Here is a 113539-nt window from a genome sequence, read left to right on the forward strand (position 1 = left end):
TGGCAATGTTGGCCGCGACGATCTTTTCCCAGCTGTCACGGAATGACGGACGGCGTGTTAAACGTCCGGAAGAACACATAGAGCCTTAGGGCGAATGGCCACTGGGCTGGTACACTGCGCGACATTTTGTTTTGCAGGCCAGTCCCGTGACCACCATCGCCACCGAATTTAATACTTTGCCGCTGTCCGCCGCCATGCTGGCTAACCTCGACTCCCTCGGTTATGCCCAGATGACGCCGATCCAGGCGCAAAGCTTGCCGGTGATCCTCAAGGGGATGGACCTGATCGCCCAGGCCAAGACCGGCAGCGGCAAGACCGCTGCCTTCGGCATCGGCCTGCTGAACCCGATCAATCCGCGCTACTTCGGTTGCCAGGCGCTGATCCTGTGCCCGACCCGCGAGCTGGCTGACCAGGTCGCCAAGGAAATCCGTCGCCTGGCCCGCGCCGAAGACAACATCAAGGTCCTGACCCTGTGCGGCGGCGTGTCCCTCGGCCCGCAGATCGCTTCGCTGGAACACGGCGCGCACATCATCGTCGGCACCCCGGGACGCATCCAGCAGCACCTGCGCAAGGGTTCGCTGGTACTCCACGGCCTGAACACCCTGATCCTCGACGAAGCCGACCGCATGCTCGACATGGGTTTCTACGATTCCATCGAAGAAATCATCATGCAGGCCCCGGAGCGTCGCCAGACCCTGCTGTTCTCCGCCACCTACCCGGTAGGCATCAAGCAGTTGGCCTCGAAGTTCATGCGCAACCCGCAGCAAGTGAAGGCCGAAGCGTTCCACGACGACACGCAGATCGAGCAGCGCTTCTTCGAGATCTCTCCGGATGACCGCATGAGTGCGGTGACCAAGGTCCTTGGCCACTTCCGCCCGGCCTCCTGCGTGGCTTTCTGCTACACCAAGCAGCAGGTTCAGGAAACCGTCGACCACCTGACCGCCAAAGGCATTTCCGCCGTCGGCCTGCACGGCGATCTGGAACAGCGTGACCGCGACCAGGTGCTGGCGATGTTCGCCAACCGCAGTACTTCAGTGCTGGTGGCGACCGACGTCGCCGCCCGCGGCCTCGATATCGACTCGCTGGACATGGTGATCAACGTCGAACTGGCCCGCGATTCGGAAATCCACATCCACCGCGTCGGCCGTACTGGCCGTGCCGGTGAGAAAGGCCTCGCCATCAGCCTGGTGGCGCCGTCCGAAGCGCAGCGCGCCCAGGCCATCGAACAATTGCAGAAGACACCATTGACCTGGGATCAGGTGGACAACCTCACCTCCAAGGGTGGTGGTCCGCTGCTGCCGCAGATGAGCACCCTGTGCATCGCTGCCGGCCGTAAGGACAAGGTTCGTCCGGGCGACATTCTTGGCGCACTGACCGGTGACGCCGGCATCCCCGGTGCCCAGGTCGGCAAGATCGCGATTTTCGACTTCCAGGCCTATGTGGCCGTGGAGCGCGGCGTTGCCAAGCAGGCCTTGCAGCGTTTGAACGACGGCAAGATCAAGGGCCGTTCGTTGCGCGTTCGCATTTTGTAAGCGATCTTCGACCCAACGAAGATCCCCCTGTGGGAGCGGGCTTGCTCGCGAAAGCGGTTTATCAGTCGACATTGATGTTGAATGTGATGGCCCTTTCGCGAGCAAGCCCGCTCCCACATTGGTTTTGTGGTGATACATCAAGAGGACACCGTTTTGCGCTCTACCGAAGTCGTGATCATTGGCGCTGGCGCCGCAGGGTTGATGTGTGCACTGACCGCCGCCGGGCGTGGGCGCAAGGTGTTGCTGCTGGACCATGCCAACAAGGCCGGCAAGAAAATCCTGATGTCGGGCGGTGGCCGCTGCAATTTCACCAACATGTACACAGAGCCGAGCAATTTCCTCTCACAGAACGCGCACTTCTGCAAATCCGCCCTGGCCCGCTATACCCAGTGGGATTTCATCGGCATGGTCGCCAAGCACGGCGTGCCGTACCACGAGAAAAAACTCGGCCAGCTGTTCTGCGATAACAAATCCAGCGACATCCTTGAGATGCTGCTCAACGAGTGCGATCAGGTCGGCGTCAGCCTGCACCTGGACACCTCGATCCAGACCATCGAGAAGCTCGAAAAGGGCTATTTGCTGGACACGACGCTTGACCAGATCACCTGCGAATCCCTGGTGATCGCCACCGGCGGCCTGTCGATCCCGACCCTGGGCGCCACCGGCTTCGGTTACCAGGTGGCCAAACAGTTCGGCCACGAACTGCTGCCGACCCGCGCCGGCCTGGTGCCATTCACCATCACCGATCAGCTCAAGGCCTTGTGCACCGAGCTGTCCGGTACGTCGGTGGATTGCCTGGTGAGCTGCAACGACCAGAGCTTTCGCGAGAATATCCTGTTCACCCACCGCGGCCTCAGCGGCCCGGCGATCTTGCAGATCTCGTCGTTCTGGGAGTCCGGCGATACCGTCGAGATCAACCTGATGCCGGATCACGACGTGCCGGAATGGCTGCAACAGCAACAGGCCGAACGTCCAAACAGCGAGCTGAAAACCCTGCTCGGTGAAATCTTCACCAAGAAGATGGCCAACCTGCTGGCGGACAACTGGTTCGTCTCCAAACCGATGAAGCAGTACACCCACGCGGAACTGGCCGATATCGCGGAGAAACTGGCGAACTGGAAAGTCGTGCCCGCCGGCACCGAAGGCTATCGCACTGCCGAGGTGACCCTGGGCGGCGTCAACACCAATGAAGTGTCGTCCAAGACCATGGAATCGCTGAAAAGCCCGGGGCTGTACTTCATCGGCGAAGTGCTGGACGTGACCGGGCATCTGGGCGGGTTCAACTTCCAGTGGGCCTGGGCTTCGGGCTACGCGGCTGCGCAGTACGTCTGATCGCACCGTTCTTGTAGGAGCTGCCGAGTGAAACGAGGCTGCGATCTTTTGATCTTGAAAAGCAAAGTCAAAAGATCGCAGCCTGCGGCAGCTCCTACAGGGACCGTATTTCAGTCAGGAAAGGAACAGATTTTGCTGTCTGATGTGATCGACGCCATTGCGTCGGCGTCATTAGTGGCTCAATTTAGCGTCATTGCCTCGGAAGGCCTTCGCATTTCATGTCATCGACTTCGTTCCGCCAGTCTCTGCGTCGCCTTTGGGCGCTGGATAAATTCAGCTACAGCGTGCGGGTGTTCATTGCCCTGACCGGCACCATGGCGCTGTGTTGGTATCAGGATGAAATGGGCCTGCTGATCCCGTTGTTCCTGGGGATTATCGCCAGCGCCCTGGCCGAGACCGACGACAGCTGGCAAGGCCGTCTCAACGCGCTGGCGGTGACGCTGGTGTGTTTCGCGGTTGCCGCTCTGTCGGTCGAACTGCTCTTCCCCTACCCCTACCTCTTCATCATTGCCTTCGCCCTCGCAGCATTCTGCCTGACCATGCTCGGCGCCCTGGGCGAACGCTATGGCGCGATTGCCTCGGCGACGTTGATCCTTTCGGTCTACACCATGATCGGCGTGGACCAGCGTGGGGGCGCGGTCACCGACTTCTGGCACGAACCCCTGCTTTTGGTGGCAGGCGCAGCCTGGTACGGCGTGCTGTCAGTGTTGTGGCAGGCGCTGTTTTCCAATCAGCCGGTGCAGCAGAGCCTGGCGCGGTTGTTCCGCGAACTGGGCTTTTACCTGAAGCTCAAATCTTCGTTGTTCGAGCCGATCCGGCAGATGGACGTGGAGGCTCGGCGCCTGGAACTGGCCCAGCAGAACGGCCGGGTGGTGGCGGCACTGAACGCCGCCAAGGAGATCATCCTGCACCGGGTCGGCAACGGGCGCCCGGGGTCGAAAGTCAGCCGCTACCTCAAGCTGTACTTCCTCGCCCAGGACATCCACGAGCGCGCCAGTTCGTCGCACTACCCTTACAACGCCCTGGCCGACGCCTTCTTCCACAGCGACGTGCTGTTCCGCTGCCAACGCCTGTTGCGCCAGCAAGGCAAGGCCTGCCGGGCCCTGGCCGAATCGATCCAGATGCGCCAGCCGTTCACCTATGACGCCAGTTTCGCCGAGGCCCTGAGCGACCTCGATGCCTCCCTCGAACACCTGCGCATCCAGAGCAACCCGGCCTGGCGCGGCTTGCTGCGCTCACTGCGGGCACTGGCGGCCAACCTCGGCACCCTCGACCGCCTGCTCAGCGATGCCAGCAACCCCGACGCCCTGGCCGATGCCACCGACAGCAGCCTGCTCGACCGCTCGCCGCGCAACCTCAAGGACGTGTGGCTGCGCTTGCGCACGCAACTGACGCCAACCTCGCTGCTGTTTCGCCATGCCCTGCGATTGCCCCTGGCCTTGAGCATCGGCTACGCCATGGTGCATTTGATTCACCCGTCCCAAGGCTACTGGATCATCCTCACCACGCTGTTCGTCTGCCAACCGAACTACGGCGCCACCCGCCGCAAACTCGGTCAACGGATCATCGGCACCGCCATCGGCCTGACCCTGGCCTGGGCGCTGTTCGACCTGTTCCCGAATCCGCTGATCCAGTCGTGTTTCGCCATCGCCGCCGGGGTGGTGTTCTTTACCAACCGCACCACCCGCTACACCCTGGCGACGGCGGCAATCACCCTGATGGTGCTGTTCTGCTTCAACCAGGTGGGCGACGGTTACGGGCTGTTCCTGCCCCGACTGTTCGACACCTTGCTCGGCAGCCTGATCGCTGGCCTCGCGGTGTTCCTGTTCCTGCCGGACTGGCAAGGCCGACGCCTGAACAAGGTGCTGGCCAACACCCTGGCCTGCAATAGCATTTACCTGCGCCAGATCATGCAGCAATACGCGGCGGGCAAAAGCGACGACCTGGCTTACCGCCTGGCCCGCCGCAACGCGCACAACGCCGACGCGGCGCTGTCGACCACACTGGCCAACATGCTGATGGAGCCGGGCCATTTCCGAAAGGAAGCGGACGTAGGCTTCCGCTTCCTGGTGCTGTCACACACGTTACTGAGTTACCTGTCGGGCCTGGGCGCGCACCGGGAAACCCAACTGCCGCCGGACATGCGTGAGCACTTGATCGAAGGGGCCGGGGTGAAACTGGCCGCCAGCATCGACGCGATCGCCCAAGGACTGGCGAGCAAGTCTTCGATCGAGATTCAGAGCGATGAAGAAGAAGCACTGGCCAATGAACTGGAACAGATGCCTGATGAAATCGATGAGGGTCAACGGTTGGTGCAGACGCAACTGGCACTGATCTGCCGGCAGCTGGGGCCGTTGAGGACATTGGCGGCGCATCTGATCAAGGACACCAGTGAGGATTGAGATCTGTGGTGCCTGGTCTGCCCTCATCGCGAGCAAGCTCGCTCCCACAGGGGTTCTCTGGTGTTCACAAAATTTGTGTCGACTGAAGATCTAGTGTGGGAGCGGGCTTGCCCGCGAAGAGGCCATCAGCAACAGCACAGAAACTGGCTCAACCCACTCACATCCCGTGCTGTTTAATCAACTTGTCATAACTTCCGTCCGCCTTCATCGCCGCGATCTCCCGGTCGAAACCGGCGACGATCCGTGCATGCTCGGGATTCTTCAGGCTGACCATGATATGCAGGCTGTTCTCGCTCAATGGCTTGGGCAGGAACTCCACGGCGTTTCGCACCTTGGGTGACTCACGGGCCAGGTAGTAGCGGGCGACGAATTCATCTTCCAGCGTCAGCTTGACCCGGTCGGCCGCGAGCATGCGCACCGCCATGGCGAAACTGTGCACGGGGATTTTCTGCAACGACTCGTCGTTGTCGAACGGAGGCGAATAGGCGTATCCACGCACGATGGCAATCGGATAAGTGTGCAATTGCTGCAGGTTATTGAATTCGATGGGCGCATCTTTGCGCTTGAGAAAACGCACGCGATTGAGCAGGTACTCGCCGGAAAACTGGCCAAGCCTGGTTCGCTCCTCGGTGTACCAGGCGTTGACCAGCACGTCGTATCGACCCTCGCCCAATCCCATCAAGGCCCGTGCCCAGGGCACCTGTTCGAAATCACTGGCATAACCAGCCCTGGCGAGCGCGGTACTGACAATGTCCGTGGCCAGACCACCGTTGACGAGCGTGGAGTCGGTAAAGGGTGGCCAGGCATCAGCAACCAACCGCAGTTTTTCTGCAGCCGCTCCCTGAGCCAGCCACAGCAATCCAATCAAGGCCAACGCTCGATGCAATCGCGGCATGCCAGAAAATCCTTAGCGGGCGGGTTGCCCGACGTGTTTTCAGCCAAAACCCCAAGACCCCCGTACCGGCAGGACCCGGGTACTCAACATTAGCTCATCGAAGCAACAACCCAGCGCTGCGATCCAGATTACACAAAGAAGACATCCGCGCGAAAAATGAATGATGGCATTTTGGCCTTTGTCACAGATTCTTCCGCCATAAAGACTTCTGGCGTGAGTGCGCTTAGTATCGGAACGACGTTTTCAGGGAATCAAAACATGACAGTCGATTGGATTTGCAAACACCACAGCGACCTGGGCAAGGAACAGCTATACGCCATTTTGCAGTTGCGTGCGCAAGTGTTCGTCGTCGAGCAGCAATGCGCTTATCAAGACGTGGATGGCCAGGACCTGGAAGGTGACACTTGTCACTTGATGGCCTGGGACAACAATCAACTGGTGGCCTATCTGCGGCTGCTCGACCCGGAACTGCAAGGCGGGGACGTAGTGATCGGTCGGGTGATCATTGCTCCACAAGCACGAGGTGCCGGGCTTGGACATGAGTTGATGGAGCAGGCATTGAAGCAGATTGAAGAACGCTGGCCGCAAACGCCGATCTACCTCTCGGCCCAGACGCATTTGCAGGGGTATTACGGGCGGTACGGGTTTGTCGTGACGGGTGAGGAATTTGTCGAGGATGGCATTCCACACATTGGCATGCGTCGTCCGTAAGGGCCTCTTCGCGAGCAAGCCCGCTCCCACATCAGATCAGCAGTGAACACAGATTTTGTGTGCGATAGAGATCAAATGTGGGAGCGGGCTTGCTCCGGGCGGCGTTCCGACGAAGGCGCCAGTCAATCCTCTGAAAAGATTTCAGGGATACTCCAGCACCGCCTTGATCTGCCGCAGATTACGCTCGATCCACCCGCGATCAATCGCCCCCCACTCGCGAATCCGATAGCGCCCCGCATGGTTGCGCGCGCCCTCTTCCTGCTCGAACTCACAAATGATATCCAGATCCGCCAACGCCGCGATGGTGTCCTGCGCCGTACGCCGGGGCATGCCGGTGACCTCGGTCAGCGTCGGGACGCTGCTGGCCAGACCGCTGTCGATAAGGTACGCCACGTACAACCGGCGATAGAAGCTGCTCTTGGTCTTGCTCACGTCCATCCAATGCTCCTTAAAAGATCGCAGCCTACGGCAGCTCCTACAGATCCCGCCATGTCAGGTATACCCGCACATCAAATTCCACCTGGTGATAACCCGGCAGCATGTGTTCGCACAGTTTGTAGAACGCCTTGTTGTGGTCCGACTCCTTGAAGTGCGCCAGCTCATGCACCACGATCATTTTCAGGAACTCGGAAGGCGCCTCCTTGAAAAGCGAAGCGATGCGGATTTCCTTCTTGGACTTGAGCTTGCCGCCCTGCACCCGGGAAATTGTAGTGTGCAGGCCAAGGGCACGGTGGGTCAGGTCCAGACGGTTGTCGAACAGCACCTTGTCGATGGCCGGGGCATTACGCAGGTATTCCTGCTTGAGGTCCAGGGCATAGGTGTACAGCGCCTTGTCACTCTGCACCCCGTGCTTTTGCGGGTAACGCTGGCTCAGGTAGTCGCCCAGCCGACCGTCGGCGATCAGCTGGCGCACCTGATCCTGCAAGGTAGCAGGATAAGCCTGGAGATATTTCAACACGGTCATCGGGGCGGCAATACAGGTCACTGAAAGGTCGCCAGTGTAGCGAATTCAGCGAGGCAGCGCGCTCCAGTCAAACGGCTGGACAAAGGCCCCGGTATCTTCGGCCATCAGCGGCCGGGCCACGAGAAAACCTTGCACATATGCACAGCCATTGGCTTGCAGCCATTCATACTGCGCGACGGTTTCCACCCCTTCGGCAATCACCAGCATCCCGAACTGTCTGCACAGGTCGATCACACTGCGCACCAGCGCCGCATCCCTTGCCGACTCCGGCAACCGGGCGATCAAATGGCGGTCGATCTTGAGGGTATCCAGCTCCAGGTCACGCAGGTGCGTCAGGGAGCAAGGTCCGGCCCCGAAGTCATCCAATGCCACGCGTACGCCCAGATTGTGCAGCAGGCGCAATTGCTTGCGGGTTTCTTCGGGGTTGTGCATCAAGGCCTCTTCCGTGACCTCGACCTCCAGATGATGCGGTTGCAGGCCATGGCGCTCCAGCACCTGGCGCAACTCGGTGACCAGGTTGGGCATGCCGAACTGCGTACTGCTCAAGCTGACGCCGAGCACCAGGTCCTCGGCAAACAGGGATTCCCAGGCTTTACGCTGCCCGGCGCCGCGATGGTAGATCCAGCTGCCCAGGCGACTGATCAGCCGTGCCTCCTCCAGCAATGGCAAAAACAGCCCCGGCGGGACATCGCCAACGCTCGGATGCTGCCAGCGCAACAAGGCCTCGAAACCCCGAATCCGCCCGTCGGAAATCGCAACCTGAGGCTGATACACCAGATTGAAATCCCGGTTCTCGATGGCTGTGCGCACACTTTCTTCCAGCATCAGCCGCGTGCGCGCCCGGCCGTTCATTTCATGATCGTAGAAACGATATTGTTGGCGGCCGGCACGCTTGGCTTCGTACATGGCGATGTCGGCCGCCCGCAGCATGCCGTCGAGATTGGCGCCACATTCAGGGAACGTGGCAATGCCGATGCTGGCACCCAGGGCGATATCGAGGCCATCGATCTGCTGACAGATCGACACTCGCTCGATCAGCTTCTCGGCAATCTTCGCCGCCTGCTCGGGGAACTCCAGATCCAGCAGCGCGGTGAACTCGTCGCCGCCCATCCGCGCCAGAATGTCGAAGGGCCGCAGGCAAGCCTTCAACTGTTCGGAGACCCAGCGCAGCACCCGATCGCCGGCATCGTGCCCGAGGGAATCGTTGACTCGCTTGAAGCCGTCGAGGTCCAGGTACATCAAGACCCAGGAGCTGTTGGAACGCTCACCGCGCAACAGCAGGTTCTCTACGGTCTGGTAGAAACCCCGACGGTTGAGCAATCCGCTCAACGGATCGGTAACCGCCTGAAATTCCAGTTGTTGATGCAGATGGCGCACCACCGACATGTCCAGCACGGTCACAACCATCGCGTGTTGCTCGGCGGGCAATGGCGCGCAGGACAAGGCCACCGGCACCTGCTGGCCGGGCGCGGTTCGTAACTGGGCATCGTGCAGGCGCAAGGTTTCGCCGCGCTTGTATCCGGCCAGCAACTCGGAATCGGCCCAGATCGGGATATGCGGCTTTTGCAGGTAGTCCAGAAACTCCTTGCCTTGCAGTTCCTGCACCGTGGCATTGAGCAACCGTGACATCGCCGGATTGGCAAAACGAATCAGACCGTCCTCGCCCAACACCAGAATGCCTTCGGCTGCGTTATCCAGCACCGACGCATTAAAGGCACGAGCGGCTTCCAGATCGTGACTCAGACGCTGCAGGGCCCGACGGTTACGCTGGTGTTCGAGCAACGCCTGGACCTTGGGCGTGAAGATCTGTGGGTCGAACGGTTTGAACAGGTAATCCACCGCACCACTGGCATAGCCCTTGATCACGGCGTCCTGGGACTGTTCGTTGGCGGTCAGGAAAATGATCGGGGTGAGACGGGTTCGCTGGCTACCGCGCATCAGGCGTGCCACTTCATAACCGTCCATGCCCGGCATCTGCACGTCCAGCAGCACCAGGTCGATTTCGTGTTCAAGTAACAAGCCGAGAGCCTCGAAACCCGAGGTGGCAGTAATGACCCGCCAGCCCTGGCGCTGTAACAACGCGCGCATGCTGATCAGGTTTTCAGGGTAATCGTCGACGACTAAAAGGGTTGAGCCGCCTTCTACTGGCGTGGGTTGCGCGCATTCCATGCTGCTTCTCTAATTGCGGGGGTGTCAGGCCGGTTTCTCGTGAAAACCGGACAAATACTGTGCCCTCACTCTAGACCCGGTTCTGCAAAAGCAGAAGGTGTCAGTGAGCCACCACTTAATCATTGTGTCTTTTTACCGACTAACGGTCGAATGCCCAGTCCGGTGAAAACCCGAAAGATGGCATTTCGACAGGATGTTGACGTCAACCACCCGTCAGGGGAGCATTAACAAAATCCCCCGCTACGCTTATAAAGGCCGCCCCAAAGGTGCGGTCTAGAGCTTCTGGCACGCCCGTGCAGCATGAACCCAGTGGAAGAACCGACATGATCGACCTCGCAACCTGGAACCTCAGCGTTCCCGTTGGCAGCCCGCCGTACACCGTCGAAACCGCCAAACTGGTGGATGGCTTCAAGGATCAATACTTCCATTCCGACACCGGCACATTGTTTTTCTGGACGCCCGTGACCGGTTCCCGTACCGAAAACGCGATTTATCCGCGCACCGAATTGCGTGAAACCTACAGCAACGGCACGTTGAAAAACTGGTACTACCCGGAGGCCGACAATTTGTTGTATGCCACTTTGGCAGTAAACCAGGTGCCGAGTTCCGGGAAGGTCGTCATCGGCCAGATCCATGCCTATCAAAGCCAGAAACCTCTGGTGAAGGTCGAATACCAATACAAAACCAGTACAGGCACCGGCAATATCGTCGCCAAGGTCCGGATGCATCCCGATGACGATACTGGCCGGGTGATCATCGTTGCGACGGGGGTGAAACTCGATCAGGAGTTCAACTACCTCATACACCTCAGCCCCGGTGGCGCCTTGGGCATCAGCGCGGCAGGTTATCAGTGGGATACGCAAATCAGCACAACCTGGCGCGACAAACCGCTGTACTTCAAGGCCGGGGTCTATGTGCAGGACAACACCGGGTACACCACCGAAGGCGGCAAGGTGACCTTCAGCAAGCTGGATATCGATCACAATCAATAGCCCGAAAGCCCGTGGCATACATTTCTCTGGCCCACAAAAAACCCGCCTCTCGACGGGTTTTTCATCAAGGCAGTTTAACGCTCAGGCTCAGTTGACCTTGGCGTTCAACTCACCTTTCAGGTAACGCTGATACATGCCTTCCAGCGAGATCGCCTTGATCTTCGAAGCGTTGCCGGCAGTGCCGAAGGCTTCGTAGCGAGCGATGCATACATCGCGCATGGCGGTGACGGTGGCGCCGAAGAATTTACGCGGGTCGAACTCGCTCGGGTTGGTGGCCATCAGGCGACGCATGGCGCCAGTGGATGCCAGGCGCAGGTCGGTGTCGATGTTGACCTTGCGCACGCCGTGCTTGATGCCTTCGACGATTTCTTCAACCGGTACGCCGTAGGTTTCCTTGATGTCGCCGCCGTACTGGTTGATGATCGCCAGCCACTCTTGCGGAACCGAAGACGAACCGTGCATCACCAGGTGAGTGTTCGGAATGCGCTTGTGGATCTCTTTGATACGGTCGATGGCCAGCACGTCGCCGGTAGGCGGCTTGGTGAACTTGTAGGCGCCGTGGCTGGTGCCGATGGCGATGGCCAGGGCATCCACCTGAGTGCGTTTTACGAAGTCAGCGGCTTCTTCCGGGTCGGTCAGCATCTGGCTGTGATCCAGGACGCCTTCGGCGCCGATGCCGTCTTCTTCACCGGCCATGCCGGTTTCCAGCGAACCCAGGCAGCCCAGCTCGCCTTCTACCGAAACACCACAGGCGTGAGCCATGGCGACGGTTTGCTGGGTAACGCGGACGTTGTAGTCGTAGTCGGTCGGGGTCTTGCCGTCTTCACCGAGGGAACCGTCCATCATCACCGAGCTGAAGCCCAACTGGATGGAGCGCTGGCAGACGTCAGGGCTGGTGCCGTGGTCCTGGTGCATGCACACCGGGATGTGCGGAAATTCTTCGATGGCAGCCAGGATCAGGTGACGCAGGAACGGTGCGCCGGCGTATTTGCGAGCACCGGCCGAAGCCTGGACGATCACCGGGGAGTCAGTCTTGTCAGCGGCTTCCATGATGGCGCGCATCTGCTCAAGGTTGTTGACGTTGAAGGCTGGAACGCCGTAGCCGAACTCGGCTGCGTGGTCCAGCATCTGGCGCATGCTGATAAGTGCCATTGTGTGTATCTCTCCCGGTTGAGGGTCGTTAATCGTGCCAGCCTGCCGGAGCGGCGGCGGCTATTCAAGTTTTTGCAGATCGGGGGTTAAGCCGGGCTGCGGATTCGGTGTTCTTCGTTTTACTCGGCCTTGCAACCACGGCCGATCAAATCATTGGTGGCGACCCAGTAAACCAGGCCTTCCTCACCTTTTATGTGGAACGCCAGCATGTCATTGCTGTACAGCGAACCCGATGCACCCGGTTCCTGCTTCAGGCGGTAGACCTGATCGGCACCGCCCAGGCGCACATCGACTTCCCTGCGGCTGTCGTCGGTGTAGCGCCACAGCACCTTGGCCTGGCTGTCGCAGGTCCAGGTGGTCCAGTTATCCACAGACGCGGACGACTGGAACGGGTTCAACTGATTGAACTGAGCACAACCGGCCAACAACGTCAGCGCCGCAACGGCGATAAAACCTTTCATCCGTGTCCCTCGACTGACGGCGCACGCTGCCAGCCCTGAGTAATGAGTCAGACCCGTCAAGGGCAGCCATGTTCCTTGGCGGGTGCCTGGGTCTCGTATTTGTCCAGGCCTTCCGGCCCGGAACGCTTGTTGAGCACCGGGTTGGTTTCCGCCTGCCAGTCAGCCTGGTAGCAGCCTTTGTCCGACTCGGACGGCGCAGGTTCCGGGGTGGCCTTCGGGTTACTCCCGCACGCCACCAGCGAACCTGCGACGATCAACAGCGCTAACGTCTTGACCATTTCAACACTCCCTGCCTGGTCAAACGGGCGACCCTCAGGCCTTGGCCCGGCTTTCCAGGACTTCAACGGCTGGCAGGACCTTGCCTTCGACGAATTCGAGGAACGCGCCGCCACCGGTAGAAATGTAGGAGATCTGCTCGGCCACGCCATATTTGTCGATGGCCGCCAGGGTGTCGCCGCCGCCAGCGATGGAGAACGCTGCGCTGTCTGCGATGGCCTGGGCCAGCACCTTGGTACCGTTACCGAACTGATCGAATTCGAACACGCCGACCGGACCGTTCCACAGGATGGTTTGCGACGACTTCAGCAGTTCGGCGAAGTTGGCAGCGGTCTGCGGACCGATGTCCAGGATCATGTCGTCGGCAGCGACGTCAGCGATCAGCTTGACGGTCGCAACGGCGCTTTCGGCGAATTCCTTGGCAACCACCACATCTACTGGCAGCGGTACGCTGACCTTGGCGGCGATGGCGCGCGCGGTGTCCAGCAGGTCCGGCTCGTACAGGGATTTGCCGACCGGGTGACCGGCGGCGGCCAGGAAGGTGTTGGCGATACCGCCACCAACGATCAACTGGTTGCAGATCTGGCTCAGGCTGTTCAGCACGTCGAGTTTGGTCGACACCTTGGAACCGGCAACAATGGCCGCCATCGGCTGGGCCGGGGCGCCCAGGGCTTTGCCCAGTGCTTCCAGTTCAGCGGCCAGCAGCGGGCCGGCAGCAGCGACTTTGGCGAACTTGGCCACGCCGTGGGTCGAACCCTCGGCACGGTGAGCGGTGCCGAAGGCGTCCATCACGAACACGTCGCACAGGGCGGCGTATTGCCGGGCCAGTTCGTCAGCGTTCTTTTTCTCGCCCTTGTTGAAGCGCACGTTTTCGAACAGCACGATGTCGCCCGCTTTCACGTCGACACCGCCCAGGTAATCGGCTACCAGCGGCACTTCACGACCCAGGGCACGGCTCAGGTAGTCGGCGACTGGCTTGAGGCTGTTCTCGGCCGAGAACTCGCCTTCGGTCGGACGGCCAAGGTGCGAGCAGACCATCACGGCCGCGCCTTTTTCCAGGGCCAGCTTGATGGTCGGCAGCGAGGCCAGGATACGCGCATCGCTGGTGACAACACCGTCCTTGACTGGGACGTTGAGGTCTTCGCGGATCAATACGCGCTTACCTTGCAGATCGAGGTCGGACATCTTCAACACGGTCATGGGTCGCACTTCCTACGGTTTTTTTGAAGTTGCTGTTTGCAGATAGTGTTCTGCAACGTCCAGCATTCGGTTGGCAAAACCCCACTCGTTGTCGAACCAGGCCAGGATGTTCACCAGCCGTGGGCCGGAAACGCGGGTCTGACTGGCATCGACGATGGCCGAATGTGGGTCATGGTTGAAATCACAGCTTGCGTGAGGCAACTCGGTATAAGCCAGCAGGCCTTTGAGCGGGCCGCTGGTGGCGGCTTCGCGCAGGATCCGGTTGACCTCGGTGGCATCGGTCGCGGTGGCGGTCTGCATCGTGATATCGAGGCAGGACACGTTGACCGTCGGCACCCGCACGGCTTTGGCCTGAATTCGGCCGGCAAGTTCCGGCAGCAGGCGCTCGATACCTCGCGCCAGACCGGTGGACACCGGAATCACCGACTGGAACGCCGAACGGGTACGGCGCAGGTCTTCGTGGTGGTAGGCATCGATGACCGGCTGATCGTTCATGGCCGAGTGAATGGTGGTGATCGACACGTAATCCAGACCAATGGCCTGATTCAGCAGACGCAACAACGGCACGCCGCAGTTGGTGGTGCAGGACGCGTTGGACACCAGCAACTCGTCGCCGGTCAGGCAATCCTGGTTCACGCCGTAGACGATGGTCGCGTCGACGTCCGTCTCGCTGGCCATCGGCTGGGAAAACAGCACACGCGGGGCGCCGGCGTCGAGGAAACGCTGGCCGTCTTCGCGGGTGTGGTAAGCGCCGGAGCACTCCAGCACCAGATCGACGCCCAGGGACGCCCAATCGATGCCTTCGGGGGTGGCACTGCGCAGGACCTTCACGCAGTCGCCATTGATATGCAGACAATCGCCGTCGACCTTCACTTCGCCGGGGAACCGGCCGTGGGTGGAGTCGAAGCGTGTCAGGTATTCGATGCTGGCCATGTCCGCCAGATCGTTAATCGCGACAATCTCGAACCCAGCCGTCGAGCCTCGCTCGAACAACGCACGCAAGACGCAACGACCAATCCGGCCGTAGCCGTTGAGTGCAACTTTGTAGGGACGCGGTTGAGGCATGGGGTTCTCGATAGACGCAGGCAGATCGAAATCTAGTTAACAACGCAAACCCTGTAGGAGCTGTCGAGTGAAACGAGGCTGCGATCTTTTGATCTTGGTTTTGAAGATCAAGATCAAAAGATCGCAGCCTCCGGCAGCTCCTACAAGGGACCGCGGTGGTCGTGAAACCACCGCGTCGTGTTTAGTCTTCCAGCAGCTCTTCAGCCTGACCCAGGATGTTTTCCAGAGTGAAGCCGAACTCTTCGAACAAGGCCGACGCAGGCGCCGACTCGCCGTAGGTGGTCATGCCGATCACGCGGCCTTCCAGGCCCACGTACTTGTACCAGTAGTCCGCGTGAGCGGCCTCGATGGCGATACGGGCGCTGACCTGCAACGGCAGGACCGATTGCTTGTAGCCGGCGTCCTGGGCATCGAACACGCTGGTGCACGGCATGGAAACCACGCGAACCTTGCGGCCCTGCTCGGTCAGTTTGTCGAAGGCCTGAACGGCCAGGCCGACTTCCGAACCGGTGGCGATCAGGATCAGCTCAGGCTCGCCCGCGCAGTCTTTCAGCACATAGCCACCACGGCTGATGTCGGCGATCTGGCCGGCGTCGCGGGTCTGGTGCTGCAGGTTCTGACGGGAGAAGATCAGGGCCGAAGGACCGTCCTTGCGCTCCAGTGCGTATTTCCAGCTCACCGCCGATTCAACGGCGTCGGCTGGGCGCCAGGTATCGAGGTTCGGCGTGCAGCGCAGGCTGGCCAGTTGCTCGATTGGCTGGTGAGTCGGGCCGTCTTCGCCCAGACCGATGGAGTCATGGGTGTAGACGTGGATCACACGCTGCTTCATCAGGGCCGACATGCGTACCGCGTTGCGGGCATATTCCATGAACATCAGGAAGGTCGCGCCGTAAGGCACCAGGCCACCGTGCAGGGCAACACCGTTCATGATCGCGGTCATGCCGAACTCGCGCACGCCGTAGTACATGTAGTTGCCGCTGGCGTCTTCGGCGGTGACGCCTTTGCAGCCTTTCCACAGGGTCAGGTTGGAACCGGCCAGGTCAGCCGAACCGCCGAGGAACTCAGGCAGCAACGGGCCGAACGCGTTCAGGGCATTCTGGCTGGCTTTACGGCTGGCGATGGTTTCGCCCTTGGCCGCCACTTCGGCGATGTAGGCCGAGGCTTTTTCGCTGAAGTCAGCTGGCAGGTCACCGCTCAGACGACGCACCAGTTCACTGGCTTCAGTCGGGAACGCGGCGGAGTAAGCGGCGAAACGCTGGTCCCACTCGGCTTCCACGGCGCGACCTGCTTCCTTGGCATCCCACTCGGCGTAGATATCGGCCGGAATTTCGAACGGACCGTGGTTCCATTTCAGCGCCGCACGGGTCAGGGCGATTTCCGCGTCACCCAGTGGAGCGCCGTGGCAATCTTCCTTGCCTTGCTTGTTCGGCGAACCGAAACCAATGGTGGTCTTGCAGCAGATCAGGGTTGGCTGCTCGCTTTTACGTGCAGTGTCGATCGCCGTCTTGATTTCTTCCGGGTCGTGACCGTCGACATTGCGGATCACTTGCCAGTTGTAGGACTCAAAACGCTTCGGCGTATCGTCGGTGAACCAGCCTTCGACTTCGCCATCGATGGAGATGCCGTTGTCATCGTAGAAGGCGATCAGCTTGCCCAGGCCCAGGGTACCGGCCAGGGAAGCGACTTCGTGGGAAATGCCTTCCATCATGCAGCCATCACCCAGGAACACATAGGTGTGGTGGTCGACGATGTTGTGACCAGGACGGTTGAATTGCGCCGCCATGACTTTTTCAGCCAGGGCAAAACCCACGGCGTTGGCCAGGCCCTGGCCCAGTGGACCGGTGGTGGTTTCGACGCCCGGGGTGTAGCCGAGTTCCGGGTGGCCCGGGGTGCGGCTGTGCAGTTGACGGAACTGCTTCAGGTCGTCGATCGACAGGTCGTAGCCGGTCAGGTGCAGCAGCGAGTAGATCAACATCGAGCCGTGGCCGTTGGACAGCACGAAGCGGTCACGGTCGGCGAACGATGGATTGCTCGGGTTGTGCTTGAGGTAGTCGCGCCAAAGTACCTCGGCGATATCCGCCATACCCATCGGGGCACCGGGATGGCCGCTGTTGGCTTTTTGCACGGCATCCATGCTGAGGGCACGAATGGCGTTGGCACGCTCACGACGGCTAGGCATCGCTGTTCTCCTGGGGGCTTGAATAAAACGAAACGGAAAAAAGGCGAGCATTTTCCCTCACCGGGACGCCTCGGGGCAATGACAGATAGTCATCTGAAGGCGTTTTTCCAATGGATAACGACGGTTTCGCTTGGTGAAACCTTTCCGCCATCCGTTTGTTGACAGAAGCTAACGTTAAGAAGTGCCATCTATCGAGCAATATCAAAACTTTTTGATATTGCTCTTGCGATGCCTTCGACCCGTGACTAGACTGCCGGCCTTATGAATTTACGCGTGCCATCCATTCAACACGACGATTGCGATGAGCTGGCGGCCTTGTGCAAGGCTGGCGGCGATCCTCTGCGGTTGAATGTTTTACGCGCACTGGCCAACGACTCGTTCGGCGTACTGGAGCTGGCGCAGATCTTCGGCATCGGTCAGTCAGGCATGAGTCACCACCTCAAGGTACTGGCCCAGGCCGACCTGGTGGCGACGCGCCGCGAAGGCAACGCGATTTTCTACCGTCGCGCCCTGCCCCACACCGAACTGCCGGGTGGCAAATTGCACGCCGCCTTGCTCGAAGAGGTGGACAACCTGACGCTGCCGACTGACGTACAGTCGCGCATCGCTCAGGTCCATGGGCAACGGGCGGCCGCCAGCCAGGACTTTTTCTCACGGGTGGCGGAAAAGTTTCGCGCCCAGCAAGACTTGATCGCCGGCCTGCCGCAATACCGCGAAAGCGTGGTGGCCCTGCTCGACAAGCTGAGTTTTGACAAAGACGCCACGGCCATTGAAGTCGGCCCCGGAGACGGCGCATTCCTGCCGGAACTGGCGCGCCGCTTCGCGCAGGTGACGGCGCTGGATAACAGCAGCGCAATGCTCGAACTGGCGCGCCAGGTCTGCGAACGCGACAAGCTGACTAACGTTAGTCTGCAATTGGCCGATGCATTGAACGGCGTCAGCCTCAAGGCCGATTGCGTTGTACTGAACATGGTGCTGCACCATTTTGCCGCGCCGGCCGATGCGCTCAAGCACATGGCCAATTTGCTGCAATCAGGCGGTAGCCTGTTAGTGACAGAGTTATGTAGCCACAACCAGAGTTGGGCCAAGGAGGCCTGCGGTGATCTCTGGCTGGGGTTTGAACAGGACGATCTGGCCCGTTGGGCCACCGCTGCGGGACTCGTTCCCGGGGAAAGCCTCTATGTAGGCTTACGTAATGGTTTCCAGATCCAGGTCCGCCATTTTCAGCGACCGGCTGGCGACACTCACCATCGGTAATTTCAGGAAAACATCGAGATGAGCGAATACTCCCTTTTCACCTCCGAGTCCGTGTCTGAAGGGCATCCGGACAAAATCGCCGACCAGATTTCTGATGCGGTGCTGGACGCCATCATTGCTGAAGACAAGTTCGCCCGTGTGGCGTGCGAGACTCTGGTGAAAACGGGCGTGGCCATCATCGCCGGCGAAGTCACCACTTCGGCCTGGGTTGACCTGGAGCAGATCGTTCGTGACGTGATCACCAACATCGGCTACACCAGCTCCGACGTCGGCTTCGACGGCGCGACCTGCGGCGTGATGAACATCATCGGCAAGCAGTCCCCTGACATCAACCAGGGTGTCGACCGTGCCAAACCTGAAGATCAGGGCGCCGGCGACCAGGGCCTGATGTTCGGCTACGCCAGCAATGAAACCGACGTGCTGATGCCTGCACCGATCACCTTCTCGCACCAGCTTGTACAAAGGCAAGCTGAAGCCCGTAAATCCGGCCTGCTGCCTTGGCTGCGCCCGGACGCCAAGTCGCAAGTGACCTGCCGTTACGAAAACGGCAAGGTTGTCGGCATCGACGCCGTCGTTCTGTCGACCCAGCACAACCCTGAAGTGTCGTACAACGACCTGCGCGAAGGCGTGATGGAGCTGATCGTCAAGCACGTGCTGCCTGCCGAACTGCTGAGCAAGGACACCCAGTTCCACATCAACCCGACCGGCCAGTTCATCATCGGCGGCCCGGTGGGCGACTGCGGCCTGACCGGTCGCAAGATCATCGTCGACAGCTACGGCGGCATGGCCCGTCACGGTGGCGGCGCGTTCTCCGGCAAGGATCCATCGAAGGTTGACCGTTCGGCGGCCTACGCCGGTCGTTATGTGGCCAAGAACATCGTCGCTGCCGGCCTGGCCGAGCGTTGCGAGATCCAGGTGTCCTACGCCATCGGCGTTGCCCAGCCGACGTCGATCTCGCTGAACACCTTCGGCACCGGCAAGATCAGCGATGACAAGATCGTCAAACTGGTCCGCGAAGTATTCGACCTGCGCCCATACGCGATCACCACCATGCTCGACCTGCTGCACCCGATGTATCAGGAAACCGCTGCGTACGGCCACTTCGGTCGCACCCCGGCGACCAAGACCGTGGGTGACGACACCTTCACCACGTTCACTTGGGAAAAAACCGACCGCGCCGACGCCCTGCGTTCCGCTGCCGGCCTGTAAGGATTCCCCGCAACACCCGAAGCCCCGCACGGTTCGCGCCCTGCGGGGCTTTTTATTGGGATTCGCTTTACACCGCGTCGCAGCCTGCTCGCGAAGTGGCCAGCACAGCCACTGGAAATACCCGGCAAAAACACCCCTCTGCGCGCCACCCCATACTGACCTAGCCTTCACGCACCTCACCGAGCAAGGACGCTCAAGATGCTTCCCGACCTGCGCCTGTTTTTCGCCGCTCTACTGACCTTTACCTATCTGACCGCCAGCGCCGCCGAGTGCCCGGCCTGGCCACCCGAACGCGCCCGGAACGAAGTCGACAAACTGCAACAGCAAATCGACCTCTGGGACGACAGCTATCACCGCCTGGGACGTTCACTGGTCGCCGATGAACTCTACGACCAGTCCCGCGCGCGACTCACCCAATGGCGCCACTGCTTCAACCTGAGCCCGTCCGCAGACCCCTTGCGCACCGCGCGCGGCACCTTGCCCCACCCCATCGTCCACACCGGCCTGGACAAGCTGCACGATCGGCCCGCCGTGGAAAAATGGCTGCGTGACCGGGTGGACGTCTGGGTCCAGCCTAAAATCGATGGTGTGGCGGTGACCCTGGTTTACCGCAACGGCCTGTTGGCCCAGGCAATCAGTCGTGGTGACGGCCAGAGCGGTCAGGACTGGACGGTTCCTGCGCGGCTGATTCCGGCCATCCCGCAACGGCTATCGCAGGCCCGGGACTTGATCGTGCAAGGCGAACTGTATTGGCGCCTGACCGATCATGTGCAGGCCCGGGCCGGCAGCCTCAATGCCCGCGGCTCGGTGGCCGGCCTGATGGCGCGCAAGGTCTTGAGCGCCGAACAGGCCGCCAACATCGACTTGTTTGTCTGGGACTGGCCCCAAGGGCCGGCGAGCGTGCCCGAGCGTGCCGCGGCGCTGACTGCGCTGGGCTTCCCGAATACCACGGCATACAGCCAGCCAGTTACTTCAGTCATCGATGCCGAACGCTGGCGCGAACACTGGTATAGCTCCCCCCTGCCCTTTGCCAGCGACGGTGTGGTCCTGCGTCAAAACCAGCGCCCAGCCGCCGAACGCTGGCAGACCAGGTCACCCTACTGGGCCATTGCCTGGAAATACCCCTTCGCCAAGGCACTGGCCGAAGTCCGCCAGGTTCACTTCAAAATCGGCCGGACCGGGCGGATCACTCCGGTACTTGAACTGACCCCGGTGAAGCTCGATGACCGGCAGATCAAACACGTCAGCGTCGGTTCGTTGCAACGCTGGCAGACGCTGGATATCCGCCCGGGTGATCAGGTTGCCATCAGCCTGGCCGGGCTGACCATTCCCAGGCTCGATAGCGTTGTATTGCGCAGCAGCGAGCGCGCCGAATTGAACGCCCCCCTGGCAGAGGACTTTCATTCATTGAGTTGCTGGCAACCGACTCCAGGCTGCGAGAGCCAGTTCCTCGCGCGCCTGACCTGGCTCAGCAGCAAACAGGGCCTGGCGCTGCCCAATGTGGGTCCGGGGACTTGGGAAAAACTTCTTGCAACAGGTCGCCTGAACAGTCTGCTGGATTGGTTGACCCTCGATGCCCAAGAGCTTGCTACCATTGACGGTTTCGGCGAGCGCAGTGCGCTTCGCCTTGCGGACAGCTTCAGCCAGGCCCGGCAACGCCCGTTTATACACTGGCTCAAAGCCTTGGGATTACCGCCGACAGGCCAGGCGCCTCTCGGCGACTCATGGCAGGCACTGGCCCGGCGCGACATCGAACAATGGCGGGCCGCGGCCGATATCGGGCCAGGGCGCGCAGCGCAACTGAACGCTTTTTTCCGCGATCCGCAGGTTCTGGCCTTGAGTGAAACGTTACGTGATGCGGGGATTGACGGCTTTTAGCGGTCGGCCCTGCGCCCACCGGGAACCCCAGGAGACCGCTGGGCTCCAACAAGCCATTGCCACACCGGTCTGCTTGCTTTCCTACATGGAGCTTTTATGAAACTTCTTTCACCGCTCGCCCTGTTGACCCTTTGCAGCGTGCTGGCCACCCCGTTGATGGCGGACGAGGAAGCGCCGGGGCTGACCGGTTGCGCCGCCAAGAAGCAAGGTATCGTCAACCAGATCGAATTGGCCAAGGTCCACGGCAATGCCGATCAGCAGGCCGGGCTGGAAAAGGCCCTGAGCGAAGTCGAAGCCAACTGCACCGACGCCTCGCTGAAGAAGGAACGGGAAAACAAGGTGCTCGACGCCAAGCACGAAGTCAGCAAGCGTCAGGCGGACCTCGACAAGGCCATGAGCAAAGGCGACCCCGACAAGATCAACAAGCGCAAAGACAAACTCGCCGATGCCCGCAAGGAATTGCAGAACGCATTGGATGAGCTGGATAAGTAAGAACGGATAACGAACAAAGAGCTTTGGTATTGCCGAAGCAGCCTTCGTCGGACCGAGCAACACCAATCAATGATCCCGAAACGCCTTATGACAAGCACTGCAAGCATCTTCGACTTTCTGCACCGCCGGCCCCAGGTTGCTAGCCTTGTAGGGCTGGACCTGGCTGGCAATCACCAATTCACCGGTGGCGCCTTCAAGGTCACGGGCCATTGCCTGAAAACGTGTCTGTTGCTCCCAGACATCGCTCTTGGCGCTGGTGTGATCCTCTTCGCGCACTTGCGGAAAATGCTGCCACGGCTCACGGGACAACGCATCGAGCTTCACCGCGCCTTCGGCGAACTTAGGACCATCGAACGCAATGCGTCCACGCAACATGCCGCCCAGGTCTTCGCCAGTTTTGAGCATCTGCTTGAAAATGGCCTTGCGCTGGCCGAGCGGCGAGTTGGGGTCGATACCGCCACAAGCGGACAGCGTCAGGCAGGCCAGCAATACAACAGAAAGTCTTTTAAGAGTCATGGTGGCTTCAGGTCACGGGAAACGGCGGCCAGTATCCTCGCGTCATCGGCAAAGACCAATAGCCCTATTATCAACAAGGGTTGCTTGAGCACATGGAGCGCTCAGGCAACCGGCAAAGGAATCACTCCATGAACAGCCGTTTCAAGGCATGGCGTCACAGCCTGGCCTGGACCCTGCCGATGGTGGCCCTGCTCGCAGGCTGCACCGGTGGCGACAAACAACAACCGAAAACCCACGCCCTTGCCACCTACTCCAGCGCCACATGGGAAGCACTGCCGGCGGTGTCCGACAGCGATCTGGTCGCCGGTTTCGGTTCCTGGCGCAGCGCCTGCACCCGACTCAAGGCGGACCCGGTCTGGGGTGGCACCTGCGCCGCGGCTGCCAACGTGCCGCAAACCGCCAGCGACATTCGCGGTTTTCTCAAGCAGAACCTCGATGTCTATGGCCTGCGCGCCGCCAACGACAACCCCAACGGCCTGATCACCGGCTACTACGAACCGGTCTATCCCGGGAGCCTGACCCAGACCGGCGCTGCCAATGTCCCGGTCTATGGCGTCCCCGAAGACATGATCATCGTCGCCCTCGACAGCATTTACCCGGAACTCAAGGGCAAGCGCCTGCGCGGGCGACTCGAAGGTCGCGTGCTCAAGCCGTACGACGATGCGGCAACCATCGAGAGCAAAGGGGTCAAGGCGCCGGTTGTGGCCTGGCTGACCGACCCGATGAACCTGCAGTTCCTGCAAATCCAGGGGTCGGGTCGTATCCAGCTCGACAATGGTCGCCAGCTGCGCATCGCTTACGCCGATCAGAACGGCCATCCGTATCGACCGATCGGCCGCTGGCTGGTGGAACAGGGCGAGTTGAAAAAAGAAGACGTGACCATGGGCGCCATCAGCACCTGGGCCAAGGCCAATCCTTCGCGCATTCCCGAACTGCTCGGCAGCAACCCCAGCTACGTGTTCTTCACCCGAAACCCGGACAGCAATGAAGGTCCGCGCGGCTCGCTGAACGTACCGTTGACCGCCGGCTACAGCGCGGCGGTGGATCGCAAGGTGATTCCGCTGGGCAGTCTGTTGTGGCTGTCCACTACAAAACCGGACGGCACGGCCCTGGTTCGCCCCGTGGCAGCGCAGGACACTGGCGGCGCCATTGCCGGCGAGGTTCGGGCAGATCTGTTCTGGGGTACCGGCGATGCGGCCGGGCAACTGGCCGGGGACATGAAACAGCAGGGACAGATCTGGATGCTCTGGCCCAAAGGTGCAGTGCTACCGCAAGTGCCGCAGGTGGCGGACAAACTTTAACGTCAAAAGATCGCAGGCTTCGCCAGCTCCTACAGGCACATTCGACACCCGGTAGGAGCTGGCGAAGCCTGCAATCCTTTGATCTTGCCTTTAAACCGACGCCACAAAGAAACTCACGATCAACCCCATCCCCACCAACCACATCAACGACCGCAGCGTCGCCAGGTCCGTCAGATAGAAAATGATGTAGAGCAGACGACTGGTGATGAACAACACCGACAACACATTGATTGTCACCAATTCGGCGTTGCCCGCCAGGTGCGCCACGATCACCGCGGCTGCGAACGCTGGCGTCACTTCAAAACTGTTCAGCTGCGCCGCATTCGCCCGCTTGCCCAACCCCTCCAGGGAATCGAGAAACCCTCGTGGATCATGATTGTCTTTCAGTCTGTACCCGCCACTGACCTTCGCGACACCCGTGCACAGATATGGCAGGAAGATCGCAATCAAAATGCACCACAGAGCAACCGTCATAAAGCAGTCCCTTCTTCACGTTTCAGAACAGTCAAAATTTCATGATCAATATACCGATCAGCACCAGCCCACAGGCTAAGAGGCGCGGCCCGCCAAAAGGTTCTTTGAGGTAACGCATGCCAAACAGTACCACCAGGATTACGCTGATCTCGCGCAACGCCGCTGCCTCTGCAATCGATCCCAATTGCATCGCCCACAGCACCAGAGCGTAGCTGAACAACACGCAGAACCCGACGGCCAGGCCCAGTCGCCACTGCTCGCGCCAGAACAACATGAACGCAGGCCGTTTGCGCACCAATGCCAACAGCGGAAAAGGCCAGGCACTGAGCAAGGTGACCCAGACCAGGTAATCCAGTGGATGGGACCAGCGCCGCAATGCCTGCCCGTCGATGTAGGTGTAGCAACCGATGCACAGGCCGATCAGTGCCACCACCGGCAACATTGACCACGGCAAACGCGCTCCGCCGCCGCCCTGCCAGAGCAGGCACAACATGCCGAACGGAATCAGCAGGATGCCGAAAATCTGCTGATGGGTCAGCACTTCCCCGGCAAAGATCAGCGTCAGCGCCAGCACCACCAACGGCGAGAGGCCGCGCATCAATGGATAGACCAGCCCGAGGTCGCCGACCCGATAGGCCTGGATCAGCAAATAGCGATAGAGCAACTCGAACGCCGCCGATGCCAGGATCCACGGCCAGATCTCCAGCGGCGGCACACTCAGGAACGGCAACATCAGCACGACAAAGAGCAGCGCCACGCTGTCCATGCAGGCCACTACCAACAGTCGCTCGGCACTGAACTTGATCAGGGTATTCCACGCCGCATGCAACAGCGCCGCCACCAACACCAACGCAGTCGCAAGCACGACCCACTCCTTTTGTTGTCTCCACGATCCTTGTTGGGGTGCAGAGAATTGATTCGCCATATTTCAGTGTCTGTTTATACTGCAAGCGACCACGCCGCACTCAGTTGCGCACAGACTAATTCCAAAAAAAATTCTGCCCGGCCCGCTCTCATCGAGAACGGTCGTCGGCCTGCGTATGCCTGATCACAGCGTCAAGACTACCGACAGAGACCTTGCGCATGCCACTCGCTTTGCTTGCCCTCGCTGTTGCCGCCTTCGGCATCGGCACCACTGAATTCGTCATCATGGGTCTTTTGCCCGATGTCGCCCGCGACCTCAGCGTGAGTATTCCCGATGCCGGATTGCTGATCACCGGCTACGCCCTGGGCGTGGTGTTCGGTGCGCCGATCCTCGCGGTCGGCACCGCCAACATGCCCCGCAAGGCCACGCTGTTGGGCATGACGCTGATGTTCATCCTCGGCAACATGCTCTGTGCACTGGCGCCGAACTACGCCACGCTGATGGCCGCACGCGTGATCACAGCACTGTGCCACGGCGCATTTTTCGGCATCGGTTCGGTGGTGGCTGCCGGACTGGTGGCCCCCAACAAACGGGCTCAGGCGATTGCCATGATGTTCACCGGCCTGACCCTGGCCAACGTGCTCGGCGTGCCACTGGGCACCGCACTCGGGCAATACGCCGGCTGGCGCTCGACCTTCTGGGCGGTGTCGGTGATCGGGGTTCTGGCGGCGATTGCGCAATGGGTCTGGCTGCCGAAAAACATCGCGATGGATAAAGCCAACCTGGCCAGCGAGTTCAAGGTGCTGGGCAAGGCCAACGTGCTGCTGGCCCTGGGTATGAGCGTGCTGGCCTCGACCAGCCTGTTCAGTGTGTTCACCTACATTGCGCCAATCCTGCAGGACATCACCGGTGTCAGCCCCCACGGCGTCACCATCATGCTGTTGTTGTTCGGTGTTGGCTTGACCGCCGGCAGCATGCTCGGTGGTCGTCTGGCGGACAGCCGCTTGCTGCCTTCTCTGGTGGGCATGGCGCTGGCGGTTCTGGTGGTGTTGGCGGCCTTCACGCAAACCAGCCATTCGGTGATCCCGGCGGCGATCACGCTGGTGTTGTGGGGGACATTTGCCTTCGCCCTGTGCCCGATCCTGCAACTGCTGATCATCGACCAGGCCCACGAAGCACCGAACCTGGGTTCGACCCTGAACCAGAGCGCCTTCAACCTGGGCAACGCGGCCGGCGCCTGGATCGGCGGGCTGGTGGTGGCCAGCGGCGCCGACCTGGCAGACCTGCCCTGGACCGGCGCGCTGGTCAGCGGGCTGACTGTGGTGACTGCACTGTTCTTCATCTATCGCCAGCGCCGCGGTGCGGCTGCACTCGACGTGGTGGGCTGAACATCACCTTGATGGTTTTTTGATCTGCTGCGGATCGGGCGCCTCGCTCTGATCCGCTGATTTTTTCGGCGGCCCGCTTTCGCTGCGAATCTGCGCATGGCTGATCAGCGCGAAAATAAAACTGCCACCGATGATGTTCCCCGCCAGCGTCGGCCCGGCGAACACCAGCCAGAAATCACTCCACGGCAACTCGCCGGCAAACACCAGATACGAAACCTCCAGCGAACCGACCACGATGTGGGTGAAATCCCCCAGCGCCATGAGGTAGGTGATGAGGATGATGATCCACATCTTGGCACTCTCCATGGACGGGATCATCCAGACCATGGTGGCGATCATCCATCCGGAAATGATGCCCTTGGCGAACATCTGGCTGGCGTGGTTTTCCATGACCTTGCGGCCGATATCGAGGAAGGCGACATCGGTCTTGCTGTCGAAAATCGGCAGTTCCAGCATCACGTACGCCACCAGCAAGGTGCCACAGAGGTTGCCGGCCAGCACCACCGTCCACAGCCGTAGCAGCCGGCCGAAGTTGGCCAGCGTCGGCTTGGTCATCACCGGCAGCACGGCGGTCAGGGTATTTTCGGTGAACAGCTGCTGGCGGGCCAGGATCACCGCGAGAAAACCGGCGCAATAACCAAAACTCGCGATCACCTTGAACCCTTCGCCATCCGGCAGACGCGAATTGAGCAACCCCATGCCCATCAGCGACAGGCCCATGGTCAACCCCGCCGCCAGCGCCGACCACCACAACGCCGCAATGCTGCGCTCCAGTTCCTGATCGCCCTGGGTACGGATGATCTCGTGCAGCACCGCGGCGCGGGGCGGCTGGCTCTTTTCGACTTCGTGCTCTTCTTGCGCCGAAAGGTTCGGGGTCTTGCCGTCTTGTGCCGAGTTCATGGGATGCGCAACCGGTGGCGGGCTATTTAGCTACGACACGCGCCGATCAAGTTACGTTCGGTAGGAGCTGCCGAAGGTTGCGATCTTTTGACTTGGATCCTGGCGTCATCACTGACTGCTTAAAATCAAGATCAAAAGATCGCAGCCTGCGGCAGCTCCTACGGGGCTCGTATTACGAGCCGACGTCATCATCCTTGAACTGGTCCTTGACGTACTTGATCTCGGTCCGGCCGTGAGGTGCCGGCAAGCCGTCTTCACCGAGGTTCACGAACACCATTTTTTCAACGGTGAGAATGCTCTTGCGGGTGATCTTGTTGCGTACTTCGCACGTCAGGGTGATCGAGGTGCGACCGAACTCGGTAGCGGTAATGCCCAACTCGATGATGTCGCCCTGGCGCGAGGCGCTGACGAAGTTGATTTCGGAGATGTACTTGGTGACCACACGCTGGTTGCCCAACTGGACGATGGCGTAGATCGCCGCCTCTTCGTCGATCCAGCGCAGAAGGCTGCCGCCGAACAGCGTGCCGTTGGGGTTGAGGTCTTCGGGTTTTACCCATTTGCGGGTGTGGAAATTCATGTTCACTCCTGAGCGTCTTGCCGAATGATGCTGACCATCATGGCAGAGCCCGACCTAGAGCTCTATTGAGCGTCGTCTATGGTCTCGATTACCGTTCGGACATTGACCGACAGAAACGCTTTGGAAGATCGGCATAGCCCGCTATAATCGCCACCGTTTCAAAACGGTAACCTCTACTTGATACCGTTTTCCCGCCACCTGTCCGAGGGGCGCTGCAGCAGGTTCGACCTGTCAGGCTCGGATGGGGCGTTGCCTGGCCTTCAGTGGCTGGACACTAAACGCACAACGGCGCCCATTCGCATACATTACGAATGGAGGCTCTTCATGAGCGCTGTTATCACGCCTGCAGATTTTACCGACTACAAAGTCGCCGACATGTCCCTGGCTGCCTGGGGCCGTCGCGAAACCATCATCGCCGAATCCGAAATGCCGGCCCTGATGGGTCTGCGTCGCAAGTACTCCGAAGAGCAACCGCTCAAGGGCGCGAAGATCCTCGGCTGCATCCACATGACCATTCAGACTGCCGTGCTGATCGAAACCCTGGTTGCCCTGGGTGCCGAAGTGCGCTGGTCGTCCTGCAACATTTTCTCGACTCAGGATCAGGCCGCCGCTTCCATCGCCGCTGCCGGCATCCCGGTTTTCGCCTGGAAAGGCGAGACTGAACAAGAGTACGAATGGTGCCTGGAGCAAACCATCCTGAAAGATGGCGCGCCTTGGGATGCCAACATGATCCTCGACGACGGCGGCGACCTGACCGAACTGCTGCACAAGAAGTACCCAGCCGTTCTGGACCGCGTCCACGGCGTGACCGAAGAAACCACCACCGGCGTTCACCGCCTGCTGGACATGCTGGCCAAGGGCGAGCTGAAAATCCCGGCCATCAACGTCAACGACTCGGTGACCAAGAGCAAGAACGACAACAAGTACGGCTGCCGTCACAGCCTGAACGATGCGATCAAGCGCGGCACCGACCACCTGCTGTCCGGCAAGCAAGCGCTGGTCATCGGCTACGGCGACGTGGGCAAGGGTTCGGCCCAGTCCCTGCGTCAGGAAGGCATGATCGTCAAAGTCTCCGAAGTCGACCCGATCTGCGCCATGCAAGCCTGCATGGACGGTTTCGAACTGGTTTCGCCGTTCATCGACGGTATCAACACCGGTACTGAAGCAAGCATCGACAAGGCACTGCTGGGCAAGATCGACCTGATCGTGACCACCACCGGTAACGTCAATGTTTGCGATGCAAACATGCTCAAAGCCCTGAAGAAGCGCGCTGTTGTCTGCAACATCGGTCATTTCGACAACGAAATCGACACCGCTTTCATGCGCAAGAACTGGGCATGGGAAGAAGTGAAGCCGCAGGTTCACAAGATCCACCGTACCGGCGCTGGCGATTTCGACCCGCAGAACGACGACTACCTGATCCTGCTGGCCGAAGGCCGTCTGGTTAACCTGGGTAACGCAACCGGCCACCCGAGCCGCATCATGGACGGTTCGTTCGCCAACCAGGTTCTGGCGCAGATCTTCCTGTTCGGCCAGAAGTACGCCGACCTGTCGCCAGCCCAGAAAGCCGAGCGCCTGACCGTTGAAGTACTGCCGAAGAAACTCGACGAAGAAGTGGCCCTGGAAATGGTTCGCGGCTTCGGCGGTGTTGTGACTCAACTGACCAAGACCCAGGCCGACTACATCGGCGTGACCGTCGAAGGCCCGTTCAAGCCGCACGCTTACCGCTACTGATCGGATCTGCTGCCTGCTCTCCCTGTGGGAGCGGGCTTGCCCGCGAAAGCGATTTATCATTCAACATTAATGTCGACTGACCCACTGCTTTCGCGAGCAAGCCCGCTCCCACATGGGATGTGCAAGCCTCACAGGCTTACGCGTTTTCAAGGGTATTCCCATGTCCCAAGATCGTCGCTACAGCTTCGAGTTCTTCCCTACGAAGACCGATGCTGGGCAAGAAAAGCTGCTGGCCACTGCTCGCCAGCTGGCCGCCTACAACCCCGATTTCTTCTCCTGCACCTACGGCGCCGGCGGTTCGACCCGTGATCGCACGCTGAACACCGTGTTGCAGCTCGAAAGCGAAGTCAAAATCCCTGCCGCTCCGCACCTGTCCTGCGTGGGCGATAGCAAAGCTGACCTGCGTGGCCTGCTGGCCCAGTACAAGGCCGCCGGCATCAAGCGTATCGTCGCCCTGCGCGGTGACCTGCCTTCGGGCATGGGCATGGCCAGCGGTGAAATGCGCCACGCCAATGACCTGGTTGAATTCATTCGCGAAGAAACCGGTGATCATTTCCACATCGAAGTCGCCGCTTACCCGGAAATGCATCCGCAAGCGCGCAATTTCGAAGACGATGTTGCCAACTTCGTGCGCAAGGCCAAGGCTGGCGCCGACAGTGCAATCACCCAGTACTTCTTCAACGCCGACTGCTACTTCTACTTCGTGGAACGCGTGCGGGCACTGGGCGTGAACATCCCGATCGTGCCGGGCATCATGCCGATCACCAACTACAGCAAGCTGGCGCGCTTCTCCGATGCCTGCGGTGCGGAAATCCCGCGCTGGATCCGCAAGCAACTGGAAGCCTACGGCGACGACACCCAGAGCATTCAACGCTTTGGCGAACAGGTCATCACCGAGATGTGCGAACAACTGCTGCAGGGTGGCGCTCCAGGGCTGCACTTCTACACCCTGAACCAGGCTGAAGCGAGCCTGGCGGTGTGGAACAACCTGAAGTTGCCGCGTTAAAAGTCGTTAAAGCACGATTAAAAGATCGCAGCCTGCGGCAGCTCCTACAGAGAAATGTGTATTCCCTGTAGGAGCTGCCGCAGGCTGCGATCTTTTGCTTTCAACGCACTATTAATGTGCGGCAATCCACGGAGTTAGAGCATCTGCGGTCAGTTTCTGGCTCTTTCCGGTTTCTCGTCGTAATCTCAGCCCATGCCTTTGATCACGCAGCTAATCGCCGTGCTTGTCTTCACTTGCCTGAGCCTCACCGCCCGGGGCGAGAAGCTGCGCATTGTCACGGAACCCTGGGCGCCCTACGTATACGAAGACAACAACGGCAAATCCCTGGGCCTGGACTACGAAACCACCGCCATTGTCTTCAAGCGCCTGGGCATCGAAGTGGAGTGGCAGTTCCTGCCATGGAAACGCTGCCTGTCGATGCTGGAGACAGGCCAGGCCGACGGCGCGCTGGACATCTTTCACAGCGACGAACGCGAAGCGACCCTGCTCTACCCCAGCGAACCCCTGTCTGAAGTCCAGTTCGTGATGTTCTACGCCAATGAACGGCCCCATCCGTTTCGCACCCTCGATGACTTGCAAGGCCTGACCATTGGCACCTCGCCGGGTTACCTTTACAGCAAGGATTTCAGCGATTCGACGTTGTTCACCCGCGAGCCGGCCCCTACCCATGAAGCCAACTTCGGCAAACTGGTGCGCGGGCGGATTGACCTGCTGATCACCGACCGCCGGGTCGGTCAGCATTTGCTCGACGAACTGGGAATCCGCGACAAGATCACCGAAAACCCCACGATCATCAGCCAGCAAAGCCAGTTTCTCGCCGTGCGGCGCAATGCGGGCATGGATCTGCTGGTGCAGCGTTTCGGCGCCGAACTCAAGCGTTTCAAACGTGAGCCCGCCTACGCTGAACTGAGTGCCCGCTACGGCGCGGAACCGGCAGCCAGCGTGAAGACTGAAAAGGCCACGGTTGCCACGGAAAAAACCGTTGAGCAGCAGGAAAGCGGCGCGCAGTGATTGCTCTGTTATACTCCGGCCTTCCCGCCAGGCTCACGCCCGGACGCTCGGAATCGTTAAAGGCATCTCAACCCCGCTACTGCGCAGCTTTCAGCCCGCGCGAGCGCTTGCAGACGAGCCTTCGAGACCCAGCAGGACCGGACGGGATTGCGTCCTCTTAAACGCGATTCGCGCCAGGCAAGACTCCCATTGGGCCAAGCCCTAACTAGAACAGGATTACTCATGTCCTTTGCTTCCCTCGGTCTCTCCGAGGCTTTAGTCCGCGCCATCGAGGCAGCGGGCTATACCGAGCCTACTCCGGTGCAACAGCGGGCCATTCCCGCCGTGTTGCAAGGTCGCGACCTGATGGTCGCGGCACAGACAGGTACTGGTAAAACCGGCGGTTTCGCCCTTCCGATTCTGGAGCGGTTGTTCCCCAACGGTCACCCGGACAAATCCCAGCGTCACGGCCCGCGCCAACCGCGCGTACTGGTCCTGACCCCGACTCGCGAACTCGCAGCCCAAGTGCATGAAAGCTTCAAGGTCTATGCCCGTGACCTGAAGTTCGTCAGCGCCTGCATTTTCGGCGGTGTCGGCATGAACCCGCAGGTTCAGGCCATGTCCCGTGGCGTAGACGTGCTGGTGGCCTGCCCCGGCCGCCTGCTCGACCTCGCCGGCCAAGGCAGCGTCGATCTGTCCCACGTGGAAATCCTCGTGCTGGACGAAGCCGACCGCATGCTCGACATGGGCTTCGTCCATGACGTGAAGAAGGTCCTGGCCCGTCTGCCGGCCAAACGCCAGAACCTGCTGTTCTCGGCGACCTTCTCCAAGGACATCACCGACCTCGCCGGCAAGCTGCTGCACAATCCGGAACGCATCGAAGTCACGCCGCCGAACACCACGGTCGAGCGCATCGAACAGCGCGTGTTCCGCCTGCCGGCCAGCCACAAACGTTCGCTGCTGGCGCACCTGATCACCGCTGGCGCCTGGGAACAAGTGTTGGTGTTCACCCGCACCAAGCACGGCGCCAACCGCTTGGCCGAGTACCTGGACAAGCACGGCCTGAGCGCCGTCGCGATCCACGGCAACAAGAGCCAGAACGCCCGCACCAAAGCCCTGGCCGACTTCAAGGCCGGCACCGTGCGCATCCTGGTCGCCACCGACATCGCCGCTCGCGGCCTGGACATCGACCAGTTGCCACACGTGGTCAACTTCGAGCTGCCGAACGTCGATGAAGACTACGTGCACCGTATCGGTCGTACCGGCCGTGCCGGCCGTTCGGGCGAGGCGATTTCGCTGGTAGCCCCGGACGAAGAAAAACTGCTGAAAAGCATCGAACGCATGACCAGGCAGAAAATCGCCGACGGCGACCTGATGGGCTTCGATGCCAGCACCATCGAGGCGGAAAAGCCTGAAGTGCGCGAGCGTCCGGACATGCGTAACCCACGCAATCCACGTGGCCCGCGCGGCGACGGTCCGAATGGCAGCGGTGGCGGCGGTGGTCGCAAGGACAAAGGCAAGGACAAGGGCAAGGAAAAACCGGCCGGCGAACGCGGTGAGCGCCCGGCCCGTCAGCAAAAACCACGTGAAGGCACTCCGGCTCGCGAACAGCGTCCGTCGCAGCCTCCTCGTGCCGCCGCTGACCGTGCCCCGGACGAGTTCCTGGACGACGATGTGGATAACTTCGGTAACCGCGTCGACTACGTGCCACAGCAAAAGCCGGCTCAAGGCCGTGGTCGCCGTCCGGGCGCTCCGGCACAGGGCACCGCGGCAGGTTCGGGCGCTCCACGTTCCGGCAAGCCACAAGGTCGCCAGAACGGCCCACGCAACAGCGATGGCGCCAGCACTGGCACCCCACCGGCCAAGCGTAGCGGTCCTCGCAGTGGCGCACCGCGCGACGGCCAGGCCCGCCGCGAAGACTCGCGCAATCGCCGCCCGGCCCGTGACGACCAGCCGCGTTCGGAGCCTGCCGTACAGAACCCGCGCGGTCCCGCGCCGAAGATCATGCACAAGGAGTCGAAGGCTGACCGCTTCCCGACACCTGAGCAACTCGATCAACTGCCAAGCCGTCCTCGTGGTGAAAAACCAGCGTTGCTGACCCGCAATCGCTGAGTTATCGCTGAAATAAAAAATGCCCTGATCTCGCGATCAGGGCATTTTTGTTTGTGCCGCGAATTGCTTTTACAGGAGCTGGCGAAGCCTGCGATCTTTTGATTCTGAAAAGATCGCAGCCTGCGCCAGCTCCTACGGTCTCAGCATTACTTCGCTTTTACACCTTCAAAGGTCACGTACATCTCAACCGCATCGGACGATGGGCCCAGGTCTTTCTGCTTGCCGAAATCGGAACGCTTGAGGCTGAAAGTACCCTCAAAGCCTGCACGGTAGCCGCCCCATGGATCCTTGCCTTCGCCCAGGAACGTGGCCTTGACCACGATTGGCTTGGTTACACCGAGGATCGTCAGGTCACCAGCCACGTCAGCAGTGTCCTTGCCAGCGGCGTTTTTGCCGGTGGGTTTGACGCTGGTGGACACAAACGTGGCTTTGCTGGCGTTCAGGAAGTCTTTGCTGGCGATGTGCTTGTCACGCTCGGCGTTGTTGGTGAACACACTGGCGGTGTTCACGTTGAACTCGATCTTGCTGTCTTCAGGCTTGGCAGCGTCGAAGCTGAACTTGCCGTCGATGTCCTTGAAAGTACCGGTGATGAAGCTGTAGCCCAGGTGGCTGATCTTGAAGTCAACGAAGGCGTGCTGGCCTTCTTTGTCGACCACATAGTCAGCGGCCATTACGTTACCGGCGGACAACAGGGCCGAACCGATTGCCAGGGCGGCCAGAGTCTTTTTCAACATGCTTTGTTTTCCTTTGGAGTCGAGGTTGAACTTCAGGCTTTGCGACCCAGCATTCGCTTGAGGGTCACATCACGGTCGATAAAGTGGTGCTTCAATGCTGCCAACGCATGGAGGCCGGAAAAAATTACCAGCACCCACGCCAGATAGAGGTGAATCACGCCAGCGGTATCTGCCTGGTCCGGCAGTCCGGATATCAGCGCCGGGACTTCAAACAAGCCAAATACCGGGATACCGACACCTTCTGCGGTGGAAATCAGGTAACCGGCAATCAACACGGCAAACAGACTGAGATAGAGAAATCCATGGCCGAACCTGGCGCCGAGGCGCGTCATGCGGCTGTAGCTGGACAAGGTCGGTGGCGGCGGGCTGATGAAGCGCCAAAGCACCCGCAGCAGCATCACACCCAGCAACACCAGGCCGATGCTCTTGTGCAGGTCCGGCGCGTCTTTGCGCCAGGTGCTGTAGTAATCGAGCCCGACCATCCACAGCCCAAGCGCGAACAGACCGAAGACCGCCAGTGCCACCACCCAGTGAATAACGATGCTGACCCAGCCGTAGCGGGAGGTAGAGTTACGTAGCTGCATTGCCTAGATCCCTGTAAGTGCTGGCCCAAGACTATCGAGTTATCTATCGAATTAAAGCGGAAAATTTTGCTTTGAAATATCGAGAAATACGATCAAGAGTCTGAAACAGATGAGTTAAGAAAAGATTAAAGGCCAATGTGTGTACAAAAATGTAGCCCAACTCAATAACACTTCCTGCCAAAGGTTTATTCGATTGTGTGCCCAGATTTCTCCGGGCATAAAAAAACGCGGCATTTGCGCCGCGTTTTTTTATCCCAGGGCTGACTACGCCTTGGCATCCGTTGTCGGAGTCGCCGCGGGTTTAGCCACTGGCTTCTTCACTGGCTCGGCCTTCTTTACCGGTGCCTTGGCCGGGGCTTTTTTCGCTTCGGTCTTGGCAGCCGGTTTCGCCGGAGCCTTTTTGACCGGCTCGGCTTTTGCCGGGGTTACTGGCTTCGGTGCTTCGACCGGAGCCGGTGCAACAACCGGTACCGGAGCAGGTGCCGGAGTTGCCGGCGCTACCGGCTCTGGCGCCTTGACCGGCTCCGGCTTCTTCTCGTCGTCGGAGCCGCCGAACAGGTTGCTGAAGAAATTGCCTTTCTTCGCCACCACCGCACCAGCGCCCGCCGCTGCGGCAGCCGGACCCACTTTCGCCGGTTCGAACGACTTGCCCGCCGCCAGGTCTTCAACCTGACTGGCTGCACGCTGACCGGTACGCAGCGCGCCTTCCAGGGTGCCCGGGTACAGGGTATCGGTGTGTTCACCAGCGAAGGCTACGCGCTGAATCGGGCGTTCCCACAGGCGCCAGAACTTGCTGATCTGGCCCGGACCGAAGGCCAGGTAGGCGCCACCGGTGGACGGGTCGGTGCTGTAGCGACGGATTTCATAACCGGTGAACGAACCACGCGCCTGTGGATAGAACGCGTGCAGGCGGATCAACACCTGGTCGACCATCTGCTTGTCGCCGAATGCCTGCATCACCCGCGCGTTGTCGCCGGACAGGTTGATCACCACGTTGGCGCCACCCTTCAGGGCAGGCTCGACCCACAACATCCCCAGGCCGGCGTTGCTGTAGATCTCGCCGGACATGCGCGCCTTGCTTTCCCACACCGGCGTCTTGAACTTGAGCATGATCTGGTCGCGCCAACCGTAGTTGGTGCCCTTGATCGCCGCCAGGTGCTGGGCGTCAAGCGCCGGGGTCATCTGGATCTTGTTCAGGGCGCGCAATGGCACGGCCAGTACCACGTAGTCCGCCTGATAGCCGACGTTGTCGACTTTGACGGTCACGCCGTCCTTGTCCTGAATGATCGACGAGACCGGGGAGCTGGTCTTGATGGTTTTCAGCTGCTTGACGAAGGCCTGGGCCAGCACCGGGCTGCCACCGACCAGGCGCGAAGCTCGCAGGTCACGATCGGAGACGCCACGATAGACGCGGCTCTGTTGCGCGAAGTACAGCAGCGACAAGCGCGAAGGTTCGTCGTAGCGGGTACGGATTTGCTGGTTGATCAACTGGCGGGCGGTGGCCGGCAGGTTCTGCTTGTCGAGCCAGCTCGACACGTTGATCTGGTCCAGCGCGTACAGCGTATTGTTGGCGGCCGGGTTCTGCGGGTCGTCGATCGAGCGGGCCAGATCGTCCACGGTCTTGTCAAAGCGCTTGAGCGCCTCGGCGGTGGCCGGCTGTTTGGTCGCCAGGTCGGCGGCGGAGAAATACTCGCCATCGATCAGGTAGCCCGGGGTCCGCACGAACTCAGGGGCCGGCGTGGTGCTCAGCTTGAAGGTCGAGACGTACTTGTTCAGCACCGGCTGGACCTTGTCGTTGCCGATCCACTCGCTGGTGGCCATGCCGGAGCGACCGCCCAGGCTCGACTTGGCTTCCAGCAAGATGACCTGCCAGCCCTTGTTCTGCAGTTCGTACGCGGCAGTCAGGCCCGACAGGCCGCCGCCGATCACGATCGCGGTTTTATCCTTGGCCAGCGCAGACACGCTGAACAGCCCCAACATCACCAGCGCACAGGCGCGCAGCCAACCGACAGACATTCAGCGAACTCCGGAATCACACGAGGAAAACAGCAGTTTTTGCGAGCCAGACGGCTCAAGAACGGCGAAGGATACGTCAGCCTTCAGACGCCCGCCAGCAACGTCTATCGGCCTGTACAAAGTAGCTCATTCGACACAATGGGTTGTCCCCGTGGCACGCATTGCATAGGCTTGCGCGATTGTTTGTCCGCGCTGGTCACGGACCGCCTCCAGGAGAGTGAAAATGGGCCTGAATAATCAGTGGATGCAACGCGACCTCGCCGTGCTGTGGCATCCCTGCACCCAGATGAAAGATCACGAACAACTGCCGCTGATCCCGATCAAGCGCGGGGAAGGCGTGTGGCTGGAAGACTTCGAAGGCAAGCGCTACCTCGATGCGGTCAGCTCCTGGTGGGTCAATGTGTTCGGCCACGCCAACCCGCGGATCAACCAACGCATCAAGGACCAGGTCGACCAGCTCGAACATGTGATTCTTGCCGGCTTCAGCCATCAACCGGTGATCGAGTTGTCCGAGCGCCTGGTGAAGATGACACCGGAAGGCCTGACCCGGTGCTTCTACGCCGATAATGGCTCGTCCTGCATCGAAGTCGCACTGAAAATGAGCTTTCACTACTGGCTCAATCGCGGCCAGCCGAACAAGAAGCGCTTCGTCACACTGACCAACAGCTACCACGGCGAAACCATGGCGGCGATGTCGGTGGGCGACGTACCGCTGTTCACCGAGACCTACAAAGCGCTGTTGATGGACACCATCAAGGTACCAAGCCCGGACTGCTACCTGCGCCCCCAAGGCATGAGCTGGGAAGAACACTCGCGCAACATGTTCGCCGCCATGGAGCAGACCCTGGCCGAAAACCACGACACGGTCGCGGCGGTGATCGTCGAGCCGCTGATCCAGGGCGCTGGTGGCATGCGCATGTACCACCCGGTATACCTCAAGCTGCTGCGAGAGGCCTGCGACCGTTACGGCGTGCACCTGATCCACGACGAAATCGCCGTCGGCTTCGGCCGCACCGGGACGATGTTCGCCTGCGAACAGGCCGGCATCCGCCCTGATTTCCTGTGCCTGTCCAAGGCCCTGACAGGCGGCTATCTGCCGCTGGCGGCATGCATGACCACAGACGACGTCTACAGCGCGTTCTACGACGACTACCCGACCCTGCGCGCCTTCCTGCACTCCCACAGCTACACCGGCAACCCGCTGGCGTGCGCGGCGGCCCTGGCGACCCTGGATATTTTCGAAGAAGACAACGTCATCGAGAACAACAAGGCCCTGGCCCAGCGCATGGCTTCGTCGACGGCGCACCTGGTCGATCACCCGAACGTATCCGAAGTGCGCCAGACCGGCATGGTACTGGCCATCGAGATGGTCAAGGACAAGGCCACCAAGGAAGCTTACCCATGGCAGGAACGTCGCGGCCTGAAGGTGTTCCAGCATGCCCTGGAGCGCGGTGCTTTACTGCGGCCGCTGGGTAGCGTGGTGTATTTCCTGCCGCCCTATGTGATTACCCCGGAGCAGATCGACTTCCTTGCCGAAGTGGCCAGCGAAGGGATCGACATTGCGACCCGTGACAGCGTCAGCGTGGCGGTGCCGAAGGACTTCCATCCTGGGTTCCGTGATCCGGGCTGATTTGTTTCCTGAGTTTCTGTGGTGTCAGGGCTGAAGCTTTCGCGAGCAAGCCCGCTCCCACAGTTGACCGCAATCCCCTGTGGGAGCGGCGGTGCGGCGATCCGACTTGCTCGCGAAGACGCCCATAAGACCTATACATGAATTACAGAGACCCCGCATGAGACTGTCCCGCTTCTTTATCGACGCCCCCCTGAGCATCGGCGAGCACGAGTTGCCCGAAGCCCAGGCCCATTACATCAGCCGCGTGCTGCGCATGGCCGAGGGCGATGCGTTGCAGTTGTTCGACGGTTCGGGCCAGGAGTTTCGCGCCAGGCTGGTCGACGTCGGCAAAAAGCGTGTCGTGGTACAGATCGATGAAAGCTTCGCCGGGCAGATCGAATCGCCGCTGCAGATCCATCTCGGCCAGGGCCTGTCCCGGGGCGAGCGCATGGACTGGGCGATCCAGAAAGCCACGGAGCTGGGCGTCACCGAAATCACCCCGATCTTCACCGAACGCTGCGAAGTCCGGCTCAAGGACGAGCGCGCCGACAAACGCCTGCTGCACTGGCGCCAGGTGGCGATCAGCGCATGCGAACAGTGCGGACGCTCGCGAGTACCGGTGATTCATCCGCCGCTGTTGCTGGTTGACTGGTTGAAGCAGACCGAAGCCGAATTGAAGCTGGTGCTGCATCCGGTGGCGGAGCCGATGGTGAGCCATGCCAAACCTTCAAGTCTGGCATTCCTGATCGGTCCGGAGGGTGGTTTGTCCGATGCCGAAGTCGATCAGGCCAAGGCCAGCGGCTTCCACGCCGCCCGCCTCGGTCCACGGGTGCTGCGCACCGAAACCGCGCCGGTTGTTGCACTGGCGGTGGCCCAGCAGCTTTGGGGTGATTTCTAAAAAGATCGCAGCCTGCGGCAGCTCCTACAGGATGTACGCCATCCAATTGTAGGAGCTGCCGCAGGCTGCGATCTTTTGCATTTACTGCACCGGATCACTCACCGGTTTGGCAATGATTGCCTTGAGTTCGCTGGTCATCGGGAACTCAAGGTTCAACCCCTTCGGCGGGATCGGCTGCTCGAACCAGCGCTTGTAGATGCCATTGATCTCGCCCGAGCTGTACAGATCCGCCAACGCGCCGTTGACCAGCGCCAGGAACTGCGGATCGTCCTTGCGCACCATGCAACTGTAGATCTCCCGAGATTGCTCCTCCCCGACCACCACCCACTTGTGCGGGTCATTGGCCTTGGCGCGCTCACCGTAGAGCAGCGCGTCGTCCATGTAGAACGCCACCGCCCGGCCCGATTGCAGCATCTGGAAGGCTTCGCCGTGGTCCTTGGCGCTGATCACGAACATGTCGATCTTGTGATCGACGTTGTAGCTTTTCAGGAAGCGCTCGTTGGTAGTACCGGCGGTGGTCACCACGTTCTTGCCACGCAGATCGGCGAAGCTCTTGATCCCGCTGTCCTTCGCGGTCAGCAACTGGCCTTTGACGTAGATGAAGCCATAGGAGAACGCCACCTGCTTCTGCCGTTCGGCGGTCACGCCGGTGGAGCCGCACTCCAGGTCCACGGTGCCGTTCTGCACCAGTGGAATGCGGGTCTGCGAGGTCACCAGGTTGTACTTCACCTTCAAGTCCGGCAGCGCCAGTTGCTGCTGGATGCGCTCGACGATCTTGCCCGCCAGATCCACCGAGTAACCCATCGGCTTGCCGCTGTGATCACCCACGTAGGAAAACGGCACCGAAGCATCGCGATAGCCCAGGGTAATGCTGTTGGCGCTGGCGATTTTGCTCAGGGTGCCGGTCAGCGGCGCTTCATTGGCCCGGACCTGACTGCCGAGCAACAGGCCAAGCGTACAAGCGAGCAACGTGATTTTTTGCATTGTTATTCTCCGTTGTGGGTGTTGGTTTATCAGACGCGCGCAGCGATGACGGTGATTTCCACCAGCACCTGCGGTCGGGCCAGTTCGGCCTGCACGGTGGTGCGGCTCGGTGCCTGTCCCGGCGATAGCCAGGCCGACCAGACCTCGTTCATCGCGGCAAAATCCTCGGTGATGTTCTTCAGGTAAATGGTCGCACTGAGCAGATGATCCTTGTCGCTGCCCGCCTCGGCCAGCAAGGTATCGATTTTCGCCAGCACTTCGCGGGTCTGACCGCTGGCATCCCGGGCATCGCCCGGCACCTGCCCGGAGAGAAACACCAGGTCGCCAAAGGTCACGGCGCCAGACAGGCGCGGGTTGCTGTGCAGTCGGGTAATGGTCATTGCAGTGCCCTCTTCAAAAATCAGTATTCAGGCGGCCCGGTGGCTGAAACCCTGAAGGTCAATGGACGGCCGGCGCTCGCCGATCAGCTCGCTGAGCAAGCGCCCGCTGCCGCAGGCCAGGGTGAAACCCAGCGCGCCGTGGCCGAGGTTGAGCCACAGGTTGCGATACGCCGTCGCGCCCAGCAACGGTACACCGCTGGGGGTGGCCGGACGCATGCCGGCCCACTCAATGGCTTCGTCATAGGCGCCGGCATTGGGAAAGGTGTCATGGGCCTGACGCTTGATCAGCGCCAGGCGCTTGGGGTCCAGGGCAGGGTCGAAACCGACGATGTCGACCATCGCCGCCACTCGCAATTGCTGGCCGATGCGGGCGTAAACGATCTTGCGGTCGTAGTCAGTGATGCTCACGTCCGGCGCCCGGTGACCGGCGTCGATCGGCACGGTCAGGCTGTAGCCCTTGAGCGGATAAAGCGGCAGTTGCAGCCCGGGAAGCGCCAACAGCGGACTGCGGTGACCGGCGGCGATCACCAGTTGATCGACCGGCAGCACTAGCTCACCCAGTTCGATGGCGTTGACGCCGCCGTTGCTGTGGCGGATGCCGGTCACTGCTTGTCCGAGACGAAATTCGCAACGGCCGGACGCTTGCAGCCGGGCGGCCAGTTGCTGGCAAAAACCGTGGCAGTCGCCGACCTCTTCGTCCGGGGTGTAGATCGCGCCGACAAAGGGCGCATCGATCAGCGCCGGTTCAAGGTGCGCGCATTCGGCCGGCGACAACACCTGCTGGTGCTGCGGGTCAGCCAGGCCCAGGCGCGCATGCTCGAAGCTGCTGCTCTGGCGGAAAGTCACCAGTTTGCCGTTGCGCCGCCACTGAAATCCCGCCAGTCCATCATCCTCGCGCCAAGACTTCAATGTGTCCTGGCTGAACAGTGCCAGGCGCAGCAAGTGCGCGGCGTTCTCGCGGTTGACCGAGCGACGGCAAGCGCCGAGGAACGACGCCATCCAGCGCCACTGGGCCAGGTCGAAGCGCGGGCGTAGCTTCAGCGGTGAATCGCCGCGCAGCATCCAGCCGATGGCTTGCAATGGCACACCGGCGTCGGCCAGGGGCGCGACATAGCGATAGGACAACTGGCCGCCGTTGGCGAAGCTGGTTTCGCTGCCCAGCGAGTCCCGGGCCTCGACCACCGTCACCTCAAAGCCGTCGCGCACCAGCGCGTAGGCCGTTGCCAGGCCAATCACACCGCCACCGATGATGCACACACGCTGAGCCATGTCCGTCCTTAAAACTGTTGTGAAGACGAGGCCAAGGTTAGAGCCAGGTGACAGACGCTGAACAATGCATAAAGATGGCAAACCCATAAACAAAGGTTATGGACTTGCCATGCGTCTTCGCCATATCGAGATTTTCCAGGCCATCCGCCAGACCGGTTCGATCAGCGCTGCCGCGCAATTGCTGCACGTCTCGCAACCGGCGGTGAGCAAGGTGTTGCAGCACGCCGAGCAACAATTGGGTTTTCCGCTGTTCCTGCGGGTACGCGGCAAGTTGCAGGCGACGCCGGAAGCGCTGGAACTGGAGCGCGAAGTGGACAAGGTCAGCGAAAGCCTGCAAGGCGTGCGACGCCTGGCGCAGAGCCTGCGCCGCGAACCGGGCCACAGCCTGCGCATCGGTGCCACTCCGGCGCTGGCCCTGTCATTGCTGCCGCCGGCCATTCACGAATGGACCGGGCGTTACCCGGACATCGCTTGCGAACTCTCCAGCGCCCACAGTCGCGAACTGGTGCAGAACCTGTTGATGCGCGAAGTGGATGTCGCCCTGACCCTGCAACGTCCGGATCACCCGGGGCTCAAGGCCCAGGCGCTGGCGTCCGGCGTGCTGGTGGCGCTGGCTCCGATTGGTTACTGGCCCCAGGAAGAGGTGGGTAAACCGTTGCCTCTGCTGGCGCTGGCGGATGCGCCGCTGATCGGTTTATCCAGCGCCGATCCGCTGGCCGCGCGACTCGACAGTTACCTGGAAGCGGTCGAACCGCCGCCTAGGGTACGCATCGCCGTACAAACCTACTCACTGGCACGGGCGATGGTGGAGTCCGGCGCGGGCCTGGCGGTGATCGATCCGTTCACCGCCCTTGGCGCCTCTCCCGCCACCACAACGATCCGCCCCCTGGCACCGCCGTTACCCATCACCCTGTACGCAGTGACCCGCGCCGCCGAACCGCCGCCCCACACCTTGAACGATCTGTTGCAGGTATTCAGCCGTCGAGCCCGGGAGCAGCTGGATCGCCTGGTCCCGGTACAGCCTTAAAGGACATAAAAGAAAATCGCCACAAAGTGCAGCAAGCTCCCGGCGATCACGAATAGATGCCAGATCCCGTGGGCATGGCGCAGGCGATGATCGAGGGCAAAAAAGATAATCCCGACGGTGTACAGCACCCCGCCTGATGCCAGCCACGCAAACCCGGCGCCGCCCAGCGCCGCGAGCAGCGGCTTGACCGCCACCAACACAATCCAGCCCATCACCGCATAAATCACGATCGACAGAATCCGCGCTTCCGAACGTGGCTTGATCTCCTGCAGGATGCCGATCAGCGCCAGTCCCCAGACAATCCCGAACAACGTCCAGCCCCACGGCCCGCGCAGGGTCACCAGGCAAAACGGCGTGTAGCTGCCGGCGATCAACAGGTAGATCGAAAAGTGATCGACCTTCTGCATGATCGCTTTCTTGCGCCCGCGCACGCTGTGGTACACGGTCGATGCGCTGTAGAGCACCAGTAAGGTAAAGGCGTAGATCGCCATGCTGACGATCTTCCACGGGCTGCCGTCGAGACTGGCCAGCACAATCAGCCACACCCCGCCGATAAACGCCGCCACGGCCCCGGCCAGATGCGTCCAGGCGTTCAGTCTTTCCCCGTGATACATACGTTGCTCACCTCGAATTTCATTGCCGCAGAGCGCAAGGCTCAGGCTTGCAGCGTAAAAGCGCAATGTTTCTGTACGACGGGCCCGGCGTAATTGGGCACAATCGAGTCATTCCAAAAAGAGTCCGCCCCATGTTGATCGATGAAGAGTTGACCCTTAAAAAACTCGAGGTGTTCCTGGCCTTCATGCGCACCGGCAACCTGGCGCGGGCCGCGGCCGAGTTGCAGACCAGCAACGTCAGCGTGCATCGGGCGATCCATTCCCTGGAAAGCGCCCTGCGCTGTCCTTTGTTCAAGCACGAAGGCCGCAGCCTGACGCCGCTGGAAAGCGCATATGTGCTGGAAGAGCGAGCGCAGAAGCTGATTCAGGATGTCGTCGAAAGCGTGCGCCTGACCCGCGAAGCCGCCGGATTCTCGGCCGAGCGTTTCAAACTCGGCTCGCTGTACTCACTGACGGTGAAGACCGTGCCACAGCTGATCATGGGTTTGAAGATCCGCCGCAGCGAGCTCAACATCGACCTGATTCTGGGTTCCAACATCGACCTGCTCTACAAGCTCAAGAACATGGAAGTCGATGCGGCCCTGGTGTCCCTGGACGAGAGTGTCAACGATCCGGATTGCGAGCAGATTCCGCTGTTTTCCGACGATATTTTCCTCGCCACACCCGCCGATTCCAAGTTTGCCCAGCGCACCGAAGTCGACCTGGCCGAGGTCCGCGACGAAACTTTCATCACCCTGACCCAAGGCTTCGCCACCCATCAGGACGGCAAGCGGGTATTCGAGCAGGCAGGGTTCGAGCCGAAGGTGGCGATGCAGGTCAACGACATCTTCACCCTGCTGAGCATGGTCAGTTCAGGTGTGGGTTATGCGTTGCTGCCGGGGCGGATTGCGGCGGTGTACGAGAACCGGGTGAAGCTGATCCCGTTGCAGGAAAAGTACCGGTTGCAGCAGCACATTGGCGTGGTGTTCCTGAAGGCCAAGGAGCGTGATCCGAATCTGCTGGCGTTGCTGGCGGAGTGTCGGATGTATGCCAATCGGCAGGTCTGACGGAGCCCTTGTGGCGAGGGAGCTTGCTCCCGTTCGGGTGCGAAGCGCCCGCAAAATCAGGCCACCGGATTTACCTGACTCATCTCGGTGGTAGATTTCAGGGCTGCTACGCAGCCCAGCGGGAGCAAGCTCCCACGCCACAAACAGCAGTCACTGGACTACCCAACAATCCCGCGAACAATGAAGTACAACAGCGAAGGCCCGAGCAAGCAGCCAAGCCCGGTGTGGAAGGTCGCAGTCAACGCGCCATAAGGCACCAGACGCCGATCCGTCGCCGCCAAGCCGGCGGTGACGCCACTGACCGTCCCGGCCAGCCCGCCGAACACCATCGCCGAGCGCGGGTTGTCCAGGCCCATCCAGCGCGCCGCCATCGGCGTGCCGACCATCACCAGAATCGCCTTGATCAGACCCGTGGCAATCGACAGCGCCACCACATCGGAACTGGCGCCAATCGCAGCTCCCGTCACCGGGCCGACGATGTAGGTCACCGCACCGGCGCCGATGGTGGTCATGCTCACCGCATCGCGGTAACCGAAGACCCAGGCCATGCACGCGCCGACAATAAACGGCAGTACGGTGCCCAGCAGCAGCGCAATCACACCGATCAACCCGGCCTTTTTCGCTTCGGTGGCTTGCACCTCGAATGCCGTGGCGACGATGGCGAAGTCCCGCAGCATGGCGCCGCCCATCAGCCCGATACCGGAAAACAGTGTCAGGTCCGCCAGGCCTTTTTGCCCGCCGGTCATCGTGCCGCCGACCCAGGCCAGTACCAGGCCAATGACGATGGCAATCGCCGAGCCGTGGATACGCCCGAAGGTCAGGCGCTTGGAGATCAGCACTGACACCCACATGATCACGCCGACGAAGGCGAATGCGGTGACCAGACCGTTGTGCTCCAGACCGCTCTTGATGAGATCCCACATATCAGCGACCTCCTGCCGGTGCGCCAACCGGTGTTACATCCACCGGTTCATCGGGCAAGGGTTCGCCTTTGTGGGTCCGGCTGATCAGGGCAATGGTGCAGCCGCAGATCACCACCGAACCGATCGCCGCCAACACCGCCACCGGACCGCCATGCAGCGCCGTGACCACGTTTTGTTGCGCGGCCATCGCCACCACCACCGGGATATACATGGCGCCCCAGAAGCCGACGCCCAGCTCGCAATCCTTGGTCATGCCGCCACGCCTGTGCATCCACAACCGTGCGCAGATCAGCAGGATCATCGCGATCCCGACTCCGCCGACGTTTGACTTCACTCCCAGCAACACACCGAGCATGTCACCCATGATCACCCCTGCCAGCGTACAGATCGCCAACAGCGCCACACCGTAAATAATCATTGTTGTAGTCCTCAAAGTGCATTTCGAATGTTGTTTTTGTTGTTCGAAGCCTTAAGTCGGGTGATTTAAGAGTGGCGGCCTTCCTCCTCTCGCATCAGCGCCTGCAAGGTATCGAGCCGGGCACCGTCGAAGGCAATCACGGTACCCTGCTCGAACACCCGGCGCGCCAGTCCGGTCAGCACCGCACCGGGCGGCAGTTCGATCTGTAGACGTACACCACGCTCGTAGGCGCCTTGTACCGTGCCGCGCCAATCGACGATGCGGCACATATTGAAGGCCAGGTCGTCACGCAAGGCTTCAGGCTTGATCAGCGGGCGCGCGCGACTGCCGCTCAGGTAACCGATCTTCGGGGTTTGCAGCGGCACCTTGGCGAAGGCTTCGGCCAACCGTTGCGCGGGCACCTCAAGCAATGGGCAGTGGGACGGCACGCTCACTGCCAGACGCTTGGCCAGGCCAGCCCCGCAACCTTTCGCCAACTCGGCCACTGCTTTCATCGCCGTGTCGCTACCGGCAATCACCACCTGGTTATCGGCGTTGATATTGGCCAGATAAACCGGCATTTGCGCGCTGTGCACCCGGGCCAGCAATCCTTCCACCGTGGCCAGGTCCAGACCGATGATCGCGGTCATACCGTAGCCCTGCGGATAAGCCTGCTGCATCAGCTCACCGCGCAGGCTGACCAGATGCAACGCATCGCTGAACCCCAGGGCACCGGCCACCACCGCTGCCGGGTAAGCACCGATCGACAAGCCGGCCACGTAGTCCGGGGTCAAGCCCAACTGGCGTGAAGCGGCGACACCAGCGATCAGCAGGCAAAGCTGCACCGCCCTCGTCGACTGCAACGCCTCGGCAGAGTCCAGCTGCGTCACATCCTCACCGAGCAGGTCGCTCGCCTCGTTCAATGTTTCCCGAGGCAAACGCGCGAGCATTCCGGGTTGTTGCGCGCCCTGGCCGGGGAACACCAGCAAGCTGCTCATGCTGCTTGCTCCTGTGGATTCCACGGATCAGTCACCAGGCTGGCCTGAGTGGCACTTTTCAGCAGGACCCGCGACGAAGCGCCGGCCCATTCGCGCAAGGCAACGGCGCCCGACGGTGTCTGCAATTGCAAGTCCACGCGGCACACGGCTGCATCGAGAACAGCCACCAACGCCCGGGCATCGACACGACTCAACGGACGTGGCGTACGCAGGATCAGATCGAGATCGCTGCCCTCGTGCAAGGCGGCAAATCCACTGGCCAACTCGAACCCGGCGCTGCCGCTGACACCCCAGACCCAACCGCTGTCATCGAGGTGCGAGCGCAGTTGCGCCAAGGCCCGCAGCGCCGGGAAATCGCGCTGGCCTTGAACATGGCACAGCTCTTGCGGCCGCACCCGCCGCGTGATGGCAGCGACTTCCATCACCGCCGCAAATCGCTGTTCGCGCAACGGCCCGCGCACGCCCACCGCCACCTGCCCCGCCTCACTCAAGGCGCGACGGACCACCACCGGCTGGCCGGCACTGATCGACTCGATCACCCAGGCAGGCGCATCCGCCGGCAACTGCCGTGGGGTCATGCCCCACAGCAGGTCGTGAGCCAAGAGCGTGCTCACCACTGCGCTCTCAGCAATTGGCGAACCTTGCTCGACGCCGCCCGATTGGCCGCCCCCAGGCGACCGCCCAGATCACGGCCAGTGGCGGCCACATCGCCAATCGCCAGATGCAGGCACTCGGTCACCCGCGCCAGATCCGCCGCCGTCGGCTGCTCAATCTGCTCCACCGTCAAGGTTTCCCACAGCAGCCCGAGGCTGGCATAACTGTCGATGTCATAGGCCATCGGCGGCACGCTGGCCGCCAGGGCTTCGAGTTCTTCGACGCTGCGCAAGGTTACCCGCGCCGCCGACGCCTTGCCCATGGCATGCACCATCACCCCCGGATCGCGCAGGGCGATCAAGCGGCTGGCCTGATAGCCGTGGGCCAGAAACGCCCCGGACATCGCCTTGCCCACCAGCAAGCCGATCACCGCATGACCGGCCAGACGGGCACGGGCATAACTGTCCGCCGCAGCGGCCAGCGCCTGATGAATGCCGAGGGCTTCTTCGCGTCGACCGTAAGCCTGGCTCGGCACGTCGACGATGGCGATCAGGGCACGTTTTTGTGCCTTGTCCTGATCGGCGGCGATGACTTCATCCACAGCCTTGGCCAGGCCCCAGCCTTCGAGCAAGCCAACCTCGCCGTTGCGGGCACGGACGAAGCGGTTTTCCGGGTCGGCCACCACCGCGATGAAACGCACAGGTTGATCGCCCAGCGAACCGTCGGCGACCTTCAGCGAAGCCGGCAAACCCTCGACCGCTTTCGCCCCGGCACTCAAGGCATTGAACCAGTTCAAGCCTCGCAGGGAATACGAACTCATGGGCGTTCTCCTTGGTACAGATCGCGAACCACAGATGGCTCGATTTGCGGCTCGGCATCCAGACGCGCCAGGCGTTGCAGGAACAACTCCGCCTGACGGCTGCGCGGTTGTTCAGGCAAACCTTGCTGGAGCAACTCGCCGACTTGCTGGCGGATCTGCGCCACGTCGTCGGCAACATAGCGATCCACCAGGCCACTGGCAAAGCGCTGCTCACCACCGGTCAGGCTCCAGATGAAGGGCCGGTCGCGGGAGTCGTACTCCTCGAGTCCGGCTTCCTGTTCGATCACCTGTGGACCGTTCAGGCCCAGTCGCGCCTCCCGGGTCACCAACAGATAGCTGCACAACCCGGCGGCAATCGACATGCCGCCAAAGCAACCGACGCTGCCCGCCACCACCCCGACCACGGGTTGGTACTGCTGCAAATCGACAATCGCCGCGTGGATGTCGGCAATGGCCGCCAGGCCGAGGTTGGCTTCCTGCAAGCGCACGCCGCCGGTTTCCAGCAGCAGCACGGCGCGGGTCGGGATGCCGTTGCGGTTGTCTTCGGCGGCCAGTTCCAGTGCGCCGGCAATTTTTGCTCCGCCGACTTCACCGAGGCTGCCGCCCTGGAACGCCCCTTCGATGGCTGCGATCACCACCGGCAAACCATCGAGATTGCCCTTGGCGATCACCACGCCGTCGTCGGCTTGCGGCACCACGCCCTGGCGCGATAGCCACGGCGACATGATCCGTTGAAAGGGGTCGAGCAATTCACGGAAGGTGCCGGCGTCGAGCAGGGCCCCGGTCCGTTGCCGGGCACCGAGTTCGACGAAGCTGTGCTTGTTGAGCAGGGATGCGCTGTCAGTCATGGCCGATCTCCTCGAAACCCTGTTCCAGGCGCAGGCGCACCACGCCGGGTGTCGCGCCGAAATCGTGGATGTCGATATCCATGGCCGGTGGCGTCTGGCCGTCGAACATCCGTGCGAACAGATGCTGCCAGCGTTGTTCGCTGCCATTGACCGAGGTCTGCACATTGATCGTCAGCTTGCCGGCCTGGCCCGGTTCGATCAGTACTTCCAGATCGCCAGAGCCGACACAGCCCACCAGAGTACGACCGCGTGACGGCTGCCCGGCGGGGAATTCAAAGGATAAGGTTTCCATCAAAACACTTCCTGGATAAGGCCGTCGCCAGACGCGATACGGTCGATGAACAGGCAGGCTGCGAGCAGGTCGGCAGCGCCGCCGGGCGAGGCATTCAACGCGATGAGTTGTTGGTCCAGCTCGTGCAGGCGGCGACGTCCGCCGAGGCTGGCACTGCCACCGGCATCGAGCACCGCCCGGGCGCCCAGTTGCATGCTGTTCAAGCCTTCTTCACCGGCGCGATAAAGCACGCAGGTGTCGGCCAGATCGGTCATGATCGCCAGCAGCGCATCGAGCCGGGCGTTCTGTTCGCCATGACCGGCGGCGCGGCTGCGCAGCAGTTGTGGCAGAGCACGTTGAGTCACCGCAGGAAAACCCAGCTGCGCTTCTTCACGGGCGCCGCGAGCGCCGTAGCGTTGGGCGACTTGCGCACCGTGACTGAGCGGACGTGGTGCAAAACGGTCGTCGAGCAAGGCCAACCTCGCAGCACGTAACGCCACGCTATTGGCGCTGCAGGATTGAGGTTCCAGTGCAGCGGCAGTGATCAACAAGCCCAAGGCCCAGATTGCCCCGCGATGGGTGTTCACCCCGCCGGTAGTGTCGAGCATGACTTGCTCACCTTCGCGACCGATGCGGCCCACGGCTTCGCGCAGGGGCAAGCCGATTTCGCCGAGCTCGATGGCGGCTTCAGCCATTTCTTTAAAGGCCGGCCACAAAGACAGCGCTGAAGCGTGCATCAGCCCCAGGTGCAAATCGGTGTGGGCGCCATTGCCGCGACGGTCGACCAGTGCCGGCTTTGGCGACAGATCAGCCTCGTCGATCAGCGCGTCCACTGCCAGGTCCGCCAGCCGTTCGGCCAGGCTCAGGCTTTTGGGTTGCAGGTTAAGTGCGTGCATTACCAGCTCCTGAACTTGGCGGGCGGGTTGTAGAGGCCACCGGACCATTCCACCAGATCGGCCACGCTTTTCGCCGCGAGCAGTTCGCGGGTGGCATCGGTGCGGCGGATGCCGAGGTCTTCGGGCAAGGCGATCAGCCCTTCGCGGCGCATGCGTGCGGTGTCTTTGGGGTTGTGGCGCAGGCCGATGGCGGTCACCCCGGCGACGGCGGCGATCATCGCCTGGCGTTCTTCCAGCGAGCGCGCCTTGTACAGGTAGGCGATGCCTTCTTCGGTCAACAGGTGGGTCACGTCGTCACCGTAGACCATGATCGGCGCCAGTGGCATGCCGCTCTTCTTCGCCACATCGACCGCATCGAGGGTTTCAACGAAAGTCGGTTTGCCGCCCTCCTGGAAGGTTTCGACCATCTGCACCACGAGCTTTTTGCCGCGCTCAAGCATCGGCTCTGCCACGTCGGTGTTGCGCATGTCGAGCCAGGCCGGTGTGCTGTGACGACGACCGCGCGGGTCGTGACCCATGTTCGGTGCCCCGCCGAAACCGGCCAGACGCCCGCGGGTCACGGTGGAAGAATGCCCGTCGCCATCGACTTGCAAAGTCGCGCCGATGAACAGGTCCACGGCGTATTGCCCGGCCAGTTGGCTGAACATCCGATTGGAACGCAGGGAGCCGTCGCGCCCGGTAAAGAACACATCCGGCCGCGCCGCAATGTAGTTCTCCATCCCCAGTTCGGTGCCGAAGCAATGCACGCTTTCCACCCAACCACTTTCGATGGCGGGAATCAGGGTCGGGTGCGGGTTGAGGGTCCAGTTGCGGCAGATCTTGCCTTTGAGGCCGAGGGACTCGCCATAGGTCGGCAGGATCAGTTCGATGGCGGCCGTGTTGAAACCGATGCCGTGATTGAGCGACTGCACGTTGTGTTTTTCGTAGATCCCGCGGATCGCCATCATCGCCATCAGCACGTGCACGGGCTTGATGTGCCGAGGGTCGCGGGTGAACAGCGGTTCGATATAGAACGGCTTGTCGGCCACCACCACGAAGTCGACCCAGGAGGCGGGAATGTCGACGCGTGGCAAGTCGCTGACGTCGTCCACCAACTGGTTGACCTGGACGATGACGATGCCGTCGCTGAAGGCCGCCGGCTCGATCAGTGCCGGGGTGTCTTCAGTGCTGGGGCCGGTGTAGATGTTGCCGGCGCGGTCGGCCATGAACCCGGCCGAAAGTACGACATTGGGGATCAGGTCCACCACCAGCCGTGCGTAGAGTTCGATGTAGGTGTGGATCGCGCCGACTTCCAGCAGGCCGTCTTCAAGCAACTGACTGATGCGCAGGCTCTGGGTGCCGGCGAAAGAGAAGTCGAGCTTGCGGGCGATGCCGCGTTCGAACAGGTCCAGGTGCTCGGAGCGTCCGACGCTGGGCATGATCATGTGCAAGTCATGCAGCTTCGCGGGGTCGGCCTTGGCCAGGGATCGCGAAAGGAAATCCGCCTGCTTCTGATTGTTGCCTTCGAGCACCACGCGGTCGCCGGGCAGGATCAGCGCTTCAAGCGCCGCGACGATGTTGTCGGTGGGCAACACCACACCGTCGGCAAGACCTCGCACCAGCTCGAGGCGCCGCTGCTTTTCGCTGCGCCGCCGCGTCCATCGCGAGTCGGGGGATATTGTTGTTGTCATGACCACTCCACGGGTTCGCTGTCGTGGAGCTACCTTAGGAGTGTTGGGCGCAGCGTATCAATCAAGCAGAGTGGTGGATCGTTACGCTCAGGTTAATGATCGAGATCTGCGTCGTTCATGCGGGCCTCTTCGCGAGCAAGCCCGCTCCCACAGGGTTTTGTGTTCACCACAGATCAACTGTGGGAGCGGGCTTGCTCGCGAAGGCGTCAGTCAGATCATCGCAGAATCGGGATCAGTTGATTAACCCGGCATCCACCAACAACGTCTCCAGCGCCAACAAATCCGGCACCTTGGCCACCTGCTCGCCCACCTGCACCGCCGCTTGTTCCAGCGCACACAACGGCACATCCACGTAACTCAACTGGCTATCGAGCTTGCAGGAGCGCGGAATCCCCTGCACCAACAGCGCAATGAATTTCAGCTCGGGACGCCCGCCGAGGGCGTTGAGAATGACGATCCGCGCGCGTTCGCCAATGACGATTTTCTGCGCGCATGCCGACTCGAAACTCAGCAGCGGAATCTGCCGGTCGCGCCACGTCACCAGGCCCAGGTACCACGGCGGCGTGTCGAGGTCGAAGGTCCCCGGCTGCTGGTAATCGATCAGCTCGGCAACGGCGACATTGGGCAGGATCAGGTTGCGGTCGGCCAACGGCAGCAGCAGGCCGGTGAGGTTACTGGTGCGGTGCTCAAGCATGGGTCTTGCTCCACAAGGCGATGCTTTCGAGCAGCACCGATTCCTGGTACGGCTTGCCCAGGTAGTCGTTGACGCCGATGGCCATGGCGCGGTCGCGGTGTTTCTGCCCGGTGCGGGAGGTGATCATGATGATCGGCAGGTGTTGCAGGCGCTCGTCGTTGCGCACCTGGGTCGCGACTTCGAAGCCATCCATGCGCGGCATCTCGATGTCCAGCAGCATCAGGTCGGGCATGTGCTCTTCCAGCAGCAGCATGGCGTCGACCCCGTCCTTGGCGGTCAGCACATTCATGCCATGGCGTTCGAGCAAGCGGCTGGTGACCTTGCGCACGGTGACCGAGTCGTCGACTACCATCACCAGCAGCGGGCGCTGCGGTTCGGCCTCGATCTCTTGCCCCGGCGAACGCTGGGGGACACGGGCCTGCATGGCGCGGATCGGCGCCAGCAAATCCAGAATCAGCACCACCCGGCCGTCGCCGAGAATCGTCGCACCGGATACCCCTTGTACCGCCGCAAACTGCGGCCCCAGGCTCTTGACCACGATTTCGCGAGTGCCGGCCATGGCGTCCACCAGCACCGCAATGTGCCGTTCGTTGCATTGCACCAGCAACACCGGCAATGGCAGGCTCTGGCCCAAGAGTTTCGGGCGCTGGCTGGTTTTCAACAGCTCGCCCAGGTAGCACAGCTCGTAACGTTGTCCGGCGTATTCGTAGGTCGGTGAATCGAAACGAAAATACCCTTCGAGTTCATTGGGCAGGACACGCACGATGCCGTCGATGGTATTGAGCGGGATCGCGTATTGGTCCTCACCGCACTGCACCATCAACGCCCGGTTGACCGATACGGTAAACGGCAGGCGAATGCAGAAATGCACGCCCTGCCCGGGCACCGAGTCGATGCTCATGGTGCCGCCCAGTTGCCGCACCTCTTCGTGCACCACGTCCATGCCGACGCCGCGCCCGGAGATCTGGGTGATTTTTTCGGCGGTGGAAAACCCCGGTTGCAGGATGAACTGCAACACGTCGTGATCACTGATGATGCTGTCCGGGGCGAGCAAGCCGCGCTTGATCGCCTTGCGCCGCACCGCGTCCAGCGGCACACCGGCGCCGTCGTCGCGGATGTCGAAAATGATGTCGCCGCCTTCGCGCAGCAGATCGAGGGAGATCTTGCCCTTGGCCGGTTTCCCTGCCGCCAGCCGCGCTTCGACGGACTCCAGGCCATGGTCGACGGCGTTGCGCAGCATGTGTTCCAGCGGCGCGGCCATGCGCTCGAGAACGTTGCGATCCATCTCGCCTTCGGCGTTGTCGACGATGAAGTCCACGTCCTTGCCCAGTTCGCTGGACACCTGCCGGACGATGCGCTGCAAACGCGGGAGCATGCGTTCGAACGGCACCATGCGCGTGCGCATCAGGCCTTCCTGCAATTCGGTGTTGATGCGGCCCTGCTGTTGCAGCAGGTTTTCCGTGTCGTGATTGCGTCGCTCGAGGGTTTCCTTGAGGTCGAGCAAGTCAGAGGCCGACTCGAACAGCGCCCGGGACAGCTGCTGCAACTGTGAGTGGCGGTCCATTTCCAGCGGGTCGAATTCCTCGTAGCCCAAGCGTTCGGCGTCGACTTGCTGGCGGCTGAGGATCCGCCCCTGGGTCTCGGTATCGAGGCGGCGCAACTGGTCGCGCATCCGCTCGATGGTGGTCTCCATCTCATTCAGGGCGATGTGCGCATCGTTGACCTGCTGTTCGATCCGGCCACGGAAGATCGAGGTCTCACCGGCCAGGTTGACCAGATCGTCGAGCAGTTCCGCCGAGACCTTGACCATGTCGGCGCCGGCATCGGGCGGCGGCGCCAGCGGCTCGGCCTTGGCCTTGGCCGGCGGCGCAACCGGCGCGGGCGATTCCGGCACGGCCGGGTGGCTGAAGTTCTTGATTGCATCGATCAAGCGGTCGGCCGGCGGCATCGGCTCACCGGCGCGGGCCGCATCGAGCATCTGCGCCAGACGGTCATGGCTGCGCTGCAACAGCGCGAACAAGGGTTCAGTCGGTTGCAGCACGCCAGTGGACAGGCCTTCGTAGAGGAACTCCAGTTCATGGGCCAGATCGCCAATCGCGGCGATTTCCACCATGCGCGCACCACCCTTGAGGGTGTGCAGGTCCCGCAGCAGGGTTTCCACTTCCTGGCGACTCGAAGGCTGGGCCTGCCAGCGCGCCAGCGCCGCCCCCGAGCTTTCGATGATGTCGAAACCTTCCTCAAGGAAGATCTCCAGCAATTCCGGATCGTGCGCAGTCGAGTCGTTGCCGGTCGCCTGCCGGGCCCCCTCGGCGACACCTGCATGCCCTTGACGGTAGGCGCGAATGGCTTCGATCAGCTCACGGGAATTGTCCAGCGGCTGGTTGAGCTGCAACTGTTCGAGGTACAACGCCAGTCGCTCATGGCACTGTTTGAGCAGCACCGCCAGTGAATCGCTGAAGGCATAACGACGATCCACCAGGCCCTGGTAAAGGCTTTCCAATTCATGGGCCAGATCGCCGACCGGCCCGATCTCGGCCATGCGCGCGCCGCCTTCGAGGGTGTGCAGATCCCGTTGCAGGGACGACAGCGGCGCGGCGTTGTCCGAGTCGCGTAACCAGCGCTGCAAGGCCTGACCGGCGCTCTCGAGGATATCCACCGCTTCTTCAAGGAAGATCGCGACGATCTCATCGTCCACCCCCGGCGCCGTCGCACGCTGCTCAAGCTCGGCGGTGGCCGTACCCAATTCACGGATGCTCAGGCTGCGGCTGCCATCGCTGCGGATCAGGCCCACGGCCGACGGGTCAAGGCTCTCGTCGAGCAGTTCGCGCAAGGCCCTGATCCGTTGCGGTTGGGGGCTGACTTCCTGGCCCGCGGCCAACTCGTCGAGCATGTTGATCAGCGCTTCGTGGGCAGCCTGTGCCTCCTGGAAAAACCGCTCGCTGACCGCCAGGCTGCTTTCTTCCACGGCGCCGTACAGATCGAGCAACGCTTCGCACAGTTCATCCACCGGGTGCAGGTCGGCCAGATGGGCGCCTTCGCCAAGGGTGGTCAATTCGTCCAGCAGAGCGCTGAGTTCCTGACGTTCGCCGGGATGTTGCTGCCAACGCTGCAGCAGGCTTTCGGCGTCCAGCAGGATGTCCATGCCCTGGGCGAGGAAGTTGTTGATCAGTTGCGGGTCGCGCTTGATCCGCAGCCCGGTGTTTGGTGTGCTCAGGAGGCTTTCCAGGCGCTCGGCCAGCAGCGCCCTGGCGCGCTCGTTCAAACCCCGGGCACCGGGAATTTCCGCCAGCGGATCTGTCTTGAGCTGGCGCAAGCCGAGGCGAAACAGCCCTTCAGCTTCCAGCAGCAATTCGACTTCATCCAGATCCAGCGCGAGCAGGTGCGCCTTGTATTCCCGGGCCAGTTGATCCAGCGGTGCGGCCAGTTCGGCAATCGGCAACACGCCGGCCATGTAGGCACTGCCCTTGAGGGTGTGCAAGGCGCGCTGCAATTCGTCGCTGGCCTGCAACGGTACATGTTCGGCGGCCTGATCAAGGAAGCGATTGAGGCTGCCCAGATGGGTTTCGGCCTCTTTGCGAAAGATCTCCAGCAATAGCGGATCGAGGGCCGCGACATCTTGCGTATCCTCATCGGACACGGGTTCATTGCCCTTGGCCAGGGCATGGGCGCGGGCGGCCAGCTGATCGACATCGTTGCGCTGGCGCTGGGCATTGGCGGCGTATTCGGCCACCAGCTCCGGCAGCAGATGCAGCACATCGCCGATCAGTTGCTGCACCTTGGCACCCGGCTCCACGCTGCTTTCCAGTACCCGGTTGAGCAGGTTTTCCACAGCCCAGGCCAGCTCACCCAGCACCAGGGCACGCACCATGCGACCACTGCCCTTGAGGGTGTGGAAAGCGCGGCGCAGTTCGCTCAGGGCCGAGCGGTTGTCAGGGTTGGCCGACCAGCGCGGCAAGTACTCGCGCAGGATTTCCAGGACTTCGTCGGTTTCTTCGAGGAACACTTCGCGCAGTTCCTCGTCCACCGGCACTTCGCCCGAGGGCGGCGGCAGCAGGCTGCCGGGGGTGTTCTGCGCGGGCGGGTTCAGGCTCGAAACCGGGCTGGCGAGCACATCGGCCAGGGTCTGGACGACCTGAGGATCATCCAGCTCCTGCATCATCTGCATGACCTGCGCATCGCTCGGGTTGAGCACATCATCCAGCACGGGTACGTGTTGCTCACTAGGGAAAAAACCGAGGCTCGCCAGGCTTTTTTCCGCGACATCGAGCAGGTTTTCGCCCTGGGCCTGCGGGTCATCGCTGAGGCGCTCAAGGTAGTACTCGATGCTGGTGATCACGTCGGCCAGGCTGTCCAGTTCCTGCCAGCCCGGTTGGCCCGGCTCGAGCAACAGGTGCTCGCGGATAAAGTGATTGCAGGTTTCCACCAGGCTCGCCGCCCGGCTCAAGGGAATCATCGCCAGCGCCCCGCGCACCTGGGTCAGCAAGGCCGGCAACGCCTGCAAGTGCTGGCGGTCCCAATCGGCGTCGATATAGTCGACGATCATGTCCTTGGCCTGCTGCAAACAGATGCGGGCCTCCTTGATCACGATCTGATGGATCTGCGTCAGATCGGTGGTCGGCAGGCGGTTGTCGTCCTGGCTCTCCGGCTCAACGGTTCCGACCATGCCGGCCAGCGTCGCTTCGACGTACAACAAGGCCCCGGCAACGTCCATGAGGATCGCATCGTTGGGTTCGCGCTGGCCCTGAGCGAGGCTGAGCACCACCGCCAGTTGATCGATGATCACCTTGCGCGGTTGGCCGAAACCCAGCACCGCCAGGGTGTCGGCGATTTGCCGCAGCGGCGCCAGCAGGCTGTCGAGGTCGGAGGTGTGCTGGCGGTCACTGCGCACGAACAGGTCCAGGCGCTCCTTGACCCGCACCAGCTCTTCGCACAGTGCAGCCAGCACCGAGCGCATGGCGTCACGGTCGGGACCTGCCAGCCGCGCGCGTTCTTCATCGACCATCGCGCTGTCGGGCAGCGCGTCGTCCAGTGAGTAGCGTTCTTTCATGGTCAGCATCTGCCCGGTGGGATGTTCGGCCTTGGCAATGTAGAACAGCAAACTCTTGAGCAGCTCCGGCGGGGCCGGTTGATTGATGCCGGGCATGCCTTGTTCGAGCAGGCGTTTGAGTTCCTTGTCGGCCTCCTTGAACAGGCTGCGCAAGGCCGGGCTATTGGCGATCGCACCGCCCTGCATGCCTTCGACCAGCGCCGATGCCACCTGCCATAACGGGCTCAGGGGGGCGTCTGCGCACAGTGTTTCGAGGCGGGTGAAGACCTTGGCCAGGTAATCGAGGTTGGTGTCGTTGTCCTGTTCACGCAGGAATCCGACCAGCGCCATTTGCAGCATCTGCCGCAGCTTGCGCAGCACACCGGGCAACTCGGCCGGTTCCAGCTGCGCCAGCGTTTGTGCGTCCAACGCTGGCAACTCGGGCAATTGCGGGCTGAACAGGCTGGTTTCCGACAGCAGGCTTTCGCCCCGGGCGCTGCGCAGGTCGTTGATCAAGGGCAACACCACCAATGGCAGGTCGCGACGCGCGCCTTGCACCCGGTCAAGGTAGATCGGCAGTTGCCCGAGGGCCTGCATCAACAGGTGCAACGCCTCGTCGCGATGGCTGACACGATTGCCTTGCAGGGCCATGGCCAGTTGTTCCATTTCTTCGGCGAGCAACGCCGCGCCGTAGAACTCGACCATCTGCAAACTGCCGTGGACCTGATGGATGCATGCCAGGCAATCATCCAGCGCTTGGGTCGCCTGCGGGTCATCGAGCAGGTTTTCAATCGCGTGATGAGCCTGTTTCAGCGTTTCGGCAATCTCGCCCTTGACCCACTCGAGGGCCACATAGTCGTGCCGATCACCCATAACCACTCCAATCACAATTCAGACACCCATGGGCGGTTCAAGCTTTGTCCACAACCTGCGCCTTGGCATCCGGCAAGGTGAAGCCGGACACCGAACGACGCAATTGACTGGCCATTTTCGCCAGGTTACCGATGCTATCAGCCGTGGCGGTGGAACCCGACGACGTCTGCGAGGTGATCTGCTGGATCACGTTCATCGTCAGGGAGATCTGACCGGCCGACGACGTCTGCTGTTGCGCCGCATTGGAAATACTCTGGATCAACGCCGCAAGTGTCTTGGAGACGCCTTCGATTTCTTCCAGGGCCACACCGGCATCCTGCGCCAGACGAGCGCCACGCACCACTTCGGTCGTCGTTTGCTCCATGGAGATGACCGCTTCGTTGGTATCGGTCTGGATCGCCCGCACCAGGGTTTCGATCTGCCGGGTGGCGGCGGACGAGCGTTCGGCCAGGCGCTGCACTTCATCGGCGACCACAGCGAAACCGCGACCGGCGTCACCGGCCATGGACGCCTGGATGGCCGCGTTGAGGGCCAGGATGTTGGTCTGATCGGCAATATCATCGATCAGGCTGACAATGTCGCCGATTTCCTGTGAGGATTCGCCCAGGCGCTTGATGCGTTTGGCGGTGTCCTGAATCTGTTCGCGAATGTTGTCCATGCCGTGGATGGTGTTGTGCACCACCTCGTTGCCCTTGTTGGCGATTTCCACCGAGCGTTCGGCAACCGCCGAGGATTCCGCCGCGTTGGCCGACACCTGGTCGATGGACTCGGCCATGTCGTTGATCGCCATGGAGGCCTCGGAAATTTGCTGGGCCTGGTGCTCCGACGCCTGGGCCAGGTGCATGGCGGTCGCCTGGGTTTCCTGCACGGCGGCGGCCACCTGGCCGGCGGTGAGGTTGATGGTCGCGACCAGATCGCGCAACTGGTCGACGGAGTAATTGATCGAGTCGGCGATGGTGCCGGTAAAGTCTTCGGTCACCGAGGCCGTCACCGTGAGGTCGCCGTCGGCCAGGTCTTCGATTTCGTCGAGCAGACGCATGATCGCGTTCTGGTTACGCTCGTTTTTCTCGGCGGTTTCACGCAACTGACGATTGGTTTCGCGCACCATCACCATGCCGATCAGGATGATCGAAGCCAGCGCCAACAAGCCCAGCACATAACCGCCAATGGTGTCGGTGGTACGCCCGCCGACCATGTTTTCGAACCCGCTGGCCAGGTGTGAGGCTTCGTCGAGCAGGGTTTGCGACAGACTGAAAATGTTCGAGGCCGATTCGCGGACCTTGAACAGTTCAGGCGAGGTTTCGAGGATCTCGTCCACCGAGCCCGAGACGAACTCGAACAGCTCGGAGATTTCCGCGAGTCGAGCACGGGCGTCGCGGTCTTCGACCTGGCTGACCTTGAGCGCAGGGTCGCCCTGGAGCATGCCGTTGAGCACTTTGCCGAACTGCGTCGCGTCGCGTCCGAACGCATCGGCTGCCTGTTGTGAATTTTCGTCGCCGGCCAACACCGTATTGACCGCGCCGAGGATCCGCTCGGCCAGCAACGACTGACGCTGGGCCATGGCCACCTGGGCCGCCGGGGCGCCCCGTTGCAGGAGAGTCTCGACGACTTTCTCGTACTCGACCTGCAGCTGCGGCACGGTTTCGGCCAGGGTCGCGGCGACCTGATGCAGCGACAGTACGGTTTGCTCGCTGGACAGAATCGCGTCGGTGTTTTTCAGCAGGCGTTCCCAGTCCTGTTGCACCGCGCGCATCTCTGGACGCACAGTGGCGGGCGCCGGCGGCAGGCCGGTGGCCGGGTCGCCCTTCTTCAGATAACCCCAGCGCCGGGCAAAATCGTTGCGCGCATCGCTGAGCAACTTGAACGCGGCCGCCTTGCCGGCGGCGGCTTCGGTGGCGTTCTTGGCGATACGCTGGGACAGCACGCGCAGTTCGCCAGCGTGGCCGATGTACTGTTTGTCGTAGATAGCCTGGGTGTTGAGGTACGCGAAGTTGGCGAACAGCAGCATGATGAAGACGATCAGCGCGATGAACAGCACGATAATCTGCGACCGGCTGCGCGACCCTTCCATTGGCTTGCCTGCTTTTGCTTTTATCATCGGTCCTCGCCTGTTAACCAACTTCTACGCTTACCCGAGACCCTGTGGGAGCGGGCTTGCTCGCGAAAGCGGTAGATCAGCCAATAGCAATGTCGAATGGACTGCCGCCTTCGCGAGCAAGTCGGATCGCCGCACCGCCGCTCCCACATTGGATCTCTGTTGTTCCGGTTACACCGCGACGTTCATGAACCCCTGGGACTGCGTCAACGCAAACGGGCTGAACACCTGCCAGCACTGCTCGCGCTGAAACCGGCCTTTGACGAACGCCGCCACCGGGCCCTTCAACTCGTCCGTCGGCACTGGCTCCAGGCTGTCCTGGGCAAAGTGCTGGAGGCCGAAGACTTCATCGACCAGCAACCCGGCAAACACCTCTTCATGTTCCACCACCAACACCCGCCGCTGCCGGCGCGCCGCCGAAAGCTCGTGCCCGAAGAAACCGCACAAATCCATGACCGGCAACAAACGCCCGCGCAGGTTGGCGACACCCTTGACCCAAGGCTTGACCCCCGGCAACTGAGTGGAGCGCGGCTCGTGCAGGACTTCGCTGACTTCGCTCATGGGCGCGACATACCAGTGTTCGCCCAGGCGAAAACCAATGCCGCTCCAGCTGTCCCGCCGGGCAGGCTGGGACGGCAGGTCCGCCGCCAGCAGACGACAGCGCTGGTCGATTTGCAGCAGCAGTTCGAAAGCCGTCAGCGACTCGTTCATGACCCGACGATCAACCGGCCAGCACGTTATTCAGGGTCTTGATCAGGGTGTCTTCATCGACCGGCTTGGTCAGGTAGTCCTTGGCACCCTGGCGCGTGCCCCAGACCTTGTCGGTTTCCTGATCCTTGGTGGTGATGATGATCACCGGGATGTGCCCGGTTTCCGGGTCCTTGGTCAGTTGGCGGGTGGCCTGGAAGCCGTTGAGGCCGGGCATGACGATGTCCATCAGCACCGCATCGGGCTTTTCCTGGCGGGCCAGGGCCACGCCGTCGGCGCCGTTTTCGGCTTTCAATACTTCATGACCGTGCTTTTCCAGCATGCCGGTCAGTTTGTACATTTCGGTCGGCGAATCATCGACGATCAGAATACGTGCCATGGTTTTCCCCATTCTTGTCGACGCCGGGCCCGATGGCCGAGCGTCACTGTGCGTGTCCTACTGCGGCAAAACGGCGGCGAAGCCAGGAACATGGGCCTGGATCGCATCAAGCAATTCTTCCTTGCTGAACGGCTTGGTCAAAAACTGGTCGGAGCCGACGATGCGCCCCTTGGCCTTGTCAAACAGCCCGTCCTTGGACGACAGCATAATCACAGGCGTGGACTTGAACGCGCTGTTGTTCTTGATCAGGGCGCAGGTCTGATAGCCATCAAGGCGCGGCATCATGATGTCGACAAAGATGATGCCGGGGTGGTTGTCGGCAATCTTGGCCAGGGCATCAAAACCGTCGATGGCCGTGATGACCTCACAACCCACGTTCTTGAGCAGTGTTTCGGCGGTGCGACGGATCGTCTTCGAATCGTCGATCACCATGACCTTCAAGGCGCTGGGGTGCTGTTCCATAAAATGCTCTACCGTCGCCTTTGCGAAACAAATTGTCCGTTTGCCGGTTAACGCGGCTCGAAACCCTTGATGCTCAAGGGCCGGCACGACATGGCAGCCTTTTTAGCACAGTCTCCAGAACCAATCTATCGGACGACCCGCAAGGTGGTTTTTCCTTGACCGGGAACACACTCAGCGCCACTCTGACGCCACTTTTTTCATACCGATCCGGTAGCCAATTTTCGAGGAAAACCCAATGAGCGTTCGCGTCGGGATTGTCATGGACCCTATCGCCAGCATTTCCTATAAAAAGGATAGCTCGCTGGCCATGCTGCTGGCCGCGCAGAAGCGTGGCTGGGAATTGTTCTATATGGAACAGCGCGACCTGTATCAGGGCGAAGGCCAGGCCCGGGCCCGGATGCGTCCGCTGCAGGTTTTCGCCAACCCGGAAAAATGGTTCGAACTGGGCGCCGAAAGCGACGCGCTGCTGAGCGATCTGGACGTGATCCTGATGCGCAAGGATCCGCCGTTCGACATGGAGTTCGTCTACTCCACCTATTTGCTGGAGCAGGCCGAGCGCGCTGGCGTGCTGGTGGTCAACAAGCCGCAAAGCCTGCGTGACTGCAACGAAAAGCTGTTTGCCACGTTGTTCCCGCAGTGCACACCGCCGACTATCGTCAGCCGTCGTCCTGACGTGCTGCGCGAATTCGCCGACCATCATGGCGATGTGATCCTCAAGCCGCTGGACGGCATGGGCGGCTCTTCGATCTTCCGCCACACCGCAGGGCATCCGAACCTGTCGGTGATCCTCGAAACCCTGACCCTGCATGGTCAACAGCAAATCATGATCCAGGGTTACCTGCCGGCCATCGTCGATGGCGACAAGCGCATCCTGATGATCGATGGCGAGCCCGTGGATTACTGCCTGGCACGAATTCCCGCGGCGGGCGAAACCCGTGGCAACCTGGCCGCCGGTGGCCGTGGCGAAGCGCGCCCACTGACCGACAAGGACCGCTGGATCGCCGCGCAAGTCGGCCCGACCCTGCGTGAAAAAGGCCTGTTGTTCGTTGGCCTGGACGTGATCGGCGAACACCTGACCGAAATCAACGTCACCAGCCCGACCTGCATTCGCGAGATCGATAATGCGTTTGGCACCGACATCGGCGGCATGCTGATGGATGCCATCGATCAGAAGCTCAAGGCACGTTGATTAGCCAAACCAACATTGCGTTATCATGCGCGGCCTGTGAAAACGCGATGTTGGTTTCCTTGTCATGACACTCCCGTCCGATCTGCCTGCCGAACTCGCCCACCGTGGCGTGCGCCCGGCCGACCGCCTCGGTTTTACCCTGTTTCTGGCGGCGCTGATCCACCTGGCCTTGCTGTTGGGTGTCGGGTTTGCAGTGGTCGAGCCCAAGCAGATCAGCAAAACCCTGGAAATCACCCTCGCCACCTTCAAGAGCGAAAAGAAGCCCGAGAAAGCCGATTTCCTGGCTCAGGAGAATCAGCAAGGCAGCGGCACCCTGGATAAAAAGGCGATTCCCAAGACCACCGAGGTCGCGCCGTTCCAGGACAACAAGGTGCAAAAGGTCACGCCACCGCCGGCCGCCAAGCCTGAAATTCAGGAAGCCCCGCCCAAGGCTGCCGTGACCACAGTGGCGCCGAAGCCGAAAAAGGCCCCCGCCAAGACCGAGGAACCCAAGACCGAGGTCAAGCCCCAGGTCCAGGCGCCGACCTTCGACAGCGAGCAACTGTCCAGCGACATCGCCAGCCTCGAAGCTGAACTGGCCGCCGAACAACAGTTGTACGCCAAGCGCCCGCGCATCCACCGTTTGAGCGCGGCATCGACCATGCGCGACAAGGGCGCCTGGTACAAGGACGAATGGCGCAAGAAGGTCGAGCGCATCGGCAACCTCAACTACCCCGATGAAGCGCGGCGCAAACAGATCTACGGTAACTTGCGCCTGATGGTGTCGATCAACCGCGACGGTTCGCTGTATGAAGTGCTGGTGCTGGAGTCTTCGGGCCAACCGCTGCTGGACCAGGCAGCGCAACGGATTGTGCGGCTGGCAGCGCCGTTTGCACCGTTTACCGGGGATTTGTCGGATATCGACCGGCTGGAGATCATCCGCACCTGGAAATTTGCCCGCGGGGATCGACTTTCCAGCAACTGATCACCGCAAATCCCCTGTGGGAGCGGGCTTGCTCGCGAATGCGGTCAGTCATTCAATATAGATGTCGACTGACACGACGCCTTCGCGAGCAAGCCCGCTCCCACATTTGATCCGTGTCGACAGCCAAATTACGGCATCCCCAGCTTGTCAGTTCGCCCCTCGAACGCCACACTAGCGGTCATGAAAAACGTCAGCCCCAGCTACCTCAAGCATCAATTCCTGATCGCCATGCCACACATGGCCGACCCGAACTTTGCGCACACATTGACCTACATCGTCGAGCACACGGCCAATGGCGCCATGGGGCTGGTGGTCAACCGTCCGCAAGATCTGAGCCTGGCCGATATCCTTGAGCAATTGCGCCCGGAAATCGAACCGCCAGCGCTCTGCCAGCATGTGCCGATCTTCATCGGTGGCCCGGTGCAGACCGATCGCGGTTTCGTCCTTCACCCCAAAGGCCTGAGCTTCCAGGCGACCGTTGATCTGGAAGACGAACTGGCCCTGTCAACCTCCCAGGACGTGCTGTTCGCCATCGCTGACGGCGTCGGCCCGGCAAAAAGCCTGATTGCCCTCGGCTATGCCGGTTGGGAAGCCGGGCAGCTTGAAGCCGAACTGGCGCAAAACGCCTGGCTGACCTGCCCGTTTGACGCGGACATCCTGTTCAATACCAGCAGTGAGTTGCGCCTGGAGGCGGCGGCCAGGCACCTGGGCGTCAACCTCAGCCTGCTGACCAGCCAGGCGGGGCACGCTTGATGGCCCTGAAGCTGATTCTGGGTTTTGACTACGGCACCAAACAGATCGGCGTCGCGGTCGGCCAGGTGATTACCGGCCAGGCCCGCGAACTGTGCACCCTGAAAGCGCAGAACGGCATTCCCGACTGGAACCAGGTCGAAGCCCTCATCAAAGAGTGGAAACCCGATGCCGTGGTGGTCGGCCTGCCGTTGAATATGGACGGCACACCCAGTGACATGTGCGCCCGCGCGGAAAAGTTCGCCCGGCGCCTGAACGGCCGCTTCAATCTGCCCTTCTATACCCACGATGAACGCCTGACTACCTTCGAGGCCAAGGGCGAACGCCTGGCTCGCGGCGGCCAGAAAGGCAGTTACCGCGACAACCCGGTCGACGCCATCGCCGCCGCCCTGCTGCTGCAAGGCTGGCTCGACGAAAACACCGCACTGTTTGAATCCTGAAGAGCCGCTGTCCGTCTCTCTTAGCTACAACCCGAGCCACTCCCGCACAGGCTGGCCCGGGCCAAAGAAGGAGCAACCATGAGCCTGCCCAATCCCGCCGAACTGATCAGCCAGATGGCGATCCGACTTGACGCCTATCTGGCCAAACGAGGCATCAGCGACCCGCGCTTCATCGGCATCCGTACCGGTGGTGTCTGGGTGGCCCAGGCCCTGCTCAAGGAGCTGGGCAGCAATGAGCCCCTCGGCACCCTGGACGTGTCCTTCTACCGCGACGACTTCAGCCAGAACGGCTTGCACCCACAGGTTCGCCCTTCGGCGCTGCCGTTCGAGATCGAAGGCCAGCACCTGGTGCTGATCGACGACGTGCTGATGAGCGGCCGGACCATCCGCGCCGCCATGAACGAACTGTTCGACTACGGCCGCCCGGCCAGCGTGACGCTGGTGTGCCTGCTGGACCTGGACGCCGGCGAACTGCCGATCCGCCCGAACGTGGTTGGCGCGACCCTGTCGCTGGCGGCCCACGAACGGGTGAAGCTGTCCGGCCCGGAACTTGCGCTCGAACTGCAAGACCTCGCCCTTTAATTCGCCCTATTGAGAGTCCCCCTCGCGATGACGCCTCTAGAAACCAAGCGCCCGCTGCAACTCAATGATCAGGGCCAGTTGCGCCACTTCCTCTCGCTCGACGGTTTGCGCCGCGAGCTGTTGACGGAAATTCTCGACACCGCCGACTCCTTCCTTGAAGTCGGCGCCCGGGCCGTGAAGAAAGTCCCGTTGCTGCGCGGCAAGACCGTGTGCAACGTGTTCTTCGAAAACTCGACCCGCACCCGCACCACCTTCGAACTGGCGGCCCAGCGGCTCTCGGCGGACGTGATCACCCTGAACGTGTCGACATCGTCGGCGAGCAAGGGCGAAACGCTGCTCGATACCCTGCGCAACCTGGAAGCCATGGCCGCCGACATGTTCGTCGTGCGTCACGGTGATTCCGGCGCAGCGCACTTCATCGCCGAACATGTCTGCCCGCAAGTGGCGATCATCAACGGCGGTGACGGCCGGCACGCGCACCCGACCCAGGGCATGCTCGACATGCTGACCATCCGCCGGCACAAGGGCGGCTTCGAAAACCTTTCGGTGGCCATCGTCGGCGACATCCTGCACTCGCGGGTTGCGCGCTCGAACATGCTGGCCCTGAAAACCCTGGGCTGCCCGGACATCCGCGTGATCGCGCCGAAAACCTTGCTGCCGATCGGCATCGAGCAGTACGGCGTGAAGGTCTACACCGACATGACCGAAGGCCTCAAAGACGTCGACGTGGTGATCATGCTGCGCCTGCAGCGTGAACGCATGACCGGCGGCCTGTTGCCGAGCGAAGGCGAGTTCTATCGCCTGTTCGGGCTGACTACCGCGCGCCTGGCCGGGGCCAAACCCGATTGCATCGTCATGCACCCGGGGCCGATCAACCGTGGGGTGGAAATCGAGTCGGCGGTGGCCGATGGCCCGCACTCGGTGATCCTCAACCAAGTGACCTACGGGATCGCCATTCGTATGGCCGTATTGTCCATGGCCATGAGCGGGCAGACTGCGCAGCGCCAATTCGACCAGGAGAACGTTCAGTGAAGCTCAGCATTCTCGGCGCACGCGTCATCGACCCGGCCAGCGGCCTGGATCAAATCACCGATATCCATATTGAAGCCTGCAAGATCGTCGCCCTTGGCGCCGCGCCGGCCGGTTTTGTCGCAGTCGACACCATCGACGCCAAAGGCCTGGTGGCCGCTCCCGGCCTGGTCGACCTCAACGTTGCCCTGCGCGAGCCGGGCTACAGCCGCAAAGGCTCGATTGTCAGCGAAACCCGCGCGGCGGCGGCTGGCGGCGTGACCAGCCTGTGCTGCCCGCCAAAGACCAAACCGGTGCTGGACACCTCGGCGGTGGCCGAGCTGATCCTCGACCGCGCCCGTGAGGCCGGCAACACCAAAGTCTTCCCGATTGGCGCCCTGAGCAAAGGCCTGGACGGTGAGCAACTGGCAGAGCTCGTGGCACTGCGCGACGCCGGCTGCGTGGCCTTCGGCAACGGCCTGGAGAGTTTCCGCAACACCCGCACCCTGTGCCGGGCACTGGACTATGCAGCGACTTTCGACCTGACGGTGATTTTCAACTCCCAGGATTACGACCTGGCCGAAGGTGGCCTGGCTCACGAAGGTCCGACCGCCAGCTTCCTGGGCTTGCCGGGCATCCCGGAAAGCGCCGAAACCGTCGCCCTGGCCCGGGATCTGCTGCTGGTTGAACAGACCGGCGTGCGCGCGCACTTCAGCCAGCTCACCAGCACCCGCGGCGTGGAGCTGATCGCCCAGGCCCAGGCCCGAGGCCTGAAGGTGACCGCGGATGTCGCCCTGTACCAGCTGATCCTGACCGACGAAGCCCTGATCGGCTTCAGCAGCCTGTATCACGTCCAGCCGCCGCTACGCACCCGCGCCGACCGCGAGGGCCTGCGCGCTGCGGTGAAATCCGGCGTGATCTCGGCCATCTCCAGTCATCACCAACCCCATGAGCGTGACGCCAAACTGGCACCGTTCGGTGCGACCGAGCCGGGCATCAGCAGCGTTGAGCTGCTCTTGCCATTGGCAATGACCCTGGTCGAAGACGGCTTGCTGGACCTGCCGACGTTGCTCAAGCGTCTGAGCGCCGGCCCTGCCGAGGCCTTGCGTCTGCCGGCAGGCAAACTGGCGGTGGGTGGCGCGGCGGACATCGTGCTGTTCGACCCTGCGGCCTCGACCGTGGCGGGTGAACGCTGGCTGTCCAAGGGCGAAAACTGCCCGTTCATTGGCCACAGCCTGCCAGGCGTGGTGCGTTACACGCTGGTGGATGGGCGGATCAGTCACCAGGCTTAACTTCGCGTCGCCTGCATTCGCGAGCAAGCCCGCTCCCACATAAATCTCCAGTAACCACATATTGTGTGAACACCAGAGATCAAATGTGGGAGCGGGCTTGCTCGCGAAGACTGACTAAAAGGCGCCGCGATTCTGCGCATTACGCACAGAAACCTGGTCATTCAACGTCCAGAAGTCATACAGCACCCCAAGAAAGAACAACCCGCCCGTCAGCAGATACAGCAGCCCACTGATCCATTTCCCCTGATACATCCGGTGAACGCCGAACACCCCGAGAAACGTCAGCAGGATCCACGCCACGTTGTATTCGATCGGGCCCGCGGTAAATCGCAGGTCAGCCTCTCGGTCCATCGCCGGAATCAGGAAAAGGTCGATCAGCCAACCGATCCCCAGCAAGCCGAAGGTGAAGAACCAGATCGTCCCGGTCACCGGCCTGCCGTAATAGAAGCGGTGAGCACCGGTAAAACCGAAAATCCACAGCAGGTAACCGATCACTTTGCTGTGGGTGTCTTGCTGCTGGACAGCCTGTTGATAGGGGTTCATGAATGACCTCGATTCACACGATAGATAAATATTCTTTAATTCTTTGTGACTTTTTTACGGGCACCCGACGTATGGCAAGTGCTACCTTCGCACCTGTCAAAGCCTTGTAACACCGGACTCCTGTCCGACAATGGCGCCATTTTGCTGCTTTTTTGCCACCATTGCCCCCCTTATTGAATCGACCAACGGCCTCGGAAGCGGGAAAAAAGCTGTTATAAAGTTGCGCGCTAACTTATTAAGAGCCTTGCCTAATGCGTTCATTTTTCAAGACATGGCTAACCATTTGCCTTTTGATGCCACTGGCCGCCCACGCCACCAATCGTGAGCAACGTCTTCCAAACGTTAATGGTTACACCCCGAAATCCCATGCCTCTGCTCCTTCGAGCAAAGACAAGAAATCCGCTAAATACGCTCCAAGCCTGGCCAGCAGCAAAAGCGGCCTGGTTCCACCGATGGGCACCAAGGAAAGCAGCGACGTGCTGAGCCGCGCCGTGAACGTCCTTGGCACTCCCTATCGTTGGGGCGGCAGCAGCCCAAGCAAAGGCTTCGATTGCAGCGGCCTGGTGAAATACGCGTTCAACGACGCCACGTTCGACCTGCCACGCACCTCCAACGCCATGGCCAGCGGTCATGGGGAGAAAGTCGATCGCGACGACCTGAAGCCGGGCGACCTGATTTTCTTCAACATCAAGAGCCGTCGGGTCAATCATGTTGCCATTTACCTGGGCAACGACCGTTTCATCCACGCGCCACGCCGCGGCAAGTCGGTGTCCATCGACACCTTGAAGAAGCCGTACTGGGAAAACCACTACGTAGTTGCCAAGCGGGTTCTGCCGAAAGAACAAAATGCGTTGCGGGTTGTTCAGCGCTGATTGAAGCAAGATCAAAGGCTCGCAGCCTTCGGCAGCTCCTACATGGAATCGCATATTCCTGTGTAGGAGCTGCCGAAGGCTGCGAGCCTTTGCTTTCAGGGTCATCAAAAACCATCCGGTGACCGCGCCTTCTCCCGCGCATGATCACGACTGACCAACCCCTTGGTCACCAGATCCTTCAGGCTCATATCCAGCGTCTGCATCCCCAGCGACCCTCCCGACTGAATCGCCGAGTACATCTGCGCCACCTTGTCCTCGCGGATCAGGTTCCGGATCGCCGATGTCCCCAGCATGATCTCGTGTGCCGCGATGCGTCCGCCGCCGATTTTCTTCACCAGGGTCTGGGATACCACCGCCAGCAGCGACTCGGAGAGCATAGAACGCACCATCGACTTCTCGTCCCCCGGAAACACGTCGACCACCCGGTCGATGGTTTTCGCCGCCGACGTGGTGTGCAGCGTGCCGAACACCAGATGGCCGGTTTCGGCTGCGGTCAACGCCAGGCGAATGGTCTCCTGATCGCGCATCTCCCCCACCAGGATCACATCCGGGTCTTCCCGGAGTGCCGAACGCAACGCGGTGGCGAAACTACGGGTATCGCGATGGACTTCACGCTGATTGATCAGGCATTTGCGCGACTCGTGAACAAACTCGATGGGGTCCTCAATGGTGAGAATGTGGTGATGACGATGGGTATTGAGGTAATCGATCATCGCTGCCAGCGTGGTGGACTTGTCGGAACCGGTCGGGCCGGTCACCAGCACCAGGCCACGGGGAGCGTCGGTCATCTTGCGAAACACGTCGCCCATGCCCAGTTCGTCCATACTCTGCACTTTCGCCGGGATGGTGCGAAACACGGCGCCCGCGCCACGGTTCTGGTTGAACACATTGACCCGAAAGCGCGCCACGCCGGGCACTTCAAAGGAAAAATCGGTTTCCAGATGCTTTTCGAAGTCCGCCCGCTGGGTGTCATTCATGATGGCATGGATCAGCGCCTGCACCTGCTGGTGGTCCATGGCCGGCAGGTTGATGCGCCGCACATCGCCATCCACCCGAATCATCGGTGGCAGGCCGGCGGACAGGTGCAGGTCGGATGCCCCCTGTTTGGCGCTGAATGCCAGCAGCTCAGTGATATCCATAGCGCCTCTCAATTCCAGTAGAATGCCGCGAACCTTCAGACCGCTGGCGCCTCTTGATGTCCACCATAGCAGACAACATTCTTCAGGTTAGTTCGCGCATACATGCCGCAACACTTGCCGCGAACCGCGCCGAAAACAGCGTCCGGTTGCTGGCTGTGAGCAAGACCAAACCCGCTCAGGACCTGCGTGAAGCCTACGCTGCCGGCCTGCGCGACTTTGGCGAGAACTACTTGCAGGAAGCGCTGGGCAAACAGCTGGAACTGGCCGACCTGCCCTTGATCTGGCACTTCATCGGCCCCATTCAATCGAACAAGACTCGCGCTATCGCCGAGCACTTCGACTGGGTGCATTCCGTGGATCGCCTGAAAATCGCACAACGCCTGTCCGAACAACGTCCCGCCGATCTGCCGCCCCTGAACATCTGCATTCAGGTCAATGTCAGCGGTGAAGCCAGCAAATCCGGCTGCACCCCGGCCGACCTGCCAGCCTTGGCCAACGCCATCAGTAACCTGCCGCGCCTGAAACTGCGCGGATTGATGGCCATTCCGGAGCCGACTGAAGATCGCGCCGCCCAGGATGCCTCTTTCGCGGCCGTGCAAAGCCTGCAAGCCAGCCTGAACCTGCCGCTCGACACACTTTCCATGGGTATGAGCCACGATCTCGAATCGGCCATCGCCCAAGGCGCCACTTGGGTGCGGATCGGCACCGCCCTGTTTGGCGCCCGCGACTACGGTCAGCCTTGAAAAATGGCTGACTCCTCTCTTTATAAGGACCTGACATGAGCAAGACACGTATTGCCTTTATCGGTGCCGGCAACATGGCCGCCAGCCTGATCGGCGGCCTGCGGGCCAAGGGTCTGGAAGCAGCGCAGATCCGCGCCAGCGATCCGGGCGAAGAAACCCGCGCCCGCGTGAGCGCTGAACACGGCATCGAAACCTTTGCCGACAACGCCCAGGCCATCGATGGCGCCAACGTGGTCGTGCTGGCGGTCAAGCCGCAGGCGATGAAAGCCGTGTGCGAAGCCATTCGCCCAAGCCTCAAGCCCGATCAACTGGTGGTTTCGATTGCAGCGGGCATCACCTGCGCCAGCATGAACAACTGGCTCGGCGCCCAGCCGATCGTGCGCTGCATGCCCAACACCCCGGCGCTGGTGCGTCAGGGCGCGAGCGGCCTGTTTGCGACAGCCGAGGTGTCCGCCGAACAACGTCAGCAGGCCCAGGAGTTGCTGTCCGCGGTCGGCATCGCCCTATGGCTGAATGAAGAACAGCAACTGGATGCCGTCACCGCCGTTTCCGGCTCGGGCCCGGCGTACTTCTTCCTGCTGATCGAAGCCATGACCGCCGCAGGCGTGAAGCTCGGCCTGCCGGCGGACATCGCCGCGCAGCTGACCCTGCAAACCGCCCTGGGCGCCGCACACATGGCGGTCTCCAGCGACGTCGACGCAGCCGAGCTGCGCCGCCGCGTCACCTCGCCTGCGGGCACCACGGAAGCTGCAATCAAGTCGTTCCAGGCCAATGGCTTTGAAGCCCTGGTCGAAAAAGCACTCGGCGCTGCCGCGCATCGCTCGGCCGAGATGGCCGAACAACTGGGTCAATAAGGAGCTTTTCATGATTGGATTGAACACCGCAGCGGTCTACGTGCTGCAAACCCTCGGCAGCCTGTACCTGCTGATCGTGCTGATGCGCTTCGTGCTGCAACTGGTGCGGGCGAACTTCTACAACCCGATCTGCCAGTTCATCGTCAAGGCCACTCAGCCACTGCTCAAGCCACTGCGCCGGATCATCCCGAGCGTGTTCGGCCTGGACATGTCCTCGCTGGTGCTGGCGATCCTGGTGCAACTGGCGCTGATGGCCCTGACCCTGCTGCTGACCTACGGCACCACCGGCAACCCGCTGCAACTGCTGATCTGGTCGATCATCGGGGTGACCGCGCTGTTCATGAAGATTTTCTTCTTCGCCCTGATCATCAGCGTGATCCTGTCCTGGGTCGCCCCGGGCAGCCATAACCCCGGCGCCGAACTGGTGAACGACGTCTGCGAACCGGCCCTGGCGCCGTTCCGCAAGTTCCTGCCGAACCTGGGCGGTCTGGACCTGTCGCCGATCTTTGCGTTCCTGGCACTCAAGCTGTTCGACATGCTGGTGATCAACAACCTCGCCGCCATGACCATGATGCCGGAAATCCTCCGCGTGTTGATCTGACCCGGTGAGCTGGTTTCGCTGGGACGGTGACGACCTGATTCTGGAGTGTCACCTGCAACCGGCAGCCCGTAGCGATGACTTCTGCGGGCTGCACGGCGATCGCCTAAAGATCCGCCTGACCGCGCCGCCGGTCGAGGGCAAGGCAAACGCGTATCTGATGGCGTTCCTGGCCAAGGCCTTTGGCGTATCCAAGAGCCAGGTCAGCCTGCTCAGCGGCGAGTTGAACCGGCAGAAACGGGTGCGGATCTGTTCGCCGAAGAAGCTGCCGGACTTGCCTGATCTGGTGCGTCCAGCCTGATCCACCGAGTCGCCTCATTCGCGAGCAAGCCCGCTCCCACATTGGAATGCGCCCCCCTGTGGGAGCGGGCTTGCTCGCGAATGGTGCACCTCAGTCTTACTGAATGAAATCAGGCCCGGCCTCTGCTTGCCGCTTACCCCAGCGGTCTTTAGACTTACGCCTCATTTCAATGAGAGCAGGGTCGATGCCAGCTGCCTTTCCCCCCGATTCTGTTGGTCTGGTGACGCCGCAAGTGGCGCACTTCAGCGAACCCCTGGCGTTGGCCTGCGGCCGTTCGCTTCCGGCCTATGACCTGTTTTACGAAACCTACGGCACGCTCAATGCCACGGCGAGCAACGCCGTGCTGATCTGCCACGCCCTGTCCGGTCACCACCACGCCGCCGGCTACCACAGCGTCGACGACCGCAAGCCCGGTTGGTGGGACAGCTGCATCGGTCCCGGCAAGCCGATCGACACCAGCAGGTTCTTCGTGGTCAGCCTGAACAATCTCGGCGGCTGCAACGGCTCCACCGGCCCGAGCAGCATCAACCCGGACACTGGCAAGCCCTTCGGCGCCGACTTCCCGGTGTTAACCGTCGAGGATTGGGTGCACAGCCAGGCGCGCCTGGCGGATCGCCTCGGCATCGCCCAGTTCGCGGCCGTGATCGGCGGCAGCCTCGGCGGCATGCAGGCGATGCAATGGAGCATCACCTACCCTGACCGCATCCGTCACTGCCTGGCCATCGCCTCGGCGCCCAAGCTGTCGGCACAGAACATCGCGTTCAACGAAGTGGCGCGCCAGGCGATCCTCACCGACCCTGAATTCCACGGCGGCTCGTTCCAGGAACACAACGTGATCCCCAAGCGCGGCCTGATGCTGGCGCGGATGGTCGGGCATATCACCTACCTGTCCGACGACTCCATGGGCGAGAAATTCGGCCGCGGGCTCAAGAGCGAGAAGCTCAACTACGACTTCCACAGCGTCGAGTTCCAGGTGGAAAGCTACCTGCGCTATCAGGGCGAAGAGTTCTCCGGACGCTTCGATGCCAACACGTACCTGTTGATGACCAAAGCGCTCGATTACTTCGATCCGGCAGCGAACTTCGACGATAACCTGGCGAAAACCTTTGAAGGTGCAAAAGCCAGGTTCTGCGTAATGTCGTTCACCACCGACTGGCGCTTCTCCCCTGCCCGCTCGCGGGAGCTGGTGGACGCACTGATGGCCGCGCGCAAGGACGTCTGCTACCTCGAGATCGACGCTCCGCAAGGCCACGACGCCTTCCTGATTCCGATCCCGCGCTACCTGCAGGCATTCGGCAATTACATGAACCGCATTACGTTGTGAGAAAGCCATGAGAGCTGATCTGGAAATCATCCAGGAATGGATCCCCGCCGGCAGCCGCGTGCTCGACCTCGGGTGCGGCGATGGCGAGCTGCTGACCTGGCTGCGCGATAACAAGCAAGTCACCGGTTATGGCCTGGAAAACGACGCCGACAACATCGCCGAGTGCGTGGCCAAGGGCATCAACGTCATCGAACAGGACCTGGACAAGGGCCTGGGCAACTTTGCCAGCAACAGTTTCGATGTCGTGGTCATGACCCAGGCGCTGCAAGCGGTGCACTACCCGGACAGGATCCTCGAGGAAATGCTGCGCGTCGGCCGTCAGTGCATCATCACTTTCCCGAATTTCGGTCATTGGCGCTGCCGCTGGTACCTGGCGAGCAAGGGCCGCATGCCGGTTTCCGAGTTCCTGCCGTACACCTGGTACAACACGCCGAACATTCACTTCTGCACCTTCGCGGACTTTGAAGCCTTGTGTCGCGAACGTGAAGCGAAGGTCATTGATCGGCTTGCCGTGGATCAACAGCATCGGCACGGGTGGGCCAGCAAGCTATGGCCTAATCTGTTAGGTGAGATCGGTATCTACCGGGTCAGCAGCCCGGGACTTTCCGATCACAAGGTCGCAGTCTGATCCACCCTATTTCAAGGAGAACGATCATGGGTCGTCTAGCGTTGTTTCTACTCACTGCCTGCCTGAGCATCACCGCCATGGCCGCCGACGCCATCAAGAGCGAACGCAAGGAAACCTTCGGTGACGTGACGGTGCACTACAACACCTTCAACTCCACCTACTTGCTACCGGACGTTGCCAAGGCCGCCCAACTGACTCGCAGCAAGGATCAGGGCGTGATCAACATTACAGTGATCAAGGCCGGCACGCCGATGACGGCCGAGGTCAGCGGCACCGTCAAAGACCTGACCAGCCAAAGCTATACACTGAACTTCAAGCAGGTCACCGAGCAAGGAGCGATCTACTACATCGCCCAATACCCGGTACCCCAGCAGGAAGTCCGCACCTTCAACATCAAGGTGCAGACCGGCGACAAGATAAACACCATCAATTTCAACCAAGAGCTCTTCCCTGGCCAATGATCAACTTCACGCAACTCGTACTGGCCAGCCATAACGCCGGCAAACTCAAGGAACTCCAGGCCATGCTCGGCGAGTCGGTGCATCTGCGCTCGATCGGCGAGTTCAGCAGTGTCGAGCCCGAAGAGACTGGTTTGTCGTTCGTCGAAAACGCCATCCTCAAGGCCCGCAATGCCGCGCGCATTTCCGGCCTGCCGGCGTTGGCCGACGATTCCGGGCTGGCGGTGGACTTCCTTGGCGGCGCGCCAGGCATCTACTCGGCGCGTTATGCCGACGGCAAGGGCGATGCGGCGAACAACGCCAAGCTGCTCGACGTATTGAAAGACGTGCCTGAGGCCGAACGTGGCGCACAGTTCGTATGCGTGCTGGCACTGGTGCGCCACGCCGATGATCCGTTGCCGATCCTCTGTGAGGGTCTGTGGCACGGGCGAATCCTGACCCAGGCCAGCGGCGAACACGGTTTTGGCTACGACCCGCTGTTCTGGGTGCCGGAGCGCGATTGCTCCAGCGCCGAACTGAACCCGGGCGACAAGAACCAGATCAGCCACCGCGCCCGTGCAATGGATCTGCTGCGCCAGCGCCTGGGCTTGAAATGACCCGTGAATCATCCGCGTCGCCGCTGATCTTCGGCGGCGCCGCTCAATCGCCTCGGGCAGCCCTGCCTGTGCTGCCGCCACTGGCGCTGTATATCCACATCCCGTGGTGCGTGCGCAAATGCCCTTATTGCGACTTCAACTCCCACACCGCCAGCCCTGTGTTGCCGGAAGAAGAGTACGTCGACGCATTGCTGGCCGATCTCGATCAGGACCTGCACGCCGTTTATGGTCGAGAGCTGAGCTCGATTTTCTTCGGTGGCGGCACGCCAAGCCTGTTCAGTGCTGAATCGCTGGGTCGCTTGCTCAAAGGCGTCGAACAGCGCATCCCGTTTGCCAGCGACATCGAAATCACGCTGGAAGCCAATCCGGGGACCTTCGAGCAAGACAAGTTCGTCGCGTACCGGAAACTGGGGATCAATCGCCTGTCGATCGGCATCCAGAGCTTCCAGCAAGAGAAGCTCGAGGCCCTGGGGCGGATTCACAACGGTGACGAAGCCGTACGCGCCGCCGGCATGGCGCGACAGGCCGGGTTCGATAACTTCAACCTGGACTTGATGCATGGCTTGCCCAATCAGTCCCTGGACGATGCCTTGGCCGACCTGCGCACAGCCATCGCCCTGAAGCCGACACACCTGTCGTGGTATCAACTGACCCTGGAACCGAACACGGTGTTCTGGAACCAGCCGCCGACGCTGCCGGAAGACGACACGCTGTGGGACATCCAGGAAGCCGGGCAAGCGCTGCTGGCTGAACACGGTTACGCGCAATACGAAGTCTCGGCCTACGCCCTGCCCGGTCGCCCGGCACGGCACAACCTCAATTACTGGAGTTTTGGCGACTTCATTGGCATCGGCGCCGGCGCCCATGGCAAGCTCAGCCATCCGGACGGGCGCATCATTCGCACCTGGAAGACCCGCCTGCCGAAGGATTACCTGAATCCGGCAAAAAGCTTCCAGGCCGGCGAGAAAGCGCTGGGCAACGATGAAATGCCGTTCGAATTCCTGATGAACGCGCTGCGCCTGACTAAAGGCGTCGAATCACGGCTGTACCCGGAACGCACCGGCATGACACTGGAAAGCCTTGCTGAAGGCCGCCGCGAAGCCGAACAAAGCGGCCTGTTGCAGGTCGAACCGTCACGTCTGGTAGCCACCGAACGCGGACAACTCTTCCTCAACGACTTGCTGCAGAAATTTCTGACATAAGGAAATCGAATGGATTTGGTACTCGACCTGCTTGCCACCGTGTCTCGCTGGAGCCGCAGCAACCTCTCGGAAATCGCCCTGGCCCTGGTGGGCTGCCTGCTGGTGCTGTTTGGTGCGGATTTCAAAGGCTGGGTCGAGCAACGCCTGGGCAGCATCGCCGGCGCCTTGCGCGTGCCACTGATGTCCCTGCTGTGCATGATCGGCAGCGGCGCGGCGCTGATCTATGCCACGCCGTGGGTCGTGCGCGGCTTGAGCCAGTTCAACAACTACAGCCTGGCGCCGGTGCTGCTGGTGGTGCTGGTGTTGATTGGCGTTGTGGCAGACCGCCGCTGATCTCAGCCACACCTTAAAACAACTGTGGGAGCGGGCTTGCTCGCGAAAGCGGTGCATCAGACAACATTAATGTCGACTGACACGACGCCTTCGCGAGCAAGCCCGCTCCCACAGTTTGTATTGGGTGATGCTTAGGACTGCTTCTCGAACTTCAAATCCCAAACCCCATGCCCAAGACGTTCGCCACGGCGTTCGAACTTGGTGATCGGCCGTTCGGCCGGGCGTGGCACGCACTTGCCGTCTTCGGCGAGGTTGCGGTAACCCGGCGCAACGTTCATCACTTCCAGCATGTACTCGGCGTACGGTTCCCAGTCGGTGGCCATGTGCAGAATGCCGCCGACTTTCAACTTGCTGCGCACCAGCTCAGCGAAGGACGCCTGAACGATACGACGCTTGTGGTGACGGCTCTTGTGCCATGGGTCCGGGAAAAACAGCATCAGGCGATCGAGGCTGTTATCGGCCACGCAACGGTTGAGCACTTCGATGGCATCACAATCGTAGACCCGCAGGTTGGTCAGGCCTTGCGTCAGCACGCCATTGAGCAGCGCCCCGACACCCGGACGGTGAACCTCGACGCCAATGAAATCCTGATCCGGCGAAGCGGCGGCCATTTCCAGCAGCGAATGGCCCATACCGAAACCGATTTCCAGCGAGCGCGGTGCCGAGCGACCGAACACTTGGTCGAAATCCACCGGCGCGTCGGCCAGCGGCAGCACGAACAGCGGAGTGCCCTGCTCCAGGCCCTTTTGCTGGCCTTCGGTCATGCGCCCGGCGCGCATCACGAAGCTCTTGATGCGGCGGTGTTGGCGCTCGTCGCCTTCTTCCGTCTGGATTGGCGTGTCGTTCGATTCAGTCATCAATGGCTCTTACTTGATCAGACCATCCAGCGGCGAAGAGGCGCTGGCATAGAGTTTTTTCGGCATGCGGCCGGCGAGGTAAGCCAGGCGGCCTGCGACGATCGCATGTTTCATGGCTTCAGCCATCATGACCGGCTGCTGGGCGTGGGCGATGGCCGAATTCATCAGCACCGCATCACAACCCAGTTCCATGGCAATGGTAGCGTCGGAAGCAGTACCGACACCGGCATCCACCAGCACCGGGATTTTGGCTTCTTCGAGGATGATCTGCAGGTTGTACGGGTTGCAGATCCCCAGACCAGAGCCGATCAGACCGGCCAGCGGCATCACCGCGATACAGCCGATTTCCGCCAATTGACGGGCGATGATCGGATCATCACTGGTGTAGACCATCACGTCGAAGCCTTCCTTGACCAGCGTTTCGGCGGCCTTGAGGGTTTCGATCACGTTGGGGAACAGGGTTTTCTGGTCGGCCAGCACTTCCAGCTTCACCAGGTTGTGGCCATCGAGCAGCTCACGGGCCAGGCGGCAGGTGCGCACGGCTTCGATGGCGTCGTAGCAACCGGCGGTGTTCGGCAGGAAAGTGTAGCGATCCGGCGACAGCACATCGAGCAGGTTCGGCTCGCCCTCGATCTGGCCAAGGTTCGTGCGGCGCACGGCGAAGGTGACGATCTCGGCACCCGAGGCTTCGATGGCCAGGCGGGTTTCTTCCATGTCACGGTACTTGCCGGTACCGACCAGCAAACGCGACTGGTAAGTACGACCGGCCAGGACGAAAGGCTTGTCGCTGCGAACGATGCTCATGGAAAATCCTCTGTAGGGGTGAGGTACTTGCTGAATTCTGTGGCCACTGGGCCGAGGCTGCTAGCCGCCGCCGATGGCGTGCACCACTTCGACGTTGTCGCCGTCGTTCAACGTGGTGTCTGCGAGCTGACTGCGCGGGACGATATCCAGATTGAGTTCGACCGCCACCCGGCGTCCGGTCAGGTCCAGACGGGTCAGCAGGGCCGCAACGGTTTCACCGTCGGGCAGTTCAAGGGATTCGCCGTTCAACTGAATGCGCATGCCGGATGCCGCCATCATTTTTAGGGGCTGGCATTCTAGCCCGATCAGTCAGGCCGACCCAAGCCATTCGTCATGAAATGGACCGTTAAGTCAGCTCAGGCGCCAGGCGGCAAGTCCGAGGCAAAACCAACCCACCAGAAAGGCCAGACCACCGAACGGGGTGATGATGCCGAACTTGCTGATGCCCGTCAGCGTCAATACATACAGGCTACCGGAGAACAGCAGGATACCGATGGCAAACGATGCAGCGGCCCAGGTGGCGAGTCGACCGGGAATTTGCGTGGCCAGCGCTGCAACACCGAGCAACGCCAGGGCGTGCACCAGTTGATAGGTGACGCCAGTGTGGAAGATCGCCAGGTAATCGGCGCTCAGGCGGCTCTTCAGGCCATGGGCGGCAAAGGCCCCGAGGCCGACACCGGTGAAGCCGAAAAAAGCGGCCAGCATCACAAAGCCACGCAGCATGCAGAACTCCAGTCAGTTTCGATTCAAAGGGTCTGTATAATGGCCCGCTCAACGGGTTCGGCCAAGCCATCTCTATGCTGCGTATCTATTTCCGTCATTTCTCCAAGGCCGTGCTCTGGTTCATGGGTGGCAGCGTATTGCTGGTGCTGATCTTTCGCGTGGTGCCGCCGCCGGGGACGACGCTGATGGTCGAGCGCAAGATCGAGTCCTGGTTTGACGGCGAACCCATCGACCTGCAACGGACCTGGAAACCCTGGGACGAGATCTCCGATGACCTGAAAGTCGCGGTGATTGCCGGCGAAGACCAAAAATTCCCGGAGCACTGGGGCTTCGATATCGGCGCGATTCAGGCGGCGTTTGCCCATAACGAGCGCGGCGGTTCGATCCGTGGCGCCAGCACCCTGAGCCAGCAGGTTTCGAAAAATCTGTTCCTGTGGTCTGGCCGCAGCTGGCTGCGCAAAGGCCTGGAAGCCTGGTTCACCGGACTGATCGAAGTGCTCTGGCCCAAGCAGCGAATTCTTGAGGTGTACCTCAACAGCGTCGAGTGGGATGACGGCGTGTTTGGCGCCGAAGCGGCGGCCCGGCATCACTTTGGTGTGAGCGCCAAGAACCTGAGCCGTCAGCAATCGAGCTTGTTGGCTGCGGTATTGCCCAATCCTCGCGTGTGGAGTGCGAGCCATCCGACCGCTTACGTGGCGCGACGCGCAGGCTGGATTCGGCGACAGATGAGCCAACTGGGTGGCGACAGCTATCTGGTCGGGCTGAACGATTCGCGTCGGGCGCCTTGGGCGCAGTAACTGAAAAAATCAAAGATCGCAGCCTTCGGCAGCTCCTACTGGGGTACGCAATCCTATGTAGGAGCTGCCGAAGGCTGCGATCTTTTGAGCCTGAAAACAAAACACCCCGATCAATGACCGGGGCGTTTTTTATTGCCTGCTCGCCGATTACGCAGCGATCGACAACTTGAGCTTGTTCATCGCACTCTTCTCAAGCTGACGAATACGCTCGGCCGACACGTTGTACTTCTGCGCCAGGTCATGCAACGTGGCTTTTTCTTCCGCCAGCCAGCGCTGGTAGAGGATGTCACGGCTGCGGTCGTCCAGCACTTCCAGCGCTTCGTGCAGGTTGTGGTTGGAGTTGTCGCTCCAGTCGGCATCTTCCAGTTGACGGGCCGGGTCGTACCGGTGGTCTTCCAGATAGTTGGCCGGCGACTGGAAAGCACTGTCGTCGTCCGCTTCGGCAGCCGGGTCGAAGGCCATGTCATGGCCGGTCAGGCGGCTTTCCATCTCGCGCACTTCCCGAGGCTCTACACCCAGGCTTTCCGCTACGCGATGGACTTCTTCGTTGTTCAGCCAGGCCAGACGCTTCTTCTGGCTGCGCAGGTTGAAGAACAACTTGCGCTGGGCCTTGGTGGTCGCGACTTTCACGATGCGCCAGTTGCGCAGGATGAACTCGTGGATTTCCGCCTTGATCCAGTGCACGGCAAAGGACACCAGGCGCACGCCCATTTCCGGGTTGAAGCGCTTCACGGCCTTCATCAGGCCGACGTTGCCTTCCTGGATCAGGTCAGCCTGGGCCAGGCCGTAGCCGGAATAGCTACGGGCGATATGTACGACAAAACGCAGGTGGGCGAGCACCATCTGCCGAGCCGCCCCCAAATCCTGCTCATAATAGAGACTCTCGGCCAGTTCACGCTCCTGCTCCGGCGACAGCAATGGAATGCTGTTGACGGTGTGCACATAGGCCTCCAGGTTCGCACCCGGGACCAGAGCATATGCAGGTTGCAAAGAATTGGTCATACGAAAAAACCTCCGACTTACAAACTCGTGCAGTTCAGCACTGCGAAAATTGACCGGAAACCGAAAGACAAGTTCCCTAAAACCCAAAAACGCTGAAAGGTCAATACGAGCAAAATGATACTACTTAGGCGCAAGCTCCCTCAGGTGGCGTGCGACTGCAATCCATGCACCGATATACCCCAACAGCACCGCGCCAAGCAAGAGAGACAGACCGTCGGCAACTGGCACTCCAGCCAGTGCAAAATCACTGCCGTACAAACCGGCCAGCCCTACCACCGCGTCGTTCAGCCAATCAAGGCCGAACGCCAGGACGCCCCAGGACAGAATCCCCGCACCGAAGCCATACAACGCGCCCATATACAGAAAGGGCCTGCGCACATAGCTGTCAGTGCCGCCAACCAGTTTAATCACTTCTATCTCTGTGCGGCGGTTTTCAATATGAAGACGAATGGTATTGCCTATCACCAAAAGTAATGCAGAAACCAGAAGCACGGTCAGACCGAAGACAAAACGGTCACCCAGCTTGAGGATGGCTGCCAGACGCTCGACCCAGACTAAATCAAGTTGCGCCTGTTGTACCTTCGGTAACTCGGATAGTTTTTGTCTTAATGCTTCAAGGGCCGGCTTGTCGACTTCGTTCGGCGTCACCAGGACCACGCCCGGCAGCGGGTTCTCCGGCAATTCCTTGAGCGCCTCGCCCAGCCCGGACTGTTGCTGGAACTCTTCCAGCGCCTGATCCCGGCCAACATATTCGGCCTCGGCGACGCCAGGCATGCCCTTGATCTGATCGCGCAGAGATTCACCTTCGGCCGACTTGGCCTCAAGGTCCAGATACAGGGAAATCTGTGCCGCACGCTGCCAGGAGCCACCGAGGCGCTCGACGTTACTTAGCAAAAGTGACAGCCCCATGGGCAAACTCAGGGCCACCGCCATCACCATGCAGGTGAAGAAACTGCCGATGGGCTGCTTGCCCAGGCGGCGCAGGCTGTCCACCAGACTGGCACGATGACTTTCGATCCAGGCGCGGAACAACGTGGCAAAGTCCGGCCCGTCGTCATCATCGCGTTTTTTCTTTTGCGGCTGCGGATCGGCGGCCTTCGGGGCCACACGCTCGGAAACCTTGGGGCTACGTGTTGCACTCATACCGCGGCCTCCCCGTCACCGATCAATCGACCGCGTTGCAACGTCAGCATGCGATGGCGCATGCGGGCGATCAGGGCCAGGTCGTGACTGGCGATCAGCACGCTGGTACCCAGGCGATTGATGTCTTCGAACACGCCCATGATCTCGGCGGCCAGACGCGGGTCGAGGTTACCGGTCGGTTCATCCGCCAGCAGCAAGGCCGGACGATGGACGATGGCGCGGGCGATGCCGACGCGCTGCTGCTGACCGGTGGACAGGTCGCCCGGGTACAGATCGGTTTTATCCGACAGCGCCACGCGCTCCAGTGCCGAGTCCACGCGCTTGGCGATCTCGGCCTTGGACAGCCCCAGGATCTGCAAAGGCAGCGCGACGTTATTGAACACCGTGCGATCGAACAGCAACTGGTGATTCTGGAACACCACGCCGATCTGCCGGCGCAAGAAAGGAATCTGCGCGTTGCTGATGGTGCTCAGGTCTTGCCCGGCGAGCAGCAGCTTGCCGCTGGTCGGGCGCTCCATCGCCAGCAACAGGCGCAACAGCGTGGATTTACCGGCGCCGGAATGGCCGGTGACAAACAAGAACTCGCCACGACGGACTCGAAAGCTCAGCTCATGCAAGCCGACGTGACCGTTCGGGTAGCGCTTACCGACCTGTTCGAAACGAATCATGAACGCTCCCGTTCGGCAAACAATGCCTGGACAAAGGGTTCTGCTTCAAAGGTACGCAAATCATCGATGCCTTCGCCGACGCCAATGTAGCGGATCGGCAGGCCGAATTGCTTGGCCAGGGCGAAAATCACCCCGCCCTTGGCGGTGCCGTCGAGCTTGGTCAGCGCCAGGCCGGTCAGTTCGACGGTCTGGTTGAATTGCTTGGCCTGGTTGATGGCGTTCTGGCCGGTGCCGGCGTCAAGCACCAACAGCACTTCGTGCGGGGCGTCGGCGTCGAGCTTGCCGATCACCCGACGAACCTTTTTCAGCTCTTCCATCAGGTTGTCTTTGGTGTGCAGGCGGCCGGCGGTGTCGGCGATCAACACATCGATGCCACGGGCTTTGGCGGCCTGCACGGCATCGAAGATCACCGAGGCCGAGTCGGCGCCAGTGTGCTGCGCGATCACCGGGATCTTGTTGCGCTCACCCCAGACCTGCAATTGCTCCACCGCCGCGGCACGGAAGGTATCGCCGGCGGCGAGCATGACTTTCTTGCCTTCCAGCTGCAGTTTCTTCGCCAGCTTGCCGATGGTTGTGGTCTTGCCGGCACCGTTGACGCCGACGACCAGAATCACGAACGGCTTGTTCTGCGAGGTGATTTTCAGCGGCTGCTCGACAGGCTTGAGCATCGCTGCCAGCTCGGCTTGCAGGGATTTGTACAGGGCATCGGCGTCGGCCAGCTCCTTGCGCGCAACCTTCTGCGTCAAACGCTGAATGATCACCGAGGTGGCTTCAACACCAACGTCGGCGGTCAGCAAACGGGTTTCGAGGTCTTCGAGCAGCTCGTCATCAATAACCTTTTTGCCCAGGAACAGGCTGGCCATGCCTTCGCCGATACTGGCGCTGGTCTTGGACAGGCCCTGCTTGAGGCGGGCGAAGAAACCGGCTTTGGTTTCTTCGGTGCGTACCAGCTCCGCCGGAGCTTCAACGGGTACCGCGATCGGCTCAGGAATCGGAGCGGGTGCCGGTGCTTGAGCAACCGGAGCAACGAATACCGGAACCTCTGGCTGGCTGACAACAGGCACAGGCTCGGCTACGACGGCTGGTTCAACAATAGGTTCGACCACAGGCACATGAGCCGGTGCAGGCGTAAACGCTACCGGAGCCGGAATCAGTGGTGTCACGTGAGGAGCCAGGTCATTTTCGACCAATGCCACGGGTTCTTCGGCCACCGGCAGGGTCAACCACGGCTCGGCCGTCGGGGCCAACGGCTGTTCGGTGACGATTTCGCTGACGGGTTCGGGAGCGGCTTCAACCTTGGGTTGCTGCAACGGCTCGGCAATCGGCAAAACAACCGACGCGGGCGCTTCTTCTATTACCGGGACCGGCGTCGGCGCTGGTTCAGAAATGGCTTGTGGCTGTTCGACGACGGGTTCCTGCGGCTTTTTGCGCAGCCATCCGAACAGGCTTTTTTTCTCGCCAGCCGCAGCTGGGGTCTTCTTGTCGTCGTTGGAACCAAACATGGAGGACGGCTATCTCACGGTAGCGACGCGCCAATGGCGCCCCGGCAAATAAATATTCGATGCAGAACAGACTGTGTTTCACCCAGCTTGTTCACGCGCAACATTTTGTCGAGGTGCTCATCGGCGCCTCAAGGAATCGATTTCTCATAGGACTAAAGCAGCAAAATCGGCGAAAACGCGGAATTCAGTTGATAAATATCCACCTTCCGTCGCAAACCCATTCAACCTGATCAAGCATAAAGGCCTGATAGGCGTGGCCGCCGCTAAAACGGATCAGTATCCTAGGGCGTGTCATCAATCATTACCAGTACCGCGTGGCCGCCTGAAAGCGGGCCAGACAAGGCGCAGGCCGCAGGGAATGTGCTTTCCTTGCCAAGGACTGCAACGCAGTATGGCCCGCTTTCAGGCGACCACCCGGAGGCCGGGCCTGATAGTGCGCAGGGCTGCGTTGCTCGGAGTTTATTTGGAATACCAAACTACACTCCTCGCGCCTTGCCCTGCGCACTATCAGGCTCCGGCGCGGTACTGGTAATGATTGATGACACGCCCTACCTCTCGCCCGCTGACGCTAAGACCAAGCGGGCAGCCCCAAAGGTTTGAAAACGAATGAATGCTCTTGCCCGCCGCGCCGCAGGCCTGCTGCTCAGCACAGTTTGCCTGCCCCTTTCGGCCTTGGCTGCCGACCCGCAACCCACCCACGAATTCACTCTCGACAATGGCTTGAAGGTGGTCGTGCGCGAAGACCATCGTGCGCCCGTGGTGGTTTCCCAGGTCTGGTACAAGGTCGGCTCCAGCTACGAGACGCCGGGTAATACCGGTTTGTCCCACGCTCTGGAGCACATGATGTTCAAGGGCAGCGAGAAAGTCGGCCCCGGCGAAGCCTCGCTGATCCTGCGCGACCTCGGCGCCGAAGAAAACGCATTCACCAGTGACGACTTCACCGCGTACTACCAGGTGCTGGCCCGTGATCGCCTGGGCGTTGCCTTCGAGCTGGAAGCCGACCGCATGGCCAGCCTGCGCCTGCCGCCCGACGAGTTCGCCAAGGAAATCGAGGTCATCAAGGAAGAACGTCGCCTGCGTACCGACGACAAGCCGATGGCCAAGGCCTACGAGCGCTTCAAGGCCATGGCCTACCCGGCCAGCGGCTATCACACGCCGACCATCGGCTGGATGGCCGACCTTGAGCGGATGAAGGTCGAAGAGCTGCGCCACTGGTACGAAACCTGGTACGTGCCCAACAACGCTACGCTGGTGGTGGTTGGCGATGTCACTCCGGACGAAGTCAAAACCCTGGCCCAACGCTATTTCGGCCCGATCGCCAAGCGTGATGTGCCCGCCGCAAAAAAACCGCTGGAACTGGCCGAACCAGGCGAGCGCCAGATCACTCTGCACGTACAGACCCAACTGCCCAGCCTGATGTTGGCCTTCAACGTGCCGAGCATCGCCACCGCCGAAGACAAGCGCCTGGTCAATGCCCTGCGTCTGATCTCGGCGCTGCTCGACGGCGGCTACAGCGGGCGCATCCCGACGCAACTGGAACGCGGAGAAGAACTGGTGTCCGGCGGCTCGTCGAGTTACGACGCCTACACCCGTGGCGACAGCCTCTTCACTCTGTCGGCATCGCCAAACTCGCAGAAACACAAGACCATCGCCCAGGCGCAAGCCGGTTTGTGGAAGCTGCTCGACCAGTTGAAAACCACGGCGCCAACCGCCGAAGAACTGGAACGCGTACGCGCACAAGTCATCGCCGGCCTGGTCTTCGAGCGCGACTCGATCACCAGCCAGGCCACCGCCATCGGCCAACTGGAAACGGTCGGCCTGTCATGGAAACTGATGGACACCGAACTGGCCGATCTGGAAAGCGTCACGCCGCAAGACATCCAGAAAGCCGCCAAGCTGTACTTCACCCGCGAACGTCTCAGCGTCGCCCATGTATTGCCTCTGGAGACGACTCATGAGTGAGCGTAAACCCTCCCACCTGGCCCTGATCGGCCTGGTCGCCGTCGCCGTTATCGGCTCCGCCGCGTTCTATCTGTCGCGCTCCGGTGAAACCAATGCCAGCGAAGCCCTCGACAAGGCCAAGGCCAGCCAGAAACTGCAATCGCTGACCGAACTCAACGGCAAGGCACCGCAACACCGCAAGCTGGACGTGCAGACCTGGAACACCGCCGAAGGCACCAAGGTGCTGTTTGTCGAAGCCCATGAGCTGCCGATGTTCGACATGCGCCTGATCTTCGCTGCCGGCAGCAGCCAGGACGGCGATGCACCGGGCGTGGCGGTGTTGACCAACGCCATGCTCAACGAAGGTGTGGCCGGCAAGGACGTCGGTGCCATTGCCCAGGGCTTCGAAGGCCTGGGTGCTGATTTCGGCAACGGCGCTTATAAGGACATGGCAATCGCTTCGCTGCGCAGCCTGAGTGCCAAGGACCAGCGCGAACCGGCCCTGAAGCTGTTCGCCGAAGTCATCGGCAAGCCGACTTTCCCTGCCGACTCGCTGGCCCGCATCAAGAACCAGATGCTCGCCGGTTTTGAATACCAGAAACAGAACCCCGGCAAACTGGCGAGCCTGGAACTGATGAACCGCTTGTACGGTGATCACCCGTACGCACACGCCAGCGATGGCACGGCGAAAACCGTCCCGGCGATAACCCAGGCACAGCTGCGTGTTTTCCACGAGAAAGCCTACGCAGCCGGTAATGTGGTGATCGCGCTGGTCGGCGACCTGTCCCGCGCGGAAGCTGAAGCGATTGCCGCCCAGGTTTCCAGCGCCCTGCCCAAAGGCCCGGCCTTGCCGAAAATCGCGCAACCGGTCGAGCCCAAGGCCAGCGTCGGCCATATCGAGTTCCCGTCCAAGCAGACCAACCTGATGCTTGCGCAACTGGGCATCGATCGCGACGACCCGGACTATGCGGCGTTGTCCATGGGTAACCAGATTCTCGGTGGCGGCGGCTTCGGCACCCGCTTGATGAGTGAAGTGCGCGAAAAGCGTGGCCTGACTTACGGCGTGTATTCGGGCTTCACCCCGATGCAGGCACGCGGCCCGTTCATGATCAACCTGCAAACCCGTGCCGAGATGAGCGAGGGCACCCTGAAACTGGTGCAGGATGTACTGGCCGACTACCTTAATACCGGCCCGACCGAAAAAGAGCTGGACGACGCCAAGCGCGAACTGGCCGGCAGCTTCCCGCTGTCCACCGCCAGCAACGCCGATATCGTCGGTCAGCTGGGCGCCATCGGTTTTTACAACTTGCCGCTGAGTCACCTGGAAGACTTCATGCAACAGTCCCAGGCCTTGACCGTCGAGCAGGTCAAAGCCGCCATGAACAAACACCTGAGTACGGACAAGATGGTCATCGTCAGCGCTGGCCCGACCGTGCCGCAAAAGCCGTTACCGGCCCCTACTGATAAACCTTCCGAGCAGCCGCTCGGGGTTCCGGAGCATTAATGGCCCACCCTAAAAAACCCGCCAAAAACGTCCACAACGGCGTAAACCAGTTGCGCATCATCGGCGGTGAATGGCGCAGCCGCAAGCTGAGCTTCCCCGACGCCCCGGGCCTGCGCCCGACGCCGGACCGAGTGCGTGAAACCCTGTTCAACTGGCTCGCACCTTATGTACCCGGTGCCAAGGTACTCGACCCGTTCACCGGCAGTGGCGCGCTGTTCCTCGAAGCCCTGTCCCGCGGCGCAGCCATGGGTCAGGCGCTGGACGCCAGCAGCATCGCGGTGTCCAGCCTGAAGGAACACCTGGGCACATTGCGTTGCACCAACGGCCAGGTCCAGACCGCCGACGCCCTGCGCTACCTGGAAACCCAGACCGCAACGGCCTACGACCTGGTGTTCCTTGACCCGCCGTTCAACCAGGACCTGCTGCCCACCGTCTGCAAGTTGCTCGAAGAGCGCCAATGGCTGGCCGAAGACGCCTGGGTGTACACCGAAAGCGAGTCGGCGCCGTCGACCCTGGGCCTGCCGGAGAACTGGCGCCTGCACCGGGAACAGAAATCCGGGCGCGTGTATTACTCATTGTGGCAGCGCAGCACTGAAAACCCTGCCGAGTAAAGCGCACGGGCAGGCCGATGGCTTGCCCGGCACCACGGTGGCTTCTTAAAACGCAACACATCTGAGGTGGCTTGTTCCTCTGCTCCTGGATCATCGTTGACGTGCGAAATGTCTCGCATGGATGCAATGAATAACCAATGGATGAACAAGCCAATGACTGAACGAACTCCAACCCCTACGCATGAGTGCACTCTCGAAAATGGCCTGAAGATCATCGTTCGCGAAGATCATCGAGCACCTGTGGTGATCTCCCAGCTCTGGTACAAAGTCGGTTCCAGCTATGAACATCCGGGGCAATCGGGGCTATCCCACGCCCTGGAACACATGGTGTTCAAGGGCAGCAATAAAACCCGACCCGGTGAAGCATCGATAATATTGCGCAGCCTCGGCGCTGAGGAGAATGCCTTCACCAGCGACGACGCTACCGTTTATTACCAGTTGCTGTCCCGCGACTACCTTGGCGTGGCCTTCGAACTCGAAGCCGACCGCATGGTGAACGCACACCTGCCAGCCGAAGAGTTCAATAAAGAGATCGAAGTCATCAAGGAAGAACGCCGCCTGCGTGTCGACGACAGCTCGATGAGCAGGGCGCGAGAACTCTTCTCTACCATCACTTTCCCCAGCAGCGGCTACAGAACGCCAACCATTGGCTGGATGGCCGATCTTGAGCGCATGAAGATCGAAGAGCTGCGTCACTGGTACCAATCCTGGTATGCGCCGAACAATGCCACGCTAGTTGTGGTGGGTGATGTGACACAGGAAGAGGTCGTCACTCTGGCCCAGCGTTGGTTCGGGCCGATCCAAAGTCGTGACATCCCCCCAGTCAAGATTCCGCTGGAACTGGCAGAGCCAGGCGAACGCAGGATTACAGTGCACACACAGACCCGGGAACCGGAAATACTCATGGCGTTCAACGTGCCCGGTATAGCCACCGCCGAAGACAAACACGCGGTAAACGCCTTGCGGCTGATTGTGTCCCTGCTTGATGGTGGTTATAGCGCCCGTATCCCGGCGCTATTGCAACGTGGTGAAGAGCTTGTCTCCTTTGCGTCCTCGTACTACTCCCCCTACACCCGAGGCGACAGCTTGTTCACCTTGTCAGCGACACCTAACGTCCGGAAACACAAAACCATAGAGCAGGTTGAAGCCGGCCTGTGGCGACTGCTCGAACAGCTCAAAACCACCGCGCCTTCTGCTGAAGAAATCGAGCGGGCGCGCGCTCGAGCGATCGCTCAACTGGTCTACCAACGAGACTTGATCAACAGTCAGGCTCACACCATCGGACAGCTGGAAACAATCGGCCTGTCGTGGAAGCTGATGGATACTGAACTTGCCGGTCTGCAGGAGGTAACTCCCGAGGACATCCAGAAAGCGGCCCACACATTTTTCACCCGCTCTCGCGTGAGTGTTGCCCATGCCTTGCCCGAGGAAACAACTCATGAGACTGACGGTCCTGATGGCCCCAACCTGCCGGTGGAATCACTGGCGATGCTCGACGGCAAAGTACCGAGCTCCCGCAAACTTGACGTACAAACCTGGAACACAGCCAACGGTGCCAAGGTGCTGTTTGTCGAAGCCCATGAACTGCCGATGTTCGACATGCGCCTGACCTTCGCCGCCGGCAGCAGCCACGACGGCAACGCACTCGGTCTGGCGCTATTGACCAACGCCATGCTCGGCGAAGGAGTGGCCGGCAAAGACGCCAGTGCCATTGCCCAGGGCTTCGAAGACCTTGGCGCCAATTTCGGCAACGACACTTATAACGACATGGCAGTCGCTACGCTGCGCAGCCTGAGTGCCAAGGACAAGCGCGAGCCGGCCCTGAAGCTGTTCGCTGAAGTCGTGGGCAAACCAATCTTCCCGGCCGACTCGTTAACCCGCATGAAGAATCTGATATTCACCCATTTCGAATATTACAAGCAGGACCCCGGTAAATTGGCGAACCTGGAACTGATGAGCCGCTTGTATGGTGATCATCCGTACGCTCATTCCAGCTACGGCACGGCGGAAACCGTACCGGCGATTACTTTGGCGCAACTGCGTACTTTCCACGAGAAAGCCTATACAGCCGGTAACGTTGGGATCGCACTGGTCGGCGACCTGTCCCGCGCGGAAGCCGAAGCGATTGCTGCCCAGATTTCCAGCGCCCTGCCCAAAGGGCCAGCCTTGCCGAAAATCGCGCAACCGGTCGAGCCCAAGGCCAGCGTCGGCCATATCGAGTTCCCGTCCAAGCAGACCAACCTGATACTCGCGCAATTGGGCATCGACCGCTACGACCCGGATTACGCGGCGTTGTCCATGGGTAACCAGATTCTCGGTGGCGGCGGCTTCGGCACCCGCTTGATGAGCGAAGTGCGCGAGAAACGCGGCCTGACTTACGGCGTGTATTCGAGCCTCACCCCAAAGCAGGTGCGTGGCCCGTTCATGATCGAACTGCAAACCCGCGCCGAAATGAGCGAAGGCACCGTGAAACTGGTGCAGGACGTGCTGGCCGATTACCTTGAGACCGGCCCGACCGAAAAAGAGCTTGACGATGCCAAGCGCGGATTGGCCGGCAGCTTCCCGCTGTCCACCGCGAGCAACGCCGATATCGTCGATCAACTGGCGGTCATCGGCTACTTTAATTTGCCGTTGAGTCACCTGGAAGACTTCATGCAACAGTCCCAGGCCCTGACCGTCGAGCAGGTCAAGGCCGCCATGAACAAACACCTGAGCATGGACAAGATGGTCATCGTCAGTGCTGGCCCGACCGTGCCGCAAAAGCCGTTACCGGCCCCTACTGATAACCCTTTCGAGTAACCGCTGGGGGTTCCGGAACATTAATAATGGACCCACCATCAATTGTTTCCTGTCCCTTGCGGACCGGCTGTGGTGCACGGTATTTCCAGACAAGCTGCGAGCAACGCACCTCTGATTCCCGCGAGACGACCACCCCAAACCGGTCGTGAAGTGCACTACATAGTTACCGCCTGACGTCCTTACGGATCATCCACAGTGGTTTGCGCAATTAACTGCAAACCACTGAGGATGAACACGGATGAACATCTCATGCAGCACGCTTGTGCTGCCCTTCATCGCCTGGCTGCCGCTCATGGCCAGCGCGGCGACCCCCCCTGCGACGCAAGACTTCGTACTGGATAACGGCCTCAAGGTTGTCGTGCGCGAGGACCACCGCTCCCCCATCGTCACCGCCCAACTCTGGATCAAGGTCGGTGCAAGCTACGAACCGCCCGGCCAGTCGGGCCTGTCCCACGCCCTCGAACACATGGTCTACAAAGGCAGCAGCAAGGCCTGCGCCGGAGAGTTCGAGGCGATACTGAAGAAGCTTGGCGCCAGTGAAAACGCCGTAACTTACACGGACTACACGTCGTTTCACCAGACACTGCCCTCTGCCCGGACAGGTGTTGCTTTCGAAATACTGGCTGACCTGATGAGTACGGCCGAGCTCAATGAACAGGACTTCACTCCGGAGCTCAAGGTCATTCAGGAAGAGCGCCGGATGCACGTTGATGATGGAATCATCGCTTCGGCTCGCGAGCGACTGAACAGCATTGCCTACCCGGCCAGCGGCTATCGCACCCCGACGATTGGCTGGATGCACGATTTGCAACGCATGAACGCCGTGCAATTGCGGCAGTGGTATCAGGCCTGGTATTCGCCAAACAATGCGACGCTGGTGGTGGTTGGCGATGTAACGCCTGAGCGGATCAAGGCCCTTGCACAGCAGCACTTCGGCCATCTTGAGCGGCGCGCGACACCCGTGGCCCATGCCCCCGTCGAGCTGGCTTCTGCCGGTGAACGGTCACTGACCCTGTATGCACCGATAGCTTCCCCACGCCTGATCATGAGCTTCAACGCGCCAAGCCTGGCCACGGCACCGGATCGTCGGACCGCCCATGCCCTGCGCCTTCTTAATATGTTACTGGCCGGATCCAGTAGCGCGCGGATCAAACAACAACTGCAACTGAGCGAAGCGATATTCACTGAGGCCCGCTCAGAGTACGACGCCTTCAATCGTGGTGATTCGTTGCTGACCATCAGCACACAGCTCAACCCGGACAAGCTCAATGATGCTGACGAAGCCCTTGCCCGCCTGTGGCAAGTGATCGAATCACTGAAGAACAAGGCACCGGAACCGGCGGAGCTGGAACGCGCGCAAAATCTCCTGATCGCTGACACCGTTTATGCGCAGGACGATCTGGAAGGGCAGGCCAACACCTTGGGCCTGCTGGAAACCATCGGCCTGGACTGGCGGCTGGCCGATCAGGATACGAATGAGTTGAGCAAAGTTACGCCCCTGGAGATTCAGGAGGTGGCAAAGACGTACCTGACGCGTGATCGCCTGACTACCGCGAAAATCTTGCCGGAGAAAAACAATGGATAAGTTCAAAGGCCTCATCAATGGATTGATCCTGGCCGGCATGCTGTTGAGTACCCAGGCCCCTGCCGCTGCAACCACGGCGCCCCGGAAACCAGCGCTGCAATCGCTCAATGAACCCCAGACTCCGACGACCCACCGCACACTGCCGATCAAGGGTTACAAAACCCTCGGCGGAACGAAGATCCTGTTCATCCGCATCCCCGGCCTGCCGATGTTCGATGCCCTGGTGAGCTTTGCCGCCGGCAGCGCCCTCACACCAGATCAACCCGGCCTGGCTGCGCTCACCTATGGCCTTTTGAATGAGGGTGTGGCTGGCAAGGACGTCAATGCCATACAGGCGACGTTCGATAATCTGGGGGCAAGGATGGACATGGGTATCAGCCAGGACCGGACCTGGCTTTCCCTGCGTAGCCTGAGTGACGAATCACGGCGCACTCCAGCCCTGGAGCTGTTCGCCCAGGTACTCGGCAAGCCGCTGTTGCCGGAAGAATCCCTGCCTGAGGTGAAATCCCAATTTCAGTACTTTCTGGACCTTGAAGATCAGTCCCATGCCGCTCAAGCCCGAGAAGCCAATCTCGGCCAGATGTTTCCCGGCCACGGTTATGCTCAGTCCCTCTACGGAACCCGGGCCGGGCTTGCCTCCATCACCCGCACCCAGGCGCAAGACTTTCATCGCCAGGCTTATGCCGCGGGCAATGCCCAGATCACACTGGTCGGCGACCTCACCGAGGAAGAAGCCCAGCGCATCGGTGCGCAGATATCAGCGGCCTTGCCCCTGGGACCGGCCATTGCCGCGATCCAGCCAGTGACAAGCCCAGGCGCTCCAGGTCTGCTGCGCATTGAGCGACCATCGACCCAGGCTTACCTGCGTCTTACCCAGCCAAGTGTCCTGCGAAGCAGTCCGGACTATGTCGCGCTTTACATGGCCAGCAGTATTTTCACCAACCGACTGATGAATGAACTTCGTGAGCGCCGAGGCCTGACCTACCACGTTGAAGCCGGCCTTTCAGCTCTTCAGGCACAGGGGTGGCTGACCGTTCAATTGCAGGCCCCACCAGAGCAGGCCGATGCCGTGCTGGCCCATATCAAAACAATGTTCAGCGACTTCCTCGCCCAAGGGCCGACCCAACAGGAACTTGACGACATCCAACAGCAACTGGCCGGTAGCTCACCGTTGAACAGTGCTACCAACGCGCAGATCCTGAAGCGATTGCAAATCATCAGTGCCCACGATCTGCCGCTGGACCTCGATTTTTCCACGCAAGCGGCCTTGAAGCTGGACCTCGCATCAATCAAAAGCGCGCTCAACCGGCATCACCACGCCGACCAATGGCGCGTTGTCATCCTGGGGCCGAAGACAGATCAACAACCACTGCCAGCTCCGAGCGAAAGCGCAACCAATGCCATGTGTCGCATGCCTGGCGAGATTGTGGCAAGTTAGACAGCCATGATGACGCGGTCGCGGCGCTGCCCCGCCGCGTCTTCGGGCAGACTCATGAACACCTCCACCGAGAATGACTGTGCAACCGCACCCCGCCCTGGCCCCACCGCCGTCCTTTACCCCTGCCTTCGGCATCGGCAATCCGCACTTGCAAACCTTGTGGGGGCCGCTGTGGCGTAAAACCGTGCACATCGACCGCGAACGCGAACGCCTGTGGCTTGAAGACGGCGACTTCCTCGACCTCGACTGGCATGGCCCACACAGCGCCAACGCCCCCCTGGTACTGGTGTTGCACGGGCTCACCGGTTCGTCGAATTCGCCTTACGTTGCCGGCATGCAAAAAGCCCTGGGCGACCGAGGCTGGGCCAGCGTCGCGCTGAACTGGCGCGGTTGTTCGGGCGAACCCAATCTGCTGCCGCGCAGTTACCATTCCGGTGCCAGTGAAGACCTGGCCGAAGCCATCAAACACTTGCGGGCCAAACGGCCTCTGGCGCCACTGTATGCGGTGGGTTACTCCCTGGGCGGTAATGTCCTGCTCAAGCATTTGGGCGAAACCGGTAGCGACAGTAATTTGATGGGCGCCGTGGCGGTGTCGGTGCCGTTCCGCCTGGACCAGTGCGCCGACCGTATCGGCCAAGGCTTTTCCAAGGTTTACCAGGCGCATTTCATGCGCGAGATGGTCGCCTACATCAAGAACAAACAGCGACAGTTCCAGCACGACGGACGCGAGGACGGCCTGGCAGCCCTGGCGGCCCTCGGATCCCTGGAAAACATGCGCACGTTCTGGGATTTCGACGGACGCGTCACCGCACCACTGCACGGTTTCGCCGATGCCGAGGATTACTATCGCCGCGCCTCCAGCCGCTATTTCCTTGGTGAAATTCGTACGCCGACCTTGATGATTCAGGCCGCCGACGACCCCTTCGTTTTTCCCCACAGCCTGCCGCAAGTCGACGAGTTGTCCGCTTGCACGCAATTCGAACTGCAAGCCAAGGGCGGGCATGTCGGCTTCGTCGACGGCACGCTCAGGCAACCGGGTTACTACCTGGAACGGCGCATCCCCGAGTGGCTGGCCGCCGCAGGGCGCACTTGAATCATGGATGCTGAACAAAGCGAGTCAATCCACTTTTGGCAAACCCCGCCACTGGCCGGGGTCGAGTTGTTGTCCGCCCGCTACATCGATCATCGCTTTGCCCCCCATGTGCATGACGGCTATGTGATCGGCATGATCATGGCCGGCGCCCAGCGTTATCGCTATCGCGGCGCCGAACACCTGGCGGGTAGCGGCACGCTGGTGCTGATCAACCCCGATGAACTGCACACCGGCCACAAAGGCACCGAGGATGGCTGGCTGTACCGGGCGTTTTATCCAGACAGCGGGCAGATAACTTCGCTACTGGCCGAACTCGAACTGCCGACCCATCACTTGCCGGCGTTCGGCGCCACGCTGTATCGCGATCGGGATCTGGTGAACGGTTTCTGCCAGCTTCACCGTTTACTGGAAAGCCCCGCCACCGCATTGCAGCAACAAACGGTCTGGCGCGAACTGATGCTGTCGCTGTTGCAGCGTCATGCGGCGGTTCCGAACGCTGGAAAACCCGGGAAAGAACACCGGGCGGTGACATTGGCCAAGGAACTGCTGCACGCACAACTGGCAGAACCACCCTCCCTGGAGGTGCTGGCGGCGGCGGTCAACCTCTCGCCATTCCATTTCGCCCGGGTGTTCCGTCGGGCCACCGGTATGCCGCCACACACCTGGCTGATGCAACAACGCATCGCCCGGGCGCGGGCCTTGCTGCAAAGTGGTTGTTTGCCGCTGGAAGTTGCGATGCAACTGGGGTTTGCCGACCAGAGCCATCTGAGCCGACAGTTCAAGCAGGTGTATGGGGTTGGACCGGGGGCGTATCGCAGTGCAAAGCGGGGACTTGAGGCTTAACGAGGTCTCACAAACACCATCCATCCCTGTGGGAGCGAGCTTGCTCGCGATGGCGGCTTAACAATCAGCATCAATATTGAATGTAATGGCCCCATCGCGAGCAAGCTCGCTCCCACAAGGTTTCGTGGCGCTCATTCGCCGGTGGCGATGCCCCGCGCAGGCTCATTGATCCACTCGCTCCACGACCCGGCATACAACGAACCCAACGGATAACCGGCCAGACACAGCGCAAACAGGTTGTGGCACGCCGTCACACCGGAACCGCAATACGCTACAAGATCACTCGGTGAGCGATCGCCCAATTTCGCGGCGAAGCGCTGCTTGAGCTGATCGGCTGGCAGGAAGCGCCCGTCACTGTCCAGGTTGTCGGTAAACGCCGCACACTGGGCACCGGGAATGTGCCCGGCAACCGGATCGATTGGTTCCATTTCACCCTTGAAACGCGGCAGTGCGCGGGCATCAAGCAGGGTCAGTTCCGGCCGTGCAAGGCGCTTTTGCAGCTGCTCGGCACTGATCAGCAACGCCGTGTCAGGACTGCCGGTGAAGGATCCAGGGGTGATCACCGGCGCATCCAGGCTCAGCGGCAAACCGGCCGCGTGCCAGGCCTTGAGACCGCCATCGAGGATGAATACACCGTCGCGCTTGCCCAGCCATGCCAGCAACCACCAGGCCCGCGCCGCATAGGCTCCCGGACCGTCGTCATACAGAACCACTTCGCTATCGGCATTGATGCCCCAGGCTTGCAGGCGCTCGATCAGTTGCGCCGGCTCGGGCAACGGATGACGCCCGGTCACGCCCTTGACCACGGCACCACTCAGATCGCGTTCGAGGTCGGCATAGCTCGAACCGGCGATGTGCCCTTCGGCATAGCTGCGCTGACCGTAATCCGGGTCTTCGAGGGCAAAACGACAATCCAGAATCACCAGCCCCGGCTGGTCCTTTTTCAGGTCCAGTGCTTGCGGGCTGATCAGTTGCGCAATGGGCATAGCGGGCTCCTTTGAATAACTCGAACTTGATCCTACTGTACTTCTTCCAGCGCCTGGGCGAGGGGCACGTAAAACTCTTCGAACAAGGCGCTGACCGCATCGCGGGCCTCATCCGTGACGAACCCGGCTTCCAGCACCAGCACCTGATACACCCCGCGTTTAATGGCCTGTTCGCTCAAGTGGCTGGAGTTCTCCCGCGTGGTGCACAGGAAGCGCACCCAGGAAGTGAGGATGATCCAGGCATTGAGCGTCAGGGACTCGATCTGCACCTTGTCCATCTTCAGGATGCCGGCGGCGACGAAACCTTCGTAGATCGCCGAACCCTGGATCAGGCAGCGCTGGGAGAAGCGTCGATAGCGGTCGGCAAGGTCCGGATCGCTGTCGAGCAGATGCTCGAGATCGCGATGCAGAAACCGGTAGCGCCACATCGCCGACAGCAGCTCCTTGAGGTAGAAGCGTTTGTCTTCCACCGTGGCGGCGCGGCCCTGGGGCGGGCGCAGGAAGCTGTCCACCAGGCTTTCGTACTCGCTGAACAGCACGGCGATGATCGCCTGCTTGTTCGGGAAGTGGTAGTACAGGTTGCCCGGGGAAATTTCCATGTGGGCAGCAATGTGGTTGGTGCTGATGCTGCGCTCGCCCTGCTGATTGAACAGCTCCAGGCTGTTCTGCACGATGCGCTCGCTGGTTTTGATCCGTGGGGCCATGGCTTGAGCTTTAATTCAGAGTGCGTTGACGGGCATCTTAGATCTATCCGCGAGCGGATAAAACCAAGCTGTTCCAGGATGTCATTTGACTTTTTAGAGCATAGACTCTAAAAAGTGCTTCATTACAATAAATCCGGAGCCGACCATGACTGCTGAAATTTCCTACCTGCAGAACCTACAGCAGCCGCTGGAAGAGCTTCAGGCCCTGTTCGACGCACAGCGTGCCGCCTACGCCGCCAACCCGATGCCACCGGCCGCGCAGCGCCAGCAATGGCTCAAGGCACTAAAGGATTTATTGAACAATGAACGCCAGGCCCTGATCGATGCGATCAGCCAGGACTTCAGCCATCGCAGCGCCGATGAAACCCTGCTCGCCGAACTGATGCCCAGCCTGCACGGCATCCATTACGCCAGCAAACACCTCAAGGGCTGGATGCGCGCCTCGCGACGCAAGGTGGGCGCCGCCTTCCAGCCGGCTTCGGCCAAAGTGGTTTACCAACCGCTGGGCGTGGTCGGGGTCATCGTGCCGTGGAACTATCCGCTGTACCTGGCCATCGGTCCGTTGGTCGGCGCGCTGTCGGCGGGCAATCGGGTAATGCTCAAACTCAGTGAGTCGACCCCCGCGACCGGCTTGCTGATGAAGCAACTGCTGGCGCGAATCTTCCCCGAAGACCTGGTTTGCGTGGTCCTGGGCGAGGCGGATATGGGCGTGGCGTTTTCACGCCTGCCGTTTGATCACCTGCTGTTCACCGGCGCCACCAGCATTGGCAAACACGTGATGCGCGCCGCTGCGGAAAACCTGACCCCGGTGACCCTGGAACTGGGCGGCAAGTCCCCGGCCATTGTTTCTCACGACGTGCCGCTCAAGGACGCCGCCGAGCGCATCGCCTTCGGCAAGACCCTGAATGCCGGCCAGACCTGCGTGGCCCCTGACTATGTGCTGGTGCCGGAGGATCGCGTCGGAAGTTTCGTCGAAGCCTATCGCACAGCCGTCCGCGGGTTCTATCCGACACTGGCCGACAACCCGGACTACACCGCGATCATCAATGAGCGACAACTGGCGCGTCTCAACGGTTACGTCAGCGACGCCACCAGCAAGGGTGCGCTGCTGATGCCGCTGTTCGACCAGGGCCAGGGCCGCCGCATGGGCCATAGCCTGCTGCTCAACGTCACGGACGAGATGACGGTGATGCAGGACGAAATCTTCGGGCCACTGCTGCCGATCGTGCCGTACAAGGATCTGGACCAGGCATTTGCCTACATCAACCAGCGCCCTCGCCCACTGGCGCTGTATTACTTCGGCTACGACAAGCGCGAACAACAGCGCGTGCTGCACGAAACCCATTCCGGCGGCGTGTGCCTGAACGACACCCTGCTGCACGTCGCCCAGGACGACATGCCGTTTGGCGGCATCGGTGCCTCGGGCATGGGCCACTACCACGGCCATGAAGGCTTCCTGACCTTCAGCAAGGCCAAAGGCGTGTTGATCAAACAACGGTTCAACGCCGCGAAGTTGATCTACCCGCCGTACGGCAAGTCGATTCAGAAGCTGATCCAGAAGCTGTTCATCCGCTAACGATCATCACCGTCAGGTAATAACAATAATGATCCCCAGCCTGTCCGATACACCCGCGCTGTCACGGCGCGGGCTGCTTAAATTCAGCCTCGGCGCCACAGCTTTCCTTGCCACCGCCGGGCTCGGAGCCAGCCTCAGCGGTTGCTCGTCGAGCGTTCCGGCCAATGGTTTTGTCACGTTGCGCAGCGGCGACCTGCTGTTCTTGCGGGCATTGATTCCGGTCATGCTCGAGGGTGCCGTGACCACCGAACGGATGCCCGAGGCTGTCGAGGGCACACTGAAAAGCCTGGACTACAACCTCGCCCACCTGTCGCCGGAGATGCTCAAGCTGACCCAGCAACTGTTCGATGTGCTGGGCATGGCCGTGACCCGCGGACCGCTGACCGGGATCTGGGGCAGCTGGGAAAATGCCAGGGCCGATGATATCCGGCAGTTTCTGAACCGCTGGGAAAACAGCTCGTTGAGCCTGTTGCGCATGGGCCACAGTTCCTTGCTGCAGCTGGTGATGATGGCCTGGTACGGCCGCAAGGAATCGTGGGCGCATTGCGGGTATCCCGGGCCACCCACCGTTTAAAACTCTGCACATAACCTGTGGGAGCGTGGCTTGCCCGCGATGGCGCCAGTCGCCACACCACCGCATCCAAAATAATAAAGAGAACCTGAAAGATGCCCGTACCCGATCCGTTCCGCGAAGGCATGGCCCGAGGCTGGAAAACCTACAACGGCTCGCAACTGACCCAGGACCTGACGCTCGAAGCGGACGTGGCGATCATCGGCAGTGGTGCCGGCGGCGGCACCACCGCCGAAATCCTCAGTGCCGCCGGATACAAGGTGCTGCTGATCGAGGAAGGCCCGCTCAAGACCAGCAGCGACTTCAAGCTGCTGGAAGACCAGGCCTACGCCAGCCTTTACCAGGAAGGCATCGGCCGCATGAGCAAGGACGGCGCGATCACCATCCTCCAGGGCCGGGCAGTGGGCGGTACCACGCTGATCAACTGGACTTCCAGTTTCCGCACTCCGGAGCCGACCCTGGAACACTGGGCCAAAGAGCACAACGTCAAGGGCCACAGCCCGGCGGAAATGGCGCCGTGGTTCGAGAAAATGGAGCAACGCCTGGGCGTCGCGCCGTGGATGGTGCCACCCAACGCCAACAACGATGTGATCCGCAAGGGCTGCGAAGCACTGAATTACTCATGGCACGTCATCCCGCGCAACGTTCGCGGCTGCTGGAACCTCGGCTACTGCGGCATGGGCTGCCCGACCAACGCCAAGCAATCGATGATGGTCACCACCATTCCAGCAACCCTGGAAAAAGGCGGCGAGCTGCTTTACCTGGCCCGCGCCGAAAAACTCAACATCAGCGGCGACAAGGTCATCGGCCTGCAATGTTCGGCGATGGATGAACGCTGCGTCGCACCGACCGGACGCACCATCACGGTCAAGGCGCGGCATTTCGTGCTGGCCGGTGGCGGCATCAACAGCCCGGCCCTGCTGATGCGTTCCGGAGCACCCGATCCGCACAAGCGCCTGGGCAAACGCACATTCCTGCACCCGGTGAACATGTCCGCTGCGTTGTTCGACGAAGTGGTCAACCCTTTCTACGGCGCGCCGCAGTCGATCTATTCCGACCATTTCCAGTGGCAGGACGGCACCACGGGCAAGATGTCCTACAAACTGGAAGTCCCGCCCCTGCATCCGGCGCTGGCCACGACACTGCTCGGTGGTTTCGGCCAGGAAAACTCGCAGCACATGGCCAATCTGGCCCATACCCACGCCATGCTGGCGTTGCTGCGGGACGGTTTTCACCCGGACAGCCCCGGTGGCAGCGTCGAATTGCGCAGCGATGACACGCCGGTGCTGGATTACCAGCTATCACCCTACGCCTGGGATGGATTGCGTCGGGCGTTCCATACCATGGCCGAGATCCAGTTTGCCGGTGGCGCCAAGGCCGTGATGCCGATGCACGCCGACGCCCGCTACGTGAAGACCCTCGCCGAAGCGCGCACGCTGATCGACAGCCTGAGCCTGGAGTTGTATCGCACACGCCTGGGCAGTGCCCATGTGATGGGCGGTTGCGCCATGGGAGAAGACCCGACAATCGCGGTGACCGACAGCCTCGGCCGACATCACCAACTGGGCAATCTGTCGATTCACGACGGCTCGCTGTTCCCCACCAGCATTGGCGCCAATCCGCAGTTGTCGGTCTACGGACTGACGGCACAACTGGCGACTTCCCTGGCCGAACGTTTAAAAAATCCATGAAAATGACGAATATTCCCATCGTCTATAGTGCTTTCTTACCCAACAGGCGACTTGGCCGACCGGGAAGGCTGCGATACCATCCGACTCCCCAACGGATTCCCGCCAGGACGACGCGATGAACCGAGTGTTGTACCCAGGTACCTTCGACCCTATTACCAAGGGCCATGGCGATCTGGTCGAACGCGCCTCGCGCCTGTTCGATCACGTGATCATCGCCGTCGCCGCGAGCCCGAAGAAAAACCCGCTGTTTCCTCTGGAACAACGGGTAGAACTGGCGCGCGAGGTCACTAAACATCTGCCGAACGTTGAAGTCGTCGGCTTCTCGACGCTGTTGGCGCACTTCGCCAAAGAGAAGAACGCCAATGTGTTCCTGCGTGGTTTGCGTGCGGTGTCGGACTTCGAATACGAATTCCAGCTGGCCAACATGAACCGCCAGTTGGCGCCGGACGTGGAAAGCCTGTTCCTGACCCCGTCCGAGCGTTATTCGTTCATTTCCTCGACGCTGGTCCGTGAAATTGCAGCCTTGGGCGGCGATATCACCAAGTTCGTGCACCCTGTGGTGGCGGATGCACTGACCGAACGCTTCAAGAAGTAGGAGCTGGCGCAGACTGCGATCTTTTCAGCTTTCGCAGCCTGCACCTTTCTGCACTTGATCGCGCCCGCGTGCACTGCGGGCGCCAATGCGGCACAATTGTGCGCATTGGTTTATTGCGCCCGGGCTTGCCGCCCTGGCTGGAGTTAGCATGTCCCTGATCATCACCGACGATTGCATCAACTGCGACGTCTGCGAACCCGAGTGCCCGAACGCCGCCATTTCCCAAGGCGAAGAGATCTACGTGATCGACCCGAACCTGTGCACCCAGTGTGTCGGCCACTACGACGAACCGCAGTGCCAGCAGGTTTGCCCGGTGGATTGCATTCCACTGGACGAAGCTCATCCGGAGACTGAAGAGCAGTTGATGGAGAAGTACCGGAAAATTACCGGGAAGGCTTAAGCCATTCGGCGCCTGTCAGGCCGCCTTCGCGAGCAAGCCCGCTCCCACATTTGGAATGCATTCCCCTGTGGGAGCGGGCTTGCTCGCGAAGGCGTCATCAGCCTCACTGAAAATCTAACTGACGTATCAGCTCTGACAACGCGGGCAAAACACGCTGGCGCGCTGCCCGAGCTTCACTTCCCGCAAGCCCGTGCCACAGACCTTGCAGTGTTCACTGCCACGGCCGTACACGAACAGTTCCTGCTGGAAATAACCAGGCTGACCGTCACCGCCGATAAAGTCCCGCAACGTTGTACCGCCGCGCTCGATGGCGGCGACCAGGATGCGCTTGATCTCGATGGCCAGCTTCAAGTAACGCGCACGGGAAATGCTCTTGGCTTCGCGGCGCGGATCGATCCCGGCGGCGAACAACGCTTCAGTCGCGTAGATATTGCCCACGCCCACCACCACCGCGTTGTCCATGATGAACGGCTTGACCGCCATCGAACGTCCGCGGGACTGCTGGAACAGACGCTCGCCGTCGAACAGGTCGGTCAGTGGCTCAGGGCCCAGGCGGATCAGCAATTCGTGATTGAACGGGTCGAGGCTCCAGAGCATTGCGCCGAAGCGTCGCGGGTCGGTGTAACGCAGGGCCAGGCCCGACTCCAGTTCGATGTCCACATGCTCATGCTTGACCGCCGGCAGCCCGGCTTCCACCAGCCGCAAATTGCCTGACATACCCAAATGGCTGATCAAGGTGCCGACTTCGGCATTGATCAGCAGGTACTTGGCGCGTCGTTCCACCAGCACGATACGCTGTCCGGACAACCGCACATCGAGGTCTTCGGGAATTGGCCAGCGCAAGCGCCGGTCACGCACGATCACCCGGCTGACACGCTGACCCTCCAGGTACGGCGCGATGCCGCGACGGGTGGTTTCGACTTCTGGCAATTCAGGCATGGTGCTCTCGGCTCAGGCGCATGGCCTGGAAGGTTCCGACACTCAGCGATGAGTGCCGAGGTCGCGGATCGTCTGCTTGAGGGTCTCGAAGTCGTAGTCCGAGAGGCCGACATAATCGAGCACCAGCGGCGCGATGCTGTTCCACTCGTGATCTTCGGTCTGATTGCCCAGCACGCGGTACGACGCGCAAATGTACTCGGCCATCTTCAGGATCGCCAACAGGTTCTTCAACGAACTGTTGCGCGAAGATTCATCGCTGAAGATCGCCAGGGCATTGTGGTGATTGGCGATCGCCGCGCTCACGTGTTCCGGCAGGCGCCAGGACTTGGCCGTGTAATACCCGACCACCGAGTGATTGGTATTGAACACCTGGTTCTCCGTGTCCACCACCCGGCATTCGGCGCTGGCGTTGGCATAGGCCTGCTCCAGAACGCCCATGTAGTCGGGGAAGCGCTGGAGCATCAAGGGCACGCCGCAGTCGTGGAACAGGCCCAGGGCATAGGCTTCATCGCCGTTCTCTATGCCGATGCGCTTGGCCAGGGTCAGGCAGGTCATGGCCACGTCCTGAGCGGTGTCCCAGAAACGGTTCAGGGTGACAATGGTGTCGTCATTCATCTCGCCCTTGATCGACTGCGCATTGATCAGGTTGATGACCGAACGGCTGCCCAGCAGATTCACCGCGCGCTGGATCGAAGCAATCTTGTTGCTCAGCCCGTAGTACGGCGAATTGACGATCTTCAGCAGGGACCCGGAAAGTCCCGGATCCTGGGAGATCAGTTTGGCAATGACTTCCAGGTCCGGATCGGGCATGTACTGCTCCATCTGCAAATCCACCATGATTTGCGGCTGGGCCGGTACGCTGATGCCCTGCAGGGCTTGTTGGATCTGTTCGGAAGTCAGCTCTTGGGACATTTGTGCACACTCTGGGTCAGACGGTGATTCTAACCTTTATGAAGTTGGATCCGACATACCAAATCGCATGACAACACTCGCCACATGTCCACTTGCAGGCCAATCCGGGGTCCCAACACGCTATACTCCCGCTCTTTTTTCCGGAGCGACGACATGTCCCTGCCTAGCCTGCGCCTCAAAGCCAACGCCGACCGTCGTCTGCGCAACGGTCACTTGTGGGTCTACAGCAACGAAATAGATGTAGCCGCTACGCCTTTGCACGGTTTCAAGGCCGGCGACCAGGCGATCCTCGAAGCCGCCGGCGGCAAGCCGCTGGGCATCGTTGCCATGAGCCCGAACAACCTGATCTGCGCCCGTGTGCTGTCGCGCGACATCAAGTTGCCGCTGGACAAGTCGCTGCTGGTGCATCGCCTGAACGTAGCCCTGTCCCTGCGTGATCGTCTGTTCGACAAGCCGTTCTACCGCCTGGTCTACGGTGATTCCGACCTGCTGCCAGGCCTGGTGGTCGACCGTTTCGGCGACATCCTGGTGGTACAGATCGCCTCGGCGACCATGGAAGCCCATAAAGACGACGTGATTGCAGCGCTGACCCAAGTGCTCAAGCCGAGCGGCATCCTGTTCAAGAACGACTCCGCTGCCCGTGACGCCGAAGGCCTCACCCGCTACGTAGAAACCGTATTCGGCCTGGTGCCGGAGTGGGTTGCCCTCGAAGAGAACGGCGTGAAATTCGAAGCCCCGGTCATCCAGGGTCAGAAAACCGGCTGGTTCTACGACCACCGCATGAACCGCGCACGCCTGGCGCCGTACGCCAAAGGCAAACGCGTGCTCGACCTCTACAGCTACATCGGCGGCTGGGGCGTGCAGGCTGCCGCGTTCGGCGCCAGTGAAGTGTTCTGCGTCGACGCTTCGGCCTTCGCCCTCGACGGTGTCGAGCGCAACGCCGCGCTGAACGGCTTCGCCGAGAAAATGACCTGCATCGAAGGCGACGTGTTCGAAGCCCTCAAAGAGCTGAAAGCCAGCGAGGAACGCTTCGACGTGATCGTGGCCGACCCGCCGGCGTTCATCAAGCGCAAGAAAGACATGAAGAACGGCGAAGGCGCCTACCGCCGCCTGAACGAACAAGCCATGCGCCTGCTCACCAAGGACGGCATCCTGGTCAGCGCATCGTGCTCGATGCACCTGCCGGAAGACGACCTGCAGAACATTCTGCTGACCAGCGCCCGTCACCTGGACCGCAACATTCAGATACTGGAACGTGGTGGTCAAGGTCCGGATCATCCAGTGCACCCGGCCATTGCCGAGACGCGGTACATCAAGAGCATTACTTGCCGGTTGTTGCCTAACAGCTAACCAAAACCTGCGTGCAGGAGCGAGTCAGCTCGCTCCTACAACAGTTTCAGAAAAGTCCCGCGCCACCGGCATTGACTTGCAACCGCATCAAATCAACTCTCGTCTCCCCCTTCACGGACCGAGCGCGTTGATTGATGACCAACACCCTGCATGCCAAAGAAAAGTCGTCGTTCATCCTGCTGCTGATGGCCATGACGCTGCTCGCCGTTTTCCCTCTCGACGTGGTCCTTCCCTCCTTCCCCGCCCTTTCCGACCACTTTCGTACCACACCTTCCGATATCGCCCTATCCGTCAGCATCTTTGCCATCGGCCTGGCGTGCTCACTGCTGCTGATCGGGCCGTTGTCCGACATGTTCGGCCGCAAAAAGCTGTTACTGGGGGGGATGGCACTTGCCGCGGTGGGAGCAACAGGTTGCCTGTTCGCCACCGATTTCACCTGGTTTTTGGGCTTTCGAGTGGTTCAGGCAGTGGGCTGCGGATCGTTTGCCTTGTCTCAGGCATTGATCCAGGATCTGTTCAGCGGCCGCGAGCTGGAACGACTGCGCATCTGGACGACGACCGCCGGCGGGATTTTCATCTCCAGTTCTCCGCTGATGGGTACATGGTTGCAGTTGCATCTGGATTGGCAGGGCAGCTTTTATGTATTCATCACCCTGGCAGCCATTGTCTGGCTGAGATCGTGGTTCCTGCTAAAAGAAAGCCGAAGTAGCGAGCGGCAGTCCCGGCGATTTTTCGGCGCGTACTGGATGCTCCTTTCCGACATCCGATTTACCGGCTACTGGCTGATCTCTGCCCTCGCCTTCGCCTGCCATTTTTCGTTCATCGTCATTTCGCCGATCATTTTCATGGAACACCTGGACCTTTCGGCCTATCAGTTCGCCTGGGCGCTGTTGCTGTATGGCTCGGCTTATGTAATCGGCGGGGTTGTTGCGAGCATCCTGCATCGCCATCTGGAAGGCTCCACGCAAATCATCACAGGCCTGGGCCTGATCGCCCTGTCGGGACTGGTGATGCTCTGGCTGAACCTGCAATTCGGCCTGTCCGCCGCAACGGTGCTGATCCCCATGCTGATCTGCACTGCCGGCACCACCATTTCCCGGCCCATCGCCAACTCCAGGGCAATGGGCCTCTACCCGCAACATGCCGGTACCGCGACTTCTGCCGGCAGTCTGTTTATTTTCATGTGTGGCGGCCTGATCAGTGCCGTGATCAACATGGCCAGTGATCACCTGATTACTGCCCTTGCAGTGTGCTTTTTGATTCTGAGTGCCATGGGGGCATGGGTTGAACACTGTGATCAGTCAGCGCCACCCGATCAGCGAGGCATGACGCCGAGAGTTTGCCCACACGTCATGTGAACGCTCTCTCCATGCTTGCGAGCATTCCCTCCAGCCGCCAGCCGTGTAGAATCGCGAACATTCATCGCCAGTCATCCCCGGCGGGTTTATGAGCTCAAGCTGAAGCGCGCGGCGATCCCGCAAAGTTATCGGCAACTTCCGGACACGCGGCCATTTCTGAGTGTTCCAGACGTCAATAGAAGCTCACTTCCCTTTTGATACCTGATTAGCCGCCCGGAGTGCTTCATGCCTGATTACCGCTCGAAAACATCCACCCACGGCCGCAACATGGCCGGTGCCCGCGCACTGTGGCGCGCCACGGGGATGAAAGATGACGACTTCAAGAAGCCGATCATCGCCATTGCCAACTCGTTCACCCAGTTCGTACCGGGTCACGTACACCTCAAGGACCTGGGCCAACTGGTCGCCCGCGAGATCGAACGCGCCGGCGGCGTGGCGAAGGAATTCAACACCATCGCTGTCGATGACGGCATCGCCATGGGCCACGACGGCATGCTCTATTCGCTGCCGAGCCGCGAGATCATCGCCGACTCCGTCGAGTACATGGTCAACGCCCACTGCGCCGACGCGATCGTGTGCATCTCCAACTGCGACAAGATCACCCCCGGCATGTTGATGGCGTCCCTGCGCCTGAACATCCCGGTGATCTTCGTATCCGGCGGCCCGATGGAAGCCGGCAAGACCAAACTTGCCTCCCACGGCCTCGACCTGGTCGACGCCATGGTGATCGCCGCCGACTCCAGCGCTTCTGACGAGAAAGTCGCCGAGTACGAGCGCAGCGCATGCCCGACCTGCGGTTCGTGCTCCGGCATGTTCACCGCCAACTCGATGAACTGCCTGGTCGAAGCCCTGGGTCTGGCATTGCCGGGCAACGGTTCGACCCTGGCCACCCACAGCGACCGCGAGCAGCTGTTCCTGCAGGCCGGCCGCACCATCGTCGAGCTGTGCAAACGTTACTACGGCGAGAATGACGAGTCGGTACTGCCGCGCAACATCGCCAACTTCCAGGCGTTCGAAAACGCCATGACCCTGGACATCGCCATGGGCGGTTCCACCAACACCATCCTGCACTTGCTGGCCGCTGCCCAGGAAGCCGAGATCGATTTCGACCTGCGCGACATCGACCGTCTGTCCCGTCACGTGCCGCAACTGTGCAAGGTCGCGCCGAACATCCAGAAGTACCACATGGAAGACGTGCACCGTGCCGGCGGGATTTTCAGCATCCTCGGTTCGCTGGCCCGTGGCGGCTTGCTGCATACCCAGCTGCCGACCGTGCACAGCCGCAGCATGGAAGAAGCCATCGCCAAGTGGGACATCACCCAGACCACCGACGAAGCCGTGCACCACTTCTTCAAGGCCGGTCCTGCGGGCATCCCGACGCAAACCGCGTTCAGCCAGTCGACCCGCTGGGAAACCCTGGACGACGACCGTGAAAACGGCTGCATCCGCAGTGTCGAGCACGCGTACTCGCAAGAAGGCGGCCTGGCCGTTCTCTACGGCAACATCGCTCTTGACGGTTGCGTGGTGAAAACCGCTGGTGTCGACGAGTCGATCCACGTGTTCGAAGGCAACGCCAAGATCTTCGAAAGCCAGGACAGCGCCGTGCGCGGCATCCTTGCTGACGAAGTGAAAGAAGGCGACATCGTCATCATTCGCTACGAAGGCCCGAAAGGCGGCCCGGGCATGCAGGAAATGCTCTACCCGACTTCGTACCTGAAATCCAAAGGCCTGGGCAAAGCCTGCGCCCTGCTCACCGACGGCCGTTTCTCCGGCGGCACCTCGGGCCTGTCCATCGGCCATGCTTCGCCTGAAGCCGCTGCCGGTGGTGCAATCGGTCTGGTGCAGGACGGCGACAAAGTGCTGATCGACATTCCGAACCGCTCGATCAACCTGTTGGTCAGCGATGAAGAACTGGCTGCACGCCGGGTCGAGCAGGACAAGAAAGGCTGGAAGCCGGTTGAAGTGCGTCCACGCAAAGTGACCACCGCCCTGAAAGCCTACGCCCTGCTGGCGACCAGCGCCGACAAGGGTGCTGTGCGTAACAAGGCGATGCTTGACGGGCTGTAAGCGTTAACCGTCGAACATGAAAATGCCCCGCCAAGTGCGGGGCATTTTTGTTTACGCCGATCCCCTGTAGGAGCGAGCCTGCTCGCGATGAACGTAAAGACACCGCGCTAAATCAGGAAGCACGCGTCATCGTTAACGACCATCGCGAGCAGGCTCGCTCCTACAGTGGGCGAGTGGGCCTCACATCGATCAGTCCTGCGGGTCGAGGTTATCCAACGCCTGATTCACCGCCAACTCGCCCAGCATGATCACCTGCGCAATCCCCAGCATCGTGCTGCGTTGCGAGCCTTCCAGCAATCCGGCGAAATCGCTGGCCATGACATTGGCCGAGGCGAGGGATTCGCAGGCGTGGGCCAACAGGGTTTCGGTGTCGAGGCCGGGGGCGATCACGAATGTTCGGCTGGGTTTGCGCGGGGTGGTGTTGATGTGGGCGCAGAGGTTGTCGGTATTTGGGGGATCGGGGGTAATTTTGAGCATAGATAAAACTCCCTACACATTAAGACAAGGAGCCATCACCCTCGCTACCAAACGAAGGGTGGCGGCCATGCGCAGGTTGGTAGACCGGGGTGTAAGGAAACCGGCGCGCCCGAAAGCGCCCTGTGCATGACCACCATAAAATGCAGAGACGTAAGAACGCCTGCAAATCATGATGCTTTGCACCCTACACAGCCGGGCTACCAAACCCGATCGCTGATGCTCAGCGACGAGTAGACGGTAGAGCCCGGGAGTAAGGCGCACAAGCCGGCGGATTCTGGCGTAGTCGTAGGCCGCTACGCAAGAATGCGTAGGTTGCGACTGTAAGGAGATGTCGTTCGAGCGGAGGCTTTCATTGCACCGATTGGCCCCATCGCGAGCAAGCTCGCTCCCACAGGGGATCTTCGGTGTTCACACAGTCGGTGCTTCACCCGAGATCTTTGTAGGAGCGAGCTTGCTCGCGATGGATGAAAGGACGACGCGCTGCACCAGAAAGCACGCGTCATCGTTAACGACCATCGCGAGCAAGCTCGCTCCTACAGTAGTTGCACCCGGTCTTACTGGATTTCTTCCGGCTTGACGATCACCCAGTTCTTGTCGGCAGTCACCGTCAACCCTTCCTTGGCCTGGGCCGCCGCGTTCTTGGCCATCATGCCCTGGATCTGGGTCATGTACTTGTCCTTGCGGTTGACCCACAGGTGGATGCCGCCCTTGGCCACGTCAACACTGTGGAACAGCATGTAACCGTCACTGGTAGGGGTATCGCCGCCGACCAGTACCGGTTTTTTCCATTCATCGATGTAGGTCAGGATTGCCGCGTGCTTGCCGGCCATCCAGGTCGCCGGGGTCCACAGGTACGGGGTCAGTTCGAGGCCGAGGTTGGCCTTCTCGTCATACTTGCCGGCGGTGACCTGCTTGCGCGCGGTAGTCAGCTCGCCAGTTTTCGGGTCCTTGAGCAGCAGCGACACGCCGATCACGTTCTGCGGCTTGACGTTGTAGCCGTACTTCGGATCGGACGCGACCATGCGCACCAGTTCTTCGGAGGCGGCGGTCATCACGTAGACCTCGATGCCGTTCTCCATCAGCTTGTTGTAGAGCTCTTGCTGGCCGGTGAAGATCTTCGGCGGGTTGACGTCGAGTTTCTTGACCACGTCGCCTTCGTAATAAGTCGCCGGCACCGGTTTGCCGGACGCCATCATCTCGTCGACGTAGCCCTTGAGTTCCTTGAGCGTAAAGCCCGAAAACACCTGGGCGACCCATGGATAGCAGACCATGTCGTCGACTTCGCAGAGGCGGTAGTAGTAGCTGAACAGGCTTTCCTTGTGGTCGGCGGTGTCCTTGAACGGCATCAGTTTCAGGGAGGGATCGAGCTTGTCGCGGGTGATCAGGCCCTTGTTCTCCATGAACGGCAGCAACGACTCTTCGAGGTCGTAGCGGTAACTGGTGTTGTCCATGTCGAATACCGCGTAGTTACCCTTGTTGGCGTTGGCGGCGATCATCGCTTCCAGCGCCTTGGCCTGATCGGCGGGCCAGTGTTTCAGATCCGTTGCAAGCACCTGGCCGGCAAGGCCCAGGCAAAGTGCTGCAGCCAGCAATTTCGGTGCGAACTTCATGTGCATATCTCCCTGAATGAAAGACATCGACGCTAACAAATAAGTGTGACAGTCCTCGTCTGTCAGCGACCGCCCACGTCCCTTTCGCGTCAGTTGCATTTCTGACAGCGACATCCGCTTATTCCAAAAACGACAGTCACCATACGTTTTTGATATTAATTCATTAGTTTTCAAGCTGTTAGGCTTGCCGGTTCGCAGCTGCCCCGGAAGGTGGCTGGCACAAGTCTCACTCGGAGTTCTCATGAATCTGCCGCTGATCCTCAATCTGCTGGTGTTCCTCGCCCTGCTCTTCGGCTTGGCGCAAACCCGCCACACCACATGGAGCCTGGCGAA

The 113539-nt window shown here is 61.0% G+C and carries 107 protein-coding genes, 3 pseudogenes and 1 riboswitch (2 of these 111 running past the window's edge); of the genes and pseudogenes, 57 read left to right on the forward strand and 53 right to left on the reverse strand.

Annotated features, from left to right (window positions below):
• The 4 genes from mdtD to yccS all read left to right on the forward strand — a co-directional run.
• A protein-coding gene (gene mdtD / locus AB4O40_RS15540) for a multidrug transporter subunit MdtD (protein ID WP_056726548.1) crosses the window boundary here: on the forward strand, positions 1–89 show its 3' end. 1339 nt of this gene lie to the left of the window's left edge; only the last 89 of its 1428 coding nucleotides appear in the window; its start codon lies off the left edge, out of view; it ends in the stop codon at positions 87–89.
• A gap of 105 nt (positions 90–194) precedes the next feature.
• Positions 195–1532, forward strand: a complete 1338-nt coding sequence (gene dbpA, locus AB4O40_RS15545) for an ATP-dependent RNA helicase DbpA (protein WP_236709710.1) — start codon at positions 195–197, stop codon at positions 1530–1532.
• Between the two features lie 153 nt (positions 1533–1685).
• On the forward strand, positions 1686–2864 hold the full coding sequence (locus AB4O40_RS15550) for a BaiN/RdsA family NAD(P)/FAD-dependent oxidoreductase (protein ID WP_056726546.1): 1179 nt from the start codon (positions 1686–1688) through the stop codon (positions 2862–2864).
• 218 nt (positions 2865–3082) lie between these two features.
• Positions 3083–5266, forward strand: a complete 2184-nt coding sequence (gene yccS, locus AB4O40_RS15555) for a YccS family putative transporter (RefSeq protein ID WP_056726545.1) — start codon at positions 3083–3085, stop codon at positions 5264–5266.
• 157 nt (positions 5267–5423) lie between these two features.
• On the opposite strand, the gene AB4O40_RS15560 is transcribed toward yccS, so the two are convergent.
• The gene (locus tag AB4O40_RS15560) at positions 5424–6161 is read right to left on the reverse strand and encodes a substrate-binding periplasmic protein (protein ID WP_056726544.1); all 738 of its coding nucleotides are present in this window, start codon (positions 6159–6161) and stop codon (positions 5424–5426) included.
• 258 nt (positions 6162–6419) lie between these two features.
• On the opposite strand from AB4O40_RS15560, the gene AB4O40_RS15565 reads away from it, so the two are divergent.
• Positions 6420–6872: a GNAT family N-acetyltransferase gene (locus AB4O40_RS15565; RefSeq protein ID WP_056726543.1), complete on the forward strand. Its 453-nt coding sequence runs from the start codon at positions 6420–6422 to the stop codon at positions 6870–6872.
• A gap of 141 nt (positions 6873–7013) precedes the next feature.
• Here AB4O40_RS15565 and AB4O40_RS15570 read toward each other — a convergent pair whose 3' ends face one another.
• From AB4O40_RS15570 to AB4O40_RS15580, 3 genes are read right to left on the reverse strand one after another with little or no spacing between them, the layout of a single operon-like run.
• Positions 7014–7310, reverse strand: coding sequence for a winged helix-turn-helix domain-containing protein (locus tag AB4O40_RS15570; protein WP_008050237.1), 297 nt, complete (start codon positions 7308–7310; stop codon positions 7014–7016).
• A 37-nt stretch (positions 7311–7347) separates the two neighbouring features.
• Positions 7348–7836, reverse strand: coding sequence for a M48 metallopeptidase family protein (locus AB4O40_RS15575; RefSeq protein ID WP_046039320.1), 489 nt, complete (start codon positions 7834–7836; stop codon positions 7348–7350).
• Between the two features lie 45 nt (positions 7837–7881).
• A complete protein-coding gene (locus AB4O40_RS15580) occupies positions 7882–10005 on the reverse strand; it encodes a putative bifunctional diguanylate cyclase/phosphodiesterase (protein ID WP_223541339.1) in 2124 nt (707 codons plus the stop codon).
• 323 nt (positions 10006–10328) lie between these two features.
• On the opposite strand from AB4O40_RS15580, the gene AB4O40_RS15585 reads away from it, so the two are divergent.
• Positions 10329–10997 carry a polysaccharide lyase family 7 protein gene (locus AB4O40_RS15585; RefSeq protein WP_056726541.1) on the forward strand — a complete coding sequence of 223 codons (669 nt, stop codon included), beginning with the start codon at positions 10329–10331 and terminating at the stop codon, positions 10995–10997.
• 87 nt (positions 10998–11084) lie between these two features.
• Here AB4O40_RS15585 and fba read toward each other — a convergent pair whose 3' ends face one another.
• The 6 genes from fba to tkt form a co-directional block, all read right to left on the reverse strand.
• A complete protein-coding gene (gene fba, locus AB4O40_RS15590; protein WP_007981624.1) occupies positions 11085–12149 on the reverse strand; it encodes a class II fructose-bisphosphate aldolase in 1065 nt (354 codons plus the stop codon).
• Between the two features lie 119 nt (positions 12150–12268).
• A complete protein-coding gene (locus tag AB4O40_RS15595) occupies positions 12269–12610 on the reverse strand; it encodes an MliC family protein (RefSeq protein ID WP_223541338.1) in 342 nt (113 codons plus the stop codon).
• Between the two features lie 56 nt (positions 12611–12666).
• Positions 12667–12888: a hypothetical protein gene (locus AB4O40_RS15600; RefSeq protein ID WP_056726539.1), complete on the reverse strand. Its 222-nt coding sequence runs from the start codon at positions 12886–12888 to the stop codon at positions 12667–12669.
• 34 nt (positions 12889–12922) lie between these two features.
• Positions 12923–14086: a phosphoglycerate kinase gene (locus AB4O40_RS15605; protein WP_056726538.1), complete on the reverse strand. Its 1164-nt coding sequence runs from the start codon at positions 14084–14086 to the stop codon at positions 12923–12925.
• A gap of 12 nt (positions 14087–14098) precedes the next feature.
• Entirely contained in the window at positions 14099–15151 is a 1053-nt protein-coding gene (gene epd, locus AB4O40_RS15610) for an erythrose-4-phosphate dehydrogenase (protein ID WP_056726537.1), read from the reverse strand.
• A gap of 181 nt (positions 15152–15332) precedes the next feature.
• Positions 15333–17330, reverse strand: coding sequence for a transketolase (gene tkt, locus AB4O40_RS15615; RefSeq protein ID WP_409078144.1), 1998 nt, complete (start codon positions 17328–17330; stop codon positions 15333–15335).
• Positions 17331–17591: 261 nt separating this feature from the next.
• On the opposite strand from tkt, the gene AB4O40_RS15620 reads away from it, so the two are divergent.
• The 4 genes from AB4O40_RS15620 to AB4O40_RS15635 all read left to right on the forward strand — a co-directional run bounded on the left by AB4O40_RS15620 (position 17592) and on the right by AB4O40_RS15635 (position 22166).
• A complete protein-coding gene (locus tag AB4O40_RS15620) occupies positions 17592–18587 on the forward strand; it encodes an ArsR/SmtB family transcription factor (protein WP_056726535.1) in 996 nt (331 codons plus the stop codon).
• Between the two features lie 18 nt (positions 18588–18605).
• Positions 18606–19796: a methionine adenosyltransferase gene (gene metK / locus AB4O40_RS15625; protein WP_008050251.1), complete on the forward strand. Its 1191-nt coding sequence runs from the start codon at positions 18606–18608 to the stop codon at positions 19794–19796.
• Positions 19797–19994: 198 nt separating this feature from the next.
• The gene (gene ligB, locus AB4O40_RS15630; protein WP_409078145.1) at positions 19995–21674 is read left to right on the forward strand and encodes an NAD-dependent DNA ligase LigB; all 1680 of its coding nucleotides are present in this window, start codon (positions 19995–19997) and stop codon (positions 21672–21674) included.
• Positions 21675–21770: 96 nt separating this feature from the next.
• Positions 21771–22166, forward strand: a complete 396-nt coding sequence (locus AB4O40_RS15635; RefSeq protein ID WP_056726532.1) for a DUF1090 domain-containing protein — start codon at positions 21771–21773, stop codon at positions 22164–22166.
• A gap of 66 nt (positions 22167–22232) precedes the next feature.
• Here AB4O40_RS15635 and AB4O40_RS15640 read toward each other — a convergent pair whose 3' ends face one another.
• Entirely contained in the window at positions 22233–22682 is a 450-nt protein-coding gene (locus AB4O40_RS15640; RefSeq protein WP_056726531.1) for a c-type cytochrome, read from the reverse strand.
• 128 nt (positions 22683–22810) lie between these two features.
• Between AB4O40_RS15640 and mltA the strand changes: the two genes are divergently transcribed.
• Positions 22811–23983, forward strand: coding sequence for a murein transglycosylase A (gene mltA, locus AB4O40_RS15645; RefSeq protein ID WP_056726530.1), 1173 nt, complete (start codon positions 22811–22813; stop codon positions 23981–23983).
• A gap of 90 nt (positions 23984–24073) precedes the next feature.
• Here mltA and AB4O40_RS15650 read toward each other — a convergent pair whose 3' ends face one another.
• Both AB4O40_RS15650 and AB4O40_RS15655 read right to left on the reverse strand, forming a co-directional pair.
• Entirely contained in the window at positions 24074–24457 is a 384-nt protein-coding gene (locus tag AB4O40_RS15650) for an MAPEG family protein (protein WP_056726529.1), read from the reverse strand.
• Positions 24458–24488: 31 nt separating this feature from the next.
• On the reverse strand, positions 24489–25322 hold the full coding sequence (locus tag AB4O40_RS15655; protein WP_056726528.1) for an EamA family transporter: 834 nt from the start codon (positions 25320–25322) through the stop codon (positions 24489–24491).
• A 218-nt stretch (positions 25323–25540) separates the two neighbouring features.
• On the opposite strand from AB4O40_RS15655, the gene AB4O40_RS15660 reads away from it, so the two are divergent.
• Entirely contained in the window at positions 25541–26710 is a 1170-nt protein-coding gene (locus tag AB4O40_RS15660; RefSeq protein ID WP_056726527.1) for an MFS transporter, read from the forward strand.
• Between the two features lie 3 nt (positions 26711–26713).
• Here AB4O40_RS15660 and AB4O40_RS15665 read toward each other — a convergent pair whose 3' ends face one another.
• Together AB4O40_RS15665 and AB4O40_RS15670 are read right to left on the reverse strand one after the other, a co-directional pair.
• Positions 26714–27610 carry a formate/nitrite transporter family protein gene (locus AB4O40_RS15665; RefSeq protein WP_223541331.1) on the reverse strand — a complete coding sequence of 299 codons (897 nt, stop codon included), beginning with the start codon at positions 27608–27610 and terminating at the stop codon, positions 26714–26716.
• Between the two features lie 172 nt (positions 27611–27782).
• Positions 27783–28187 carry an acyl-CoA thioesterase gene (locus AB4O40_RS15670; RefSeq protein WP_056726525.1) on the reverse strand — a complete coding sequence of 135 codons (405 nt, stop codon included), beginning with the start codon at positions 28185–28187 and terminating at the stop codon, positions 27783–27785.
• 198 nt (positions 28188–28385) lie between these two features.
• Positions 28386–28488: riboswitch (S-adenosyl-L-homocysteine riboswitch) on the forward strand.
• 23 nt (positions 28489–28511) lie between these two features.
• On the opposite strand from AB4O40_RS15670, the gene ahcY reads away from it, so the two are divergent.
• The 4 genes from ahcY to AB4O40_RS15690 all read left to right on the forward strand — a co-directional run bounded on the left by ahcY (position 28512) and on the right by AB4O40_RS15690 (position 34029).
• Complete coding sequence (gene ahcY, locus AB4O40_RS15675) at positions 28512–29921, forward strand: adenosylhomocysteinase (RefSeq protein ID WP_056726524.1); 1410 nt, start codon at positions 28512–28514, stop codon at positions 29919–29921.
• 160 nt (positions 29922–30081) lie between these two features.
• On the forward strand, positions 30082–30927 hold the full coding sequence (gene metF, locus AB4O40_RS15680) for a methylenetetrahydrofolate reductase [NAD(P)H] (protein ID WP_056726523.1): 846 nt from the start codon (positions 30082–30084) through the stop codon (positions 30925–30927).
• A 192-nt stretch (positions 30928–31119) separates the two neighbouring features.
• Positions 31120–31938, forward strand: coding sequence for a substrate-binding periplasmic protein (locus AB4O40_RS15685; protein ID WP_460053878.1), 819 nt, complete (start codon positions 31120–31122; stop codon positions 31936–31938).
• A gap of 222 nt (positions 31939–32160) precedes the next feature.
• Positions 32161–34029, forward strand: coding sequence for a DEAD/DEAH box helicase (locus AB4O40_RS15690; RefSeq protein ID WP_056726521.1), 1869 nt, complete (start codon positions 32161–32163; stop codon positions 34027–34029).
• 146 nt (positions 34030–34175) lie between these two features.
• Here AB4O40_RS15690 and AB4O40_RS15695 read toward each other — a convergent pair whose 3' ends face one another.
• The 3 genes from AB4O40_RS15695 to AB4O40_RS15705 all read right to left on the reverse strand — a co-directional run bounded on the left by AB4O40_RS15695 (position 34176) and on the right by AB4O40_RS15705 (position 37363).
• Positions 34176–34763 (reverse strand): YceI family protein, encoded by a 588-nt coding sequence (locus AB4O40_RS15695; RefSeq protein WP_015097179.1) that lies wholly within the window; start codon positions 34761–34763, stop codon positions 34176–34178.
• 32 nt (positions 34764–34795) lie between these two features.
• Complete coding sequence (locus tag AB4O40_RS15700) at positions 34796–35347, reverse strand: cytochrome b (RefSeq protein ID WP_414913452.1); 552 nt, start codon at positions 35345–35347, stop codon at positions 34796–34798.
• A 264-nt stretch (positions 35348–35611) separates the two neighbouring features.
• Complete coding sequence (locus AB4O40_RS15705; protein WP_056726519.1) at positions 35612–37363, reverse strand: flavin monoamine oxidase family protein; 1752 nt, start codon at positions 37361–37363, stop codon at positions 35612–35614.
• 223 nt (positions 37364–37586) lie between these two features.
• On the opposite strand from AB4O40_RS15705, the gene AB4O40_RS15710 reads away from it, so the two are divergent.
• Both AB4O40_RS15710 and AB4O40_RS15715 read left to right on the forward strand, forming a co-directional pair.
• Complete coding sequence (locus tag AB4O40_RS15710) at positions 37587–38993, forward strand: adenosylmethionine--8-amino-7-oxononanoate transaminase (protein WP_056726518.1); 1407 nt, start codon at positions 37587–37589, stop codon at positions 38991–38993.
• 157 nt (positions 38994–39150) lie between these two features.
• A complete protein-coding gene (locus tag AB4O40_RS15715; RefSeq protein WP_056726517.1) occupies positions 39151–39870 on the forward strand; it encodes a 16S rRNA (uracil(1498)-N(3))-methyltransferase in 720 nt (239 codons plus the stop codon).
• Between the two features lie 81 nt (positions 39871–39951).
• Here AB4O40_RS15715 and AB4O40_RS15720 read toward each other — a convergent pair whose 3' ends face one another.
• From AB4O40_RS15720 to AB4O40_RS15730, 3 genes are read right to left on the reverse strand one after another with little or no spacing between them, the layout of a single operon-like run.
• Positions 39952–40854 (reverse strand): transporter substrate-binding domain-containing protein, encoded by a 903-nt coding sequence (locus AB4O40_RS15720; protein WP_056726516.1) that lies wholly within the window; start codon positions 40852–40854, stop codon positions 39952–39954.
• Between the two features lie 29 nt (positions 40855–40883).
• A complete protein-coding gene (locus tag AB4O40_RS15725; RefSeq protein ID WP_007975437.1) occupies positions 40884–41234 on the reverse strand; it encodes a RidA family protein in 351 nt (116 codons plus the stop codon).
• A 27-nt stretch (positions 41235–41261) separates the two neighbouring features.
• The gene (locus tag AB4O40_RS15730; RefSeq protein ID WP_056726515.1) at positions 41262–42503 is read right to left on the reverse strand and encodes a D-amino acid dehydrogenase; all 1242 of its coding nucleotides are present in this window, start codon (positions 42501–42503) and stop codon (positions 41262–41264) included.
• A gap of 109 nt (positions 42504–42612) precedes the next feature.
• Here AB4O40_RS15730 and AB4O40_RS15735 point away from each other — a divergent pair, with 109 nt between their 5' ends.
• Positions 42613–43530, forward strand: coding sequence for a LysR family transcriptional regulator (locus AB4O40_RS15735; RefSeq protein WP_056726514.1), 918 nt, complete (start codon positions 42613–42615; stop codon positions 43528–43530).
• Here the strand turns inward: AB4O40_RS15735 and trhA are convergent.
• Positions 43527–44144, reverse strand: a complete 618-nt coding sequence (trhA, locus tag AB4O40_RS15740) for a PAQR family membrane homeostasis protein TrhA (protein WP_007975433.1) — start codon at positions 44142–44144, stop codon at positions 43527–43529. The genes AB4O40_RS15735 and trhA overlap by 4 nt on opposite strands.
• Before the next feature lie 131 nt (positions 44145–44275).
• Between trhA and AB4O40_RS15745 the strand changes: the two genes are divergently transcribed.
• Entirely contained in the window at positions 44276–45190 is a 915-nt protein-coding gene (locus AB4O40_RS15745) for a LysR family transcriptional regulator (protein ID WP_046039288.1), read from the forward strand.
• Between the two features lie 158 nt (positions 45191–45348).
• On the opposite strand, the gene madM is transcribed toward AB4O40_RS15745, so the two are convergent.
• The 15 genes from madM to pilG all read right to left on the reverse strand — a co-directional run bounded on the left by madM (position 45349) and on the right by pilG (position 62844).
• Positions 45349–46113 carry a malonate transporter subunit MadM gene (gene madM / locus AB4O40_RS15750; protein WP_056726513.1) on the reverse strand — a complete coding sequence of 255 codons (765 nt, stop codon included), beginning with the start codon at positions 46111–46113 and terminating at the stop codon, positions 45349–45351.
• Between the two features lies 1 nt (position 46114).
• Entirely contained in the window at positions 46115–46531 is a 417-nt protein-coding gene (gene madL / locus AB4O40_RS15755) for a malonate transporter subunit MadL (RefSeq protein ID WP_056726512.1), read from the reverse strand.
• A gap of 65 nt (positions 46532–46596) precedes the next feature.
• A complete protein-coding gene (gene mdcH, locus AB4O40_RS15760; RefSeq protein WP_056726511.1) occupies positions 46597–47508 on the reverse strand; it encodes a malonate decarboxylase subunit epsilon in 912 nt (303 codons plus the stop codon).
• The gene (locus tag AB4O40_RS15765; protein WP_056726510.1) at positions 47505–48125 is read right to left on the reverse strand and encodes a malonate decarboxylase holo-ACP synthase; all 621 of its coding nucleotides are present in this window, start codon (positions 48123–48125) and stop codon (positions 47505–47507) included. The genes mdcH and AB4O40_RS15765 overlap by 4 nt, the downstream gene beginning before the upstream one ends.
• A complete protein-coding gene (gene mdcE / locus AB4O40_RS15770) occupies positions 48119–48922 on the reverse strand; it encodes a biotin-independent malonate decarboxylase subunit gamma (protein ID WP_056726509.1) in 804 nt (267 codons plus the stop codon). Before mdcE ends, AB4O40_RS15765 begins: the two co-directional genes overlap by 7 nt.
• Positions 48919–49770, reverse strand: coding sequence for a biotin-independent malonate decarboxylase subunit beta (locus tag AB4O40_RS15775; RefSeq protein WP_460160106.1), 852 nt, complete (start codon positions 49768–49770; stop codon positions 48919–48921). The genes mdcE and AB4O40_RS15775 overlap by 4 nt, the downstream gene beginning before the upstream one ends.
• Positions 49763–50062, reverse strand: a complete 300-nt coding sequence (locus AB4O40_RS15780; RefSeq protein WP_056726507.1) for a malonate decarboxylase subunit delta — start codon at positions 50060–50062, stop codon at positions 49763–49765. Before AB4O40_RS15780 ends, AB4O40_RS15775 begins: the two co-directional genes overlap by 8 nt.
• Positions 50062–50937 carry a triphosphoribosyl-dephospho-CoA synthase gene (locus tag AB4O40_RS15785; RefSeq protein ID WP_056726506.1) on the reverse strand — a complete coding sequence of 292 codons (876 nt, stop codon included), beginning with the start codon at positions 50935–50937 and terminating at the stop codon, positions 50062–50064. Before AB4O40_RS15785 ends, AB4O40_RS15780 begins: the two co-directional genes overlap by 1 nt.
• Positions 50937–52607, reverse strand: coding sequence for a malonate decarboxylase subunit alpha (gene mdcA / locus AB4O40_RS15790; RefSeq protein WP_056726505.1), 1671 nt, complete (start codon positions 52605–52607; stop codon positions 50937–50939). Before mdcA ends, AB4O40_RS15785 begins: the two co-directional genes overlap by 1 nt.
• A gap of 232 nt (positions 52608–52839) precedes the next feature.
• On the reverse strand, positions 52840–53301 hold the full coding sequence (locus AB4O40_RS15795; protein WP_056726504.1) for a chemotaxis protein CheW: 462 nt from the start codon (positions 53299–53301) through the stop codon (positions 52840–52842).
• Positions 53294–59200, reverse strand: coding sequence for an Hpt domain-containing protein (locus tag AB4O40_RS15800; protein WP_460053873.1), 5907 nt, complete (start codon positions 59198–59200; stop codon positions 53294–53296). The genes AB4O40_RS15795 and AB4O40_RS15800 overlap by 8 nt, the downstream gene beginning before the upstream one ends.
• A 37-nt stretch (positions 59201–59237) precedes the next feature.
• Entirely contained in the window at positions 59238–61298 is a 2061-nt protein-coding gene (locus AB4O40_RS15805; RefSeq protein ID WP_056726502.1) for a methyl-accepting chemotaxis protein, read from the reverse strand.
• 168 nt (positions 61299–61466) lie between these two features.
• Positions 61467–62006 carry a chemotaxis protein CheW gene (locus tag AB4O40_RS15810; RefSeq protein ID WP_056726501.1) on the reverse strand — a complete coding sequence of 180 codons (540 nt, stop codon included), beginning with the start codon at positions 62004–62006 and terminating at the stop codon, positions 61467–61469.
• A gap of 10 nt (positions 62007–62016) precedes the next feature.
• Positions 62017–62382, reverse strand: coding sequence for a twitching motility response regulator PilH (gene pilH, locus AB4O40_RS15815; RefSeq protein ID WP_007897961.1), 366 nt, complete (start codon positions 62380–62382; stop codon positions 62017–62019).
• A gap of 57 nt (positions 62383–62439) precedes the next feature.
• On the reverse strand, positions 62440–62844 hold the full coding sequence (gene pilG / locus AB4O40_RS15820; protein ID WP_007987791.1) for a twitching motility response regulator PilG: 405 nt from the start codon (positions 62842–62844) through the stop codon (positions 62440–62442).
• 235 nt (positions 62845–63079) lie between these two features.
• On the opposite strand from pilG, the gene gshB reads away from it, so the two are divergent.
• From gshB to AB4O40_RS15855, 7 genes are all read left to right on the forward strand, one after another.
• Positions 63080–64033, forward strand: coding sequence for a glutathione synthase (gene gshB / locus AB4O40_RS15825; protein WP_056726500.1), 954 nt, complete (start codon positions 63080–63082; stop codon positions 64031–64033).
• Between the two features lie 64 nt (positions 64034–64097).
• Positions 64098–64997, forward strand: coding sequence for an energy transducer TonB (locus AB4O40_RS15830; RefSeq protein WP_056726499.1), 900 nt, complete (start codon positions 64098–64100; stop codon positions 64995–64997).
• A 180-nt stretch (positions 64998–65177) separates the two neighbouring features.
• The gene (locus AB4O40_RS15835; RefSeq protein WP_056726498.1) at positions 65178–65750 is read left to right on the forward strand and encodes a YqgE/AlgH family protein; all 573 of its coding nucleotides are present in this window, start codon (positions 65178–65180) and stop codon (positions 65748–65750) included.
• A complete protein-coding gene (gene ruvX / locus AB4O40_RS15840) occupies positions 65750–66187 on the forward strand; it encodes a Holliday junction resolvase RuvX (protein ID WP_056726497.1) in 438 nt (145 codons plus the stop codon). Before AB4O40_RS15835 ends, ruvX begins: the two co-directional genes overlap by 1 nt.
• A gap of 78 nt (positions 66188–66265) precedes the next feature.
• Entirely contained in the window at positions 66266–66769 is a 504-nt protein-coding gene (pyrR, locus tag AB4O40_RS15845) for a bifunctional pyr operon transcriptional regulator/uracil phosphoribosyltransferase PyrR (protein ID WP_056726496.1), read from the forward strand.
• Positions 66770–66796: 27 nt separating this feature from the next.
• Positions 66797–67801 carry an aspartate carbamoyltransferase catalytic subunit gene (locus tag AB4O40_RS15850; RefSeq protein ID WP_056726495.1) on the forward strand — a complete coding sequence of 335 codons (1005 nt, stop codon included), beginning with the start codon at positions 66797–66799 and terminating at the stop codon, positions 67799–67801.
• On the forward strand, positions 67798–69069 hold the full coding sequence (locus AB4O40_RS15855) for a dihydroorotase (protein ID WP_056726494.1): 1272 nt from the start codon (positions 67798–67800) through the stop codon (positions 69067–69069). Before AB4O40_RS15850 ends, AB4O40_RS15855 begins: the two co-directional genes overlap by 4 nt.
• Positions 69070–69183: 114 nt before the next feature.
• On the opposite strand, the gene AB4O40_RS15860 is transcribed toward AB4O40_RS15855, so the two are convergent.
• Entirely contained in the window at positions 69184–69612 is a 429-nt protein-coding gene (locus AB4O40_RS15860; protein WP_056726493.1) for an NINE protein, read from the reverse strand.
• A 251-nt stretch (positions 69613–69863) separates the two neighbouring features.
• On the opposite strand from AB4O40_RS15860, the gene AB4O40_RS15865 reads away from it, so the two are divergent.
• Complete coding sequence (locus AB4O40_RS15865) at positions 69864–70484, forward strand: C40 family peptidase (protein WP_056726492.1); 621 nt, start codon at positions 69864–69866, stop codon at positions 70482–70484.
• 104 nt (positions 70485–70588) lie between these two features.
• On the opposite strand, the gene AB4O40_RS15870 is transcribed toward AB4O40_RS15865, so the two are convergent.
• Positions 70589–71623 carry a type IV pilus twitching motility protein PilT gene (locus AB4O40_RS15870; protein ID WP_460160107.1) on the reverse strand — a complete coding sequence of 345 codons (1035 nt, stop codon included), beginning with the start codon at positions 71621–71623 and terminating at the stop codon, positions 70589–70591.
• Positions 71624–71679: 56 nt separating this feature from the next.
• Here AB4O40_RS15870 and AB4O40_RS15875 point away from each other — a divergent pair, with 56 nt between their 5' ends.
• From AB4O40_RS15875 to AB4O40_RS15920, 10 genes are all read left to right on the forward strand, one after another.
• Positions 71680–72366 (forward strand): YggS family pyridoxal phosphate-dependent enzyme, encoded by a 687-nt coding sequence (locus tag AB4O40_RS15875; protein ID WP_056726490.1) that lies wholly within the window; start codon positions 71680–71682, stop codon positions 72364–72366.
• 35 nt (positions 72367–72401) lie between these two features.
• Positions 72402–73220 carry a pyrroline-5-carboxylate reductase gene (gene proC / locus AB4O40_RS15880; protein ID WP_056726489.1) on the forward strand — a complete coding sequence of 273 codons (819 nt, stop codon included), beginning with the start codon at positions 72402–72404 and terminating at the stop codon, positions 73218–73220.
• 10 nt (positions 73221–73230) lie between these two features.
• Positions 73231–73821 carry a YggT family protein gene (locus AB4O40_RS15885; RefSeq protein WP_056726488.1) on the forward strand — a complete coding sequence of 197 codons (591 nt, stop codon included), beginning with the start codon at positions 73231–73233 and terminating at the stop codon, positions 73819–73821.
• A gap of 4 nt (positions 73822–73825) precedes the next feature.
• A complete protein-coding gene (locus AB4O40_RS15890; RefSeq protein ID WP_056726487.1) occupies positions 73826–74119 on the forward strand; it encodes a DUF167 domain-containing protein in 294 nt (97 codons plus the stop codon).
• A 184-nt stretch (positions 74120–74303) separates the two neighbouring features.
• Positions 74304–75443 carry a homoserine O-succinyltransferase MetX gene (gene metX / locus AB4O40_RS15895; RefSeq protein ID WP_460053869.1) on the forward strand — a complete coding sequence of 380 codons (1140 nt, stop codon included), beginning with the start codon at positions 74304–74306 and terminating at the stop codon, positions 75441–75443.
• 7 nt (positions 75444–75450) lie between these two features.
• A complete protein-coding gene (metW, locus tag AB4O40_RS15900; RefSeq protein WP_056726485.1) occupies positions 75451–76071 on the forward strand; it encodes a methionine biosynthesis protein MetW in 621 nt (206 codons plus the stop codon).
• 26 nt (positions 76072–76097) lie between these two features.
• Entirely contained in the window at positions 76098–76532 is a 435-nt protein-coding gene (locus tag AB4O40_RS15905) for a DUF4426 domain-containing protein (RefSeq protein WP_056726484.1), read from the forward strand.
• Positions 76529–77125 carry an RdgB/HAM1 family non-canonical purine NTP pyrophosphatase gene (rdgB, locus tag AB4O40_RS15910; protein ID WP_154860966.1) on the forward strand — a complete coding sequence of 199 codons (597 nt, stop codon included), beginning with the start codon at positions 76529–76531 and terminating at the stop codon, positions 77123–77125. Before AB4O40_RS15905 ends, rdgB begins: the two co-directional genes overlap by 4 nt.
• The gene (hemW, locus tag AB4O40_RS15915; protein WP_460053867.1) at positions 77122–78327 is read left to right on the forward strand and encodes a radical SAM family heme chaperone HemW; all 1206 of its coding nucleotides are present in this window, start codon (positions 77122–77124) and stop codon (positions 78325–78327) included. Before rdgB ends, hemW begins: the two co-directional genes overlap by 4 nt.
• Positions 78328–78336: 9 nt before the next feature.
• Positions 78337–78660 (forward strand): DUF3392 domain-containing protein, encoded by a 324-nt coding sequence (locus AB4O40_RS15920; RefSeq protein WP_007987827.1) that lies wholly within the window; start codon positions 78337–78339, stop codon positions 78658–78660.
• Between the two features lie 131 nt (positions 78661–78791).
• On the opposite strand, the gene trmB is transcribed toward AB4O40_RS15920, so the two are convergent.
• The 4 genes from trmB to AB4O40_RS15940 form a co-directional block, all read right to left on the reverse strand.
• Positions 78792–79517: a tRNA (guanosine(46)-N7)-methyltransferase TrmB gene (gene trmB, locus AB4O40_RS15925; RefSeq protein ID WP_056726481.1), complete on the reverse strand. Its 726-nt coding sequence runs from the start codon at positions 79515–79517 to the stop codon at positions 78792–78794.
• Positions 79518–79526: 9 nt separating this feature from the next.
• Positions 79527–80321, reverse strand: a complete 795-nt coding sequence (locus AB4O40_RS15930; protein WP_008051425.1) for a thiazole synthase — start codon at positions 80319–80321, stop codon at positions 79527–79529.
• A 60-nt stretch (positions 80322–80381) separates the two neighbouring features.
• Entirely contained in the window at positions 80382–80582 is a 201-nt protein-coding gene (gene thiS / locus AB4O40_RS15935; RefSeq protein ID WP_162252424.1) for a sulfur carrier protein ThiS, read from the reverse strand.
• Between the two features lie 90 nt (positions 80583–80672).
• Complete coding sequence (locus AB4O40_RS15940; protein WP_056726480.1) at positions 80673–81044, reverse strand: DUF423 domain-containing protein; 372 nt, start codon at positions 81042–81044, stop codon at positions 80673–80675.
• 74 nt (positions 81045–81118) lie between these two features.
• Between AB4O40_RS15940 and mtgA the strand changes: the two genes are divergently transcribed.
• The gene (gene mtgA / locus AB4O40_RS15945) at positions 81119–81841 is read left to right on the forward strand and encodes a monofunctional biosynthetic peptidoglycan transglycosylase (RefSeq protein WP_056726479.1); all 723 of its coding nucleotides are present in this window, start codon (positions 81119–81121) and stop codon (positions 81839–81841) included.
• A 147-nt stretch (positions 81842–81988) separates the two neighbouring features.
• On the opposite strand, the gene rpoH is transcribed toward mtgA, so the two are convergent.
• The 4 genes from rpoH to ftsY form a co-directional block, all read right to left on the reverse strand.
• Positions 81989–82843: an RNA polymerase sigma factor RpoH gene (gene rpoH / locus AB4O40_RS15950; protein WP_007975386.1), complete on the reverse strand. Its 855-nt coding sequence runs from the start codon at positions 82841–82843 to the stop codon at positions 81989–81991.
• A 120-nt stretch (positions 82844–82963) separates the two neighbouring features.
• Complete coding sequence (gene ftsX, locus AB4O40_RS15955; RefSeq protein WP_056726478.1) at positions 82964–83986, reverse strand: permease-like cell division protein FtsX; 1023 nt, start codon at positions 83984–83986, stop codon at positions 82964–82966.
• On the reverse strand, positions 83983–84654 hold the full coding sequence (gene ftsE, locus AB4O40_RS15960) for a cell division ATP-binding protein FtsE (RefSeq protein WP_007975383.1): 672 nt from the start codon (positions 84652–84654) through the stop codon (positions 83983–83985). Before ftsE ends, ftsX begins: the two co-directional genes overlap by 4 nt.
• A complete protein-coding gene (ftsY, locus tag AB4O40_RS15965) occupies positions 84651–86156 on the reverse strand; it encodes a signal recognition particle-docking protein FtsY (protein WP_056726477.1) in 1506 nt (501 codons plus the stop codon). The genes ftsE and ftsY overlap by 4 nt, the downstream gene beginning before the upstream one ends.
• A gap of 606 nt (positions 86157–86762) precedes the next feature.
• On the opposite strand from ftsY, the gene AB4O40_RS15970 reads away from it, so the two are divergent.
• From AB4O40_RS15970 to AB4O40_RS16010, 9 genes and pseudogenes are all read left to right on the forward strand, one after another.
• Positions 86763–88118: a M16 family metallopeptidase gene (locus tag AB4O40_RS15970; protein ID WP_056726476.1), complete on the forward strand. Its 1356-nt coding sequence runs from the start codon at positions 86763–86765 to the stop codon at positions 88116–88118.
• Entirely contained in the window at positions 88111–89601 is a 1491-nt protein-coding gene (locus AB4O40_RS15975) for a M16 family metallopeptidase (RefSeq protein WP_223541324.1), read from the forward strand. The genes AB4O40_RS15970 and AB4O40_RS15975 overlap by 8 nt, the downstream gene beginning before the upstream one ends.
• Positions 89601–90212 (forward strand): 16S rRNA (guanine(966)-N(2))-methyltransferase RsmD, encoded by a 612-nt coding sequence (rsmD, locus tag AB4O40_RS15980; RefSeq protein ID WP_223541323.1) that lies wholly within the window; start codon positions 89601–89603, stop codon positions 90210–90212. Before AB4O40_RS15975 ends, rsmD begins: the two co-directional genes overlap by 1 nt.
• Positions 90213–90329: 117 nt before the next feature.
• A pseudogene (locus tag AB4O40_RS15985) lies at positions 90330–91655 on the forward strand (M16 family metallopeptidase); the annotation flags it as partial.
• A 30-nt stretch (positions 91656–91685) separates the two neighbouring features.
• Positions 91686–93011 (forward strand): annotated as a pseudogene (locus AB4O40_RS15990) (M16 family metallopeptidase); the annotation flags it as partial.
• A gap of 238 nt (positions 93012–93249) precedes the next feature.
• Positions 93250–94596 (forward strand): M16 family metallopeptidase, encoded by a 1347-nt coding sequence (locus AB4O40_RS15995; protein ID WP_056726473.1) that lies wholly within the window; start codon positions 93250–93252, stop codon positions 94594–94596.
• The gene (locus AB4O40_RS16000; protein WP_460053862.1) at positions 94589–96034 is read left to right on the forward strand and encodes a M16 family metallopeptidase; all 1446 of its coding nucleotides are present in this window, start codon (positions 94589–94591) and stop codon (positions 96032–96034) included. Before AB4O40_RS15995 ends, AB4O40_RS16000 begins: the two co-directional genes overlap by 8 nt.
• 97 nt (positions 96035–96131) lie before the next feature.
• A complete protein-coding gene (locus AB4O40_RS16005; protein ID WP_460058096.1) occupies positions 96132–97127 on the forward strand; it encodes a hydrolase in 996 nt (331 codons plus the stop codon).
• A 3-nt stretch (positions 97128–97130) separates the two neighbouring features.
• Complete coding sequence (locus AB4O40_RS16010) at positions 97131–97970, forward strand: AraC family ligand binding domain-containing protein (RefSeq protein WP_460053861.1); 840 nt, start codon at positions 97131–97133, stop codon at positions 97968–97970.
• A gap of 131 nt (positions 97971–98101) precedes the next feature.
• Here AB4O40_RS16010 and AB4O40_RS16015 read toward each other — a convergent pair whose 3' ends face one another.
• Positions 98102–98956 (reverse strand): sulfurtransferase, encoded by an 855-nt coding sequence (locus tag AB4O40_RS16015; protein ID WP_056726469.1) that lies wholly within the window; start codon positions 98954–98956, stop codon positions 98102–98104.
• 32 nt (positions 98957–98988) lie between these two features.
• On the reverse strand, positions 98989–99660 hold the full coding sequence (locus AB4O40_RS16020; RefSeq protein ID WP_008048320.1) for a TetR/AcrR family transcriptional regulator: 672 nt from the start codon (positions 99658–99660) through the stop codon (positions 98989–98991).
• Positions 99661–99805: 145 nt separating this feature from the next.
• On the opposite strand from AB4O40_RS16020, the gene AB4O40_RS16025 reads away from it, so the two are divergent.
• From AB4O40_RS16025 to AB4O40_RS16045, 5 genes are all read left to right on the forward strand, one after another.
• Positions 99806–101236, forward strand: coding sequence for a coniferyl aldehyde dehydrogenase (locus AB4O40_RS16025; RefSeq protein ID WP_056726468.1), 1431 nt, complete (start codon positions 99806–99808; stop codon positions 101234–101236).
• A 28-nt stretch (positions 101237–101264) separates the two neighbouring features.
• Positions 101265–101810 (forward strand): hypothetical protein, encoded by a 546-nt coding sequence (locus tag AB4O40_RS16030; RefSeq protein ID WP_056726467.1) that lies wholly within the window; start codon positions 101265–101267, stop codon positions 101808–101810.
• A 92-nt stretch (positions 101811–101902) separates the two neighbouring features.
• On the forward strand, positions 101903–103498 hold the full coding sequence (locus AB4O40_RS16035; RefSeq protein ID WP_056726466.1) for a GMC family oxidoreductase: 1596 nt from the start codon (positions 101903–101905) through the stop codon (positions 103496–103498).
• A 115-nt stretch (positions 103499–103613) separates the two neighbouring features.
• Positions 103614–104093 carry a pantetheine-phosphate adenylyltransferase gene (gene coaD / locus AB4O40_RS16040; RefSeq protein ID WP_046039203.1) on the forward strand — a complete coding sequence of 160 codons (480 nt, stop codon included), beginning with the start codon at positions 103614–103616 and terminating at the stop codon, positions 104091–104093.
• 148 nt (positions 104094–104241) lie between these two features.
• Positions 104242–104493, forward strand: a complete 252-nt coding sequence (locus AB4O40_RS16045) for a YfhL family 4Fe-4S dicluster ferredoxin (RefSeq protein WP_003195146.1) — start codon at positions 104242–104244, stop codon at positions 104491–104493.
• A 126-nt stretch (positions 104494–104619) separates the two neighbouring features.
• On the opposite strand, the gene mutM is transcribed toward AB4O40_RS16045, so the two are convergent.
• Positions 104620–105432 (reverse strand): bifunctional DNA-formamidopyrimidine glycosylase/DNA-(apurinic or apyrimidinic site) lyase, encoded by an 813-nt coding sequence (gene mutM / locus AB4O40_RS16050; protein ID WP_056726465.1) that lies wholly within the window; start codon positions 105430–105432, stop codon positions 104620–104622.
• A gap of 42 nt (positions 105433–105474) precedes the next feature.
• Positions 105475–106344, reverse strand: coding sequence for an HDOD domain-containing protein (locus tag AB4O40_RS16055; RefSeq protein ID WP_460053859.1), 870 nt, complete (start codon positions 106342–106344; stop codon positions 105475–105477).
• A 153-nt stretch (positions 106345–106497) separates the two neighbouring features.
• On the opposite strand from AB4O40_RS16055, the gene AB4O40_RS16060 reads away from it, so the two are divergent.
• From AB4O40_RS16060 to ilvD, 3 genes and pseudogenes are all read left to right on the forward strand, one after another.
• On the forward strand, positions 106498–107694 hold the full coding sequence (locus AB4O40_RS16060; protein ID WP_046039197.1) for a class I SAM-dependent rRNA methyltransferase: 1197 nt from the start codon (positions 106498–106500) through the stop codon (positions 107692–107694).
• A 134-nt stretch (positions 107695–107828) separates the two neighbouring features.
• A pseudogene (locus AB4O40_RS16065) lies at positions 107829–109023 on the forward strand (MFS transporter).
• Positions 109024–109277: 254 nt separating this feature from the next.
• Positions 109278–111119 carry a dihydroxy-acid dehydratase gene (gene ilvD, locus AB4O40_RS16070; RefSeq protein ID WP_056726462.1) on the forward strand — a complete coding sequence of 614 codons (1842 nt, stop codon included), beginning with the start codon at positions 109278–109280 and terminating at the stop codon, positions 111117–111119.
• Positions 111120–111308: 189 nt separating this feature from the next.
• Here the strand turns inward: ilvD and AB4O40_RS16075 are convergent, their stop codons facing one another.
• Both AB4O40_RS16075 and AB4O40_RS16080 read right to left on the reverse strand, forming a co-directional pair.
• A complete protein-coding gene (locus AB4O40_RS16075; RefSeq protein WP_460053857.1) occupies positions 111309–111596 on the reverse strand; it encodes a DUF6124 family protein in 288 nt (95 codons plus the stop codon).
• Between the two features lie 554 nt (positions 111597–112150).
• Complete coding sequence (locus AB4O40_RS16080) at positions 112151–113206, reverse strand: HAD family hydrolase (protein ID WP_223541314.1); 1056 nt, start codon at positions 113204–113206, stop codon at positions 112151–112153.
• Positions 113207–113447: 241 nt separating this feature from the next.
• Here AB4O40_RS16080 and AB4O40_RS16085 point away from each other — a divergent pair, with 241 nt between their 5' ends.
• Positions 113448–113539, forward strand: partial view of an L-cystine transporter gene (locus tag AB4O40_RS16085; protein WP_460053855.1) — the beginning only. It continues 1300 nt past the right edge of the window; the window shows 92 of its 1392 coding nt (coding positions 1–92); it begins with the start codon at positions 113448–113450; the stop codon falls past the right edge of the window.

It is taken from the genome of Pseudomonas sp. S2_F07, assembly GCF_054668325.1.

Bases quoted from the DNA above. Each gene is read 5' to 3' on its own strand.
- AB4O40_RS15580 (WP_223541339.1), bottom strand. From the start codon at position 10,005: ATGGAATGCGCGCAACCCACGCCAGTAGAAGGCGGCTCAACCCTTTTA.
- AB4O40_RS16045 (WP_003195146.1), top strand. From the start codon at position 104,242: ATGTCCCTGATCATCACCGACGATTGCATCAACTGCGACGTCTGCGAA.
- mdcH (WP_056726511.1), bottom strand. From the start codon at position 47,508: ATGAGCAGCTTGCTGGTGTTCCCCGGCCAGGGCGCGCAACAACCCGGA.
- rdgB (WP_154860966.1), top strand. From the start codon at position 76,529: ATGATCAACTTCACGCAACTCGTACTGGCCAGCCATAACGCCGGCAAA.
- AB4O40_RS16010 (WP_460053861.1), top strand. From the start codon at position 97,131: ATGGATGCTGAACAAAGCGAGTCAATCCACTTTTGGCAAACCCCGCCA.
- mltA (WP_056726530.1), top strand. From the start codon at position 22,811: ATGAACAGCCGTTTCAAGGCATGGCGTCACAGCCTGGCCTGGACCCTG.
- AB4O40_RS15860 (WP_056726493.1), bottom strand. From the start codon at position 69,612: ATGAACCCCTATCAACAGGCTGTCCAGCAGCAAGACACCCACAGCAAA.
- AB4O40_RS15780 (WP_056726507.1), bottom strand. From the start codon at position 50,062: ATGGAAACCTTATCCTTTGAATTCCCCGCCGGGCAGCCGTCACGCGGT.
- AB4O40_RS15875 (WP_056726490.1), top strand. From the start codon at position 71,680: ATGTCCACCATAGCAGACAACATTCTTCAGGTTAGTTCGCGCATACAT.
- AB4O40_RS15715 (WP_056726517.1), top strand. From the start codon at position 39,151: ATGAGACTGTCCCGCTTCTTTATCGACGCCCCCCTGAGCATCGGCGAG.
- AB4O40_RS15850 (WP_056726495.1), top strand. From the start codon at position 66,797: ATGACGCCTCTAGAAACCAAGCGCCCGCTGCAACTCAATGATCAGGGC.
- coaD (WP_046039203.1), top strand. From the start codon at position 103,614: ATGAACCGAGTGTTGTACCCAGGTACCTTCGACCCTATTACCAAGGGC.
- rsmD (WP_223541323.1), top strand. From the start codon at position 89,601: ATGGCCCACCCTAAAAAACCCGCCAAAAACGTCCACAACGGCGTAAAC.
- AB4O40_RS15795 (WP_056726504.1), bottom strand. From the start codon at position 53,301: ATGCTTGAGCACCGCACCAGTAACCTCACCGGCCTGCTGCTGCCGTTG.
- AB4O40_RS15835 (WP_056726498.1), top strand. From the start codon at position 65,178: ATGAAAAACGTCAGCCCCAGCTACCTCAAGCATCAATTCCTGATCGCC.
- hemW (WP_460053867.1), top strand. From the start codon at position 77,122: ATGACCCGTGAATCATCCGCGTCGCCGCTGATCTTCGGCGGCGCCGCT.
- trhA (WP_007975433.1), bottom strand. From the start codon at position 44,144: ATGTATCACGGGGAAAGACTGAACGCCTGGACGCATCTGGCCGGGGCC.
- ruvX (WP_056726497.1), top strand. From the start codon at position 65,750: ATGGCCCTGAAGCTGATTCTGGGTTTTGACTACGGCACCAAACAGATC.
- mdcA (WP_056726505.1), bottom strand. From the start codon at position 52,607: ATGACAACAACAATATCCCCCGACTCGCGATGGACGCGGCGGCGCAGC.
- AB4O40_RS15995 (WP_056726473.1), top strand. From the start codon at position 93,250: ATGAACATCTCATGCAGCACGCTTGTGCTGCCCTTCATCGCCTGGCTG.
- madM (WP_056726513.1), bottom strand. From the start codon at position 46,113: ATGTGGGATCTCATCAAGAGCGGTCTGGAGCACAACGGTCTGGTCACC.
- proC (WP_056726489.1), top strand. From the start codon at position 72,402: ATGAGCAAGACACGTATTGCCTTTATCGGTGCCGGCAACATGGCCGCC.
- metW (WP_056726485.1), top strand. From the start codon at position 75,451: ATGAGAGCTGATCTGGAAATCATCCAGGAATGGATCCCCGCCGGCAGC.
- AB4O40_RS15700 (WP_414913452.1), bottom strand. From the start codon at position 35,347: ATGCAGCTACGTAACTCTACCTCCCGCTACGGCTGGGTCAGCATCGTT.
- AB4O40_RS15660 (WP_056726527.1), top strand. From the start codon at position 25,541: ATGCCACTCGCTTTGCTTGCCCTCGCTGTTGCCGCCTTCGGCATCGGC.
- mtgA (WP_056726479.1), top strand. From the start codon at position 81,119: ATGCTGCGTATCTATTTCCGTCATTTCTCCAAGGCCGTGCTCTGGTTC.
- gshB (WP_056726500.1), top strand. From the start codon at position 63,080: ATGAGCGTTCGCGTCGGGATTGTCATGGACCCTATCGCCAGCATTTCC.
- AB4O40_RS15620 (WP_056726535.1), top strand. From the start codon at position 17,592: ATGAATTTACGCGTGCCATCCATTCAACACGACGATTGCGATGAGCTG.
- rpoH (WP_007975386.1), bottom strand. From the start codon at position 82,843: ATGACCAATTCTTTGCAACCTGCATATGCTCTGGTCCCGGGTGCGAAC.
- AB4O40_RS16015 (WP_056726469.1), bottom strand. From the start codon at position 98,956: ATGCCCATTGCGCAACTGATCAGCCCGCAAGCACTGGACCTGAAAAAG.
- AB4O40_RS15735 (WP_056726514.1), top strand. From the start codon at position 42,613: ATGCGTCTTCGCCATATCGAGATTTTCCAGGCCATCCGCCAGACCGGT.
- AB4O40_RS16000 (WP_460053862.1), top strand. From the start codon at position 94,589: ATGGATAAGTTCAAAGGCCTCATCAATGGATTGATCCTGGCCGGCATG.
- mdcE (WP_056726509.1), bottom strand. From the start codon at position 48,922: ATGAGTTCGTATTCCCTGCGAGGCTTGAACTGGTTCAATGCCTTGAGT.
- AB4O40_RS15805 (WP_056726502.1), bottom strand. From the start codon at position 61,298: ATGATAAAAGCAAAAGCAGGCAAGCCAATGGAAGGGTCGCGCAGCCGG.
- AB4O40_RS15570 (WP_008050237.1), bottom strand. From the start codon at position 7,310: ATGGACGTGAGCAAGACCAAGAGCAGCTTCTATCGCCGGTTGTACGTG.
- AB4O40_RS16075 (WP_460053857.1), bottom strand. From the start codon at position 111,596: ATGCTCAAAATTACCCCCGATCCCCCAAATACCGACAACCTCTGCGCC.
- AB4O40_RS15975 (WP_223541324.1), top strand. From the start codon at position 88,111: ATGAGTGAGCGTAAACCCTCCCACCTGGCCCTGATCGGCCTGGTCGCC.
- AB4O40_RS15970 (WP_056726476.1), top strand. From the start codon at position 86,763: ATGAATGCTCTTGCCCGCCGCGCCGCAGGCCTGCTGCTCAGCACAGTT.
- AB4O40_RS15705 (WP_056726519.1), bottom strand. From the start codon at position 37,363: ATGTCTGTCGGTTGGCTGCGCGCCTGTGCGCTGGTGATGTTGGGGCTG.
- ligB (WP_409078145.1), top strand. From the start codon at position 19,995: ATGCTTCCCGACCTGCGCCTGTTTTTCGCCGCTCTACTGACCTTTACC.
- dbpA (WP_236709710.1), top strand. From the start codon at position 195: ATGCTGGCTAACCTCGACTCCCTCGGTTATGCCCAGATGACGCCGATC.
- AB4O40_RS16030 (WP_056726467.1), top strand. From the start codon at position 101,265: ATGATCCCCAGCCTGTCCGATACACCCGCGCTGTCACGGCGCGGGCTG.
- yccS (WP_056726545.1), top strand. From the start codon at position 3,083: ATGTCATCGACTTCGTTCCGCCAGTCTCTGCGTCGCCTTTGGGCGCTG.
- AB4O40_RS15720 (WP_056726516.1), bottom strand. From the start codon at position 40,854: ATGCAAAAAATCACGTTGCTCGCTTGTACGCTTGGCCTGTTGCTCGGC.
- madL (WP_056726512.1), bottom strand. From the start codon at position 46,531: ATGATTATTTACGGTGTGGCGCTGTTGGCGATCTGTACGCTGGCAGGG.
- AB4O40_RS15695 (WP_015097179.1), bottom strand. From the start codon at position 34,763: ATGTTGAAAAAGACTCTGGCCGCCCTGGCAATCGGTTCGGCCCTGTTG.
- AB4O40_RS16055 (WP_460053859.1), bottom strand. From the start codon at position 106,344: ATGTCCCAAGAGCTGACTTCCGAACAGATCCAACAAGCCCTGCAGGGC.
- metX (WP_460053869.1), top strand. From the start codon at position 74,304: ATGCCAGCTGCCTTTCCCCCCGATTCTGTTGGTCTGGTGACGCCGCAA.
- metK (WP_008050251.1), top strand. From the start codon at position 18,606: ATGAGCGAATACTCCCTTTTCACCTCCGAGTCCGTGTCTGAAGGGCAT.
- AB4O40_RS15830 (WP_056726499.1), top strand. From the start codon at position 64,098: ATGACACTCCCGTCCGATCTGCCTGCCGAACTCGCCCACCGTGGCGTG.
- ftsX (WP_056726478.1), bottom strand. From the start codon at position 83,986: ATGAGTGCAACACGTAGCCCCAAGGTTTCCGAGCGTGTGGCCCCGAAG.
- AB4O40_RS15905 (WP_056726484.1), top strand. From the start codon at position 76,098: ATGGGTCGTCTAGCGTTGTTTCTACTCACTGCCTGCCTGAGCATCACC.
- AB4O40_RS15565 (WP_056726543.1), top strand. From the start codon at position 6,420: ATGACAGTCGATTGGATTTGCAAACACCACAGCGACCTGGGCAAGGAA.
- AB4O40_RS15600 (WP_056726539.1), bottom strand. From the start codon at position 12,888: ATGGTCAAGACGTTAGCGCTGTTGATCGTCGCAGGTTCGCTGGTGGCG.
- AB4O40_RS15865 (WP_056726492.1), top strand. From the start codon at position 69,864: ATGCGTTCATTTTTCAAGACATGGCTAACCATTTGCCTTTTGATGCCA.
- AB4O40_RS15650 (WP_056726529.1), bottom strand. From the start codon at position 24,457: ATGACGGTTGCTCTGTGGTGCATTTTGATTGCGATCTTCCTGCCATAT.
- AB4O40_RS15920 (WP_007987827.1), top strand. From the start codon at position 78,337: ATGGATTTGGTACTCGACCTGCTTGCCACCGTGTCTCGCTGGAGCCGC.
- AB4O40_RS15710 (WP_056726518.1), top strand. From the start codon at position 37,587: ATGGGCCTGAATAATCAGTGGATGCAACGCGACCTCGCCGTGCTGTGG.
- AB4O40_RS15885 (WP_056726488.1), top strand. From the start codon at position 73,231: ATGATTGGATTGAACACCGCAGCGGTCTACGTGCTGCAAACCCTCGGC.
- AB4O40_RS15800 (WP_460053873.1), bottom strand. From the start codon at position 59,200: ATGGGTGATCGGCACGACTATGTGGCCCTCGAGTGGGTCAAGGGCGAG.
- thiS (WP_162252424.1), bottom strand. From the start codon at position 80,582: ATGCGCATTCAGTTGAACGGCGAATCCCTTGAACTGCCCGACGGTGAA.
- AB4O40_RS15930 (WP_008051425.1), bottom strand. From the start codon at position 80,321: ATGAGCATCGTTCGCAGCGACAAGCCTTTCGTCCTGGCCGGTCGTACT.
- fba (WP_007981624.1), bottom strand. From the start codon at position 12,149: ATGGCACTTATCAGCATGCGCCAGATGCTGGACCACGCAGCCGAGTTC.
- AB4O40_RS16020 (WP_008048320.1), bottom strand. From the start codon at position 99,660: ATGGCCCCACGGATCAAAACCAGCGAGCGCATCGTGCAGAACAGCCTG.
- tkt (WP_409078144.1), bottom strand. From the start codon at position 17,330: ATGCCTAGCCGTCGTGAGCGTGCCAACGCCATTCGTGCCCTCAGCATG.
- AB4O40_RS15690 (WP_056726521.1), top strand. From the start codon at position 32,161: ATGTCCTTTGCTTCCCTCGGTCTCTCCGAGGCTTTAGTCCGCGCCATC.
- AB4O40_RS15575 (WP_046039320.1), bottom strand. From the start codon at position 7,836: ATGACCGTGTTGAAATATCTCCAGGCTTATCCTGCTACCTTGCAGGAT.
- AB4O40_RS15605 (WP_056726538.1), bottom strand. From the start codon at position 14,086: ATGACCGTGTTGAAGATGTCCGACCTCGATCTGCAAGGTAAGCGCGTA.
- pyrR (WP_056726496.1), top strand. From the start codon at position 66,266: ATGAGCCTGCCCAATCCCGCCGAACTGATCAGCCAGATGGCGATCCGA.
- pilH (WP_007897961.1), bottom strand. From the start codon at position 62,382: ATGGCACGTATTCTGATCGTCGATGATTCGCCGACCGAAATGTACAAA.
- AB4O40_RS15585 (WP_056726541.1), top strand. From the start codon at position 10,329: ATGATCGACCTCGCAACCTGGAACCTCAGCGTTCCCGTTGGCAGCCCG.
- AB4O40_RS15730 (WP_056726515.1), bottom strand. From the start codon at position 42,503: ATGGCTCAGCGTGTGTGCATCATCGGTGGCGGTGTGATTGGCCTGGCA.
- ftsE (WP_007975383.1), bottom strand. From the start codon at position 84,654: ATGATTCGTTTCGAACAGGTCGGTAAGCGCTACCCGAACGGTCACGTC.
- AB4O40_RS15785 (WP_056726506.1), bottom strand. From the start codon at position 50,937: ATGCACGCACTTAACCTGCAACCCAAAAGCCTGAGCCTGGCCGAACGG.
- AB4O40_RS16025 (WP_056726468.1), top strand. From the start codon at position 99,806: ATGACTGCTGAAATTTCCTACCTGCAGAACCTACAGCAGCCGCTGGAA.
- AB4O40_RS15725 (WP_007975437.1), bottom strand. From the start codon at position 41,234: ATGACCATTACCCGACTGCACAGCAACCCGCGCCTGTCTGGCGCCGTG.
- AB4O40_RS15670 (WP_056726525.1), bottom strand. From the start codon at position 28,187: ATGAATTTCCACACCCGCAAATGGGTAAAACCCGAAGACCTCAACCCC.
- AB4O40_RS15665 (WP_223541331.1), bottom strand. From the start codon at position 27,610: ATGAACTCGGCACAAGACGGCAAGACCCCGAACCTTTCGGCGCAAGAA.
- metF (WP_056726523.1), top strand. From the start codon at position 30,082: ATGTCCCAAGATCGTCGCTACAGCTTCGAGTTCTTCCCTACGAAGACC.
- AB4O40_RS16080 (WP_223541314.1), bottom strand. From the start codon at position 113,206: ATGAAGTTCGCACCGAAATTGCTGGCTGCAGCACTTTGCCTGGGCCTT.
- AB4O40_RS15745 (WP_046039288.1), top strand. From the start codon at position 44,276: ATGTTGATCGATGAAGAGTTGACCCTTAAAAAACTCGAGGTGTTCCTG.
- ahcY (WP_056726524.1), top strand. From the start codon at position 28,512: ATGAGCGCTGTTATCACGCCTGCAGATTTTACCGACTACAAAGTCGCC.
- ftsY (WP_056726477.1), bottom strand. From the start codon at position 86,156: ATGTTTGGTTCCAACGACGACAAGAAGACCCCAGCTGCGGCTGGCGAG.
- AB4O40_RS15685 (WP_460053878.1), top strand. From the start codon at position 31,120: ATGCCTTTGATCACGCAGCTAATCGCCGTGCTTGTCTTCACTTGCCTG.
- epd (WP_056726537.1), bottom strand. From the start codon at position 15,151: ATGCCTCAACCGCGTCCCTACAAAGTTGCACTCAACGGCTACGGCCGG.
- pilG (WP_007987791.1), bottom strand. From the start codon at position 62,844: ATGGAACAGCACCCCAGCGCCTTGAAGGTCATGGTGATCGACGATTCG.
- trmB (WP_056726481.1), bottom strand. From the start codon at position 79,517: ATGACTGAATCGAACGACACGCCAATCCAGACGGAAGAAGGCGACGAG.
- AB4O40_RS15870 (WP_460160107.1), bottom strand. From the start codon at position 71,623: ATGGATATCACTGAGCTGCTGGCATTCAGCGCCAAACAGGGGGCATCC.
- AB4O40_RS15810 (WP_056726501.1), bottom strand. From the start codon at position 62,006: ATGAACGAGTCGCTGACGGCTTTCGAACTGCTGCTGCAAATCGACCAG.
- AB4O40_RS16060 (WP_046039197.1), top strand. From the start codon at position 106,498: ATGTCCCTGCCTAGCCTGCGCCTCAAAGCCAACGCCGACCGTCGTCTG.
- AB4O40_RS15775 (WP_460160106.1), bottom strand. From the start codon at position 49,770: ATGACTGACAGCGCATCCCTGCTCAACAAGCACAGCTTCGTCGAACTC.
- AB4O40_RS16035 (WP_056726466.1), top strand. From the start codon at position 101,903: ATGCCCGTACCCGATCCGTTCCGCGAAGGCATGGCCCGAGGCTGGAAA.
- AB4O40_RS15560 (WP_056726544.1), bottom strand. From the start codon at position 6,161: ATGCCGCGATTGCATCGAGCGTTGGCCTTGATTGGATTGCTGTGGCTG.
- mutM (WP_056726465.1), bottom strand. From the start codon at position 105,432: ATGCCTGAATTGCCAGAAGTCGAAACCACCCGTCGCGGCATCGCGCCG.
- AB4O40_RS15640 (WP_056726531.1), bottom strand. From the start codon at position 22,682: ATGACTCTTAAAAGACTTTCTGTTGTATTGCTGGCCTGCCTGACGCTG.
- ilvD (WP_056726462.1), top strand. From the start codon at position 109,278: ATGCCTGATTACCGCTCGAAAACATCCACCCACGGCCGCAACATGGCC.
- AB4O40_RS15635 (WP_056726532.1), top strand. From the start codon at position 21,771: ATGAAACTTCTTTCACCGCTCGCCCTGTTGACCCTTTGCAGCGTGCTG.
- AB4O40_RS15595 (WP_223541338.1), bottom strand. From the start codon at position 12,610: ATGAAAGGTTTTATCGCCGTTGCGGCGCTGACGTTGTTGGCCGGTTGT.
- AB4O40_RS15940 (WP_056726480.1), bottom strand. From the start codon at position 81,044: ATGCTGCGTGGCTTTGTGATGCTGGCCGCTTTTTTCGGCTTCACCGGT.